Source organism: Proteiniphilum propionicum (assembly GCF_022267555.1).
GTDB lineage: Bacteria > Bacteroidota > Bacteroidia > Bacteroidales > Dysgonomonadaceae > Proteiniphilum > Proteiniphilum propionicum.
Genome location: NZ_CP073586.1, coordinates 346029 through 461371 on the forward strand (window position 1 = coordinate 346029; position 115343 = coordinate 461371).

Below are 115343 nucleotides of genomic sequence, written 5' to 3' on the forward strand. Positions count from 1 at the left end.
TTCCAGAACAGAGTGAGATACAGCAAGGTGATAATTCAGCAGGCTTGCATCGGTTCTTGTCACCTTTCCCTCCCTCATCTGATCCATCATCAGCGCCCCGCCATAAGCCAGACCCACTATATAGCCGATAAGCCACAGGAATCCTGTACTCTCCGGCAATCCAAAAAACTTCAATATGGGTGCTATTCCCCTGCTTAGTTTGGGAATAAGTTTATAAGCCTCTAGAATGTTATACAGCAAATTCAACATAAACACTATAGAGGTTATAAGCAGCGCAATACTCATCGAACTCTTCAGCCACGCAAGCAACACATCTGCCACGGAGTTCATGGCTTTTACGCCGACATGTGAGAAAACAGGCATACCCATGTTTTGAGGGAGAATAAGGTTCAGCACCACACCGGTAATTATACTCATTGCAATCCGCAATATTGACATAGACCAGAACGAAGTACCTGTCTTTGCCTGAATAGCACTCTCCACGGGAAGGTTATGAGATATCTGGCACATCAGCGCAAGTATGGTCAGTTCCCTCAGCGTAAGGGGCATTGATGTAATAATTGCCAAAGGGGCATAGAGAGGTAGAAAAATACTTGTAATGAAAACAATGGCCGTACTTCCGGGCAAGCCCATATATACAAAAACCGGGTCAAGAAATTTGGCTAAATAGGCAAGGGCTCCAAAATAGTCCAGGAATCTGACTGCCAAGGATATCGGAAGAATTATTTTAAGCAGCCACAGGGTTGTGTAGCCCGATTTTTTTACAGCAGGGAAAAATATATCGTTTCTAAACTGCATTGATAAATACGAAAATTAAGTAAATAAAAACTCTACAAGTATAAAGCTATGAAATATGGTAATAAGTGATTCTTGTGATGATACACAACTCTCAGTTGTGCGTGCATTAAAACATAAAATTTGTCAGTAAGAGCTTATTACTTTTTAAACATCCTGTCCATATCCCTCTTATCCTCCTTCTCTTTCAGTGACTGCCGTTTGTCGTACTGCCTTTTTCCTCTGGCCACTGCAATCACCAGCTTTGCCAGTCCTTTCTCGTTAATGAACAAACGAACGGGAATAATTGTAAATCCTGTCTCCTTGGTCAACCGTGAAAGTTTTCGCAGCTCGTTCCTGTTAAGCAACAGTTTCCGGTCGCGGCGAGCATTGTGATTATTATAGGTGCCGTAAAAATATTCCGATATATGCATATTACGCACCCATAATTCGCCATTTTGGAACAAACAATAGGTATCCACAAGGCCAGCCTTGCCTAAACGGATCGATTTTATCTCAGTACCTGTAAGTACAATACCTGCAGTGAAAGTCTCAACCAGTTCGTAGTCGAACGTGGCACGCTTGTTCTTTATATTTATTGGAGCTTGCTTCATACGATTATATTATTTTTTACATCAAGGTGAACAGCACTCGCTGCAATAATGTAGCCTTTCCTGGAAACATTTTGCCTGCAAGTTTCATTATTGAGTTCCCTCCGAAAAGTCTCTATTATTAAAATAGGATCAAAATAGCTGTTGATATTCAATACATTACGAATGGTCATTCTTTATATTTTGATTTCAGGAACGGACTCATTATTTTATCAGGAATGAAAAGAGAATATTCACAAGTGCAGGCGTCAGCATTACCAGCGCCGATGCCATAACGGTAAAATTTGTACGTTTATCCTCCGGAACTTTAATATAAAGCTGTGCCCCGGTGTTCACCAGATGTATAGTGTAAAATGCAAGTAACCATAAAATGAAAAAACCTGGAAGAAAAGGAATAATGATGTACAGCAGATAAATCACCACTGAAGAATATCCTACAAAAAATTGGAACTCTGCTAAATTTTTTTTCAGCCCAAACCGGGGAGCTGTTTCATTCAGGATATATGACACTAAAAAATACCCCCCATACACAGCTACTATGTTAATAATAGTGTTTTTCAACGCATTCTCAAGACCTCCGTTGCGCGTAAACCATAAACCGCCAACAAAAGAGGCAAGTGCAATTATCCCAAAAACAGGGTGCAGGAAGCGGTAGAGGAAGTCATTCTGCGTTCTCTCTTCCCTTTCAATATATTTCCATTCTTCGGGAGACGCAACAATCAACTGCACGATAGTTACAAAAATATCTCTCCACATTACTTTTTGATTTTGGATTGCAAAGGTAACGAATTCCGATTAATATTTAGAATGTGAGAGAGATAAAAAAAGCAGCAACTACTTTTTTTCAGAGTAGTTGCTGCTGATTAGACGAGGTTGTTCGGCTTAATCTCCGGCAACTCTCATTTTGTAAACATTTGAATCTACAATGTCGTTGCGGTTCTTCAAATAGTATCTGAACTGAATCTTTATATCTTTAGTATTGGTTTGGCTTGTTCCTTCATACATAGCACGTATAGGTGCCATATTCAAAGCAATGATATCCGAACCTGAAGTTGTTGAAGCGCCTGCTTCAGGTGTTCCGTCTATAACAAGATGAATTTCAATAAATACTTCATCGTCATTGGCTCCTTCCTTGTTAATTTTATAGAACTCCAGTGAGACAGTCTGTCCCTTTTTGTACTCATAGGCATATTGAAACAGCCAGTGATCACCCAGGTATATCTCGTCTGCAGCATAATAAGGAGGGTCTATAGCTAAAAACTTATCAGGTGTTTCCACTACAGGTGGATCGGCCATTATCAGATCTGCACGACTTATCAGCTTTGGATCGCCTGAAATCACCACCTTATCAGCATACTTATCTCCAATTTTTTCTTCTCCATACTCCTCTTCCCAGCTATAGCGAAGAAACTGAAAAGTACCCGGAGTCATCCCCTGCATTTGTGCAGAGGTTATTAAGCGCCCGGTAAGGGTTCTTCCATAAATTTTTGATGATGCGTTATCCATAGCAATATAGGCTACGGAAGCTTCTGAATAGTTACTGTTTCCATCCCCAAGGCAGGAAGTCAACAGAAGAGTCATGCCGATTATGGCAAGAAATAAATTCGTTTTTTTCATTTTCTAATCTTTCAATATTTTGTTAATTCGTATATTAAAACTCATACCTGAGCCCTATGTTCAGATCCATCACGATCTTGCTGTCGGAATAGATAGTCTTGTATTCATTTTTTGCATCGAAATAGTATGCTCCGCCTATTTTTCCATACAGCTTCAGAGAGTTATATATAGGAAATGAAACTCCAACACCGGCGTTGACCGAGATCTGTGGATTGTGTTGTGAAATTTTCTTAACCTCTTTCTCTTGAGATGAACTGTTGAGATCCAACGCCTGCCCCTCTCCTGTTCTCCGGAATTCACCATATATATCTTTCTCTATTATGCCGCCTACAGAGGCATAAACATCTAACTTACTTAAAGAGAAAAGATTGTAATTCACGTTTAAAGGTATCCCCAGATAGTGAAGGCGCTGCGTTTCATGTACCTGAAAATTTGAGTTTTTATTTCGTGTTTTGGAGTAAAGAGAGGTATATATCAGGCCGGTCTCAATAGATAGATTATCTAACAAGGATTTAGATACCGTAATACCAAACGATACCGGCTGGTCGTGCTCCATTTCCGAAATATTATCGGCAGTATTGTTTGCCTGCAATAACATCTTATTGGGTTCGCCGGAATATTGGCTTTCAGGGGCTACGGCCGCACTTCGCAGGGTCATGGGCGAATTCACCGTTTGATGAAAAGAGGTTAACCCGCCCCTTCCGCTAAGTGTCAGCACAATATTTCCATTATCATTGTGAGATGACACATTTTCTGCAAACAACCCTTTTTGTCCTTCCACCACAATAAGCTCATCAACCAACAACCTTTTTCTCTGATTTTCCTCTGATTGACGCAATACCCGCAATGCGTCTGAGTCAGGCACTCTTGCCATGCCGCTGCGGGTTGAACTCTCACGGCGCAGCATGGACTCAATAATCCCTGATGGATCGGATGGGCGAACGGGGTTAATTCCCTTTCTTATTGCTGAACCCGATACATACTGCTTCACTTTGCCAGGGTGAGTAACAATAGCCTGTTTCAATGTTTCGGGCTGTTTTTTAATTTCTGCACCGCTACCGGGTTTTATATCTATTTCCGGAGTTGTTAAAGCAGATTCCGAAATAAGGGAATTACTTTGATCAACCTGGTTCCGGAAGAAAAGCACAGTACCTATCAACAAAACAAGGACAGCAGCAGCAGTGCAGGTGTACCATCTGCGCCGTACTGCAACCCTGGCTGCAGCATCAATCTTCAGCGATTGTTCCAGCATGCTCCATCCATCATCAGGGACTGATGCCCGGAAATCACTGAATTTCGACTGAAACTCCCTTCTAATATCGTTATCTGAATTCATTTATAGTTACTGTTGCTTTTTTAATATGGCTGAAATCTTCTTCTGTAATATGCTCTTTGCCCTAAATAATTGTGACCGTGACGCTGCCTCTTTTATGCCCAGCATGCGGGCGATCTCTTTATGTGACAACTCCTCAAAAATATACAGGTTAAAGACTGTTCTATATCCGGCAGGAAGATCCCTTATCATCTCCAGAACCTTCTCACGTGGAATATTTCCTATATCAAGAATATCATCCTCCGGCATGTTGGCTTCTCCACCATGTATATATCGATATTCTTCCATAAACCGGTATTTTTGCTTCTCTTTCCTGTAGTTTTCCAACGCCAGATTTACAAAAATCCGCCTCATCCAGCCTTCAAAAGAACCCCTGCCCGAATATGAGCATATCTGCGTAAAGACCCGGATGAATCCATCATGCAAGAGATCGCGGGCTGTTTCCTCATCGCCGCTGTAACGCATACATACCGCCATCATTATAGGTGCATATTGCTCATACAACATTTTTTGAGCATTACGATCCTGTTTCTTACATGCAATTATCAGTTGCGAATCATCCATCATTATCGCAGTTCATTAAATAGATGAGAAAAAAGAAAAAACGCTGCACTGACAGCCCTGTTTTTACCTCTATTTAGCTTTTTTTAAGTAATTATTTACCCCACTTATGATTAAAATTATTTTTAATCATCAAAATTAGTACCACGCCAAGGAAATACCAAGTGAAATTAATTAAGAATATGTAATTTTAAATTGTAGAGTAACTCTTTTTTCTTTATTTTTGTCCTGTTAATCAACTAAAAATTATTTCTATGAAGGATTTTCTAAAAATCATGCTCGCGTCTGCTTTGGGATTTATCATCGCAAACGTAATCTTTTCTTTGATTGCAATGATCTTCTTTTTCGGAGCAATGGGATCAGTTATTGATTCTATATCTTCGGAAAAATTCTCTCTTCAGGATAATTCGGTTTTAAACCTGCGATTAAGCGGCCCTATAAATGAACGTACCCCCGAGCAGGACCCGTTCACATCGATGATCAGTCGCGACGAAACCCAGCCAATTGGCCTGAACGACATTGTAAGTGCTATCCGAAAGGCCAAAAGCAGCGATAAGATCAAAGGCATCTACCTGGATTCGCGCATGATGTCGGCCTCCATGGCTACACTGGCCGAAATCCGTCAGGAACTGCTTGATTTCAAGGAGAGCGGCAAATTTATCGTTTCATACGCCGACATATATACACAGAGTGGTTATTACCTTGCCTCCGTAGCCGATAAAGTAGCAATCAATCCCAAAGGGATGCTCGACCTGCACGGGCTGGCCGCCACACCCATCTTCTTCAAGGATGCCCTTGACAAGCTGGGAATAGAGATACAGATCTTTAAGGTCGGCACCTATAAATCGGCCGTGGAGCCGTACACACAAAACGAGATGAGCGAAGCAAACAGAGAACAGCTGACCTCCATTCTGAATGACGCCTGGAGTTTCCTTAAAAACGATTTTGCCGAGTCGCGTTCACTCACTCCTGCCGGTATAGATTCTCTTGCCAACTTGCTGCCGTTGATCCGGGAAACCGATTTTCTACTTTCTTCCAATCTTGTAGATACGCTTCTTTATGAAACAGAGATGAAGGATTATCTTCGCTCGTTACTGAATATCGAAAAAAACAAAAAAATTCCATCGGCAACGGTAGCAAACATGAAATCGGTAAAAACTAAAACAGTCAAGAAAACCGATAATACAATTGCTATCCTCTATGCAGTTGGAGAAATCATTTCCGGTAACGGCTCATCCGGTATCCAGGATAAATATATTGTGGATCAGATTGAAAAACTGAGGATGGATGAAGAAATAAAGGCAGTGGTATTCCGCATAAATTCAGGTGGAGGGAGTGCCTATGCTTCAGAGCAGATCTGGAAAGCGATCAACGACCTGAAGTCAGAAAAGCCGGTAGTAGTTTCCATGGGCGACATGGCTGCCTCCGGAGGGTATTATATCGCCTGCAACGCCGACAAAATAGTTGCCCAGCCTACAACCCTAACCGGATCGATAGGGATATTCGGCACCATACCTAATTTAGAAGGTACATCCAAAAAAATAGGAGTAAATATCGATGAAGTAAAAACAAACGAGTTTTCAGATTTCGGGAATATTTCACGTCCTTTAAATGATAAAGAGAAACAGATGTTTCAGACAATGATAGAGCGGGGGTATGACCTCTTTCTAACGCGTTGTGCCGAAGGGCGTGATATACCAAAAGACTCAATGGCTCTCTACGCCGAAGGACGTGTATGGACAGGAAATCAGGCAAGACAAATTGGTCTTGTTGATGAATTGGGTGGTATTGAGAAAGCGATTGAAATTGCTGCCGATCTGGCTAACCTGGGAAAAAGCTATGTAGTTTTTGAATATCCCAGGCTACGATCAAGATTCGATGAGTTGTTGAACCCTTCAAAAGAGGATTTGGCCGCCAAAACTCTTAAAGAGTATCTTGGCTCAAGTTACGATCTGTTCATGCTCCTGAAAAATATTAAAGAACAGGATTACCTACAGGCCAGAATTCCTTTTGATCCGAACATTAAATAAAATGGGCAAACCTTCCGTCGAATTCCGTCGATCACTGCTGCCGTTATCATGGCTGTACAAAGTTGGGGTGAACTTTCGGAATGCACTTTTCGACAGAAAAATACTCAAACAAAAGAGTTTCAATATTCCTGTTATCTGCGTAGGTAATATCACTGCAGGAGGTACAGGAAAGACCCCGCATATTGAATATCTCATAAAATTGCTCTCCCCCGGGTATAAGGTCGCCGTTCTGAGCAGGGGATACAAACGTAGTAGCAAGGGTTTTATGATTGTTAATACCGATTCAAAAGCGAACGAAGCGGGTGATGAACCTTTACAAATAAAGCTGAAGTTTCCAGATACGCTCGTCGTGGTTGACAAAAACAGGGTAAACGCAATTGAAAAGATACTTAGCATTGATAAAAAAGAGAGGCCAGATGTGATTTTGCTCGATGATGGATTTCAGCACCGGTATGTACAGCCCTCGCTATCCATTCTTCTGGTAGACAGCAACCGTCCTGTGTTCGAAGACCGACTGCTTCCTGCGGGGATGCTTCGCGAGCCGTTGAAAGGGAAAGACAGGGCATCTATCGTACTGGTTACCAAATGCAATCCTGACATGCAGCCAATCGACTTCAGGATTTACACGAACGGGTTGAACCTGTACCCTTACCAGAAGTTGTTTTTCACATCACTCGATTATGGCACAGTCAGGCCCGTCTTCTCCGAAATCAGGGAAGACCGTTATCTATTGGACGATCTACGAAAGAAGCACGTGTTTCTTGTTACCGGTATTGCTTCACCTCAACCGCTGGTAGAGAAGCTTGAGCATAAGACATACAATCTCTATACGCGTTTTTTCCCCGATCACCATTTTTTCAATGATGCTGATGTGCAATCCATTCGTGAGCAGGTTGAATCATTGGAAGATGATAACAAGATCATTCTCACAACGGAAAAAGATGCCGTACGTTTCAGGGCGTTGCCTTTTCTGGATGAGGAGATAAAAAAAATACTCTATTACATTCCCGTTCGCATAACATTTATAGATGAGAAAGAAAAAGAATCATTTAATAAGAAAATATTAGAACATGTTAGAAGCTATCAAACAAACAGCAGATTATCTGAAGAGTAGAATTGAAGAGATTCCAAACACAGCCATTATTCTGGGTACGGGCCTGGGGGAACTGGTGCATGAGATTGAAGATAAAAATGAAATTTCCTACACCGAAATACCAAATTTCCCGATTTCCACGGTTGAAGGGCACAGCGGGAAACTGATTATAGGCAAGCTTGGCGGCAGAAAGGTGCTGGCCATGCAGGGGCGCTTCCACTACTATGAAGGGTACGATATGAAACAGGTTACTTTTCCTGTTCGCGTCTTCCAGTCCCTGGGTATAGAGTACCTATTTGTTTCCAATGCAGCCGGAGGGATGAACCCCAGTTTCGACATAGGCGATATCATGCTGATTGAAGACCATATAAACATGTTTCCCGAACACCCCCTTCATGGTAAAAACTTCAATGAGCTGGGTACACGCTTCCCAGATATGAGTGAAGCTTACAACAAAGAGTTGCGTCTGATGGCAATGGAGATAGCCAGGGAGAAAAACATCAAACTGCAGCACGGTGTCTACGTCGGTGTGCAGGGACCCACCTTTGAAACACCGGCCGAGTATAATTTTTTCCGCGTAATCGGTGGAGATGCAGTTGGAATGTCAACCGTTCCCGAAGTTATCGTTGCCAACCACGCGAGAATTAAAGTGCTTGCGTTTTCCATTATCACTGACCTGGGCGTAATAGGCAAGATTGTAGAGGTTTCTCACGAGGATGTGCAGGAGGCCGCCAAAATTGCCCAGCCAAAGATGGCGGAGATTATGCGTACCATAATCCAAAGGATCTGATGAGCCGCACAGAAATAGCCAACTTAGGCGAGTTTGGCTTAATAAATCACCTGACCAAAGACATCATCCCCAAGCAGGAAACAACCATCAAAGGGATTGGCGATGATGCGGCAATATTGGATTATAGGGGGAGAAACATACTGGTGACCACCGACCTGCTTCTGGAAGGTATACATTTCGACCTCATCTATTTTCCATTAAAGCATCTTGGATACAAAGCAGCGGTGGTCAACTTTTCCGATATATACGCAATGAACGGGATACCACGGCAGCTAACGGTATCTCTGGGTATTTCCAAGCGATTCTCGGTAGAAGACCTCGAAAACTTTTACAGTGGATTAAAGCTTGCCTGTGAAATATATGGAGTGGATATAGTGGGAGGTGATACCTCTTCCTCGCTTACCGGATTAACAATCAGCATCACATGCATTGGCTCGGCAGACAAAGAAAAAATAACCTTCAGAAATGGCGCCAAAGAGACAGACCTTATTTATGTTTCGGGCGACCTGGGAGCCTCTTATATGGGCTTGCAGCTTTTGGAAAGAGAAAAAGCAGTGTTCGACGGAAGCGGCGATTTTCAACCCGATTTTGCAGGAAAAGAATACCTGCTGGAACGCCAGCTCAAGCCGGAAGCTAGAAAAGATATCGTAGCACTGCTTGCAGAGAACGGAATTGTTCCTACCTCAATGATAGATATCTCGGACGGATTATCGTCTGACCTTCTACATATCTGCAACCAGAGTAATGCCGGTTGTCAAATTTTCGAAGAACGGCTTCCTATCGACTATCAGACAGCTATGATGGCCGGGACCTTTAACATGAACGTAACGACAGTGGCTCTAAGTGGAGGAGAAGATTATGAGCTTTTGTTCACAGTTCCATTGCATCTGCACGACAAGATGAGTACCATGCAGGGAGTTCATCTAATAGGGCATATCACCAAAGCCGAAAAGGGATGTTATCTAGTCACACGCGATGGACAGGAGATGCAGCTAAATGCTCAAGGATGGGATCCGCTGACAGTAGAGTAGATTTTTTTGACTTTTTTATTTACAAATTTTGTAAATCTCAAAAATGCGCTTATCTTTGCACTCGCAATTTGAGCAATGTTGGTGCCATAGCTCAGTCGGTAGAGCAAAGGACTGAAAATCCTTGTGTCCCCGGTTCGATTCCTGGTGGCACCACTTCATAAAATTATTAAACGCTGTAGTTACACAACTTACAGCGTTTTTTGTTTGCCTTAGGTCAAACATATATAAAACATTTTAAATTCATATACTCCCATATATCTATCAACTATACTGGTAATTTGAAATTACTCTGTAACTTTATCATAACATTTAAAGAAAAGTTCGGGATACACTGATTATACTTATACTTTATCATTATATTAGCGGAAAATTCGACACTTATGTTTGAAGCTGCATTTTGGGGGTTTGTCTCAGGTTCGGCCATTCTCATAGGAGCATTTTTAGGCCTTTACTTGAAAATAGGGGATAAAGTAACCGCTACTGTAATGGCTTTTGGAGCGGGAGTTTTAATATCAGCACTCTCCATCGACTTAATGGCAGAAGCTTTTGAAAAGGCACACGATCCCTTAACAGTAGGGTTGAGCTTTCTGGCAGGAGCAATTATGTTTGTTGGCGGAGACTATCTGATAGATTCCAGGGGCGGTCATTTTCGGAAACATGTTCATGGCATCTCGGAGCAAAAGAAAAAGGAAGAAGCAGGTAACAACTCAGGTTCAGCAATTTTATTAGGCACTTTCCTTGATGGTATCCCTGAGTCTTTCGTTGTCGGAGCATCAATCGCCGCAGGTGGTGCTACAGGCATTGTATTTATTATGGCTGTGTTTTTAAGTAACCTTCCGGAGGGAATGTCAGGTTCTTTGGGCATGAAAATGGCCGGTATGTCTAACAGGCAGATAATGGCTTTATGGACAGCAACAGTAATTATCACCGTTATAGCTTCTGTCTGTGGTTATATTTTCCTTGGTAGTTCACCCGGCTCCCTTCATGCAGCAACAATGGCATTTGCATCAGGTGCAATTCTGGCTATGCTCTGCGACACAATGATTCCTGAAGCATTCAGGTATGGCGGACGTGCAGTAGCATTGGTGACAGTGGTGGGATTTATGACAGCGTTCTTTCTTAGCAAATTGTTTTGATGAGGGTTGCAAATATAAAAATATTATACCAAAAAAAGACTCTTCATATGTGGCAACTAAAAATATCACAAATCAATTACTATCTTTGTCAATTAATTCTTTTTCGTAATGAATTGTTTTTTTATAAACAGCAACAGTCAACGCGCCTGAAACATAAATAGTGGCTAATATATGAATGATCTGGAGAAATTCTTTTATAACAACAACGATAAATTAATTGACAAGTGGAACCATTATTTTGATATTTATGATTTATATTTTAATAAATATCGGGGCAAAGAAATAGTAATACTTGAAATCGGCGTTTTCCAGGGGGGAAGCCTTCAAATGTGGAAGAAGTATTTCGGCCAAAATGCCAAAATATATGGTGTAGATATTAATCCTAACTGCAAAAACCTGGAGGAGGGAAATATCGAGATCTTCATAGGCTCTCAATCCGACCGGACATTCCTTCGTAAAATTAAAGAGCAGATACCACCAATTGATATTCTTATTGACGATGGCGGGCACACAATGACTCAACAAATTGTCACCTTTGAAGAACTTTTTGGACACATAAAAGAAACCGGTATATATTTATGCGAGGATACACATACATCATATCAAATAATGTATGGTGGGGGTTATAAAAGAAGAGGAACATTTATTGAATATAGTAAAAACCTTATTGACTTTTTAAATGCCTTCTATTCGGAACAATCATCATTGAAAGTTAATAATTTTACCATAAGTGTTAAAGCCATACATTTTTATGACAGCATTGTGATAATTGAAAAAGGACAACGGAGTAAGCCAAAAAGGCTTACAACAGGGAAGGCAACAGTTTCTAATTATTACCAGGAACCTTCAGGATTAAAAAAAACAAAATGGGAAATTAAAAAATCAATATTAAAGATAATAAATAAATTCTTGAGATATTTCAGGCTTAAAAGTTTTATTTGGAAATAGAAACATTCGAGTCCCCTCCGATAAGTCTTTTTTCTTGAAAATTCCACAAGATGAACATTGATTTTCAATATGTTGCAAACCGATAAAATTGGGTCTTGAGGTTTTCGGAGAGGACTCAACATTTTAATTACACTTTTGAGGGGATGCTGTTTTTAAAACATGTTTTGAAGTGCAACCCGATTTAGAATTGTAATCTTCCTCCTGTCAACCTCAATAATCCCCTCTTCTGCCATCTCCATCATCACCTTCACCAGCGCGGGACGGGAAACACTGAACAGCCGGGCAATACTCTCTTTTGTTGTTTTCAACTGGAAGCTCTTTTCCCCTTCCGACTCTTTCAGCAGGTAATAGGCCAGTTTTGCCCTTATTGTTCGTAATGAGACAAGTCGCAGCTTATCTGAAAGAAAGGATACCCTATTGGATATATATGCCAGGAAAGCAATCATAAACTCATCATACTTTTTCAACAGAAGGGATAGATTCTCCTTAGGTATCACAACAAACGTACAGGCAGTTCTGCAAATAGCAGAGACCGGGGAACGGTTATCGGCTGAAAACAAAAAACCGGTTGCCATGGGATTGGGAGCCTTGATATACTCTACCTTCATAAAATCTCCCTTATCATCTGCCATCTCGGTAACTGCCTCCCCTTTTATTAATATATAGAGTGATTGATAACGTGCCCCCTGGGTGACAATCACATCTCCTTTTTCAAATTTCCTTACAGAGAAGTGAATATCACGCATAAACTCGTCCCGCTGATCTTCAGGAACAGAGCTGCAAAGGGGACATTGAAAAATCATACCTGAATAGCCGGCATCAACAAATAAGTTGTCCATATCACCTTCAATTTAAGAAACTAAATTAGTTTATTTTTCGCAAACGTCATAATTATTACAGTTTTTTCAAGATTTTGTGCTTTACTTTGTTAATAATAAAAAGCTTAAAGTTTGCGACCATGAACAGACTGCGAAACTTCCGGAATAAAATTAAGCCTCGCGGGGGTTGGAGATATCCCGCAATCATCATCAGCGGGGCTTTCGTGGGGCTTTTTGCTTATACTTTTTTTGCATCAAGGGCTTACAGCTATCTATCCAACGACCCTGCGACCTGCGTTAACTGCCACATTATGGGCCCGTACTATGCAACCTGGATGCATAGTTCTCACGGCAGGAACACTACATGCAACGACTGTCACGTTCCGCAGGACAGTAAAGTAAAGGGATATTATTTTAAAGCAGTGGACGGATTACGCCATTCTGCCATATTCACCATCCGTGGAGAAAATCAGGCTATCCAAGCTATAGAAGCAAGCTCTCAGGTGATAATGGATAATTGTATTCGTTGCCATACTCAGCTCAACACCGAGTTTGTAAAAATCGGACGAATGGATTTCAAGGAGGTGAAGAATATGGGAGGTAACGCTTGCTGGGATTGCCACAGGAATGTACCGCACACCCTAAGCAGGTCGCTTTCATCAACACCTAATGCACGAGTACCTATGCCTGAAAGCAATGTTCCGGAATGGCTTCACAACATGGTGAAGAGATCAGAAATGAATAATACCAACCGTTGACAGATGCGGTATGCGGAAGACTAAGAGCTTTTGGCAGCTTACTGAAAGAAGCTGAGAATTGGTGATTGAAGCAGGACAGAAAGACTATGATGGCTACCCGAGGGCGGTTGGGCGATAAGAGTTGGCAAGGGACGGTTGAAAACTAAAAAACTGAAAACTAAGCATAAAACAGAGTTACTATGAACAGTAAAAGGCACAGTGACAGGATGAAGCCCTGGGTTGGGTGGTTTCTTTTTTTCGTTACGATGGGAATGGTATTCCTTTTGGGAATGCTGGCAGCTTCAATCACACAAAGAAGAGCCGAGATAGCTAGCGTGATGAACAACAGGAAAGTAGAAATAACTGGTATAGAGCCAAGAAGTGAGCTTTTTGCCGTTAACTATCCACACGAATACGAGACATGGAGCAGAACAGCCGATACCACTTTCCAGAGTGAATTTAACGGGAGCAAAGCAGTGGATGTACTTGCTGAACGTCCCGAGATGGTTATCCTTTGGGCCGGCTATGCTTTTTCAAAAGATTACAATACTCCCAGGGGGCATATGCATGCAGTGGAGGATGTGCATCATACATTGCGTACCGGAGCCCCAATGACTCCGGAAGAAGGGCCGCAGCCGGCAACCTGTTGGACATGTAAAAGTCCCGATGTACCCCGGCTGATGGAGTCTGAAGGCATCGCCGAATTCTATAACAAGACATGGGCCCACTGGGGGCAAGAGGTGGTAAACCCGATTGGTTGTGCAGACTGTCATAACGCAGAAACCATGGATTTGAAAATCAGCCGGCCCGGATTGATTGAAGGATTCGAAAATATGGGGCTGGATATTAAAGAAGCTACTCATCAGGAAATGCGTTCGCTGGCTTGTGCACAATGCCATGTAGAATACTACTTCACACCCGTGGGAAAATATCTGATCTTCCCATGGCACAATGGAACTACCATGGAGGGTGCAGAACAGTATTACGACAGCATAGGGTTTGCAGATTATACACACGCACTGAGCAAAGCACCAATCATAAAAGCGCAACACCCCGATTACGAGATATTCAAGACAGGTATCCATGCACAGCGAGGGGTCTCCTGTGCCGACTGCCATATGCCTTATATTTCAGAAGGTGGTATAAAATACAGCAGTCACCATGTGAGAAGCCCGCTGGCAAGCATGAATAACACCTGTCAGGTGTGCCATAGAGAGACGGAAGAGGACCTTCGCGATGCAGTGTATGAACGCCAGCGCAGTGCAAACCAGATTCGCGATCTGGTAGAGAAAGAGCTCGCTACCGCACATTTGGAGGCTCAGTACGCGTGGAACAAAGGGGCAACCGCGACACAGATGAAAAATGTACTGCAGCTTCTCCGACAGTCGCAATGGCGCTGGGATTACGCTGTTGCTTCACACGGTGGGGCCTTTCACTCTCCGGTTGAATATCAGCGTATTCTTTCATTAAGCCTTGACAGGGCTCACAAAGCCAGGTTTGAAACGGCAAAAGTACTTGCACAACTTGGATTTACCGGAGATGTTCCTCTACCCGATATTTCCACGAAAGAAAAAGCACAGGCTTATATCGGCCTTGATATGCAGAAAGAGAAAACCGATAAAAAAATATTTCAGGAGGTTATTATCCCTCAATGGCTTAAAATAGCCAGAGAGAACGACCGGCTGGCAAGCTTGAATTAAAAAGATAGATGAAAAATTCTTCACGAAATATCTGGGAGCAACCATGGGGATATACAGAAGGTTTTATACTTACCGCCGGTATCCTGCTCACGGGATTCTTTCTGCAGTTGGCCGTTGGAAATATTGAGATTTCCCTTTTCGCCGCACCTGTAAATTATATCACTGGTGCACTGTTTATCACGGGGATTATTCTTTTACATCTTCTGTCCGGGAAAAGCCGTGTAACAAGGTGGTTGTCGGGAATATATGCAGCCATTCCTGCAGTTAGTGCTCTGCTCCTCCTCTGTATAATTCTGGGATTACTCCCTCAACTCCCAAAAGAGATAGCCGGCAATGAGCTGCCACCTGGCATATTCAAACCGCTGGGCTGGTACCAGATGACTACTTCATGGCCATTTATACTGCTGTGCTTTTATTTGTTAATGATCTTGGGACTGGCTATACTCAAAAGGACAAGGAGGAAACAGTCGTTACGCGATATCGGGTTCTATCTGAATCATATCGGCCTTTTTGTCGCCCTGCTGGGAGGAATACTCGGCAGTGCAGATATGGAGCGACTCATCATGAGTGTAAATGAGGGGCAAGTGGAGTGGCGTGCGACAGACAGACAAGGGACAATAAAAGAGCTAACTATTGCTATCCAATTGGATTCATTCATTATTGAAGAGTATGAACCTAAGCTGGTGATTATTGATAATGAAACAGGAATTGTGTTACCTCTATCACGACCCGAAAGTTACATGTTTGAAGGAGCAGGAAAGACTGCCCTGCTGGCTGGAGCTACAATTGAGATTATTGAATATCTGCCTCATGCAGCCATCTTCAGGGATTCTGCTTTTTTGAATGTGGTACCAATGATGATGGAGGGAGCAGCCATCGCCATGAAGATAAGGGTGGACAAAGCAGGACTACCTTGTCCTGTGGAGGGATGGGTCAGCAACGGCAGTTATCTTTTTCCGCCTAACCAGTTGCAGATCGATGAGCATACCAGTGTAGCCATGCCGCTGCAGGAGGTTAAGAAATACAGATCGCATGTAACCGTCTATACTGAAGCAGGGCATACGCAAAAAATTGTCATTGAAGTAAACAAGCCATTATCAATAGGAGACTGGACAATTTATCAATACAGCTACGATGATTCAAAAGGAAAATACTCAGACACACCGATTTTTGAACTCGTGCGTGATCCGTGGCTGAAAGTGGTTTACAGCGGCATCTTCATGCTTATTGCAGGAGCCATCTTTATTTTTATTGCCGGACCTGAAAAAAGTATATTATGACCTGGAGTTCATTTATTTATTTTGCATTTGGTGCAGTACTCCTTTGGAGTTTTGGAGCAATTCTTGCGTACAAAAACAGAAACAAGGCAATGCCGTCAATGTTTACAGCGGCTGGACTTATGCTCTTTTTCATTTTTATATCGGGCCTCTGGATATCTTTGGAGAGACCGCCCCTGCGTACCATGGGCGAGACACGCCTTTGGTATTCGTTTTTCCTGCCTGTTGCGGGGCTGCTTACCTATCTAAGGTGGAACTACAGATGGATAATTTCATTCACCACTCTGCTCTCCTCGGTTTTTATAATTATAAATATCGCGAGCCCGGATATCCATAACAAAGTGCTCATGCCGGCACTGCAGAGCCCCTGGTTCGCCCCGCACGTTATTATCTACATGTTTTCCTATGCCATTGTGGGCGCCGCAACACTAGTAGCCATATACTATCTTGCCAGGGAGAATAAAATCGTCTGCAAAGCCCACATCATGAATATGACAGACAATATGGTGTATGCCGGTGTTGCCTGCATTACACTGGGCATGCTTATGGGAGCTATCTGGGCTAAAGATGCATGGGGACATTACTGGAGCTGGGATCCAAAAGAGACATGGGCTGCAACCACCTGGCTGGGGTACCTGATCTATATCCATTACCGCCTTAAAAGAAACTCTTCAAACAGAATCTCCATGATCATTCTGGTAGTTGCTTTTATATTGTTGCAAATATGTTGGTATGGATTGAACTACCTCCCCCCGGCAAAGCAAAGTATCCACACCTACTCTTCACAATGAGTGAATCGTTTACAGCATCCAATACCCGAAAACAATATATCTTAATGGTTGTCAGTACAAAATTACAATTGAACTTTCGCATGTGTTATGATAAGAGCTAAATCATTCAACTGACAACGTTTTGCGACCCGTTTTATCGCAGAAGCGCTCCACAAAAGATTGATATATCATATATTTAACTTTATACAATAGTAACTATCACATTAGGAACTTGATTAAATAAGATTTTTTCCGTATAAAAATCTTTTGTTCAACAAAATTGAAAAAACAACTACAAAATGATTAATTTTGTAGCTTCATCAAAATAATAATGTGTAGGTATGTCAAGATTACGATTTAAAGCGGTAGAAGCAGCATCAAAAAGAATTCCTGTAGAAGTTTCAGTTCCTGATCAGTTACCCTCCGAATATTTTGGTAAATATGTGTTCAATAGAACACAAATGTCAAAATATCTTTCAAAGGAAACTATGAATACCGTACTTGAGGCAATAGACCGCGGGACCACCCTGCATCGTGAGATCGCCGACCATGTGGCGGCAGGCATGAAGATGTGGGCAATGGAAATGGGTGCTACACATTATACTCACTGGTTTCAACCGCTCACCGAGGGAACTGCAGAAAAGCATGACTCGTTTATCGATTATGTGAATGGGCCGGGGGGGGGTATCATTGAACGCTTCTCCGGAAAATTGCTGGCTCAGCAGGAACCTGATGCATCTAGTTTTCCAAGTGGCGGCATACGAAATACTTTTGAAGCGAGAGGATATACAGCATGGGACCCCTCCTCCCCCGCTTTTATCATAGATGATACACTTTGCATCCCAACCGTTTTTATCTCCTACACAGGGGAAGCACTTGACTACAAAACACCGCTGTTGAAATCACTTACTGCAGTGGATAAAGCAGCGGTTGAGGTTTGCAGGCTTTTTCACACGGATGTAAGGAAGGTGTACTCATTTCTTGGCTGGGAGCAGGAGTATTTTCTTGTTGACCAGGCACTATATGCTGCACGCCCCGATCTGAGCCTTACAGACCGTACACTTATGGGGCACGAGAGCGCCAAAAACCAGCAGCTTGAAGATCACTATTTTGGTGCCATACCCCCCAGGGTAGCCTCATTTATGCGTGAGGTGGAGTTTGAAGCATATAAATATGGCATTCCTTTGAAAACACGCCATAATGAAGTAGCGCCTAATCAATTTGAACTCGCGCCTATCTACTGTGAAACAAATCTGGCAGTAGATCAAAATCTGCTTGTGATGTCACTCATGCGACGGATTGCTGCCAGGCACCATTTTAAACTGTTACTCCACGAAAAGCCATTTGCAGGAGTAAACGGTTCAGGCAAGCACAACAACTGGTCGCTTTGTACCGATACAGGCATAGGGCTTTTCACACCCGGCAAGAGTGCCAATGAAAACCTCTTGTTTGTCACATTCCTGGTAAACACCCTTATGGCAGTACACAAACACAATGGGCTGCTTAAAGCCTCAATCATGTCGGCCAACAATGCACACAGGCTTGGAGCCAACGAAGCGCCCCCAGCTATCATATCCGTATTTCTAGGAAAGCAGATATCCGGTGTACTGGATAAGATTGAGCAAAGTTCGGAAGATGATGATATCACCGTTGACGAATTGAAAAAGATGCAGCTTGGTGTAGCACATATTCCCGAGGTACTGATCGACAATACCGACAGAAACCGCACATCTCCCTTCGCTTTTACCGGCAATCGCTTTGAATTCAGGGCAGTAGGTTCATCTGCTAACTGTTCATCTGCCATGATCGCTTTGAATTCAGCTGTTGCTGCCCAGTTGATCAATTTCAAAAAAGAGATTGACCGAAAAATGAAAAAAGGAATAAAGAAAGAGGAGGCTATATTCGATACTCTCCGACTTTATATCAAAGAATCCAAACCAATCCGCTTCGAAGGTAACGGTTACAGCGACGAATGGAGAGAGGAAGCCAAAAGAAGAGGGATAGACTGCGAAACAAGCGTTCCCCTTATATATGACGTGTATACCTCGAAAGAATCGGTAGAGATGTTCGAAAGCATAGGCGTACTGAACGAAAAGGAACTACATGCCCGCAACGAGGTGAAGTGGGAAACCTATACCAAAAAGGTACAGATAGAAGCACGTGTGCTTGGCGACCTCTGCATGAACCATATCATACCTGTTGCTACCGAATACCAATCGATGTTGCTGGATAACATATATAAAATGCATGCCGTTTTCGACAAAGAGAAAGCGGACAGGCTATCAAAAGAAGACGCTGCCCTTATCGAGGAGATTGCAGACCATATATCAGCAATTAAAACCAACGTGGATGATATGGTGGACGCCCGCAAGGCGGCCAACAAGCTGGAAGAGGCCCGTGACAAGGCCCTGGCCTACCACGACACGGTAGAAGTCTTCTTCAACGTTATCCGTTATCACGTGGACAAGCTGGAACTGATAGTTGACAATCAGATGTGGACCCTGCCGAAGTACAGAGAGCTGCTGTTCATAAGCTAACAGTCTCCAGCGATTTTGCAAAACATCAGCTCTGCAAACCTGAAACAAGGTTATGTTATCTGCTGAAAGGCCTCTGCCGGCAGGGTAAGAGTTTTAAATATATTTGTCTCCGTAACGGAATTTCACATCTGTCACGAAATGTTTGATGCGCTGCTCTTCGCTTTTTTTGCATATAAGCAGCACATTATCCGACTCAGCCACTATATAATCGTCAAGTCCCTGTATCACTACCAGTTTATCCTCACTCATAGCAACAATGTTACCGGTACTTTCTATATAAAACGTTTTACAATGCAGGTTGGCATTATTGTTCTCGTCGCGGGCAGATATATCGTGTAACGCCCCCCACGTACCCAGATCACTCCATCCAAAATTGGAGATGTTTACATACACGTTGTCTGCTTTTTCCAGGACTCCGTAATCGATTGAAATATTGGGGCAGAAGGGGAAACTGGCATCAATAAACTCTTTTTCTGCAGGTGTATTAAACAGCTCTCTGCCTTCACTGAATTTCTGAATTATATCAGGAAGGTATTTACCAAATGCATCTAAAATAGTGTTCACATTCCAGAGAAATATGCCCGAGTTCCATACAAATTCTCCACTGTCGACAAACTTCTTAGCAATTTCAAAATTTGGTTTTTCGGTAAACGCTTTCACTTTGTGTATGCCACCCATCTCTTTCTCATTAACCTGAATATAACCATAACCTGTTTCAGGACGGCTAGGTGTTATACCCAGTGTCAGCAGATATGGATTTTCAGCCACAAAATTAAGGCCGTTTTTCATATCAGCTACAAACTCATCCTCCTTCATTATCAGATGATCTGATGGTGCTACAATTATATTTGCTTCAGGATCCACCGACCTGATCCTGAATGAAGCGTAGGCAATAGCAGGTGCAGTATTTCGTCTTATAGGCTCCAGCAGAATTTGATTCTCTTTCAACTCCGGGAGTTGTTTTTTTGTCATCTCTGCATATGCATCATTTGTAACGACAAAAATATTCTCAGCTGGAACAATCTTTTTAAACCTGTCGAAAGTGGTTTGCAGCAGAGATCTGCCTGTTCCAAAAAAATCAAGAAATTGTTTGGGTTTACCTTCCTTGCTAAAAGGCCAAAAGCGGCTACCCACTCCACCGCTCATAATAACACAATAATTATGATTGTTTCTCATTTCTAAGATCATATATATTTAATAAAATGAAATTCATACTGATTTACCCCTGCTATTTTACGGGTTAGATGCTAAATAAATAACACCATTTAGTTACAGTTTGTTTATGGTTTTCTCTATTTTACCTTAAAGATACAAAACAAAAATGGAAAACATCGCAACGAAGTCCGGCAAATGAATAAAAAGTGGGAAAACTTTTTTTGTAATCTCAAAAATATGTGTACTTTTGCACTCTCTTTAATCTGATGCCCAGATGGCGGAATTGGTAGACGCGCTGGTCTCAAACACCAGTGGATTCACTTCCATGCCGGTTCGATCCCGGCTCTGGGCACTCGAAAAGACAAATCCTAATTGACGGATAATCAATTAGGATTTTTTGCTTTTAGATTTGTTCCCAAATTGTTCCCGAATAGAGATTATCCCACATTTTCCCCACGAGAGTCATTTTTGAGAGTCTTCTGTTGTATCCACAATTTCCCAGCCCGCATCCCTGAAATGGTTAATATCATCGCAAACATTTTCTTTTAAACAGGCAAAACATAGCAAATGGGTTGGTCTGGAAAAACCCACATACATCATTTTCACCACTTCTTTAGTTCTTTTATACTCTCCACCATTATATTCGTGTTCTTGCTTGAATAGCGGGTTGTTTAAAATCCGTTTACCTCCTTTGGCTTTTACTTTTAACTTCTCAGTTTCATATTTATAAAAAGAAGTCTCAACATACATTGTTGCACAGTGAGTTTGTCCTTTTGATGAATGAACAGTCCCAATATCAATATTTATATGATTAGATGGGGCTAGTTCTGAATTTTCTTTAGTCGATACAATTAAGGGCTCGAACTCCTCTCCTAAAAAATTTTGTTTCTGTAGTCAAAGCCAAATTAAACCAAACCTTAAAGTTGTTTCCAATAAATTGTTTAATGGCAGTGTATATTTCAGAGTAGTTTCTTTTTGTTGATAAAGAGTAGCTCCAGATATATAGGTCTTGCTTAAAGGAGTTGTAGTCTACTGGATTTGACTTAATTCTGTTAATCATATCTTTGTAAAACGATGGCGATGCTTTGAACCATTGGAACATAAAAACGATTAGGGGATCGACTCCTAACCGTTTTTGACCAACTAAAACTCAGGTCTCAGCATTACCCATTAGAAAAAAGGTGCCCAATTAACTATAAAAATAAAACCTGACACAGTTTAATTAACACATCCTTATTTTTCAAAATTCTATTATTCTCTTAGAATTCAATTTATTCATATAGTCATTTTATCAGATTTAAAACTTTATCATATCTGCTAACTGCAAAAAGTAATCATTCGACCAGATTTCCAACTCGTCCGAATTTTTAATAAATGGCAATACATCACGTTTAACCATTTTGATATCAGTAGTTGTTATCCGTTCTTTTAATTTGTCCAAGAATTGTTCTTTGCTCATCTCAATATAATCAAATTGTTTAATTCGCTCCTGCAAGTGATTAAAATTTAGTTTTACTCCATTTCTAACGTACCATTCAAAATCGTACCAATCACGCCCTTTTACCCTTTGTTTCCATTTACGGAACACCATAGCGTGCATTTTCCTTGCATATAAATCCGGTAATACAAAACAACGCGTCATAAATGAGTAAGGGAGCAACAAGGGAAAAATCCATATCAAACCGGATATTCTCTTCTAAATAAGTTTGAAGCAATTTTATGGAACGAAGTTGCAGTTTTGGGGTATAAGCAATTTGGTCGCATAACGCCTTTTCGGGCGAGGAAATCAGAAAAGCGTAATCATCTTGAACGACTGGCGAAATTCCAATAGGGTAATAATTCGCAGGACATGATATGTAACTAAACAGACCGAATTGGTTTTTAAAACTCCGGCTTCTCTTTAAGGTCATCGAGACCGTATTAAATACTCTTTCGGGTATTAATCCATAAAACCGTAACGCACTTTCCATTGATACATACGAAGGGCCATAGAGATGGTTGGCAATCAGCTCAGTAGATATGAGTTTTTTTGAGACTTGAGGAGAAACAATATACATTCCTCTCTTTAGTCGAATAATAGTACCCTGTTTTTCTAAATCGGAAATTTTATCGTTTAATGATTTATGAGCAGGATAAATACTTCGTAATGAGGTGTAATCTATCGGAATAATACCAAAATCGAGTAGGGAATTCTTAGAGTAATTATTTTTTACTTCGCTAATATAGCCATTATCTGCATAGTTAATCGACTTTTTCTCGATTTTCTATGTAAAAAGTTACATTTATTGTTAATCAAGGTATTTTACCAGTTCTTTTTTCATGTCTTCATCAATCTGTCTGTAACGATTAAAAGCCTTGCTGCCTTCTTTGTGTCCGCTTAATGCACCTACTAAATTGGGATCTTTAACTTGTGAACTGCACCCCAAAAGTTGGACACAAAACTTTTGGGGTGCAGTTCAATATGGAGGCTTTAATTTTCAAATTCCTCTTCCACCCAGAGGAGTTAAAGAGTTATCTATTTCAACTGTTTCCTCTTAATGTTTTAATACATCAAACCAATCCTGTGCCGAAGGGCAACATTGAAATTGATGCCCGCGCAACCAGTCACCCTGAATGTTATAAGTTATTGGTTTTCCACGTTTACAATCCAGTACTACCCGGTGTTCCTCCGGTTGGTTATCGAAACGCAGGAACCGTTCCGGTGGAAACATGATTCCCATGCCTATCCAGCCGATCTCCGGATCCTGGAATCCCCACGAACCGATAATGCCGGCATCTTTGTCGGAAAAGAACGTCTCGTCCGGTAACCTAACCAAACCTATGCCCAATTCGATTTTATCGCCTGGAGCGCCGCCATCCACCGTCGCTACCACCGATGAATAAAGATCCCCGGCGCCGATTGAAGGACGCAGCCGTACTGTGTAGGGGGCGTTTTCAGGGCCGACCCCTTCCGCCACGAATTCAAGGATGACCCTATGGTGTGTTTCCTCCACCAACCGGCCGCTAAAAATGGGGGCTCCCTTGCCCGTTTCGTTGCGGACCGGATAGGGCACGCCATTCACATAGAGGATGACCCCTCCGCATCCCGCCGTTTTCCCCACGTGCAGGATATCCATTCCCCAACCGTTCTGGTCGATATGGTAACTCTTGCCCTCGGCTATTTTTGGCATGATCAGCGTGTCAATCCACTGCCGTTTACCGAAGAGGTCGAAATGACCCAAGTAAAAGCGGAAGGCCGCTTTTTCCGATTCCCATCCCCAGTTGGGAGGAAGCCATTGGTTGTTCCAGGCCACGCGCGGCCTGTCCTCTTCCCTGCGCAACCGTGCCGTCCATGCATGATAATCTTCTTCCGGTCTGCCCGTTTTGAAATGTTTCGCGACGGTTTTGACCATAGCTTGTGTGTCGCCTTTACTGCGGGCTGCGTTGAATTTTCTCCAGAAGGAATTGTTTTTGTATCCCGATTTTTTCAGCCGGTCGATCTGCCGGTCCTGCACCAGCGTAAGGTAGTACAATATGGATTGGTCGCTGTTGATAAGGCGACGTGCAATATCGTCCGGAATATTTTTACCCTGCATGCGATTTGCAAGCAAATCCCACACCGCGTCTTCTTCCATTTCCTCCTTCGTGGATCGGAGTGCTGTAGTAAGAGCCATTACCAGATTGTATGTATGTTCCGGTTCGGTTTTAAAAATGGGCGCCAATGTCTCGTTTAACTCCTTGAATGTCCAGCCCACCGGTTTTACGTCCGACACATCTATGGGGAAGGAGTCATCCGTTATGCCGTCGCCATCCGTGTCAATATCCACCCTGTCCATGATGCCGTCCTTGTCTGTATCCACCCAGAGGTACGCCATGTCTGTTTTTGTGTCGAAGTCGTAATCCACCTTGATCCAGCTCCTGTTGCTGTTTTTAATATGGACGCGATGGTCGGCGGGATTGAAATAAAACTCGTTGGGTCCAGAGGGCTTAAGCACCAGTTCATAGCGTTTGTTATAAGGTCCGCAATCCGGAGCGCCGATTCGCGGCATATAGTATCCTGAATCGGTGGATGCGGCATTGATCACTCCTTCCCAGCGTTCAATGGTATCTTTCGGATCATTGAATGCGATATTCAGGTTATTCTCATTCCAGGTCATCAACACACGTTCCCAAGTAACTGTTTGCAAGTAATTGCGTGCAGTAGAGCGTTTCAACACCGGACCGGTAGGGATACCCCGGATCATAAAATGTTCCGTTTGCTCTTCCGGTAAATACATGATGAAATCGCTCTCCCGATCCTTCTCTTGTGTCCATCCTTTTGCACATGCCGAAACGGACACATCGAAATCTCTTTGCTTTCCCGCTATCGGGTTCACATTAAAGCTCCACCGGAGTGACTTCACCAACTCTTCTTTTCCTTCTACGCGAATTACCTCTTCACTGATGCCGTCGTTATCGAAATCGTAAAAAAGGAACGGGTTCTCAAAATGAGGGATCCATTTGTCTTGTTCAGGATTCAGGTAATAAGCGACAAAACTTTCATTTCCTCCAAAATGTGAGTGGTTCTGGCAAGGAATCTGATAATAGACATAATCCATATCGTAATCCAACAGGTTATCGTCCCCATCGTCGGTTGAGACAAGCACCCGCAATCCATCAAAAGGAACCCGCCAGCCTTTCTTACCGTAAGTGAACCATTCCATCACGTCGAGATCCCCGTCTCCGTCGAAATCGCGATAGCTGATCACGGCATCGACCAATCCGTCGGCATGCCAGTCGGCGATCCAGAGATCTCCATACTTTTCGGGCTCCTTGCCCATCTCCAGATTACCATTCTCGTCAATCACTTTGACCAGTATCGGTTTTTTTGCTTCCGTATGGCGCGGTTCGATATCGATAAACCACACCTCCTCCGGCTTGCCGTCACCGTCCCTGTCCACATAGTGGCGCTTACCCGGGGTATCATTTTTTACTTTTTCAACCATAGCAGGATCCAGTCTGACGGCATCGCCGAAAATCTGCTCAAAAGCGTTTTGCTTCGCCATCTTTTCCGTGTCCTGTGCATGTACGGTTGTGGTGTGAAGGCAGCAAATGGAAATCATCCAAAGAAAAGCCATACCGAGCCGCAACCGATTTTTGTTCAATAAATTTTGTACCATAAATTTTTATTTGATCAGCAATGTTTCTTTCATTTTATGCAATACGTCCTCGTTGGCCTCTATCAGGTGTTCCGTTGAACCCGCCCTGTGCCACTCCGTTATCCTGTCCTGATGGTAAAACGGCTCGGGCGTCAGGTATTCATTGGAGAGGGAGGAGATAATATTGGCCACATAGTTATTCTTCTCGGCAACCAAAACCAATTGGGCATACAGAATATTGTATTGCCGGATTTGCTGATTGATGGTTTTGATATATCGGGCTGGATGATAGGATGATGCGTCCGTTTTTGCCATGATCTCTTCCACGGCTTTTCCCGCCCCGCCGCCGGTGTTCGGGGCTTCCACGCCCAACAGCCGGGCAATTGTCGGCGCAAGGTCGGTATGCTCAAAGTAAGGGAGTTCACGTCCCCGGGCGATTCCGGTTCCGCCAAAGACCAACGGCGTCACCCAGCTATCCTCGTCGAGCATGGGATGCCATCCCACCTTACTCTGTCCGTGATCGGAGGTTACTATTAAAACGGTACTCTCCCATTTTCCTGCCGTTTTCAGGTAATCGATCAACTCTCCCAGCAGTCTGTCGGCATTCTCAATGGCTTCGACATAAGGAGAACCCTCTCCGAAAACATCTCTCGCATAAGGCTTCCCTTCACTGAACATGGCTATATTCGTACCTAGGGATCCCGGGCTTTGCAGGTGAACGCGCATAAAACGGATCTCCTGGCTTTCCAGCAGGTTGATGGCCTGTTGTACCGTCTGATCATCCGTCAGCGAGTTATCCATGATACAGGTGGAGAAACCCCTTCCCACGGAACGATAGGCGGTCGTGTTCACCACGAATGCCGTCTGTTGCTTCGGGGAGATCATCTCCTGGATCATTTTATTCTTCGGGCTCAGGAAGATGGTGCCTTCATGCAGCATCGGGTTGGGAAAGGAGCAACTGTTCGACAGACTGTAATCCCCCACCGTGGGGTGATGGGGAATGATCATGTACGATTTCCGCACGTACGTCCCTCCCTTTATCAGGGAATTAAGCACCGGCATATTCAATTTTTCCGGCGCCTGCCAGTGCATTCCGTCAATCATGAACAGGATCACCCTTTCAGGCTCCTTCGCCGATAAAGTCGATATATTCACCGACAAGAGATACAGCAGAAACAATACCAAACCTACATGTATTCTTTTCATATCATTATTTATTTTACAATTTAATGAAAATATTCCGTTTATACATATAATAGCAGATGCCCCAGACCATAAACGCCACCACCGCAATCGTCACCATGTTGATCACCATATCGCCTCCCCAGCCAAAAAGACGGTACGTGAACGGACGGGCCATCCGGGTAAGCAGACTCTTTCCGCCGAGGCTGCTGAAAAGGTAAATAAAAATAGGGTTCATACCCACGATGGCAAAGAACGTGGCTACCTTTCTGAAGCGGAGTATATCCACAAAGAGATAGGACAATCCCATCGCCAGCAAGCACCAACCGCCGCTGAAAATGACAAAAGAGCCGGTGCTGATACGCTCTATCATGGGGATACATAACCCCAGCAGATACCCTCCCATGATCCCGGCGACCCCGGTTGAAAGCATGATCCATAGTTTTTTCTTTCGGGGCCAATCAGTCATTAATAATTTTCCTATGCAGACGCCCCAGAGGATATGGGCGCAAGTAGGCACCGCATTGAATGTGACCCAATGGTCGGGATGCAGATGACCCACTGTGACTGAATCTAACCATGCGCCGAAATTGTGGTCGGGCGTGTAGGGCATATTGTATCCTTTTATCGACCAAAGCTGGTAAAGCAGGTCGGAGACCAGTATCAGCGCAAAGGAAACCACCAGTTGCCATTTCACATCCTTTTGCAACAACAGAAAGGCAAACACATACACAAACGCCAGTTGGGGAAGGATATTGGTCAGGTAATAGGTATCGTCTTTTGCTCCCAGCATAAAACCGAGCAGCAGCAGCCAGAAGGAACGCTTCAGGGCATGGATGAACGACCGCTTCCAGCTATCGCCCCGTGCAAGCCTTTTGGAAAGAGAGAAAGGCATGGAGACACCGACGATAAACATAAAAAAAGGCTGTATCAGGTCCCAGAAATAGATCTCGAACCAGTTGCCGTGATTGGAGTGCTTGTCGAGCCAGGCAATAAACGCACCTCCCTGCCCCTGTTCCGTCATTTGGTGAAACAGGGTCGCTATCCCCGATACAAGGATAAACATCACCAATCCCCTAAAGAAGTCTATGGAAAGGATTCTTTCCTGTTCCTTGCCCATGCCGGTAGGCACATGGTTTGTTTGATTCGATTCCATCTCTTCAATCTTTTTTTCTCATTTCCGGCCCTGCAACTTCAGGACTTGAATCGGGGTTTTTATAATCGAAGAAAACGATGCCGGATTTTTTGTAAATTTCCATCATCCTGTCCATCCGCAAATTGAAGTTCTCGTAATTTTTTGACCGATCTTGCGTCCATGCGGCTTCCGCCAATGCCGACAGCCGGGGATATACCATAAACTGTAACCGCTCGGACGTATGAATTCTTTCTGTCCATACATTCCCTTGCAGGCCTTTGACCAATGGTGTAGCCACAGATATGCCTGAAGTGTAACCCGTACCGGGAAAATGATAGACCCTTTCCATGGGTGCGTACTCGCCTTTCGACCATTTCCGGCCGTATTGATGCAACGGATGCTGGACGAAATCCAAATAGAGGGGCAGCCGCGGACACAGCACTATTTCATAACCTTTACTTATCGCTTTTTCAAGCTGTTCAGGCCTCTCTTGACGCCACCACATCACCACCGTATTGGACACGGGCAAGCCGGCAGTGACCACTTCATCCCATCCCATAACGGTTTTACCCAGCGTACGGATGGAGTCCGACATCCTGTTCAGGAAGTAGTGTTCCACTGCCACCAGGTCGTTGAGTCGTTCTGTTCTCATCAGCTCTCCGATTTCAGTCAAGTGATTCCACTGCTCATTGCCAAAGTGCACCTCATCTCCGCCTATATGGATATATTTTGAAGGAAAAAGAGCGGTTATCTCTTTTAGAATATTTGTTAGAAACGTATAGGTGCCCTCTTTCCCCGGATTAAAAGTAAAGTGGGGATACCGCTTTGAACCGCTGCCGCTGAACTCGGGATAGGCTTTAACCGCGGAGGTGGCATGTCCCGGCATATCTATTTCGGGAATGACTTCGATAAACCGCTCTGCCGCATATTGCACTATTTCGGCTATTTCGGCCTGTGTGTAATATTGAGCCGGGGCATCCGGATCGGTGAGGTTGCCGATGGCTCCCACGGAAGTCAATAGGGGATACTGCTTGATTTCGATTCTCCACCCCTGGGAGTCGGTAAGGTGCCAGTGGAATTTATTTAGTTTGTGCAACGCCATCAAGTCGAGTAATTTCTTCACTTCGGCTTTTCCCATAAAATGGCGGGATTCATCCAGCATCAAACCGCGCCAGCCATAACGGGGATTGTCACGAATGACGGCACATGGAATGGAGCCTACTGCCCCGGCACTGTTTATCAACTGAAAAGCCGACTGCAACCCGTAAAAACAACCGTTTGCACATCCGGCTTCAATAATAATACCTGTGGGGGAAACTATCAACCGGTATTCTTCGGGATTGTGACAGACTGCGTTTCTGACTAATTGTATCCATCCCTTTTTCCCTGTCTTCTTTGCTTGCAAGGAAAAATTTTCCAGCGTTTCCACAAATCCGGGAATCAGGGAGCTGAATTCCCCTGATTCGGCCGAGACAGTGATTACTTGAGGAACTATTGACACGCCTTCCCTTTGTTCATAATGATTGGGAAAAGGTATAATTCCCTGAGCATTGCCTATGACAAATGAAAGGGATAAAAAGAAAAGGAAGGCTATAATACGATTATTTACCACAGAACAAATTTGATATTTATTATTAATCATTTTACTTTCTCCTTATATCTGCTAAATGTTATGTATCATTGTTTTTTCTAAATTCGGCAGTTTAATATCCTTGGTCAAAATTAAAGATAATCTTACAATAAGCGCTTATTTAGCTACACTACAGCGATATGTATGGAAGAGAAATGGATTAATGCTTGTCATTCAACAATTTGGAAATGGCATCTAAAAGCACTTCTTCCGCTTCAGGGGTTACTTTCGCCACCTCCACCTCGTAACCTCCCTGAGTAAAAGCTTTGGAACTGGGAATATATCCAAACCCCAGGTCGCCGTACGCCGCCATAGCAACAAACAAATCTGGTCGCATTTTTTTTGCGGCTAACTGATACTCAACCGTTAATTCTCCCGGGAGAAAAAGAATCCTGGAGTTGCCAAGAGCCAGGCACTGGATGTCAACTTTTTTCCCCGATTTTGTTCTCTGCCAAAGGTCTTTGCCTGCCTTTACCGAGTCCAGCGGTAAAGAAACCGGTTCAACACTCCATTTAATATCGGAAGTTGCAACAAGACTTCGTTTGGAATTTTCCCAAGCCCGGTTCATCCCGTCTGCAACTCTTTCAGCTAAAACACCTCTGTTTTCTTGCGAACCATCGTTGTATTTACCTGCTCCCACGTTTCCACCTGCTCCCGTGAAATAAACTTGTAACGCATCGGGTACAGCAAGTTGCCGATAAAAACGGGCTATCCCGGGGTAGTCTGGATTGGGTACGCCGGTGCCGTAATAACTTTGCGGGTGAGTGGCGTAGAAGTTTAACACAGCAACGGGTTTATCCTCATTCCAAAAGCTCACAGCCGACAGCTTCGCGTCAACCAATCCTTCGGGCTCGGCACGTAATGTGGAATCTTTGCAGGCTGTCCAACGCATGGCCTTTACTTTGCCTTCAACACCAAGAATCCGCCGGTTGGAAGCCACTCCGTACACTTGCGCTTCACCAAATCCTATGTGTGTAACGGGAATAAAATTCTCGAATGAACTTGCAACTGCCATTTCGAGGCGGTGTATAACAGACAATGCAAAATTGTCGTTTATGAAATCACGTGGATAAGGGGCATCATGCTGGTGGACAACGTGAACGGCCACCCGTTCTGGTGTGGTTCCCGCAGCCCGGGCAAGCGAACGCTTGAACTCATCGTAACAGTCGTTCGCTATGCCGAGCCAGTCCAAAGAAACCAAGACGACCGGTTCTCCCGGGCCGGATAGAACAATCCCTTTTGCCCGAAGCCCCAAATCCCATGTATTTATTACAACTCCATACGGCATTTTGTAGCTAATAGGAGGGGTGATATCAATATCAAAAACAGCAGCATGCAATCCTTCTGTTGTCGGTTTATTTTGAATATCATTTTTTTCTTGAACAGATTCAGGAAAAAATGACATGCACAAAATTAGATACAGGTTCAAGACTATCAAGACTATCACTGATGAATTTTTTTTCATGACTGTTTGTTCTTTATCTGTTCTGCATTATGATAAATCTTTTCGATGGCGGATGCTATATTTTTCATATCCGATTTAGAACCCAACAGTATATTTTGTGGGATCCAGACTGCCTGTTCGTTGCACAGTTTCTCGTTCACCGGACACCGGTTCTCCTCTGCGTATTTATCGTAATTCAGCCTCTCAGCAGGATATAATTTTCGGAAATATTTGCTTTCAAAGGCATTTTTCAAATAAGGCATTTTGTTTAATTCCATATATCCACCGGAACAGGGAACGCCTTCGGCATGCAACGCCTCCAAAAATTTATTCCGGGGCAATCCCTTGAAATCCTCTCTGTTATACAAAAATGGGAACAGGTGAAAAGCAGCTCTTGTTACATTTTTATATAGCTTATAAGGTACAATTCCCGGAATTTTTGCGATTAGCGACCGAAGATACCTGGCATTTTCGTTCCTTTCCGTTGTCTGCTCTTCCAAACGCTCAAGCTGTGCCAATCCGATAGCTGCCTGATACTCGGTAATGCGTAGTTTCGTGCCTACCATCACGGTACCGGCACCGATTTGCCCCGCTGTAGAACCGTAAGGATTGCCGTAATTGTGATACGAAAAACAACGGTCCATGAATTCATCGTCGTCGCTGACGATGGCTCCCCCTTCGCCCATAGGCATATTTTTGGAGTTTTGAAAGCTAAAACACCCAGCATTCCCGAAGGTGCCGACCTTTTTTCCGTTAATCTCTGCCAACCATGCCTGGCAAGCATCTTCAACCACCAACAGGTTATGTTTATGTGCTATTTTCATGATCCGGTCCATATCGCAGGGTAGTCCCAGAATATGAACGGGTAGAATTGCACGGGTGCGGGGGGTTATCTTTTCCTCGATCTTGTCCGGATCCATCTGGAAAGTTTCGGGATCGACGTCCACGAAAACGGGAATGGCCCCGTTGAACAGGATGCACGACACGGACGCGATGAAAGTGTAGGGCGTGACCAGCACCTCGTCTCCCCATCCGATCTCCAGCTGCGCCAGGGCTGTATTAAGGGCATTGGTTCCGTTCACCACAGCCAGGCAGCGTTTGGAACCCAGCAGTTGCGCCCATTTTTTTTCGAATTCATCCGTGACCTTGTCCCTCGACCACACCCCACCGCGCATCACCTCCAGCAATCTCTTCTCGTCGGTTTCCGGTTTCCACACAGGCCACGAAGGCCAGTCGTGGGAGGTTATCAGGGGGCTTCCACCTAAAACGGCGGGCGTGGTTTTGTTTATCGCCGTACAACTTGCCAGCACCCTGCCTGTCGTTCCCGCTCCCATGACAGCACCCGTTCCGACAATTAAATTCGTTTTTATAAATTCACGACGTGAATAGTTTTTATTCTTAAATTTCATTTTAATTATTGTTTCAGGTTTGGATTCAGAATGTATTTCCATAATAACACAACAAATCCAGCTAATAAAAAATTTTCTCAACCTAGACAAAGGGAGGCATGTCCTTTTATCCCTAAAAATAGATTCCTAAAATTATATTTCAATATTTTGAATATTAATGCTTCGTTAAATCTTCATTTATAACACTGACAGTCAATAAATTATGCTAAATCCCGGAAAGCGCCATACTCTATTGATATTCAATGAATTATAAGAATTATTTAAAAATACCGAAGTGTTGAATATGATAATAATATTTAAACTTTTCATTCACCTTCGTAAGGTACTTTGTTTGCATTACTCCCCTTGTAATCATATACTGACCAGTTTTTTTCAACGGCAACATCCACGTCAGACTTTAAAGCTACGTTTTGCTCTGAAGGCAAAGTGGTATCAACAATGACTAATGTACCACCTGAAATACTTTTCCGGTCGAATAATGAGTTCATTAAAGTAGTCATATTCGCCTCTCTAATACTATTATTATGACAGAACAAGTGGGTAAGAGAACTACTTGCTGGCTCCAAAGCTGAAATTCTATTATTACTATAGCAATCTAACCGATACACATTCCCATAGACGGTGATGGTTTGTGCGCCAATCACATAATTCGTGAGTCCAGTGGAAACAGAATAGGGGAAATCCGGCGTTTCACCTTCATCTTTAATCCCATTATTATTGAGATCAATCCAAACATCAGCCTGATTTTCCGCTGCCGCATACAAGGCTATCCTTATTGTTTCTCCGACAGACTTTTCAGTCACAAAAGTTATTTTATCCGTATTCACTGGGGGAGATGCGTTTTCACTACCTTTTGAAGCCACAGAAGTATTTCCGTAAACTCCAATATTAATTCTATCACCGTTTGGAGAAGGCTCTTTTGAATATTCATCATCAGGGTTTCCGGCATTTATACATGGGCTGGTAACGTTATCGGTAACCCACGCTGTTCCATTCCATCTTCCTTCTTTTGATTTCAGGTGATAATCACCATTCGTTTCATCCGCAAATAGCGGATCAACGGCTATATTTCCGGTACCTGAAAGCTTTGCAAAACCATTCCAGAAATTGGTGTATGAAACTGAAACATCTTCCATATCATCATAGCCCGTTTCCGTTCTATTAAAACCCCATGGAGCAGAAAGAGAACGGTCATCAAATTGGTTATTAACCGCTGAAAGAATACAGTTTTTTAAGACTGTTTCCGAATTACCATCAGACCCTGAACTACTTAAACTAAAGCGGAATAAGAAGGGAATATTAATGAAGTTGCAGTTTTTGAATGCAGTATTTTTTGAGTTTCGTAAAAAAACGCCAATTGTGTTATTCTGTAAATCACCCTCAAAGATACAGTTCAAAAAGACATTATCTGATTGATTTTGTGGATTTGCTCCCTCTGTACCATCATACACACTAACAATACCGGTCTTACCTTTAAATCTGCTGTTAACTATCATATTGCTATAGGCACCATCCCGATTCTGTACACAGAAATTAAACATTGAGTTTTTCCCGGTATTATCAGCGAAACAGCTATCCACCTTATTATTATAGGTCCCATGAGCAAATGAAAAACACTCTTCCATTTTTTTAGCCGAACAGTTTACAAATAAGTTCCCTGTACTGGATGGTTGTCCTCCACTGTCTCCGGGATTATCCTTAACAATAAAACCATGATTTCCCTTGTATGAACCGTTTATATCTTCAACATAACAATCCCGTACCGTATTGTTGCTGCTCCAGGCCAACACAACAAAATAGTCTGTCATAAACCGGTTATTGGCAGTTTGCCTACAATATGCCTTGCAATTCTGAAGAGTACAGTTATCGGTTTGGGATAAAAAAAAGTTATTACCTCCATTATCTGTTGCCGAACAATTCTTTACGGTTGAATAATTACTTTTCTTGACTAAAATACCGTAACCATCGTATCCCTTATTCACATAATCGACATTACAACATGAATCGGCTATACAACCATCTAAAACCGCATGATGGCTGTTATCAACCCAAATACCGTAAAGATAACGCTTTACGCGTATATTCTTTAAAACTATATATGGTTTGCCATAGATATAAATTCCTTTCTTCGTATAATCTCCACCGTCGAGGACTGGCGTACCGTTGTATCCCATAAAGACAATAGGAGAGCCGTCCGATCCCGCATTGGTGATGACCACATTTTCATTTTCATAATTTCCTCCTTCTATACAGACTGTATCACCTGCTACCGCTTTTGTTGCCGCATAGGTAATAGTGCGCCAAGCTTTTTCTTTGGATGAACCCATACCCGAATTTGCATCGTTTCCTTTTGTTGAAACATAATATCGCGTCACTATTTCCGGGGTTGCCGGTTCTTCTGGAATTATCTCTTCCGGAAGAGGTATTTCATCTTGCCGGCAGTGAATAAACACTCCAGAAAGCAGTAGAATGATAATATAATAGATATAATTTTTCATGATCTTCTGTTTTTAAATTAAATAATAAACACTCATTTCTAACGCACCATTCAAAATAATGCATTACATAATATTCAAACTTTCCTTGTTATTCTTTTTATAAAACAGACCACAATTCTATAGAATAAAAAGTCTGCTTCGCTAATCAACTATAATTGCGGTTCCAAATCTCTCCGGCCTGCCAAAGCCACCTCTTGTCATTACCCACGATGAAAGTTCGAGCAACGCATCTTTTGGCCTGCGTTCACGATTGAAGTTCAATCCAAACCGGGGAGCTAATTCCATCCCTTTTACAGGGATGCCGAGCTCCACAATCCATTCCTGTTTCTCTTTGTTTATCGATGCTGCCGTTTTTATATCGGGATTCCAATTCTTATAACTTCCATCCGTCAAATAGATTCCAAGCGGATTTACGGCTACATGATAAAATTTACTCTGCGTAATACCGGGATCGAGAAATACTTCTACACAGTCATCACTTGTAACATTATCCCCTTGTTTGTTAGCATTAACGGTAAGAAAATCGATCACTTCCTCAGTGCAGGTGAATGCAATGTAAAGCATATCGTTACGCAGCCCGCAATGTACTTTTGTATGCATTTTAGGTGCTTCGAAAACATCATTCAGCGTCAATTGTACTTCGGCAGCGTCTTTCCATTCATTAGGAGTAATTTGGCCATCAATAACCGGAGTATTTTTTAAAAGGGGGATTTTAATTGTTTTTTGAGCAAATTCCGGTTTGGGGATTGTCTTGGATATTTTCACATCAGAAGTAACCGGAATACCGGCAGGTGCGATCTCTCCCATTTTTTCCATCATATTAACGATGTGTGTTGTTACCATCCAGCGAATTTTATCGTAATCATCCAATTTAAGATTGTTCCCGTACTTGTATTCGCCACTGGCATAAGCAGATATTTTCCCGTGAATGGGAGGAATAAAGCTGTATTTTTTAGCTTCTGTTTCGGGAAGAAACATCGTCCAATCCATATTTTTGTATTGAGCTGCCGGGTTGTCGCTTAAATTTGCACGTAGTTCTCTGAGCATTTCATCTGCCTTTTTGGCAACTATAGCGGCCGCACCTCCCTTGATATTTGCCCTTGAGATGGTTTGTTGACAAAGTTCAAGATAGTGCCTGTCGTTTACTCCTTGGCGAATACTTTCCCAGCCAATGGAGCTGCCTCCGGGATGCTCTGCTGTCTTGGGATAATAGTGCATCCAATCGCCGTTATTCCCGTCAAGATCATTATAAAGATCTTTTCTGCCTCCATAATATACCCAGTTAAATGCACCGTCAAGCCCAAACTTCCAGTTAAACAGTCCAGTTGCCCAACGACTGCATTCTCCAAGCCAACCCGAAACATCGTAATTATATAGAGTAACTTTGCGACCCTCCGACTGTGCTTTTCGTACATCTTCCTCCGAGCTGAGCGCAGCATTATAATTCCAAAAATCGGCATGTGGTCCCGCAATATTTACAAAGTAATCATCCCCTGGACCATCTATTTCCGTTGGAATACCGGCCGCTTTCAGTACTTTCAATAAATGCAGATTCTCATCGCGTTCCTGTTGCGAATGCCATCCTGGTTCATCGCAAGGCTGGATGTATATTTCAGGCCATCCTTTAGACCTTGCTTCTTTAAACAGTTCTTTATAAAAGCCAACATAGATTGAATCATATTCAGGAGTACCGAATGTATATCCTCTAATTGCTTTTTGAGCTGCCTTGGACATATCGATAACCGGTTCTGTAAATTTGAATTCTTTGTATGCCTCCATTGTTAATTCGAAAAGCGTGGTACCATCGAAATGAAACTTCACTTCTCCTTTATCGGAAACGGTATAACTGCTTGGTTCCACCCCATTGCATATCCCTAAGGAGGTCATGCCGTGAATCCGCATATCCGCCAAATCGTGCCGCACTTGTGCACGTATCTCGTCAACCGTTTTAAGATTCCCAAATATTTGATTATAGGCCATATAGTACATTCCATATAGCAACCCTTTGGGCTCTGGAAGTTTAAAAGGTAGAATCCTTATTTTTAAAGGGATCTTTTGAGATGCTTCTTTTGTCTGAAGGGTGATCGTACCGGTATATACCCCGGGAGTGGTATTCTCGGGAGAATTGAAATTTATCCAAAATTTTTCACTTCTATCGGCAGAAATTGAAAGAGGTTTTTCAAGCAAAGTAATGTACGCAGGAGCACTCACCAAATGTTGAAGTTTCTGATACATAAATCTCTTGGTTAAGTACCTCACTATATGCAAATTCATACTTGCAGCCGGAATAATTGAGCCATCGTTCTTTCTCAATTCTGAAATGGTCAATTTAACATCCTTCAAATCACGTAAGGCATACAGACAGAAAGTTATCGGGATTATTTCTCCCTGTGCTGCAAAAGCATCGATACCCGTAAGCCGTATTGAATCGGGCCTCGAATGTTCGAACGACATTTCCAATGAATGACTGGGGTAAGCGATAAAGCCATTCTTTTTTTCCAATTCTGTTGCAACAGGTTTCGGATTTCTCTCCACATATACCACTGCCATATCTTCCGGTTTTTGTACTTCCGATACGGTTTGCGAATACATTCTGGGAAAAGGGAAAACTATAAAAAATAGCAATATTGTTAGTAAAAAATCATTCTTCATTATTAAATACTTTTTATCTTCTTATTTTCAAATAATTAAACCGTTATTCTTTCCTAATCGATTAAAACATTCTTGTAAATTCAGAGTGTGTAATCGACTCAATAATATCCGCAATATACTTATAAGATAATAGATAAGGCTTATCAATATGTGTGTTATAAAAAGCAGTTCCCCATGCTTTTATATCGGGATTAATTTGTTTTGACAACCAATCATTCAACATCTCTTCTGCAAGTTGTTTTTCTTCCAACTGGTAAAATGCCAGGATCTGCAACAAGCAATTTACTGAAATATCGTACTTATTTGAAAAAGCAACTTTTTTCAAATATTTGTTTCTTTCGGCTATTTCCCCACTTTTCTGTGCAATCATGGCATTCAGCCAATCCTCTAGCCTGAAATCAATATCATCATCATTCGGTTTGCCAACACCAAGGTTCCGGGGATATTGTCGCGCCTCATCTATTTTTTGTTGAGCTTCCGCTAAATTATTTTTCAAAAGTTCTTCCGCCGCCAACATCAGTTTTGTCTGCCGGTATAATTTATGCCCATCACGATAACCTTCGGCGGGAAGAACAATAATATCACTTAATATATTTTCCGCTGCTACGTACTTCTTATTATTTATTAGAGCCCGCGTATACAACAATCCAATCTGATATTGCTCCGGACTGTTTCTGTAGAAAGGAGCAATAGTTTCGAGCGCTTTTATATTCTCATTGTTGGCAAGATAATAGCGGGTTAAATCGCTAATGTATTGCCATTTGGCAGGTGCCAAAGAAACTGCTTCCTTTAGATAATTTTCTTTAGCTGCATGATCTGATTCCAACTGTGCAAAAAATGAATAGAAAGGAGCAAAATTGACATCTTCATGTAGAGAAGACAACAGATTATACGCCTCGTTATCTCTGTTCCTGGCCTTATAAAGCAAAGCCAACAGATAACGTGGCCTCCAGTGCGATTGTTCTTTTATTGCCCATTCAAAAACGGTTTTGCTCTCTTCCCTGAAAGGAAACTGAAAGGTAAGTTCTCCTTCAAGTGCTTTTTGTAAATTGATTGTTTTTTCAACTTCCATATGAAGGATGTCATTTAAAAACGCTTTCCAATAACATACAACCGGTGTTTCGGGCGATTGCTCCAATATTTTAAGGCTTCTATCCGGCAAATTCATTTGGTGGTACCACGTCCCCAATTCCAGATAGGTTTGCTCCGGCATTCCATTCCGAATGCCGTCCTTAAATTCAGCCAATGCTTGGGTATCGCCACATTTTAAATAGTTTTCAAACCGTGCGAAATGATTCAGCGGATCCAGTTCCAATATTCGATTTCCGGCAGCTTCTGCTTTTTTGTTTTCGCCTGTTAGTGTATAACTTAAATAGGATAACTGCAATCCTTGAATGTTGTTCTGGTTATTTACAAGACTCTTTTGCGCATATTCCAGCGATTTCTCAAAATCTTTCTGGGCCAAATAAATTTCGCTGATCTTGGTATATGACGCACTCCGATAAAATTCACTCAATGAAGCTACTTCAAAACCGTCAAGCGCATCGAAATATTTTCCCAATCGAAGCGCTGCGCAACCGTATTCATAATTGGCTGCCACATCATATGTATCAATAGATAATGCTTTTTTAGCAACTGAAAATGCACTGTCGTACTTCATCTGATAGAAGTACAACCTGGCTAATTCAACCAATGAAGGAATATAGTTAGGATTTAGCCTTAAAGATTCTTTTATATGCGGTTCAGCTTGGTCATACAAGCGAAATCCCATTAAATCCCGGCCTTTGAGATAATGTCCGTAACTTGTGTCCCAATCAAAATTGTCGATGGTTTTTACCGGACGGCTTAACATGTTATCCTCTTTTTGCCACAACAAACGATGTCCGTAAAAAATTTTTGTTAGCTCTTCGTTTTCAGAGACAGGAATATTCAGGGGAAAAAGTTGTTGGATATCTAATTTTGCATATTCTTTCTTAATGACCTGACCATCGCCGTCATACAAAGTCAAGGTATCCTCAGATGTTTGTAACGGATAAATCGAAATATCGTATGAGTTCCGGTTTTTTTCAACATTGATCGCACCCACTAAAGAGACATTTTTTACGCCCTTAATTTTTTCAATAGGGAACCAATACTCCGTCCATACATCGGTCTGATAGGGTTGAAATAAAATCTGCTTAAAAGGAGTTAAAGAACTACTCACCATATTCTGATTAAACAACCGTCCACTTTGTAATTCAACATATTGCCCGTTTTGATCCGTCAATAACTCCTCCCATATCTTACCTAAGTCTGATAAAGCCCAACTAAACATCTTTTTTCCAAGCCTCTCTTCCCTATCGGCATAATGCAGCCAGCCGAAATCATCGCTTTTCCAATAAGCTCCAAAATAGGAATCATGACTACCGAAAATATGATAAGATTTGGACCTATCGCTCTCAAAATTATTTTCAGCCCAGATCGAAATATCTTTATTTTGGATCGAATCAACGGGCCAGGAGGAAATAAGCATACCGTCGTGACCGATGTTGTGAGTCCCCGGATAAATTAACATTAAATCATCCTTGGCTGTAATAGCCGTGTTTACCCAATTGTAATACGGTTGAGAATAACCTGAACGGTTATGCCAGAAAGATTTTGTAGTGAACCACCCTCTGTCTTTTGGTAAATTGATCTCAACACTCCAATAAGTGCGTGTAAGTAAATCCAGCATTCCAATTATACAACTAACACTTCCGTCTTTATTATTTCGCACAAGGTAATCAACAGGAAAAGAGCAGGATGAAGAATGGCCGATAACTCCATAATTGAATTCGATTCCCCCGCTTGTCCAAGGCCCACGTAAAGAGATATCCCTGAATTTAACCACCTTATTCCCATAAAACATTTCTTTTCCCGATCTTTTATCGATCACCGACCATATTTTACCCCCAATTTCGGGGAATATTATAATAGTTAGAAAATCATTTTCAAGTTCGACAACTTTCCATGATTTCTTTTCCGGCATAGTAGTATAACCGTCGTATCGGAAATAAGGATATATCTTTCCAAATACAGGTATGGGATTTGCATCGGAATAGGTATAGGTTAAATAATCAGATGTATATTCTTTATATTGGGAACTATTTTGGGAGAATGAATACATCGACATTATAAAAAATCCTAAAATAACAGGAGTTAATTTCATAAAGTAACATCATTTTAAGTAATTGGTTGTAAATAGTTTTACGATTAAAACAATAAACTAACCAATCACATTGAATTATTATGAATAATAATACTTAACTACAGTAACATAAGTTGCCATATATCCATAAAAATTTGATTTGGTCATAGTCTGTTATAAATCAGAGAGTACAGAGGAGAATCTTTGTCAAAGTTTAAAACTTTAGCAAAGATTCGTCCTCTGTTTGGTACATTCACTACATTTTATAAGGATCAAAATTTCGATTAATATATATATAAACTTCTAGCGATCAAGAATAAACGTCATGAAGCTTTAATATAATGCAATCCACTAATAGTTATATAGTTGCATATTATTTATAGAAGCTTTTTGAAATACTCATAATAATGAAACGGCTAATCTTGTCAAATGAAACCGCATATTTAAACACACGATTAAGCAAATATAAATATTATGATGTTATTTAATCAATTGATCACTACCGGTTCAAAAGCCTCCATGACAACGCCCCTATCCCTGATTACCAAAGTATCGGTAGCGGAATAAGTGTTGATTCCATCCGTAAATTGGTATTTTAAATGAATAGCATCTCGCTTCGATCCCCCCCAGGCATCTCCATCATTTATAAAAGTTCCATTGCCGGTCACAGGATAATCAATAGTTGTTTCCGTATCTGTTTTTATTGAACTAATTCCACTCACAGTACAATTTCCATCCTCTGAAAAATCCAGCAATAAATTCAGGCCTCCGGTAAATTTGGAAGAATGGGTATTCTCCTTGATAGACACCTGATTTTTCCCCGTAGTTATAAGCTTCCAAATTTCATTTTGTTCTACATAAGTTGTGCGATAAGATATCGTTTCGAGTGACTCTCCTTCCTTATTTTTTACGGCGCTTACTCCGCGATGAAGATAATGTCCATGATATGGATTGATAAATTTGACAGCAAACATGGTGAAATTTTTTGGCGTTATTTCCCACTGACTTGCTATTCTGTAGTCAGGATCGGGAATTTGATTACGCAACTTTCCCTGTAAAATCGAATCAACATCATTCGAGCTAACAATACGTAAAGGGATAACATAAGCCAATTCAATGGCTAAGGGATCGTTAAAAAAAGCATCGGTAAGTTGTACCTCTATGCTGCCATAGAATTCACCTGACGGAATAATCAACTGGTCAGTTGAACTCAAACTGTAATATTCATGAGGTAATGCAAGTATCGGTTCAGATGATGATTTGAATAATACATTATTGCATAAACTCTCATCAACACTTATTTTGAGAAGCCTGTCCTTACTGTTTTTATAAACTCCACCAAACCTTGCAGAGATGAGAAACTTATGATTATTGTCGTTCGTGTTATCATATATGTCATTACCTAAAATTAGTGTTCGCACCGGATATTGACGCGGAAAATATGCAGCGGTATAATCAAAATCAGGAAAGTCAACATCTTGATTATTACAAGCGATCAACATAACAACAAGCGTTATGATTATTAATATTTTTTTCATAATGAATTTCTATAAATAATGTGTTTACTTCAATAACTACCAGCCTTTATTTTGAATAAGGGAATTATATTTCAGTATATCATTGTATGGAAGCGGTCCATAGATCATGAAAGAATTATCGTATTTGCGATCTTCCACTTGAACAATGGTATAGTTCGAATCGCTGATATTTATTCCCTTTGCCGATTCTGTCAAGTCTTCTTTCCAACGCCTCAGATCCCAAAACCGGAAACCTTCGAAACAGAGCTCAATCCTTCGTTCATTACGGATTAACTCTCTCATCTCCTCTTTGGTGGATACAGAAGCCAGAAATAAATCAGGTTGTGTTATACCGGCACGCTTACGAATTGCTCTTATCACATCTTTTGAAGAATATGAGTGCGCACCTACCCCTTCTGGACCCCACGCTTCATTAGCCGCTTCGGCATAAATAAGAAACAATTCAGTGTAACGCATGTGAATACTATAATGGTCTTTAGATATCCGTGCCACAGGGTCTAAATTCACATCTTCTCTTAGTAACTTGCGAATATAATAGCCTGTACGTGTCGATTGCGAAATAGAATCTTTCGCGTTGATCCCGCCTCCTGCTCCAGTTTGTATATTTTCCCCTTTCAGAACACTATTATTATGTAAAATATACAATGATAAACGCGGGTCTCTGTTTACATAAGGCTTTTCCTGATCGAAAAGGCTTTCTGGATCGGTGATGGGAAATCCGTTCGCCATAGGAAAGGCATCTACTAAATTCTGGGTTGGATTTACATCACCTTGTCCGTACAAGGAAGGAGGGAAAAGCCTGGTTTCCAACGATAGAGAAGAGTATTTTGCATTTCGCCAAAGCACTTCTTTTTGATCCTTACCTTTCGACATATCGATCGCATCTATAAAACTACCATTGTAAAAACGATGGCCATTCGGATCAAGTCCTGATATTCCTCCAATCTTATCCAACACCTCTGCAGCATAATTTGCCGCCTTTTCCCATAAAACAATATCTCCTGCTGAAAAAGCAGGGCTTGCTTCCAATAATGCAACACGAGCTTTAAGCGCTTTGATTATTTTTCCGCTGATACGATGGACAATATCTTTCCCAAAAACGAGGTTATAGTTTGCAACACTTTTAATATCTTCTAATCCTTCAGGAAGTTCGCTTAGGGAACTAATATCCCCATAATCATCCATCGTGAGATATTCCAATGCTTTATCGAAATCAGCATAAATCTGATCAACAGATTCTCTGAAGCTTGCTCTTGGAATATTAAAATTGCCGTCTGATTCAATAAAATTATTATAAAGCGGAATTCCCAACAACTCCCCGCCACCTCCTATGCCTCCGGTTGTAACTAATAGGTAATATTCAAAAAGCCCCCTTAATGCATACGCTTCACCTCTAAGGCGTACTTTATACAACCTGTTTAATTCACTGTCAGTCCATTTCCAGGTAACTGTGTCTATGACAGAAATAAACTTATTAAGATAAAATATCGCAGAAATTGAGCTATCCCACAAACTTGCCGGATTGTATTGTGCAGACCATTGTCCCGTGGCCATTCGGCGATATCCATTCGATTCATCGTTACTAACCGCATCGTCTGTGGCTAAATCATTAAAGGATAATCCATTTGTAGGTAGTTTAATATATGCAGTCATCAACAAACCTTCCGCAAAAGCTGGGTTTTGATAAATTCTGTCCATTGTTCCTAAGTTCTCATCCTCTGCTTCAAATATATTCTCACAGGAGATAAATGGAATTGATAAAATCAATATAATGAATATATATGCTTTATTATGTTTCATAATCGTTCTTGATTTAAAATATTATTTTCATACCTAACGAGAATGATCTGTAATTAGGTTCACTACCTATTCTTAGCTCTTTTATATCTCTATATTTAGAAATAGTCAGAAGATTAGAAGCTGCAAAATAAAAATTCAGGCCTTTCATAAACAGTGATTCCGCTATTTTAGAAGGAAATTGATAAGTCAGCTGTACTCTTTGCAAGGTAAAATAATCATCTTTGTAAAGCCAGAAAGTTGAATTGTGATAGTTATTTGTACTTTCCATTGTAGTAAGGCGCGGATAAGTTGCCGTTGCTTTAGTTTCTTCTGTCCAACGCCCCAATAGGTAATCTGAATATTTCTTGTCTCCATCTGTCCGGTAATAGCTGCCATTAATATATGAATCAGCCCCAAGCTGCCCATTACCAATAGTAAACAGTGAAATATTCTTATAAGACAACAGTAGATTCAACCCGTAAGAGAACGGGGCCTGTGCGCGTCCGATTGGAACTTCATCATCTTCGTTCACAACTCCGTCGTTATTTTGGTCAACATACTTTATATCACCCGGCTTCACAATCCCGAACGCCTGGAATGCATGATTAGAAATATCATTTTCATCCGTGAAGAACCCCTCGGCTTCCAATCCGAAGATAGCATCAACCGGATGGCCTTTACGATACTGATAATCGTTGGCGTATATTTCATCTTTTTTCTTCACGTCAGATGTTGTATATAAAGCATTGGCTCCCAAAGCGATCTCCCAATCTTTATATTTGTGATTAAAGGACAATCCGACTTCAGCTCCCCTGTAAGCATTTTCTCCAAAATTTACATACGGTACGAAATTCGAATAAAAACTGGGAAACATTGCTTTAAAAAAAGTGACCTGATCTGAATAGTAGCTGTAAAAAACATTTGCTTCCAATCCGAGCATCCGGTTGAAGAAGAGGCCTTCGATACCTAAATTCAAATCCTTCCGCTTTTCAAAACCTAAATTTTTATTACTTCCGTAAAGAGACCTCACCCCTTGTTGCATCCATGCTTTTTCTTGCCAGGAATAACTTCCGCTGTATTCGTATGGATTAATATGGAAATAGAAACCATTTATCCCGGCATCGCTGTTGATGATGCCTCCGGTTAATTTAATCTTTAAATAATCGATTGAATTCAGTCGTGTAATAAAATCCTCCGAACTGATCAACCAGGCAAACCCGAAAGTTGGCGAAAAAGCATTTCTGGAACCTTCGGCTAATTTCACCGAATGCGTATAAGCACTGCTAAAGTCAAATATATACTTTTGATTATAAATGTAATTTAGCCTCAACCCTAAATTGGAGTTTTTGTTACTCTGATAATCTTCCGCAACCTTATATAGATTACCAATTCCCAACAATGAAGCAGATAACTGATGGCGTTCATTCAATGTTCTTTTATAATCAAACATACCATAGAAGCCTATCTTTCGTTGATAACTGGCATCTCTAATTTTTTGGACTCCAGGCTTCGTGTCATTACCATATTTTGAAAGCTCTACAATTGTATCGCCTTCCCATTTTTTCGCTTCGTATACTGCATAAGTATTCTCTATATACTGATCATAGAGTGACAAGTAATCAAAACTGAAATTGGTATGAAAAGATAAACCTTCTAACACTTTATTTAAATCAACCTTAATCCTGTTATTGAAAGATAGATAATTTTGTACATTTACGTTTTCTCCACCAAAATAGGTATCGGCAATCGGGTTGGTTAAATAATTTTGTGTTCCACCAAGGATGTATTTCCCATCTACATCGTTTCTGCGGGATGACAACAAAGTTTCTCTCAATTCCCGGCTTATGTTGTCTATAGGAAGCAGTGGCGTGAATAAATTGGGCTTCAGCGTTGCAGCTCCGGCCCAATAATCTGAAATGGACCCTTTCTCATTTGTTATTACGGCAACGGCATCTATAGCCCCTGTAATAAAGGAATTTACTTTCAAATCTACATTGCCTCTGATATTAAATCTGTTCATTTGATTCTTCTTCCCTTCACCAAAATTTAATATGCTTCCAATCTGTTCCCAACCTACATTTGAATAGTAAGTTGCCACATTGTTACCTCCAGAAAATTCAGCCATCGTTTTGAAAAACGGTTTGAATGATCTGAGATATTCCCGAGAATAATAATCAACATTGGGATACATGTATAAATTGCTTCCACTACGGTATTTAGCTATCAATTCGTCGTCATACAATTTTGACAAGCCATCATTCTGACGTGCTTCATTATACAAAGTCATATAATCAGCCGATGATAAATAATTGGGTAGTATTGAGGGTGTCGAAATACCGTAATAACCGGTAACGTTAATCTGTTTTTTTCTGGCATTGCCTCTTTTTGTAGTGATCTGAACCACTCCATTTACAGCTGCACTACCATATAGTACCGACGAATTGATATCTTTCAATACAGTTACCTGTTCTACTTCAGCAAAGTTGATTGTCGATATATCCCGCGGCAAACCATCAACTATAAATAAAGCTTTACCGATACCCCGTATATTGCTAAAACCCAGTAAGCCGGGAATACGAGCAAGCATCGCATCAGAAGTAAATTGAACATTGTCATTTTTTAATATTGGTTCTGAATTAATAAAACTTACCGATCCTACAATATTTTCGCGCCTTATTTTTCCAAAAGCAATATTTACAGTATCATTTAGGATATCATTCGTAGAAATAGCTGTTCCATTGACAGGTAAAAATTGAACTTCATTCACCTGTTCAGTAATATTTATTGTTTTTTCGGCAAATGCCTCTTCGTAAAAAAATAAGGTTATAGAGACGAACAAGGCTAATGCTCTGAAATATTTATTATTCATTTTTCGCAATTTTAAATAATTATATTAGAATCACCACCCCGGATTCTGAGGAAATTCAGGATATAAATTAGTGTTTGAAAGCGGTAATGGCAACCAGTTGTGTTTTTTTTCAACAACCCTGGTAATAATAATCCTTTCTTGTAAATTGATAGGTTTGCCATCTATTCCACGATCAAAATCAATAGCCGTTTTTTCTCTATATTCAATCTCACCGTTTAAGTTCCATCTGCGAAGATCACAAAAACGATGAGCTTCATAAGCTAACTCTACAGCACGTTCACGAATAATCTCTCCCATAAACGCCTCTTTAGTTGCAGTATATTTTGAAACGAGATTCGGAAGTTGCGCCCTGTTTCTAATCCTGTTCACAGCGCTTTCGGCCGTAAGGCTTAAAACGGTGGAACTGGAAGCGGCGGAGCCATATCCTTGTAATACAGCCTCGGCATACATTAAATATACATCTGCAAGACGTAGATAGGGAACATACGCCTGAAAATTATTCCATCCCTTGTCCCAAGGATTGCATCCTATAGGCGAAAACCTTTTATAATAATAACCGGAAATACTTCCACCTGTTGTTGCCCGATGAAATCCTCCATTGTATAATTGGGCAAAGCGATTATTTCCACCTGCAGCACTTACAACCATCTGATCACCGTCAACAATAATGTCCGAATAAAAGCGCGGTTCACGCCCGGCCCACGGATCATTCGGATTATATCCGGATTCAGGATCGCCGATCGGCAATCCGTTTGCCATCGCATAATTTTTAACGAAGTTATGTGCAGGAACCTCAACTCCAGCATATCCTCCTCCGAATTGTGTGGGTAGAGTTCCACAAACGGTTGACCAACGCACTCTGCCTCGGTCATATACGGTCGGATTCATAATTACTTCCGTACCTCCTGAATTTTTCGTATTACTGGGAGACCACACCCAGAAATTATCGGTCCAGTTATTCCAACTTTGTAATTTATACACTCCTGTTTTATCACAAAGATCGATCGCTTTTCCAAAAGCATCTGCCGCCTGTTTACACAGTTCAGCATCGTAGGAATTATGTCCAGTGGACTCCTCATTCATCATTGGGCTTGCGGCATACAATAGATCTTTGCCCAAGTAACCCAACGCATGAATTTTATTAATACGCTGACGATTGTCTCCCAACGTTCTTTTTCCAACAACAGTTTGGTCCCAGTCAAGTGGCAATAATTCTGCCGCAGCCTCAAAATCTTGAGCAGCCTTTAATGCTGTTTCCCTGTAACTTAATCTGGGTAACTTTAAATCATCCGCTGAAGACAAGTATTTATCGATATAGGGCAATCCACCCCAATAGCGCATTAATTCAAAATGGAACCATCCACGGAAAAATAAACATTGCCCTTTGATGAGGTCTTTTTCCTCTTGGGTTGCATCGGTCAATAAATCAAGTTTGCTTAGTCCCAAGTTAGCTTTCCGGATGCCATACCAACACAACGGCCATACTCTCTTATTTTTAGGATTAAAGCCTGTATCAGCAGTTCTCCCCATAAACGGGCGATCCTGAGCCCAATAGTTTCCTAAATCAAATGCATAAGGGTTGTTATATAATGTTTCGTCGGCAAACAGATATGCATTCCATGCACCAACTTTGTTATAATCGGTAATGCAATTATACATCTCTTCCACAAATCCCTGGAAACTTATAAAATTTCTGAAAGCATCATTTTCCTCAATATCGGATTGAGGAGCCTTATCAAGGTAGCTTTCACAGGATGTGATCAATATCAAAAATATGAATAGTGGTATATATATTGTTTTTTTCATCTCGCTTGTTTTTAAAATGTTAGGTTAATACCAAAATTTATTCTTTTAACTGTAGGATAAGCACCTGTATTTGCAGACCCTCCAGACCATGCAGCCTCCCTGTCATCGGGAAGTTTTGACCAAAAAAACAAATTATCTCCATTCACATACATCCTAAGAGAGGTTATTCCCGTATTTTCAAGCCATCTATTTTCATTTCTGTTAAAAAGATAAGCCAATTCAACTGTTTTAAGACGGATATAAGAGGCATCATATAAATAATAGTCCCCAATATTCTCTCCCCGCGTCTTCCATCTGGGCAGAAAAGAGGTAGCATTTTGATTCTCTTTTGACCAATAATCCCTTACATGATCAAAAACCACGTTTGTGTTTGCTGCAAAATTCATTAAAGGTACCACGCGCGATGCATTTGTCACGCCATACAGCTGCGCCATTACGCTAAAATTCTTATATTCAAAACCTAGTGAACTGTTAAAAGAATTTTGAGGTACCTCGGAGTAACCATAAGGAACGGCGTCAAAACTATTTATAACTCCATCAGCGTTAAAATCGAGCAGGTCATAATATCCGGGGAGCATAGCTAAATCATTTGTCTCTGTCGGGACACTCGCGTATACTTCATCCCAGTTATTGTAAAATCCAGTATTTAATTGCGTTTTTATTTGGCCTATGGGGAATCCCTGTTTTTTTTGGTAATCGGGAAACAATACCGGATCATCTGCAAATTTAATTTCATTTTTCGCATGAGTCAAAGCGAATGATGACCACAAGTACAACTCACGGAATCGTTTATTAAACTTTAGCTCCAGTTCGTAACCGCCCGAATTTACCTGTCCAACATTTGCGGGAGCAGGTGTAGCACCAAAAAAATCAGGAATGCTTCTACCGCCCCCCGCAAGTAAAATATCAGTCCTTTTTTCTTTGAAATACTCAAAATTAACAGTAACTAGATTATCTAACAGCCCTACTTCAGCTCCGTAGTTCTGCTTTTGAGCTTTTTCCCAGTGAATATCCGGATTCCCAACGGCCAATTCTTTATACCACAAATAAGGGCTTGTACTCGATATATTATCAACCAGTCTCGAAGCTCCTCCGTATGAATACCGAGTGGAATATAACCATCTGGGGGCGTTTACCCTGTCGTCACCCACATATCCCAAGCTATAGCGTAATTTCAGCTTGTTCATCCAATCTATATTGAAAAACTTTTCACTCGAGATATTCCATCCAATACCTATCGAGGGGAAGAAGTCGAATCTATATTTTGGGCCGAATTGTTCTGAACCGTTATATGCACCATTTATCTCCAATAAATAACGGGTGTCATAATCATAGGTAGTCCTAAATACCCAATCTTCACGGTAATTTTTAAACATATCCCCGCTTGCATATTCGTCTCTCGTAAAAACTCCCATGGCAGTTATATTATGCAGTCCGAATTGCCGTAAGTAGTTTAATTGAATTTGGTACTTCAATCTTCGGGTTACTCCAGAGCCTATGCTTTCAGGACGAATTGTCCAGGGTTGCTGAACCCAGTCATACTTATATAATCCTCCAATAGGATAATAGGTGGTATATTCACTTGGATCCTGATCGGGTCCGGTATATAACATCGGATTGATAACTGCAAAAGGTGTATTGCTCGTATCCATAAGAGGCCATACTGAATTCGTAGAATCATATATTCCTCCTTCACCTGTAATGGTATTGTCATAGTTTAATACAGCCTTTGTACTTAATCCCTTTGTAATAAAATCGAGCTTTTGGATTAATTCAACATCAATATTCAGTTGTGTCCGCCTTAGTTTTCTAACTCCTACATTATTAACTACCGACACAGGATTATACAGGTTTCCTACCAATGGTGTCCATCCCCAACGCCCATCGGGATACTGAGGTAAAAACACATCGGGGGGCATAAAATAAATGGACTGCCACATCAGATAGTCATGACTACCTTCCGTACCATTATAATTTGAATTTTTTTGGCTGTAATACCCGGAGAGATTCATTTTCATATTGGTGGTTTTGGTAACCTGAAAATCGAGGTTGCTCCTGAAATTAAAACGATCAAAATTATAATTGGGATTGTATCCTTTATGATTATCATAGTCCTTAAACATATCTCCTTCATGCAAGTATGCCAAAGAACCGAAAAAACGTACAAATTTATTCCCGCCTGAAGCACTTACCGTAGCCTTATGGGAAAATCCCACATCTTTAAACATCGCTTTTTCCCAATCTACATTCGGATATATCATCTCGTAATCCTTTGGTCGCGGTGATTTATATCGGGTTGAAATTTCATACGGGATATAATCCAACCATGAAGGTTCATTTAGTGGTGTTTCACGTTCAATAGCTAGATTTCTTATCTGTATTGCATCAAAAGATTCTAACGTTTCAGGCACTTTTGACAACATTTGAGCTGTAGTATTATATGAAAATGAGATGTTTGTTTTCCCCTCTTCTCCTCTTTTCGTAGTTATCAATATCACTCCATTAGCTCCTTTTACGCCAAAAACAGCAGTGGCCGACGCATCCTTTAATATGGATATACTTTGAACCTCATTGACATCCACATTGCTCATATCTCTTTCAACCCCATCAACCAGGATCAATGGCTGTCCACCATTCCACGTATTCTGCCCACGTATAAAAATTGAAGTAGCACTTTCACCTTTAACACCTCCCGGTTCTCCCGAAGATGTAATTGTGACTAACCCGGGGAGTTGACCGGCCAAAGCCTGTTTAAAATCAGAGGCATACCCTTTTCTCGTCAATTCCTTAGACGAGGCCTGAGAAATAGCACCTACCACACTTTCTTTCCTTTGTACACCGTAACCCACTGCTACCACTTCCCCCAAACTTATGGTCTCTTCTCTCATGGTTATATTGATAGTGGTTCTATTTCCAACGGTAATCTCCTGTGCATACATGCCGACAAACGAAAAAATGATAACAGGACTACCGGGGATATTATGCAAAATATAATTACCATCAATATCTGTTGTTGTGCCCATCGATGTCCCTTTTACAACGACTGTTACCCCAGGTAGAGACTCACCTCGTTCATCAATAACTTTTCCTTTTATTGTTTTTCCTTGTTGTTGAGGTTCAATTTTCAAAGGTACTGGAGCTGTTGCAATTTGTATATCCTCTCTCTTGTTTTTTACATAAATCGTTATTTGCTTGCCAATGATACTATAATTTAAGTCTCTGTCTTTTAGCAGTTGGGTTAAAATAGTTTCTATTGTTTTATTTTGAGTATCGATGGTTACCCGATCTCTCATTTTAATTTCAACATCTTCATTAAAAATAAAAACATAGCCTGTCTCTTTCTCTATCTCAAAGATAGCATCCTTAATCGCGACATTTTTTAGATTCAGGGAAACAACATTACTCTGCGAAAAAATATTTTCCCCTAATACACAAAAAGTACACAGAAAAAAGAATAATGTAGAGATCTTCATGATTTTTAGAATTCTATTATATCTTTTCGGTATAATAATTTCATCGTTAATTTTTTGTTTCATACATTTGTCATGAATTTTAGTTTACGAAATAATTAGGATTATCTTGTGAATTAATCTTCTTCCGGTCGGGAGGTGCGGCAACATCTTCCGGCCTACTTTTTTGGTTTTATTTATGGGTCCATAGGCAAATTAATTTTTATTGTTATCTTATTACTTTGATAACATCATTTTCAATAATATATTCCTGTCCGGTCAAAAGAGAAATGGATGATACAACATCCCGTAGATTTTCCGAGAGATATAGTTTTCCGGTAATTTTTTTATCACTTTCAATATTTTCGAAAGAAACATTGTAATACCGCCCTACTTTTTTGAATAATTCTGAAACCGGAGTACTGTCAAACATGAAAACTCCATTTACCCAGCTAGTATAGAAAGAAACATCTACTTTTTCTGCATAAATACTTCCATCACGGAATTCAACCATTTCGTTAGGATTCATCATAATTGACTTGTTATCTTTGGTTTTCACCTGTACTTTTCCATTTACCAAAACAACCGAGGATGTTTTATCTAAAGTATATGCCGACACATTAAAACGGGTCCCGAATACCTGAACATCCAGATCCGGAGTATGGACAATAAAGGGTTGTTTGCTCAATTGAGCAACATCCAGATATATTTCTCCTGCAAGTTTTATATCGCGCGTTTTCCCGGAAAAATTTGTTGGAAATTCCAACTCCGTTCCCGAGTTTATCCAGACCTTGGTTCCATCAGCCAGGATAAGAAAAGAGCGCTTTCCGTTGGGAACAATAAGCTTGTTGGTTTGAACATTATTCACCTCAAGCGTCTTTTCGATATCGGCACTATCGGTATATGAGATTTGCCCATCATTTAGATGAACCGTAACATTTTGATTCAGGACTATCTCTTTTCCTCCCGCTAACAGTTTCACCTCCTGTTCGGGAAGAGTTTTACCAATAACTTCAGCACTTATTGCCATCATTGAGTTATTGTCTTTCCTAATAAAATATAAAGTAGTAATAAGAAATAACAAAGCGATAGCGGCAGCACTCGAAATGTAATAAATAATCCTTTTCTTCCTTTTCTTTTTGTACAAGACACTTTCAATAATTTGTTTATATAATATATCGGTATCGTTGAAAATCCTTTTATTAATTGCTATTTTATCAAATATTTCAATTGAAATTTTAAATTCTTCTTCAAGATCTGGATTTTCGTGAATAAAAGAGGACCAAAAATCTTCCAGCTGAGACGTTCGAGTCAACCTCCATTGGATAAATTTTTTGTTTTCCAGGAAAAAAGGATTGTATATATATTTACTCTCTTTCATTTTTTTAGATTTATTCATTCACCCGAATTAACTTATATAACTACATATTAAAGACAATTGAACTTTTATTTTGTAGTCAAAAATAAAAGCGAAACCAATATATTAACATTTTATAGGGATAATTACAAATAGTGGTAATAGGTAAGAGCCACTAAAATAACAAATAATTGCCTTTCCGGATCTTTATTCATAGATCTTAAATGCTCAATACTCCGATGAACAAGCCTTCTTGCCGAATTATAATTTATTTCCATAAGGATAGCAATCTCCTCATAATCCAGCTCTTGCATATATCGTAAATAAATAATTTCTCTTTGGCGTGGTGTAAGCTCATTCAATAGATTTTCAACGGTTTGTTTTAGTTTTTCAGTATCTTCACGGCTAATAAGAGATTCTAATGTTGTTATTTCGGTTGAAAATGGTATATTTTCAAAAAAAGAATCTGAAATTTTACAATTCCTTTTCTGAATATTAAAAAGTTTGTTTCTTAATGATCTAAATAAATATGAAGTTAAATTTCTTACTTTAAGGAACTTGCTCTTATCAATAAGAATCTTACAAAATACATCATGCACCGCATCCCTGCATGTCTCTTCATCGAATCCCAGACTTAGCCCATAAGATAAAAGGTCATTAACATAAAAATTGTAGATGAAAGAAAAAGCATCATATCCGTTTTTATTTGCTAAAAATTCCTTCCAATATTTATTAACTACAATATACCTGTTATTTTCCTGCATTATTATCCTATGGTATCCATATATTACGTTGATGATCTAATAAGATGAAAACAAAGTTATGTATTTTATTCAATAAATAACAACTTTTTATTTTTTTAATCATCACATAAAAATAAGAAAATATCGGATTTAAAAAAAAGCCACCCCTTTAAGGATGGCTTTTTGAGTATATCGTAAATTAAATAATTTACCTGATTTTCTTGTAGCCGTAAACAGCTCTATCGCCCAGCTCCTCTTCGATACGAAGCAGCTGGTTATACTTGGCCATACGATCTGAGCGGCTCAGCGAACCGGTTTTTATCTGTCCGGCATTTGTTGCCACCGAAATATCAGCGATGGTAGCATCTTCGGTTTCACCCGAACGATGTGATGTTACGCTTGTATATCCGTTTCTATGTGCCATCTCAATAGCGTTGAGCGTTTCGGTAAGCGTTCCAATCTGATTCACTTTAATGAGTATAGAGTTTGCGCAACCCAGTTTTATTCCTTTTTCCAGGAACTCCACATTGGTTACAAAGAGGTCGTCACCCACCAACTGGCACCTGTCGCCAATCTTATCGGTAAGTAGCTTCCATCCGTCCCAGTCGTTCTCGCTCATACCATCTTCAATAGAGTCAATCGGGTATTTGGCTATCAACTCTGCCAAATAATCGGCTTGTTCGGCAGAATCACGTTTTTTACCTGCAGCCCCTTCAAATTTTGAGTAGTCGTATACACCATCTTTATAGAATTCGGAAGCAGCACAATCAAGACCAATCATTACATCTTTACCCGGTTCATATCCTGCATTTCTTATAGCTGTGAGGATCGATTCAAGAGCCTCTTCGGTCCCTCCGGCCAGCTTAGGGGCAAATCCCCCCTCATCGCCCACGGCAGTGCTTAAACCTTTTCCGTGAAGCACTTTCTTCAACGAGTGGAATACTTCAGTTCCCATGCGCAATCCCTCTTTGAAAGAATCGGCACCCACCGGGCGGATCATGAATTCCTGAAATGCTATAGGTGCATCGGAGTGCGAACCGCCATTGATTATGTTCATCATAGGAACAGGCAGCACATAAGTGTTAGTACCTCCGATATAACGGTAAAGGGGCAATCCGAGATAGTTAGCTGCAGCTTTGGCAACCCCGAGCGAAACACCAAGCATGGCGTTTGCACCTAGGTTTGATTTTGTTTTTGTACCATCCAGTTCGATCAGTTTAGCATCAATCTGAGTCTGTTCCAACACATTCATACCCAGCAGAGCGGGAGCTATTACATCATTGATGTTTGCTACTGCCTTCAACACACCTTTTCCCAGGTAACGCCCTTTATCTCCGTCGCGAAGCTCCAAAGCCTCGTTTTCTCCTGTGGATGCCCCCGAAGGTACGGCAGCACGGCCGAATGCACCTGATTCTGTCAATACATCCACCTCAACGGTTGGATTCCCTCTTGAATCCAAAATTTCTCGTCCTAAAACACTTACAATTCTCATGTTGTTGAATTTTATAAAATAAATAAATTGTCTAATCCTAATTGATTAAATAATAGCCCGATAACTGTAAACATATCTAATAAATCGCACTTACAAATATACGATTTTTTTTGCTAAACAGATAGTATATATTTTATTATACATCACATACACATTTTAAATACCTCACACATTTACTGAAGCAATGAGTGTACTCATATTTGATGTTAGCAGTTTCACCGCGATAGCCATCAGAATGACGCCGAAAAATTTACGGAGTATATATGCACCGCTTTCACCCAGCAACCTTTTCACAGGATCAAGGAATCTCAATACTAAGTATACAATTATAAGGTTCAGAATCACCGCTATAATAATATTTACCGTATAATACTCGGCCCTCATTGAGAGCAGTGTGGTAAAACTTCCTGGACCTGCTATCAATGGAAATACTACTGGAAAAAGAGTGGAAGAGTTGTCCGGGCTTGAACTGTCATTTTTAAATATCTCCACACCGAAAATCATCTCTATCGATAGAATAAGCAGAACAACGGCTCCAGCAACAGCAAATGAGGAAATATCCAACTGAAAAAGCTTCAGTATCCACTCTCCTATAAAAAGGAATCCAACAAGAATAATAAATGAGTACAAGGCCGCTTTCTCCGGATGAATCGTCTTGTCACGGCTCCTCAGGTCCAGAAATATTGGTACTGACCCAGTTACATCAATTATTGCGAACAATACCAAAAAAGCACTAACGATTTCAAGAAAGCTGATAGCCATCATAACTATATTGTTTTAGAATAATGAAAGAATTCCCTTTCATTTTGACTACAAAAATACAAAATAAAGACTCCCTCTCAAAGTGAACGAATGTTATTTGTTAATCATTGCTGAAAGTTTTGTGAATGTCACTTATGCTCGTATCAAATGGAAACGGATCAGGATGAACATAATTGAGGTATTTTATTATCTTGAAAGCGTTGAAATGGTGGAAAAAACGTTTCCGAAACGTGGCTAAAGAAGCACTGTTAGCATTACAGTCTCGTATCACTCCCTGAAAATCCATCTCTTGCAAGAATTGCATCAGCGAGGGATGCACCCCGCTCATCATCGACAATATTGCACTATCATTTTTCTTGAATAATGAATCTTTAAGAACAAAGAGTTTTTTCAGCTCCCTGAAGGCAGCTATCGAGTACACCTTCAACACACCGTCAGGTTCATCCAATATTTTTCGCAAGGCAGGCCCTGTACCGAAAGGTACGCGTTCAGAAAATCGGGCCATTGGATAAACATATGTCCCTTCCAACTCATCAACTTTACCCAAAGCGAAAACTTTCTGCAAAAAGTAAAAGTCCTCCCCACCCTGCTGGCGTCCCATTCCGCCAACACGTACATATGCATCTGCAGAAACAGCGAAAGCTGAACCAATGGTATGATAGTAATATGGGAAGCCGGTAAACTTCATCATTTCCCTAAAATAACGAATATAGTTCTCATATTGCCTCACTGCATTTTCTATTGCCGGATTGTGGTTTTCGACTCTGTGATAAAATTGATGCACAGTGGCATTCAATCGATTATCTCTTGAAAAAGCCTTATAAATATCAATCATGAAATTGGCTGACACCGTACAGTCAGCGTCCAGAGAAACTATTACACCGCGGTTTTTTTTGTTCTGCAAAAAATGTCTCACAGCAATATCCATCCCTATTTTGCGTGCCAGCCCCACACCTGCGTGTTTTCTCGGCAACCCTTCAAACAGCAACGGGAAAAAGCTTAATTCCGGCACATTGTGTTTTTCCGCGTACAGCAATGTTTGTTCATATGAAACCCTGTTCTGCAAAACAACCTTTTCATCCGAATTTACTCCAGAATTAAATATAATAGCGATCAGTACGCCCGCTTCCGGGCGAATACATTCAAAAAGGCTATCCAGGGTTTCAAAGAGATCGGGTTCGTTATGACAGGGAATAACCACAACCATATCCGCATAACATTCTTCAGGGAATATTTTGCGTATATATTCAGGTTTTTGTTTTTCAAGATATGTTTTCCAATGTTTCATACACTTCGCTAAATAAAGAACTTTCAATTAACAGATCGACGATTCAATTGATCTGTCAAAAGCCACAAACAGGTTGAAAAAGTGACAAAAAAAGGCTCTTTGTTTAAAAGAACCTTTTCTCATGTCCCTGGAAAGGGATTATTTCTTAACCTGCGGCGTAGTGGTTGAGGTTGCCGGACCATACTTACTATTCAGGAACTCAACCACATCATCAGTGATATCATATTTATCGTCTGCAAACAGGATAGTGCTTGTAGTCCTGTTGCTCAAGATTATCTCATAGTTTTTGTTCATGTTAAACTCCTTCATTCTGGCTTTAATTGTATCCTCCATCTGAAGGTTCAGCTTCTCCTGTTCAATCATAAACTCCTGCGTCAACCTTTCTGCCAGTTGCTGGTACTCCTGATTCATCTGCAGAATCCGTTCCTGTTCCTGTTGTGCCCTCTCCTGACTCAGAAAGGCGTTATTCCGTAATTTACGGTCAAACTCCTGTGCTGCGGAATTGATCTGCCCCTGTCTCTGATTTAATGTAGCCCTGGTACTCTCCTCTTTTCTCAACAATGACTCGTTGAGGTCTTTGGCAAAATTGTAATTCATCAGCAGTGAATCAACATTCACGAATGCAATTGGCAAAGTAACTGATGAGTCATTCAGTAACAGGGAAAGATTTTTCCCTGATGCTCCGTTAGATGATTGGTTCGAATTAAAAAACAAGATGTAAAAAATAATTAATGCTACCGCCAACACTCCGCTGACGATGTAAGGAGTAGAATTCTTCATTTTTTATGAGATTTATTAATTTTCGGATTTCGATATTTTCTCCAACAGGTTCTCTCTGTTATACATTTCCGCATCCTGCGATGAAGCGCAGTGAATGCCCCTGTCCTGCATTGCCCGGCTAGACCCTATATGTAAAGATGGAAATTCGCCTTTCTTTGTAAAGAAAACCCGAACGCCCAGTAATAATACGGCAATGAATGAGATTAGAATGCCCAAAACGAGTATTTTTACCATAACATGCTCTCTATTTACCCGCAAAGATAGTCTAAATAGCCATTCAAACATCAATTTTTCTCATTAAAGATACAAAATTTTTGCTCGTGCACATTTTTTCCACTATTTTTATCAGCTATAAAAATATCAAAAATTAAGATTATGACTATAAAAGATCTACAACCTTCAGCAATATGGGGATACTTCTATGACATTACACAAATTCCCAGGCCATCGAAAAAAGAAGAAAAAATAGTTGCTTATCTACTCAATTTTGCCAGGCAGCACAATCTGGAAGCAAAGCAGGACGGTGCCGGGAACATTCTTATCATCAAACCAGCTTCTGAAGGCAAGGAGAATGTGCCAGCAGTAGTATTGCAATCACATGTAGACATGGTGTGCGAGAAAAACTCAGATGTGACTCACGATTTTGACAATGATCCCATCGAGACCATTATTGATGGTGATTGGGTAAAAGCCAAAGGTACTACACTTGGTGCCGACAACGGTATAGGGGTAGCAGCTCAGCTTGCAGTACTGGCTGCTGATGATATTTCACACGGGAAAATCGAAGCACTTTTCACCGTTGACGAAGAGACAGGGCTTACAGGAGCTTATGCACTCGAGAAAGATTTTCTTACAGGCAACATCCTCATTAATCTTGATACTGAAGAGGAAGGTGAAATTTATGTCGGCTGTGCAGGAGGAAAAACCACAAAAGCATTTTTCAAATACAAGGAGAAAGATTCCCCAAAAAAATATTTCTGGTTCAAAGTACAGGTAAAGGGGCTTCGTGGCGGACACTCAGGCAGTGATATCGACAAAGGATCCGGGAATGCGAACAAACTGCTAACCCGTTTTCTGTACTCACTTACCCGCAAAAAGTATGGCATGATTTTATCTGAGATTGGAGGTGGAAATCTCCACAATGCTATTCCTCGCGAAGCACACGCCGTGGTGGGTGTAAAAGAAAAATACAAAGAGGAGATACGTGTGAAACTCAACACCTTTCTGGCTAAAGTGCAGGATGAGCACAAACACACTGATCCACATCTTGATATTCATCTTGAGTCGGTTCAGATACCATCGAAGGTTATGAACAGGGGTACTGCCGAGAGACTGGTTTTAGCATTGCTTGCCTGTCCGCATGGTGTTCTCGGAATGAGCCATGATATTCCCGGACTGGTTGAAACATCCACCAACCTGGCTTCAGTAAAAATGCTCCCTGACCATCTGATTGAGGTTGGCACAAGCCAGCGCAGTTCGATTGAGTCTCAGAAAGATTATGCAGTAAACATGGTGACTTCTGTTTTTGATCTGGCTGAGGCAGGGGTTAAGCATAGTGAAGGATATCCCGGATGGCAACCCAACCCCGATTCGGCCATCCTGCAACTTGCTAAAAAAGAATATAAAGCTCTTTACAATAAAGAAGCAGCTGTAAAAGCAATCCATGCTGGTCTGGAGTGCGGGCTGTTCCTTGAGAAATATCCAAATCTCGATATGATCTCCATAGGGCCGGATGTTACAGACGTGCATTCACCGGATGAAAAGATGAAGATCTCCTCAGTTGGCAAATTCTGGGATTTCCTGGTAAAGATTCTTGAAAACATTCCTGCGGAAATGAGTTAAAGGACAGGATATGCTTTTTATTCATGAGCCCCCTCAATTAGAATGTCTTCAATCTGAATTTCTGATACTTATCTGACTTAATTTCATAATACGAGTCAGCTTGAAAAAGTCTCAAATTAGAAGATTTGACATCATAATCACTCTAAAATATGGAATCATTTATCACAAAACAATTTGTTGAAGTGGTAACTAATACTAATTTATGAGAAAATAATTTTTTCAAGTTGGTCCAAATATTATTAAGTAATGCGTCGTTTACTCTTTATTCTGCTGTTTTTGGTAGTTTGTTTTACGGAAATCGTTCCTCAGAACGATTTCCGTATCATGTTCTACAATGTTGAAAACTTATTCGACACCGAAAACAATCCTCTAAAAAACGACGATGATTTTCTTCCGGATGGTTTCATGCGATGGACCCCCTGGAAATATTGGGAAAAGCTGCGCAACATCTCCCGTGTGATTACTGCCGTAGGAGGCATGCGGTCTCCTGCTCTTGCAGGTTTATGCGAGGTTGAAAATGACTGTGTGATGTTTGATCTCACAAAACGATCGCCGCTGAGGGTACAGGAGTATGAATATATTGTCACCGACTCACCTGATGAACGGGGAATAAACGTTGCTTTGTTATATCAACGACATCAGTTCAGGTTGATTGAATTCAAAGAGTACGAAGTCATCTCTGATGATAAGAATGCCAGGCCTACTAGAAACATTCTTCACGCCACTGGCAGTGTTGTAAGTGGCGACACCCTTGATGTATTTGTCTGTCATTTCCCTTCACGGAGCAACGGGCTTCGGGAAACTGAGCCGGCCCGGATTAGAGCAGCCTCGCTTCTTCGGGGCAAAACAGACAGCCTTTTTTCCCTTCGAAAGAGTGCCAATATAATTATCATGGGCGATTTTAACGACAACCCAAACAACAAGAGCATTTCTAAAACTCTGGGAGCAAAGAGTATTCACTCCCCCCTGAGGAGTGATCAACTATATAATCTGTTTTTGCACCGAGTAAAAGAACGCAATTTCGGGTCATACAAATATAAGGGAAAATGGGATCTGTTTGATCAGTTCATAGTGAGTGGAAATATGCTGATAAAAAATAATGGGATACAGGTTATAAATGATGAAGCATATATTTACAATGCCGGTTTCTTGCTTGAAGATGATGTGCGCTATACAGGTAAAAAACCATACAGGACAAATCTGGGACCCCGATATATCGGTGGGTTCAGCGACCATTTACCAGTATATATGGATCTGTTTATAAGGGAATAAATCAAATAAAAACGAAATTTTCAAACTTTATATTAAAATGCTTGGTTACTTCAATAAATTAATCATACATTTGTGTCTTAATAAGTGTATTGTAAATATGAACATCCAAAATATATAAAACCTATGAATCCACTTCTTATTAATTTGAACGGTTGGGAAATACCCATTATTGTTTTGGTTATTTTGATCCTTTTCGGAGGCAAAAAAATTCCTGAATTCATGAAGGGATTAGGCAAGGGTATTAATAGCTTCAAGAAAGGATTGAATGACTTAGAAGAAGATATTAAAGCCGACCCGACTGATCGTAATTCGAACACAACTGGGAACAAGTAAACTTACAAGAAGATTTTTCGGAGACACCTCAAATATATATCGTATCACAGACACGATGGGTTGGCTTATTGAAACCTTCGGGGAATAAAATTTATAGCTCAGGGAATACATGGCAGAGAAAGAAATGTCCTTTTGGGATCATCTGGAGGAGTTTAGATGGACGCTGATTCGCATTATCGTAGCTGTTATAGTATTCTCCATTGCTGGCTTTATTATAATCCCCAAGATCTTTGATTCAATAATTCTCGCGCCACGATCGTCAGATTTTATCACCTACAGGCTTTTTGAAAAAGCAGGAGAGTACCTTCCTTTTATGCCTGATTTCTCCGCCGGGTCATTCAACGTGGAAATCCTCAACATCAACATGATAACACAGTTCATGACCTATATCTCCACCTCATTTTCATTCGGCGTTCTGTGCACTATTCCCTATATATTGTATGAGTTGTGGAGGTTTGTCAGCCCGGCTCTGTACGAACACGAAGCCAAGGGGATAAAAACCGCTTTCGGATTCGGAGGTGTAATGTTCGTCATTGGATGCCTTGTAGGTTATTTTATTGTTTTCCCTCTGATATTCCGTTTTCTCATCACTTTTGAGCTGAGTGAATCTATCGAGAACATGATCTCACTTGATTCGTACATGAACAACTTCTACACCCTCATACTGGTGATGGGGCTGGTTTTTGAGCTGCCACTGGTATTCTGGCTGTTATCGAAGCTGGGACTTATCTATCGATCTTTCTTCCGCAAATACCGCCGTCATGCCATTGTAGGCTCACTGCTGGCAGCTGCATTAATCACTCCTTCCGGCGATCCATTCTCTCTTTTCGTAGTAACAATACCTATCTATATGCTATGGGAAATCAGTGCCTTTGTGGTTAAAAAAGATCCTCCAGAAGAGGAGGAGGAAGAGGACCTTCCGGTGCTGTTCGAGTAAAAGAGCTCCCTTTAAATCAATAAAGCCTTAACACTGAGAAAAGTAAAAGGCGCAGCCGGCTATCTGCCGGTACTTGAAACCGCTCTTCCAAAAGGTGTTAGCGCCAGCCTCATCAGTTTAAAGTGCTGATTCCCGAAAGGAATTCCGATAATGGTGATGTAAAAAAGCAGGCCTAACAACAAATGAGTCAGCACGATGGGAAGTCCGCCCACAAAAAACCAGATCACATTCATAAGCATGGAAAGACAGCCTGAGGAAGATTCATTGTGAACAATCTTTTTTCCGAAGGGCCACAAAGCTACCTCTGCCAGCTTCAGCGACTGAAGTCCGAAAGGTATGCCAACGATGGTAATCATCAGCGCCAAGCTACCCATTATATATTCGATGGCAATAAGTGCCCCGCCGAAAACAACCCAGATGATATTTCCTATTGTCTTCACTTCACTGCAATTACCTCTATTTCCACCATCGCGTTCTTGGGAAGAGATTTAACCGCGAAGGCCGAACGTGCAGGGAATGTGCCACTAAACTGAGTTGCATATACTTCGTTCATATCGCCGAAAAGCGACATATCCTCCAGGAAAACAGTCGATTTGACAATATTATCCATATTCAATCCCACTTCTGCAAGAATGGAGCGGATATTATTGAATACCTGTCCGGTCTGTTCTTTTATTCCGCCGGCAACAAATTCACCGGTTAAAGGATCAATGGGCAGTTGTCCCGACAGGAACACCAATCCTTTAGCTTCAACAGCTTGACTATATGGGCCAATAGCTGCAGGAGCTTTTTCTGTAGAAATTACTTTTTTCATTTTTATATGTATTTATAACCAATAATACTAAGGCAAATATTTTTTTAAACTGCAAACAATCACAGATAAACGTCAAAAAAAGCATCAATAAACCCAAATTTTCTGCAGTAAATGAACTATCTTATATACCGTAACTTTATTACCCACTGTTAAAACAACAATAAGCAACACCATACAAATATGTTAATCAGCGTTCAAATTCAACGAGCATTTGTCACATATCGTCATAATACTGTCACTCTACATTAATTTTCTCTGTCTGATCACCTCGTAAATTAATACTCCGGCAGCCACAGATACGTTGAGAGACTGAATGGTACCAAATTGTGGAATTTTAATCAATTCGTCACAGATACGAAGATGTTCCGGTGCAATACCGGCATCTTCCGCTCCCATCACTATTGCTGTAGGCACCGAAAGATCTGTCCCGGTATAAAAGTTCGCCGCTTTTTCCGTTGCAGCTACCACCTTTATTCCACTGTTCCTAAGGAAAAGTATCGCCTCTTTCAGGTTCTGTTCTCTGCAAACAGGAATAGTATGTAATGCCCCTGCCGATGTTTTAACAGCATCGGCATTCACCGACACGCTTCCTCTTGCAGGGATAACTATAGCATCCACACCCGCAACCTCGCAGGTGCGGGCTATAGCACCGAAATTACGGACATCGGTCAATCCGTCCAGTACTATAATCAATGGATTTCTTCCCTCTTCATAGAGCAGCGGTACAATATTTTCCAGTTTCTGGTAGGTTACTGCCGATGTAAAGGCAACAACCCCCTGATGGTTCTTTCTGGTAATACGGTCTATCCGTTCCACCGGGACCCTCTTCATAGGAATCTCATATCTTCGTAACTGTTGTTGAAGTTCAGAGAACAGCTCTCCAGCTAGCTCACGCTTTACCAGCACTTTGTCAATATCTTTCCCCGCTTCCACAGCCTCAATCACGGCACGGATGCCAAAAATCATCTCTTTTTCTCTCATACATTTTTTTCTTTTCAAATACAACCGCCTTCAATCTGTAACACCCAGCATCACCCGTGCATTCTCTACCGCCTGGCTCGATACCTCAGCACCACTCAGCATCCGCGCAACTTCATTCACCCGCTCCTCCCTGTTCAACTCTTTTATATGTGTAGATACCGCATCGTCAGTCTCTTTTTTGTATACCACAAAATGTGTATGCCCCTTGGACGCAATTTGCGGCAGATGCGTGATGCCTATCACCTGCATCTTTTTGCTCATCTCTTCCATAATAGTTCCCACCCTGTCGGCAACTTCACCCGACGTACCTGTGTCAATCTCGTCAAAAATAATGGTTGGCAACGCGGTTGCTCCTGCTATCATCGCCTTTATGCAGAGCATCAGTCGTGATATCTCTCCCCCTGAAGCAATATCCGAGACCGGCTGCAACGAACTGTTTTTATTTGAAGAGAACAGAAACTGCACATTGTCCGCACCCGTTTCATCCGGGCTCATTCTGCGCTTGAAGTCGCACCTGAACCGGGTGTTGGGCATTCTCAGGTAGGCCAGCCTCTCCATAATCCCTTTTTCAATTCCGGGTGCCGCCACCTGCCTCTTTTTGCTCAACTGCGATGCTTTAGCAAGCATCGTCTCCCTTTTTCTCTCTGTTTCCTTCTCTAAGCCAGTCAGCCGTTCATCGAGCGAATCAATATTCTTCAGCCTCAGTGCCATTTCATTGCGAAGGTTAATCAGCTCTTCTACCGTGGTGACAGAGTGTTTCTTCTGGAGCTCATAAATGGTGCTGAGGCGATCTTCCAGCAGTTGTTGCTGTGCAGGATCAAACTCCACCTCCTCAAAATAACGCGAGGCCTCTTCACGCACATCTTTCAGGTCGATATATGCCGACTCTACTCTCAGCGCAAGCTCCTTAGCTTTGGGATATACTTTATCTATGTCTTGAAGAGCATCTCTTACCGAACGCAACATCGTTTCCACGTTCTGTTCATCACCCGAAAGATTAGAAGTAACAGAAAAAAGTGCCGACTTAATCTCTTCGGAATGGGTGATAGCCTCGAGTTCCTGCTCTAATAGTTCCTGCTCCCCTGCTTGCAGAGCAGCCTCTGTCAATGCGGTGTATTGAAACCTAATGTAATCCTCCTCCTCTTTATTTCTTCTGGACTCCTCCCGTAAATCGTTCAATGCTTTTTCCGAGGCACGATATTCAGCAAACGCTTCCCTGTAATCCTCACTTTCTTCCGCAGTACCGGCAAGCACATCCACAACATTCAACTGAAACAGATTATCGTTCAACGAAAGATTCTGATGTTGGGAATGTATATCGATAAGCCTGTCCCCCAATCCTTTCAGATCGTTCAGATAGACAGGCGAATCATTCACGAATGCACGTGATTTCCCGTTCAGCCAAATTTCACGGCGTAATATACATTCATCACCTTCGTAAACCCAATCGAGTTCATCAAAAAAAGGCTTTAACCCATAACTTGATATATTGAAAACACCTTCTATTACACACTTTGTTTCGTCCTGCTTAATATTTCGTGCATCGGCACGTTGTCCAAGGATAAGAGACAATGCACCCAGAATAATGGATTTACCCGCACCTGTCTCGCCTGTAATCACTGAAAAGCCTGAATCGAAGGTAATATTCAGCGAATCGATTAGTGCATAATTCTGTATTGATAACGATTTTAACATATACTCCTTTTATCTCAACTTGTTAAGCTCCACTCTATGCGTGGGGTAGACCTCGTTCATCACACTGTAAACCTGCTGTTTCATCTGTAGATCTGCCTCTGAAAAAATATCCACAAGCTCATGCAGCTTTGCATCACCGAAAAGGAGGATCAATACTGATTCCGGCCTCTGTTTGTAAAGCAACGGTATAAGCACTAATGATGAAGCTATTTTCTCCTGTCCTTCGCGGATATCACCGGCCATCCGGTCCAGCCCCCCGCTGTGATAATCGTACCACATCTGCCGGTATTTTGATTGTGAGCCATCATTAAATGCAGCAGCCATGATATAACGGCTCCGGTTGTTACCCGAAGTCTCCCACCCACTCCAGCCATAGGATTGCACTCCCGTAGCAATCACCTCCATCTGCCGGAAGCATGCAGTGCCTCCAAGTGAGGATCTGGAATCGAGGTCCAGCCCTATAATAAGATAAACATACCATGCTATGACCGCTGTCAGGTTTCCCTGAATAAAGGTCGGGTCGAAGTCGAGAGGCTGATACTCTCTGTAATCGAACTCGAACTGCCTGTCACGCAGGTTAAGCAAAGGAGAATAGCGATTGCTGTTTAGTACAGTGCGGTGCGACTGCACATAAAGCTCTCCCCTGAAAGAGCCTGAAGGGAGCATTTCCGTGACGATAAGGTTAAAAGAGCACTTTATCCGTTCACTCTCCCCGTAATGGGCTTCAGTCCATCTTCTGCCGTTAATAAAGGTATGCAACGCATTTTCGAGTGAGACAAACAGCTGCCTGTTTGCCCCCTGAACAGCAGAGCTGTTCACCTTCACCGTAGCATTCACCTCCTGCGCGGAGAGTGGATATACACCTACCGCACAGAATATCCCTAAAAACAGATATTCCCAAAATGCCTTAATCATTTTCTTATAGCAGATATTACAGTCAAAACATTTGCGAAGCCTTCAACAAACAAAAATACACATTATTTCGGAGAATTCATTTTCCGTCAATTGATTTCTTTTCCACTGCTTGTTTCCACAATAAGCTGCCTGGAGTCTGGAATTTTCAGATTACTGCGACATAAAACCGGGTAGCTTTCACAAAAATCAAGTTTCATCCAGAAGCAGTTCTTCATAATCTAAGGAGAAAAGAGCTCCAAGCCAATCACACGAAACTCTGTACGGCGATTAATCTGATCTGCGATAGCCTGCTGTTCCGGAGTAAGTCGCCTTATGAAATCGTCAGAAAGGAGATCCCCCTCATTCAGAAAATCATATCTGGAAGCTATATTTTTGTTCACCCTTTTCGGTTGTGTTTTCCCGTATCCTACTGCCGAAAGCCTGTTCCTGTCTATGTTGTGTTCGGCCAGATAATCTACTACCGACTGTGCACGACGCTGCGAGAGCTGCCGGTTATAGTCGTCTCCTCCCTTCCTGTCAGTATGTGCCGAAAGCTCAACCAATATTTCCGTATGTTCATTCAGCAGAGCTATAAGCCCACTCAGCTCCTCTATCGCTTCAGGACGAAGGGCAGCCCGGTCGAAGTCGTAAAGAATATTTTCAAGGATAACAGGCTTATTATAGGGAACCATCTCGAAATCCACATAATAGAGTGTATCCTTCTCAACAGAAGCTGTCCGAAGGCTTTTTTTTTGATTTAGAAAACCTTCGGCACTTGCCATAAACAGATATTCCACCCCTCTTTTTGCTTTAAGCCGATACTCTCCCTGCCGGTTAGTTGTGAATTGGTGCTGCGAGCCGTCACTCCCTACAACGGCAATTACAGCATCCGGAATAAACTCATCATTGCAATCAACCACAAACCCTTCAATAACGGTATTTACATCCGTATATTCAAAAGAATAGATATGGTCATAACCACGTGCATCATCCCGGTTAGAACTGAAAAAGCCTTTCTCCGCTCCCTGTTCGAAAGTGATTCCAAAGTCGTCAGCCGAAGAGTTTAGCGGCGGCTTCAAGTTGTTCACCTCCCATTTTCCCTTCTCTCCCGACCAGTTTGCCACAAAAAGATCCAGTCCCCCCATTCCTGGATGGCCATCGGAAGAGAAGTAAAGGAGAGTATCGTTTCTCACATAAGGGAACATCTCATTTCCCCTTGAGTTAATTTCCGGACCAAGGTTTTCCACATAAAGCACTTCTCGGCTTTCCGTGATTGCGGCACGCCAGATATCTTTTCCCCCATATCCGCCCGGCATATCAGACACAAAATAGAGAAACTGCCCCGATGGTGAAACAGCCGGATGTGCAAAAAGCGACAAAGAATCGTTTTCTGCAATTTTAAGAGGCTGACCCACAGTCCACGAGCCATTGACCCTTCTTGAATAATAGATTTCAGGGGTAGTAGGGGCCTCTTCATCTGCCAGGCTGAATGTATAGTACATATATTCCCCGTCACTTGTGATAGTTGGCGTACCCTCATCGAAATCACCATTTATTTCAGTTTCAATACGTTTAGGTTTCTGCCATTCACCCCGGACATTCTTCACAGAGAAAAAGAGATCGTTATACTTTATACCGGTAACGGGACTTCTCCCTCCAAGGGCATCGTCTCTCGATGAGGTAAAATAAAGGGTCTCATCGATATTAGCCAGCAAGGGGCTGAACTCTCCCCGCGGGGAATTGAAAATGTCCATCCTTTTTACCACATATCTGGCCGGGGTCCGTTTCATGGCAACTGCAGAAACAGCACCATTAAGTCCACTTACCCCCAATGAATGGCCAGGCATCAATTTTAAAAACTCATGGTATGCCTCTACTGCTTCGTCGTATTGCCCTTCCCTGTGCAACATCTGTGCGTAGTGAAGATACAGCATCGTGTCGGGGTATTCATAGCGAATGGCATTACCATAAGCGGTAACAGCACGTGCCGACTGGTTGAGCATTCGATAGTTCTCCGCCATCTCAAACGCTACAACCCCCTTCATTGCACGCTGCTCGCGCGGCGTATTCCGGTAAAGATTCCTATAAGCCTCTCCCGCGGCATAATACTCACCACGCAGATAAAGCGACCTTGCATCGCTCAGGTTGACCTGATTACAGGAAATCATAAGAGACGCAACAATCAAGATAATTGATATAATGCCTGGATTCAAAACTGCATTTTTAGCGTAAACTTATTTATGTATAGATGCGAAATTTGAATTACTGATGTTCGGGCCTGAGAAGGTCGTTCACCGTTTTCACCGGGTTAAAAGTGCTGATAGGTACCTCCACGAAGATCGTGTTCCAGTCGCTCATGGCCCCGTTCCATAACCCCGGCAACTCAAGAGCCTTCAGCTCTTTTCCGTTCTTCGATTTGTAAGATATAAAACCTGTATTCCGATCCACAAAATCTGTCAGATTGAACTTATTCCCGTTATAACTCTTCACACCACAGACCACATCCACGGGATTAAAATGGGACCCGTTTTTGAATGCTTCCATTGCACCGGCATTATCCTTGTCAATCTGAGAGCTTTCCAGTATCTGAGGTGATGCCGTTCCATCGGGATTGACCGCAATAAACGGGCCTCCACCCGGTTCACCGACATTTTTCACCATTCCGCACACACGGAACGGGCGGTCGAGCTTCCTTTTCAAATACTCTTTCAACTCATCTACCGACGCGAACTCTCCAGGGTGAGAGACAGAGAGTTCATTTTCGGTGAAGGCCAGCATCTCCTGCATTTCATTTTCAACAATATTCCCCGACTCCAACCTATTCAAATAATCGTAAGCACGTTGCTGCAGGGTTACCAGAATGCCTGCCAAAAGCCTTTTATAATGTGCTTCATTATCTTTTAACCTGTCGGGTACGACATTGTCAATATTTTTGATAAAGATGATATCTGAATCGATATCGTTCAGGTTCTCAATCAATGCGCCATGCCCTCCCGGCCTGAACAGCAGAGCCCCATCCTCGTCACGGAAAGGTTTATTGTTCATATCAACAGCTATTGTATCAGTATTAGGTTTCTGAATACTAAATGATACAGAGATGGATGTGTCAAGTTTTATTTCGTAGATCAACTTTCTTGCTGCCACCAGCTTCTCAAACATCTGCCTATGTTCTTCAGAAACTGTAAAATGTATATTAACACTACCATCTGCATTTTTGGCATACAATGTTCCTTCAAAAAGATGCTCACCAACAGGCGTACGGTTTTCATCGGGATAGCTGTGAAACAGGAGAAGTCCTTTGGGCATATTACCATAATCCAATCCTTCGGGACGAAGCAAGGCTTCCACCACATCTTTGTAACGTCCCTCGTTACACAATGAGCCGGCATCTTTGCCGAACATCTCCTTACATGTCTTATCGAGAGAATCAAAGAATGCAAACTCTTTTAAACCGCTGAAAAAGTTTTTTTCAAATGAGGTTGTTGGCACATCATAATCTGCATCGACGAAAGCAAACAGATCTTTGAACATCCTGCTGGCTGCACCCGATGCTGGAACAAACTTAGTAACCTTCTTGTCGCCTTTAAGGAAGTCATTCCAGGTCTTCAGGAAAGACTCTTCCTCATCTTTACTCACTCTCATGATTCCTTTACCCACTGATGCAGCTGCAACAATGGGCAGGAAAGGAAACCCGGTAATAAAAAAATTCAACTGTTCATCTGTTTGAGCCTGTTGTATCCCCTTCTCCTGCAGTTGTTTTAAATCTTGTTTTGAATACATATCAAATTGGGTTTAATATTTGCTAAATACAAAAATGATGCTCTACTGCCACGCCACAGCGTTATTTTGCAGACACTCTTTCAAAGATAGAAAAAACTTCCTGATTGGATCCATTAAGAAGAATAAAAATTTATCATTTGATACAAGTCAATCCGACATATTGGCAGAAAAACTATTTAACAGGAAAACTTGGCACAACATTTGAAAAAGGTATAGTGTAATCATAAATCCATCGGTACAAGACCGATGAAACATTTGATAAAAAGAAGAAACAGATAAAATTAAACATTATAATAAACTATGGGAAAAATAATTGGAATTGACTTAGGAACAACCAATTCGTGCGTTTCTGTAATGGAAGGGAACGAGCCTGTTGTAATTCCTAATAATGAAGGCAAACGCACTACACCATCGGTAGTTGCATTTATGGATAACGGAGAACGCAAAGTTGGTGATCCTGCCAAACGTCAGGCCATCACCAATCCCAATCATACGGTATCTTCCATTAAAACATTCATGGGAGAGACATTCGACCAGGTACAAAAAGAGATAGGGCGCGTACCTTATAAAGTTGTACGTGGTGATAACAACACCCCTCGTGTTGATATCAACGGACATCTTTATTCCGCACAGGAGATATCGGCAATCGTCCTGCAAAAAATGAAAAAAACAGCCGAAGACCACTTAGGACAGGAGGTAAAAGAAGCAGTGATCACGGTGCCCGCATATTTTAGCGATGCACAGCGCCAGGCAACCAAAGAGGCAGGTGAAATTGCCGGGCTCACCGTTCGCCGTATCGTGAACGAGCCTACTGCAGCAGCCCTCGCATACGGTCTGGACAAACAGAACAAAGATTCTAAAATAGCCGTATTCGACCTTGGTGGAGGTACTTTCGATATATCTATTCTGGAATTGGGAGATGGCGTTTTTGAAGTAAAATCAACCAATGGCAATACACACCTTGGAGGTGACGACTTCGACCACCGTATCATCGACTGGCTCGCAGAAGAGTTTATGAATGATGAAGGCGTGGATCTGCGTAAGGACCCTATGGCTCTGCAACGCCTGAAAGAGGCTGCTGAAAAAGCCAAGATCGAGCTCTCCAGCGCCACAACAACCGAAATAAACCTCCCTTACATTATGCCAGTGAACGGCATTCCGAAGCACCTGGTAAAAACGCTCACTCGGGCTAAATTTGAACAGCTGATAGATGATCTGCTGCAAAAATGCACCGAGCCATGTAAGACCGCAATGAAAGATGCCGGCCTATCAAATTCCGATATTGATGAGGTTATACTTGTGGGCGGTTCAACCCGCATCCCTGCCGTTCAGGATATGGTTGAAAAACTTTTCGGCAAAAAACCGCATAAGGGAGTAAACCCAGATGAGGTGGTTGCTATTGGAGCAGCTATACAAGGTGCCGTACTTACCGGAGAGGTAAAGGATGTGCTTCTACTTGATGTAACCCCGCTTTCACTCGGAATTGAGACACTTGGTGGCGTAATGACCAGGCTGATTGATGCAAACACCACCATCCCTACAAAGAAGAGTGAGGTGTTCTCCACAGCAGCCGACAATCAGCCCTCAGTTCAGATTAACGTATTGCAGGGTGAACGGTCAATGGCGCGCGACAACAAACAAATTGGTGTGTTCAACCTCGATGGCATTCCACCATCTCCGCGAGGTGTACCTCAGATTGAGGTAACATTCGATATCGATGCAAACGGTATTCTTAGCGTATCGGCTAAAGACAAGGCAACCGGCAAAGAGCAGAGGATCAGGATAGAGGCTTCTTCGGGACTGAGCGATGATGAAATCAAACGAATGAAGGAGGAGGCAGCTGCCAATGCTGAAGCCGACAAGAAAGAAAAAGAGCGCATAGATAAACTGAATCATGCCGACTCAACCATCTTCCAGACCGAGAAACAGCTGAAAGATCTGGGTGACAAGATACCCGCAGACAAAAAAGCGCCAATCGAAGCGGCTCTCAACAAGCTGAAAGAGGCTCACAAAGCACAGAACCTTGATGGTATAGACGCCGCTACAAATGAGTTAAACACGGCATTCCAGGCCGCATCGCAGGAGATGTACAATGCAACCAACGCGCAGGCAGGGGCTCAACCCGGTGCAGATGCAGGACAACAGTCGTCACAGGGAACCAGCCAATCCTCCAACGATGATGTCACCGATGTTGACTTTGAAGAAGTCAAATAGTTTAACATTATAAACGATTACAAACAATCAGTAAATAGCGGTAAGACAATGTCTTATCGCTATTTTTGTTATGTGCCGTGCATGACAAATCACTTGGTGGTGCAAGTCCACTGTGGGGGTTCATAATCGCCAACCATTAGGTTATTTATCTTACCACGGGAGGTCTCACGAACGTGTGGACGTTTTTTCGGAAGCATGGAGCAAAGCTTGCCGTGAGAAGTCAGCAGAAGCCATAGTAGTATGGATACAAGCCCGCCCCGGCAACCTTTCCACCTGCAGCTTTCTGACGGATCATTACGTAGGGCGTTTTGGAGAATTTCCGCATGGCCTTCAGCATGTTCGATACGGAGCCTTCACTGATGTGGAGTCCGAAGATGGTCTCGAACAGATGAATGAGTCGCTTGAACGGAACATTTTGGTAAGTGCTGATGTAGGATGTCATCGCCATGATGTTGGGGCCGAAGGATACGGGAGCGTTCACCTCTTCCGGGAACTCTCCCTTGCAGCAATGCCCGCAAAGGCTATTTTCTACCATTGGAAAACGATACATTGCGGGATAAAGGAGAACCTTTACCGGCTTATACATTTTCCCATAATTATTACTTTATGGAAGGGGATAAGGTAGACAATTCGCAGGACTCCCGTTATTGGGGATTGCTTCCCGATGACCTGATCGTGGGAAAGGCATCATTGGTATGGAAATCGATGAATCCATATTCTAATACATTCAGATGGAATCGGTTCATGAAGAGTATAAAATAGGCACAAAACAGAATTGAAACAGAATCTTAACAATTTATTCTTAGCTGAGTAACTATTTTTCTGTTTACTTGCTGGCTAAATTCTGAGTGAGGTGTATCCAATTGAAACATTTTTTTAAATTGGACAAAGCAGATCAATACAATCAATTAATTTACAAATAAATACAAAAAATGAGTTATAAATGAGTTAAAAAAACTGGTTATAATGATAAGTTTCGGCATTTTTACATTCGCGATACGACAAAAAACGCAATAAATGAAAACCAATAAAGACTCTTTCATTGAAAGAAAACATAAGTGATTTATTAATTAAAATTTCCGAGTATGAAAAAATGAATTTTATCGGGACTGTTTGCCCTTGCAATTCTGGCAGCAACAGGCTACAGTGTGAACAAAAGTATGAAAAGTGATACCGGTCTTTCAGATCTGGCATTAGCGAATGTTGAGGCATTGGCACAGTATGAGAATGATCCACCTTCACGTGACAAATGGACTAAAATGAGCTTCCAATGTCTTGATTCTAATGGAAATCCAACTGGAAAAACATACATAAGCTGCATCAAGACTGGTTATTTGGACAGTTGCACATCAACCAGCTGTTAGATAGATACATATTCACAATTATTAAATTTAAAGTGTCTAATTATTTTTTAGACACTTTTATATGTCTTTGTTCATCATGAAAAAAAGTCTAAGGTGTTATTTTCTTATAATCATCATTTTTTTATCCTGCGAAAAGAAAAAGGAGCAATATTTCAATAAAATTGTTGTAGATTTCAACACTACGCAAGAAATAAATACTTCTTCGTTTATTGAACATTTTAAAATTATTAAACTTTCTACAAGTAATAAAACCCTAATCTTCCGGATTTCGAAAGTTCAATACAAAAACGGGAAAGTATTCATTTTAGATATGCCCGGGAATTGTATTTATATTTTTAACAATTCTGGTGAGCTTGAACAAAAGCTCAGCAAACAGGGAGCAGGACCGGGAGAATACATACAACTCACAGATTTTTATGTTGAAAATGAGAATCTATTTATTCTGGATTATACTCAACAAGCAATAATTGAATATGATAAGGATTTCAACTTTATAAATAAGATCAGAATACAAAACTTTGGGAGCAGTTTTATCCACCAAAATAATTCTTATTGGGTGTACAATGAGCCGTCCGGAAAAGTTCCCGATTATCAATTCACAGCATTAGATAAAAAAGGTGACAAAATATCTGATGTATTATCAAGAAATTCAGCAAACCATCAATTTAATTGGACAGGAGTCAATGTATTCTGTATTAATGGCGAAGAAAAATATTTATCCCCCAGATATACTGATACAATATACCGTATTACTAATAATAACATACAACCAGAGTTTTATATTGATTTTAAAAAGCGTAGACTTCCCGGTAAGGAAAATATAAATAACTATGATATATCAGATCCTGATTTCTCTTACTTAATAAAGCACAATTTTTATATCTCAAAAAAATACATGATCTTCGATTACATCAAAGACATGAAAAGATATTATTGTATATATGACAGGGAGAATAACATGAATGTTTCAGGTTCAGTAAATAATGATTTAATAAAGAGCTTTCGTTTTTTCCCTCGATGGGGTAACGATAATTACCTAATTGAAGAACTTACACCCGATATATTGATTAATGACTTCTCTCAATCGCCTCAATTTAAAAGATTTATAGACATCACAAAGGAAGATGATAATCCGTTGATTATAATTTATAAATTAAAAGAAGAGTCTGCTTGAAAAAGTCTCAAATTAGAAGATTTGATATCATAATCACTTGAAAATCAAATATCATATTTTCACAAAACGACTTATTAAAGTGGACTCAAAGAATGAATACGAAAATCCTTAGTTCACTGGCAAAAGTCGGTAGTGATAACTACAAATAAAAAAATTCTAATTTAATGTAGGGTCTGCTGAAAAACTTCACGCCACTTTTACAAGTTTGTATGCCAACAATAAGTTATCAGTCAGCCTTGTTTGAAAATACTTATACAAAAACCGCTATTTGAAAATTTGACAAAAAATATCCTCCATTGCCCGCAGGATATTCATCACGAACACGATGGATGCCACCCAGCTTTTTTTTGGGGGGGGTATCTGCCAAGCGTGCCATTATTTTATTCAGGTTGTAACCGGCTTTTAGGGTAATAGAAAATGTTTCGATGAAATATTTGGGAGAAGGATTTGGAACTGAAACTACCCAGAAAACTACCCAAGAAACAGGTGGTACTACCCAAGAAACATCCAAGAAAACACCAAAAAAAGGGTGAAACTACCAAAAAAATGATTATATTCCATTGCATATAAAACACTATTTACGCCTCAATCTATATGTATTTAGATATAATTTCATATCTTTGCATCGAAATAACTACAAAAACATATAATAATGTCATTAAGTTTAGCCACATTTGTTAAAACAAAGAGAAAAGAAGCCAACCTTACCCAGCAGGAGTTTGCCGAAAGAGCGGGTGTAGCACTTACCGTTGTTCGGAAAATTGAGCAAGGTAAAGAAAATCTGAGTTTAGCAAAAGTAAACCAAGTGTTGATGATGTTTGGAAATAAACTTGCACCCGTAAATCATAAGGAGATTGAGCCATGAGGCAGGGAAAAGTATTCTATAAAGATGATTTTGCCGGCATCATCACAGAAACCCACGAGGGCGAATATCAGTTTGAGTACGACGAAGCATATATTCAACGTTTCCCAAATCAACCCTTAACGTTTTCCATGCCTGTTTCGGATAAAGTGTATCAGGATAATCGGTTATTCCCGTTTTTTGAAGGATTAATCCCCGAAGGTTGGTTGTTAGAAATCGCTACCAAAAGCTGGAAACTCAATCAGAATGACCGTATGGGTTTACTTTTGGCGTGTTGTAGAAACTGCATCGGTGCAGTAAGTATAATACCGATAACGAATGAAAGCGATGAGTAAAAAGTGTTTATATTGCTATGAGAAGTTTGACGAGCAGGGAGATTTTCATCTTTCTTGCAGTACCCGGTTTTTTGAAAATTCACAACCCCCGATTTTAGATTACACCATGGCTGAAATGGCTGAATTAGCCAAACAGGTGGTCGAGAGTTCGGTAACCGTCCCTGGAGTACAGCCAAAACTCTCGCTGGGCTTTATCAAAAATGTTTTGCAAGATGGAGGCAGGGGACGATTAACCGTAATGGGTGCTTTTGGTGGAAACTATATTCTCAAACCACAGAATGAGATTTATCCACAAATGCCCGAAAACGAACATCTTACCATGCGGATGGCGGGACTTTGTGGCATCCCCGTGGTTCCTTCTTCGTTGATACGATTAAAATCGGGCGAACTTTCTTACATCACCAAACGGATAGACCGCACGGAAACGGGAGAGAAAATCCACATGCTGGATATGTTTCAGATATTGGAAGCCTTTGATAAATACAAAAGTTCCATGGAGAAAATAGGTAAGGCAGTTGCCGAACATTCATCCAACACACTACTCGATTTACTTCGACTTTTTGAAGTAGTGCTTTTCAGCTATATCACGGGAAATAACGATATGCATTTGAAGAATTTCTCGATGATTTTGAATGATGAAAGCTGGGTATTTGCTCCGGCGTATGATTTATTGAACGTAAACCTGCATCTTCCGGAAGATACAGAAGAAATGGCTCTTACTATCGCTGGAAAGAGAAGGGAACTGACAAAATTGGATTTTATAAACTTGGGATTGAGTTTTCAATTGACCGAAAAACAGATTGAAAATACCTTTAAACGATTTGTAAAGGCAGAAATAATAATGAAACAAACGATAAAATCCTCTTTCCTATCACCGGAAAATCAGATAAAATACATTGAATTATTGAAAAATCGGTTGCATTTATTCAAAGAGGAAGCTATTGTGTAAAGAAAAAAACGCAATCTAACCGATATCAAAAATGTTATTATCTGTACCTTATTTGTACCATGGAAGCATATTTAATTGATTTTCAGCAGTAGCTATTTTTGAAGAAGTGAAGTAATGAAGTACAATAAACGGTTATCAACAATAATTAAAGAGGCCTGGTTCTAAGTCTATTAAAATAGAGAATCAGCCTCTAAGAGTTGAATATCTAGTATAGTTCTCGTGCAATGAGTATAAAACAGAAGAGGGTGAAATCAAAGTATGATTTCACCCTCTTTTTTCAATCTTCAACATCGAGCCTCTAAAAAAGAGGCGTATCATTATCCCTGAGTCAAAACAGTAGTCTATAAAAAACAGGCTGACAGCTATTTTTCTTCATTCTTGAAAACTGGCGACCGTGATACTGACGATGGTGCACCGTTGGTGATATAGGGCCATCCATCGCTGCTCCACTGTATCTTGTCGAGCATGAGCTGGCGCCCCTTATCAATTTTAGACTTCTGCCAGGCATGGTAAAAAAACCAGTCGTTACCGTTATCGTCTGTTATAATCTCAGAGTTATGTCCTGTTCCGGCAAAAAGATTATTGCTTTGTAAAATAACCTCGTTATAACTTTCGTTATTTTTCATAGGAGTCCCGTTCTTACCCACATAAGGGCCTGCTAAATTTTTGGAACGCCCTACCACTACACGATAGGTACTCTTGGCTTCACTACAGCATGTGCCGGTGGATCCGAATAAATAATAGTAGCTTCCACGCTTATGTATCATAATACCTTCAACCAAAGGACCGGCAATTTTGTCGGACATCGTTCCCGGCTTAATGGAGAGGCCATCATTGCTTAACTCCACATAACGGATGCCTCCTTCATAACTACCTGTGCCAAAGCTACCCCATAAAAGATACTTCTTCCCGTTCTCTTCAAAAAAGCAGGGATCTATACATTGCATATTACCGGTGTTATAGTCGAGCAGCTTCCCCTGATCGGTAAATGGCCCTGCAGGGGTATCGCTTACGGCAACGCCGATGCTGCTGTTTTTTGGGCTGTCCCAATGTCCCAGGCTATAGTAAAGTACATACTTTCCGTCAATATAGTTTATATCAGGTGCCCATACACGCGTATTGGGCTGCCAATCCGGCTTTTCGGTAAAAGCTGAACCTACGAATGTCCACTGTGTCATATTAGATGACTTATAAATAGGCATAAAGGCATATTCCTGCTGTGTTGCATAGAGATAGAAAAATCCGTCCTTTGCTCGAATCACAGATGGGTCAGGCAACTGTTTCCCCACTACCGGGTTAGAAAAAGATATTGGATTGGAATTTGTATCACCACCTTTGTTCCCATTGTCGCCGTCATCAGGTTTGCCCGGCAGTTCACCTGAACCGCCTGAGCAACCTATCACAACACACAATAATATTACAAATAAAAATATTGTTTTTTTCATTCAATAATTTTTTTCATTATAACTTATGAAACTCGCAAACAATCATGTTATTGGATGTAATTGTTTAAATGTTAGTTCCATTCGATAATTTTATTTTTTTACTGTTAAAATCAACGTTAATTTATCCAGCCTTCGTTCTGTACAAGATTTGGATTCATCTCCATCTCTTTGGCAGGGATAGGCCAGGTCCAGCATTGATCGCCTAACCAGAACCAGTTATAGGTTGTTTCTCCCCACATTTGCATCAGGCCGTTCCTGTTATTGTCGAACTTCTTGTCTTTCCATACTCCCCAACGAAGCTCGTGAAAATACATAGAATCTTCACCACCCAGCTCCCAATAAAATTCGTTACGAATACGCTTGCGGAGATCTTCCTGCCCGTTAACCTTAGTACCGGGGAATGCATCACTGTTCAACTCAACATGACCGGCACGGCGTCTTACTTCATTCACACAACTAATAGCCTCTGCTGCACGAGCCTCTCCCAATTCGTTCAATGCTTCAGCCTTCAGCAAAAGCACTTCTGCATAACGCAGTAACGGCAAGTCCAATGGATACGTATCGCGTTCGGTATGCTCCAACCCTTCAGGAACAAATTTTCTCCAGAGATAATACAACTTGTCATTCGTATCGGTACGGATATCGAAAGGAGCAGCATTGTCAGAGCCCCGGTAGGGCCAGCGCAGGGTATAGGTATGTGCCACTCCTGATGCGGCACCGTGATACTGTTCATACGGAGTAATAATAGCCATTTGCAGGCGCGGGTCACGGTCTTGATATGCCTTTCTGATCCGCTCTTCATTGCCGCTTTCCAGATACTTGCTCATATCCGCTCCATAAGCGGCCATACGTTCTTTCTCTTTTGGAGTAAGCCCATCACGCAAAAAGAATACAACACGTTCCTTATCTTTCATTGCACTATATCCTTCAATATAGTTGTCCCAGTTGAATTTTTCGCCATTTGCTGTTTCAAATGATTCCACAAATCGAGGGTTAGGCAAATAATTATTCCACATCGAACCAGCTGTACAACGATTGCCATAAGTAACGTTTCTACTGTTTCCATATCCGTATTGATTGATGCACTGTACAGAAAAAATCATTTCCTCACATTGTTCATTGGCAATTTTAAGCAGTTTTTTGTAACTGTCTTTCCCTTGATTAAAGATCCCAAATCCACAATTACCTACAGCGTTGAAGTCGTTAACAGCCTCCTCCCAGTTTTTCTGCCACATATATGCCAAGCCGCGTAATGTGTAGGCTGCTCCTTTTGTTGCACGCCCATATTCTGGATCTCCCGAATTATACTTATCGGGAAAGTGCGATTCGTTTATACAGTCTGTCAGGTCCTGTATTACTGCATCCCACACATCAGCTTCAGAAGAACGGGACTTGTTACCGTTTTCCGGGCTTGTTATAGCATTCATATATAAAGGAACCCCCTTGTAAAGAGTATTCAGCCTCATATAGGTAAATGCGCGAATGAATTTACATTCTGCAATGGAGCGTTGCTTCTCTTCCTCAGTCATATCGGGCACCTTGCTGATGTTGTCTATAACATCATTGGCGCGAAAGATAAAGGTGTAGTAACGTCTGTATATATCACTGAACAAGCCACTGGAAGGAGTAGCAGCACCAGTGCAGTTTGGCATTCGTTTAATCCAGTTTTTATCAGTATCCATAACAGAAGAATATGCATCCCATGGAATACGATGGGAGTCAAGTAAGCCGGAACCGGAGGGGGGGCAATATTGATCAAGAAAAACATTATACACACCCCTTACAGCCTGGCGTGCCAGGCTTGCTTTGGTCCAGATATTATTGCCATTTACATTATTCGTCGGCGTGGTATCTAAAAAGTCAGATTCACATCCGGCAAACGGCAAAAAAAGCAGAACAAAAAATAGACATTTTACCAGTTTCCGATATATTATTATTTTGCTTTTCATAATGAAATTATTTTTAAAATTTATTTTAGAATGTAATATTTACTCCAAAAGCATATTGACGCATTGTAGAGTAGCCGATATCAGTACGCATTTCGGGATCCATCCCTTCAAAACCGGTAATGGTAAACAGGTTTTCACCTGATGCAAAGAATCGTATATCTTGCGCATATACTTTTTTCGACATCGTCTCAGGCAGAGTATAGCCAAGAGTCAGGTTCTTCAGTTTAAGATAGTCTCCTTTTTGCAGGTGAACAGACGAGTGTCTCATCCCGCTTTGATCGCTACCCGAGTTATTAGTAAGACGCGGGTTTTTGGATGTTATGTTAGTACGAACATCGTCCGGATTTTTAGGATCGAAGAAATAGTGATCGTTCGCAATCTTTTCCCCGATGGCATACCCTTTGATGGTAGCACTGCTGTTCAAGGCCAAACGATAATAGTAGAGGCTGAATCCCGCTGCTCCAGACCAGTTCATTGAGAGGTCGAAGCCTTTCCAGTTTGCGCTAGCCTGAAAACCAAAGTTGTATTTAGGCACGTTTGAACTTTCCTGAAAATCATTGTCTGCATCGTTACCATACACACCATCCTCATTTAAATCGGCGTAGATATAATCTCCATACCAGATACCATTCTTGCTGACATTCTGCCGCGGGTAAAACTGATAACCGGCATCAACCATTGCCCTTATCCATTTCATGTCATCAACAGTACGAATCATACCGTCTTTGGGCCCACCATTAATATTTACGGTACCATCAGCATTAAAGTGATTCCCGTTGCCATTGTATGGTTGAAGCATATAGTATTCATTAATAATCTTACCTTCAATCACACGGGTGATACCTCCGGTTGATACATCTCCAATATTGCTTTGATAAAACCGGTTTCCCTTTTCGTCTGTCATCCAGCCTCTTTTAAGTTCACCTTTGTATTTGCTTACTTCATTCTTATTGTAAGCAAAGTTCCCCGATACTCGATAATTCACCTTACCGATGCGGTCTTGCCAGTTTAATGTCATTTCAATTCCACGGTTCGTCACTTCCGCGATATTCTGACGCGGGCCACTGGCAGTTCCCATTACCATATACATATCGGGACGGTATAATATTCCATCGGTTACTTTATTATAATAGTCTGCCTCAAATATCAGCCGGTTGTTAAATGTAGCAAAATCGACCCCTATATTCGTAATTGCCGTACTTTCCCACTCAAGCAGGTTATTTGAGATAGATGTCACTGCCAAGCCATTGCTGAGGGTTCTGCCAAATGCGTATTTGGCGGAGTTGTAAACAGATTGCCATTCATAGTTTCCAATGGCGTTATTCCCCAATTTTCCCCATGAAACACGCAGTTTAAGATTATCGACGGGAAGTTCCTCCATAAACGCTTCTTCACTTATGCGCCATCCGGCAGAAACTGACGGAAATAACCCCCAACGGTTATCGGGCGAAAAGCGTGAAGAACCATCGTAACGCATGTTTGCTTCAAATAAATAGCGGTTATCAAATGCATAATTTATACGTCCAAAATATGAACGTGAAGTAAACTCATCACCTGTGCCGTTAATGTCTGAAGGGGTAGTAGCCGAACTCGGATCACCTACCGATGCATCAATGAGTCCCAACTTGGTTGTGTTTGTTACTCTCTTCATAAAGCGCTCTTCTTCAAACCCCATCAAAGCACTCACTTCATGCTTGTCAAATGTCTGGTTATATTTGAGTAGTTGAGTAAGCTTCCAGTCATTCTCACGAATATATCCCATGCGTGTGTACAGATCGGCAGGATCTTTCAGAGATGCAATCCACTGGTCACTCTTAAAACTATATTTCCCATAATCAGTATCTACAGCCATAAATTCATGGCGATAGTCTTTATAGTTTAAGTTGATATCGTATGATAAATTTTCCAAAAACTTTATATTGGTATAGAAGGTAGTAAACATTTGCGTATTCTTGATATGTCCTTCCGACTGAGCCATATCCCACAAAGGGTTATGTGACTGAGGATCTTCCTCATTTGCTTCGGGGGCACCATACTTCCCGTCATAAAAGGGATAAACCCCCGGTACCATTTTTTGGGTAGTAATATTTCTGAGTGAATTTGTATCGCTCTTCTTCTGATCTGTGTGATAGCCCCACATACGAGTACCGATACGCAACCATTTAGTAATATCTGAATATACATTTGTGCGCATAAAGTATCGCTGATACCCTGTGTTCTTTATTAAGCCCGGGTTATCGATATAAGATACTGAGAGATTATAACCTGTGCGCCCCTCCTGTCCTGTAACCGACAAAGAATGTTTCATCATCCAATCGTTGCTGTATATCTCATCATACCAATCGGTATTAGGATAAGCTACGTAATTAGGGTATCCTGATAGTGAAATTCCATTCGGATCTTTCTCTGCTTCACGCCATTCATTTATAGTTATTTCACTAAAGGGAGCTGATTCGCCAATATTAATTGCCGATTCATTCATTAACTCCATGTATTTTGCATAATTAGATACAGTCTTAATTAATTTGGTAGGCTGGTTGAGAGACAATAATGTATTGTAAGACACACTCACTTTGCCGGCCTTCCCGGTTTTGGTTGCCACAAGAATAACACCATTTGCCCCTCTATTACCATAGATGGCACATGATGCAGCATCCTTCAAAATTGAAATTGAGGCGATATCGTTTGGATCTACGTTATTCAAACTTTGCTCCATTCCATCTACCAGTACAAGCGGTGAAGAACTGTTCAGTGTACCCACGCCACGAATATTGAATGAGAAACCTTCTCCATATGGAGTCCCTGAGCCCTGCATTGCCTGCAACCCGGCAGTCATACCACTAAGTGCCTGTGAAGCACTGACCAGGGGACGTGAACGGGATTCTTTTTCCAGATTTACTGTAGCTACCGATCCGGTGAGATTGACTTTTTTCTGCGTGCCGTAACCTACTACCACTACTTCGGAAAGAAGAGCAACATCTTCATCCAATACAATATTGAAAGTGGTTTTGCCGGCGGTCAGTCCAACTTTTTGTGTTGCATAGCCAATATATGAAGCCTGTATTGTTTTTGTATCTGCCGGTATCTCCAGTTCGAACCTGCCATTTGCATTTGTCACTGTACCGGTATTAGTACCCGGAATAGTTAACGTAACACCAATAAGAGGTTCATTATTTGGATCTGTTACAATACCGTTGATACGTCTTTTTTCATTCGAATTTTGTTTTACAGAGCGGGTAATGATAATATGATCACCTTTAACTTTGTATTCCAATTCCTGCCCTTGCAATATTTGATTTAGAGCTTCTCTAGCAGTTTGATTATTAACCCTTACGGTTATTTTACGTGATAAATCAATATCGTTCTTCTCATAAACAAGGAATACATTTCCCTTAACCTCCAATTCTTGTAGTGCTTCGCGTACTGTTGTGCTCTGCAAATTCAGGGTCACTTGCTTCAAAGCGTCTCCATTGTCGGTAGTTGTAATTAATGTCGCACTCTGCAAATGCAGGTCATCCTTCTCCGCATAGATTGACAGTGGAAGCAACGCTGCCAATAAGACGAAAAACAAGTGTTTAATAATTTTACTCATTGATATTTGTTTTAGTATTTTGAACTGATTGTTAATTTTTTATTTAAACATCATCCAGGATTGTGTAGTCCCTTCCTGGTCGGGATTCTTAATTTTACCGGTTAGCTCCCAGTCGTACCTTCCTGCGGTCTTTCCTAAAGGTATTCCTCTTTCGCTATCTTTAATGACAACCGGTGCAAAATAACTTTCTCCGAAAACAATCGCATCTGTACAGCCTACCTCTTGCAAGGCTACGGCCACTTCACGCAATGAAGAACCATCGCTGGGAGTATTCCAATTCACCTTTTCGTTTTTAACCATATTATAGGTATTGCTGAATCGGTTGCTTACAAAAAACACCAGATCACCATCGGGGGTGATTCCTGCTGCACGCCTGCTCATGGGAACTCCGTCTACAACAGGTATAGAGCGGTCTGATATCCACGGATTACTTCCATTGATATGGCCCGACAAAGCAGCGTTTCGTATTGGAGTATGCCTTCCTTCATTTGTAGCAAAAGTCTGATATGACGATTTATTTTCAGCACCAATCATTACCGATCCTCCCTGCAAAGGATAAGAATAGCCGCTGACAGCAGTTACAGGAGTCCAGGGTGTTCCATTCGAAACCTGTTTGTTTGTCCCTCCGTTTGAGAATTTATACAGTACATTGTCAAATACTTCAGCATATGATATTTCTGCTTTTCCTTCGGCCGAAATACCCAATGTCCCCGGACAGTTTTTGATTGCTGTGGCCGGATTGTATCCGATATGCGGTGCAGACAACAGTTGATTGTCGTTCAATGCAAGGCAATAGAATGTAGGCGACCATAACTGGCCTGACAATCCCGGAATAAATAGAGAATAGTCTGTATTTGACTCCATAATAGCCGTTGTACGATGTGCAGGGCTTGGCATATCCCATCCCCCTTTGTCAATACTCATATCCCAGCTAACTTTCATGTTGATTTTTCCTGCAGGAATAGTAATCAGCCATCCTTTATTCCCGTTTCTGCCATGTAGATTATTATTTTCATAAATCTGCATGAAATCTGGAATAACAATGCCGGCGTACTGATTTTTCAAATCTGCAGTAACATTTCTCCAGTTATCCCCGGCATTAATAATGCCGTTTACTGCACTAACCAAATAGTCTTTGGTCATATTTGTGATATTATCTTTAACTGTGATTGTCAAATTATTTACAAGATTTACAATCAGATTCCCGTTTTCATCAATACTCCCCGACGGGGTTGTTGATACAATTTCCACTTTATCACTCAATATGGGAGCCAAGATTACTCGTGAAAAATCACTGTTTTGCTTGAAACGCAGATAAGCAGAGCCATTCACAAAATCTCCAGTCACATGTTCAGTATTACAAACTGCATCTACTCTTTGCAATAACTGAATATGTTTGCCGAATATTGTATATTCAACATCATCGGCGCCGTCATTCACTCTGATACGAGTTATACCGCTGCTTAAATCTAAAACTGCATTTGTTTTGTTTGGATCGACCGCCTTTGCCCATTCCTCGTCCAACTCCAACTTAACATTTACCACACTTTGATCTTCCAGAATACGGAAATCAAAATTAATCGTCCTCTCGTTTTGGTCGATTACTCCATCAATCCAGTTCCCTGAACCGTCTTCAGCTTGAATAGAGATCAACGGGTTTACAACATAGCCCGGATCTTCTGATAATGAGACTTTTACCTCATCATCTTTACACGAAATAAGCATAAGCCCAAGAAACAGGCTTAATAAAAAATATGAGTTTTTCATACAAAATAATTTTAATAAAATATCTGATTTTCAATCTCCTTTTTTCTCAAATAATTTTAATCTCAATTTTAAGCTTATCAGCTTTTCACGCATTACTTCAAATGGTTTTTTATAATTCATCTACCAGGTTTTTATTTCCCCGGTTCACTATAAAGACAGATGTATCACTTCAAGGTATAGTGAGAAGTGCATTTTTATCAGTAGTGTTTTTTGTCAGGAGCAATATTTTATTGCTTCCCTCCTTTTTTACTTGACTCTTTGCAGTACATGGAAAAGTATCTGAGTTTTAAAAATATTTGTACCTTTATGGTTTGGTATTGGGTTCGTCAATTGGTTTATTAACACATAATATGAGCTGATATTTACTTAATTATAAAAAATATGAATTTCCACACCTGAATTTTTCATTTAATACTTTCGAAATTATTATATGTTTTTCGAGTAAATACTTTTGTCTATAAGTGTATTTGTCCTAATTTTCAAAAATATTTTGTGAATATATTATTGGCGAATACAATTATGAAAGTGGTAAAAACAAAAAAGCAACTTTTAGTTAAGCTATGGAGAAAAACCTAGAAACAGATATTATTGAAGGCTTGAAATTAGGTAAAGAGGAAGCATTTCAATATATTTACAAAATCTATTATTCAGATCTCTGCCGTATTGCAAAAGGATATCTGGCAGATTCTTATTTATCAGAATCAATAGTTGGAGACTTAATATATAGCCTATGGGAAAATCGTTCTAAAATTGAAATTCACACTTCGTTGAGAAGTTATCTTTTCAGAAGTGTGGCCAATAAATGCATAAATTATCTTCAACTTGAATACGTGAGAAGAGAAACATCCTGTTCACAGGATGATATAGAAGCCTTCAGTGATTTGTGGTCAATGGGAGACAATCCTCTTCAAGATCTGGAGCACGCAGAGCTAGTGTCAATCATCAGAAACACAATTGAAACAATGTCGCCTGAAACCAAACAGGTGTTCCTGTTAAGCCGTTTTGAAAATAAAAAGCAAAAGGAGATTGCAGAAATTATGGGAATAACTGTACACACCGTAAAATATCACATGGGGAGCGCATTAAAAAAATTAAAGGAATCAATGGAGTTATATCTTCCCTTTATCATTTTTTTTATGATGAATATGTTTAATTAATATTAAATGCCATAAAATTCACTATACTTACTATAATGAAAAACTGTCTTATCTGTGACACAGATATAGTTTTCAAAAGAAAATTAAGTTTATGATTATATGAAAGAAGAATTTGAAAAATTGATATATGATTTTCTTTCCGGAAACATTGCCAAGAAAGATCTACACAAGTTGAATGACTGGGTGCACGCAAGCACGGAAAATAAAAAACATTTTGAAAAGCTGAAACACATCTGGCTTTTATCTTCCGGGCATGATACTAACCATTTTTATGCTGAAGGTGCATACGCCAGATTTTTGGAGCGGATTCGCAAAAAGGAGGTTACTAAAAGAAAGGATAGGCTTGTTAGATATGCCGGGTATGCAGCAGCTATAATTTTACTATTGGTCACTACCACACTAATAACCAACGTATTTAAGGACACTCCTGAAAATTTGCTTATCTCTGAGGTATATGCCCCTCGAAAATCTAAATTAAAAATGAAGCTACCCGATGGTTCCGTTGTTTGGTTGAACGCCGACTCTAAATTATCATACTCTGAGAAATTTGGCAGGAATAACCGTAATATTCAATTAACAGGAGAAGGATACTTCGAAGTACAACATGGAGAATATCCATTTATTGTACAAACAGACTCCACACAAATTAGAGTTTTAGGCACAAAGTTCAATATCAAGAATTACAGTGACGAGGATTATATGAAAATTTCGCTGCTGGAGGGGTCTATAGCTTTATCAGGTGCTAATAAGGAGTACATAATGAAACCCAATCAAACAATATCTTTTAATAAAGTAAATCAGATTTATACACTGGCTGAAAACGCCGACTATGCTGAGCAATGGATTAATAATAAAGTTTTTTGGGATGAAATCCCTTTATTAACAATTTCCAAAGAGCTCGAACGACAGTTTGATGTGGCATTTTCATTTGAATCTGAGGGCCTTGAGAGTTTAGTTTTCCACGGGAGCTTCATTATTGAAACAAATAATCTGGAAGAGATACTTGGAATAATGGCAGAAACAAATAAATTTAAGTATTCAATTAAAAAAAACAAAGTTTATATCTTTAATGGCAAATAAAATGACTTCCTCTTGAAAAAAGTTGACTCTTGAAACAGCGGGGGCAAAAATGAAAAACAGATATTAAATCAATCAATACAAGGAAAATACACAGGTAGAAAGTCGAATGCAACTTTTATTTAAACTTTTGAACATATATTTGTATTTTTGCATGACATTTATATAGTCAAATGTAAGCAGCACAATTGTTGACTTTTTTCAGCAAGTGTATTAAAGGGTTTTGTACGTATGCCAAGTTGTGGAAATATTGCGGAAATATACAATAATTATGTGGATGACATGTATACTTACGCCATTTATTTAGGTTTTAAAGAATACGATATCATCGATGCTATACAAGATGTTTTTGTCAATCTATGTGAACTAAATAGAGATATAAAAAAGATCTCAAACATAAAATTCTATTTATTTAAATCTCTTCGCAACAGGCTGATAGATTTATATAAAAAAGAGAGCTTCACAATAACCTTCAACAATTCGACTCTACTTGACACTCTTTTTACTGATACTCAAAACACACCGGAAAGCAGGTTAATTAAAGGGGAAGAGTCAGATGAGATCGAAAAAAAGATTGAAGAAATGCTTTCTCTCTTATCTCCGCGACAAAGAGAAATCATCTATCTTCACTTTATTCAGGAACAGGATTATAAACATGTAGCGGAGATAATGGATATTAATTATGATAATTGCCGTAAATTGGTATATAAAGCCTTGTTAACCTTACGTAATAAATACGATGGTATAATATTTATTATTTATTTCACATACTTGATATATGAATTATCCACAGCGCCATTTCATTTCCCTTCTCCTCTTCTGCAATAGTGAACTATTCTTCTGGATTTTGTATGCAAAGGATGTGGATTTGTTAATTTATCATTATTTTTACTAAATACAGGCGACATTCCCAAGTTTTATCTGTCTTGTTAATACGTTATAAAATCTTTAAATAGATTTTATCAACAAAATTTTCCCCAATTATGATAAGCAATAGTCGCCCTTTTCATAAAACTCATTCTGAATTGCTACGAGATAAAAAATATCTATTGTGGCGATTTTCTCCTTCAAGAGAATTAGACAGATATTGGAATGTATTGATAAAACAAAATCTTGAATTACAGAAGGAAATTGATATTGCTGATGGATACCTGAAAAAAAAGTCTTTTCCAAAAAGATATCTCAAAGTAGAGAAAAAAGAAAAAATCCTTCAGGAGATATTATTTTCAGTACAGCAAAAAAGAAAAAACAAAGAGAAAAAGAGAGAGAGAATCCTAAGATTAGTAAGTTACGGGACAGTAGCTTCAATTCTGCTATTAATAGGAATGTTTATATATCAAATATCTCAATCTGGCTCCACCGGACAAATATCAATCTATCAAAATGAGACTGAAAGTATTCAGCTTATAACTACTGGTAAGACAACATTGTTTGATAAAAATATCAGTTTGCAAATTGATAAAATGGGTATAGCAAGAATCCCAGATGATAACAAAGGGGGAGAGGTTGAAATTGCAATGAGCAAGAATGGGCTCAATAAACTTATAGTACCTTACGGAAAACGTACAACAGTTACCCTCTACGACGGAACAAAGATTTGGCTCAATTCAGGTTCTACACTGACCTTCCCTTCAGAGTTCGAAGAAAATAAGCGCGAAATATCAATAACAGGCGAGATGTATATAGAAGTGGCTGAAAATAAAAAAGCACCTTTTTTTGTTAAAACATCCGATTTTTGTGTCAGCGTGTTAGGAACAAAATTTTGTATTTCGGCGTATGAAAAACAGCCACAGACTGTTGTACTAGTGGAAGGCAAAGTGAATTTAATGGCAAAAAAAACAAAAAAAGATATAGATTTTCTGCTTATGCCAAACGAAATGGCATTACTCAATAACAATCACTCATTTAGCAAGCGTCAGGTTGATGCATCGCAATATATCACCTGGACTAAAGGGTATATAATACTTAATGAAACGCCCGTAGAGGATTTATTGAATTACATAGCACGAAATTATAATTTCTCGTTAAAATGTACAAATGCTACAAACCTGAAAGGTCTTACATGCAATGGGAAACTATATCTTTCTGATAATATAGACAATGTAATGAAATCAATCGCAATACTATCTAACACAACATATAAGAAAGAAAATAACACAATTTACATAAGAAATAATAAAAAGATCGCAAAATAGATTACAACTAACAAAATGTTTTCAGTATAAATGGCTAAAATAATTATCATCTCATTGTTTATCATCTACATAACCATACTTTTCAATCATTATATTATCACACACAATGTAACCAATAAAAGTATTTCGCATGAAGAATAAATGTATAAGACAACAGGGAAAACCTGATAATGCCAAAATGGTATTTAAAATGTTCAAGGTTTTGAATGTATTACTACTTGCTGTAATTCTTTCTGCAAACGCAACAACCTTTTCACAGGAGACTTATATCAGCATCAGGCTTGATAATGTATCCATTAAGCAAGTGATTTCTGAAATTGAGAAAAAAAGCGACTTCATTTTTCTTATACCTGGTAATCTGAACGATGAGATGAGTAAAAAAATTGATATCAACGTCAAGAATGAATCAATTGAAGATATCCTACACATCATCACATACGGAAGCAATTTTAATTATAAAATTTACGATAAACAAATTGTGTTTTACCTGGACGAAGAAAAAGAACAAATCGTTTTTGAAAAACCAATTAATCAAAAAAAGGAAACCAAAAAAAATGGTTTTGCCATTAACGGTACAATAATCGATTCCAAAGATAGAGAAACAATTATTTTTGCCGTCGTAGTATTAAAAGAGCTCAATTTATGGGCAACGAGTGACAAAAACGGTAAATTTTCCATCCAGAACGTCCTTCCCGGTGAATATACTCTTGAAGCATCGAGTATGGGCTATGTCACCTACTCTATCCCGATAAGTGTAACAAAGGATATTTCAAAATTGAATATTTTGCTGGAGCCCAGCAATTTGTTACTTGATGATGTTATAGTTACAGCTCAGTCAGGAGGGGCAATAAACTCATCTCATATAATGGAAAAGGCTTCTATTGATCACCTTCAGCCATCGAGCCTTGCAGATGTTATGCAACTTATGCCGGGTGCACTTACAAACAATCCCAATCTAACTACTCAGAACAAAATAACCATAAGGAGCATCAAGGATTTTAGCGGGTTAAATGCTGCCGGAGTAGGCTTACTGATTGATGGTAATAAAGTATCCAATAATGCAGAGGTAGAAAGTGCCACATTCGACTACAGAAAAATCCCAACTGACAATATCGAATCGGTAGAAGTTATGACAGGAGTACTTTCGGCTCAGTATGGTGATATGACCTCAGGCGCGATTGTAGTGAAAACCAAGGCAGGTATGACACCCTACGAAGTGAGGATAAAATCTGATCCAAGGACAAAAGCTGGATCAATTAATAAAGGATACAGGCTGCCATATAACGTGGGATTTTTAAACGTGAGCATGGATTACGCCAAGGCTTTCAAGAAAAATATCTCGCCTGTTGATATCTTTGACCGGACAACGATTGGATTAACTTACTCCAATACTTTCAATAAAGAAAAAACGCCATTCAGGTTTAATTTCAAGGTTAATGGTAACTTTACCTCCAATAATGTCACACAAGATCCGGATGTCTCAAAAGAAGACTTTTCCAAGTCCTCTACAAATAATTTAAACACATCCATTTATGGGTCCTGGATGCTTAATAAACCCTACATTTCTGTGCTAAACTACAATATTTCGGCAGTCTATCAAAAACAAAAAACAAATCAATACACCGTCATAAACAGAACCCCCACTCCAACAACAAACACTAAAGTGCCAGGAATATCAGAAGGCTATTTTACAGAACTTCTCTATAAGGAAGATTTTTGGCTGGAAAGTGTTCCACTTTCCTTTAATGCCAAAATTCATGGGAATCTTAATAAGTTGATGGGAAAAACCCTATTCGCCAGTTTACTTGGATTTGAATATAACCATGATGGAAACAAAGGAAGGGGTAGTTATTATACCGATGCAACTCCTCCCTTTTTCAGAGAACGTAATTATAAAGAGATCCCTTTCATGGACAACATCAGCTTATTCGCCGAAGAAAAAATTAAAATACCAATAAAAAAATCCACTCTGGAACTTGTAGGTGGAGCTCGTATAACCAAAATGAAACTGGAAGGATATAATTATAATCCTACTGTTGAGCCCAGGTTTAATGCGAGATACGAACTATTCAAACCTAAATTCAGGGGTGGCCTGAGAAAATTAAACTTCAGGGGTGGTTGGGGAATAATGGAAAAGTTGCCATCGATCGGTTATCTGTATCCTGCACCGATTTATATGGATTATAACCTATTCCGTTATAGCAGTACGGAAGCCAACAAGTCACTTGCGGTAATACAGACCGATATTATTGATGAACTGCTGCCATATAACTTAAAACCCAACAAGACCTATAATATGGAGATGGGTATTGATGTAAACATTTCCGGAATTAATGCACAGATTACCTATTTTAAAGAAAAACTGGTTGATGGTATTACCCAAAATGTTAATTTCAAGACTAATACTATTAAATATTATAACGCCTTGACCGGAGAAAATGCTGATCCAAAATTTGAGAACGGCACCGTATATGCAAAAGATGAAACAGGAAATTACATTGAAGTATCCCATACACTCCGAAATGATTTTAAATTATTTAGCAGGCCGGATAACCGGGGTAAAATAGATAAATGGGGCATTGAATATTCAATGTCATTCCCTAAAATCGAGGCACTGAACACTACGGTTATTCTTAACGGTGCTTACCTGAAAACGGAAGACAGTAAAGATGGAGAAGAACTTAAAAAGATAAACAGTAACGATCCGGTAAATCCACAGGAGGTCTTCCCCTATTTAGCAGTATTCGACAAAAATACCGGCAGCAATATCGGTAACAGTGCCAGAAGGTTTAACACCAATCTGAATTTTGTAACAAACATTCCTGCAATTAGAATGATTGTTTCATTAACCACTCAGTTTATCTGGTTCAATCAATCGCGATATATTTTTGATCCGGCAAACTCATACATTGAAGATCAGAATGGGAAGCCGATATATGACGATTTTTCAAACAAAAATGTGCTGCAGGATATCTATAGAGATCCAACATATTACATAGGTTTTGATGGAAACAGACATCCGTTTTCAGATTTTCACACCACCAACGATCCTGTGTTAAAAACTCGGCTCGCTCTTTTAAGGGAAACTACAAACAACAGCTACTACTTTCTGCCAACAGGATATAAACCATATATGATGGCTAATATAAGACTGACAAAGGAAATTGGCGATAACACCTCCCTATCGTTTTATGCAAATAATTTTACAAATCATACGCCGATCATGAAGGATAAAGCACGTCCTAATGCAATTGGGAACCGATTAAATTCAGATATATATTTTGGAGCAGAAGTGAAATTTAAATTTTGATCATCAGATACTTGGGTGCAAACACAGCGCCAGAAAAATTTCAAAAACATTAAAATCAAATAAAATGAAAAGATATTTATACAGTATTATTTCTATAAGCTTCATTTTAATTATTCCTTCTTGCCTCGAGAATATCAGATCAGATGAATTCAGTGAAGCAGAATTAAGTGGAACTGTTATTGTAAGCGTAAAAATGCCAGAAGGATATGATTATCCTGTAAAAGGATTAAAGGTTATACTTTACGATAACACAGCAGGTCTTCAGTTTAAAGGCATTACCGATGAACAGGGGGTTGCAGAAATCAGAGTTGCTCCAGGTTACTACATAGCGTCAACCGAAACATCCTTTAGAGATTCGGGAGGAATCCTTTACCTCTTTAACGGAATGTCTGAAAAAATTGATGCGATATCCCAGTCAAACAGCGTTGAAATTGAGCTTACAGCATCGAAATCGAGTCAGATTGTATTCAAAGAGTTGTATTTTGGGGGATGTTTCAACGAAGAAACAGGCAAAAGCTATACTACTGACAAATACATTATCCTATATAATAACTCAGATCAGGACGCATACCTTGATTCATTGTGTTTAGGTGTGGTTTATCCATTTAATGCTCCCACCAACGGACGTTTGTCTGATTGGGTAAAACCGGGGACCTCGGAACTGAGAGATTCCATTCCGGCAGCATCCATGGTATGGATGTTTCCCGGAACCGGTAAAGACAACATTCTTGAACCTGGCCGGGAAGTGGTTTTAGCACTCAATGCTATAGATCACTCCGCATCTGTGCAAACCTCTGTAAACTTAGGGAGACCAGGATATTGGGCCATTTATGATCCCATCATGACCCCTAGCCATGCTACTCCCGAAGCGGGTGTCAAATTACTTGAGGGGATTTGGAAAATTGGGAGTGCAAAAGCTTTTGTAATTTCTAATTTCAGTCCAGGATTTTTTATATTTACCCTGGGTGGAAAGAGTATTGAACAGTATATTCTGGACAATTACGCGTTAAATCCGAACTCCTCAAACATTAATTTAAGCGCTTTGCTTGTTGATAAAAATCTTATTTTAGATGCTGTTGAATGCCTTAGAAATCCCACAGATACCAAAAGATTCATGCCAGAGATTGATAACGGATTTGCAATGATATCAGGATCGGGTCAGGGACAGAGTATCATAAGAAAAGTCGACAATGAAGAAACGGAAAAAACAGGTGGAAGAATAGTATATATGGACACGAACAATTCATCCAACGATTTCGAAGTTATACCTCATCCTACTTTATATAATCAATAAGCTGGCGTTATTTAACCCGTTATATTTTAAATATTTATTTCATGAAAAAAAGATATATAATTATACTAGGAGCATGGGTATCATGGCAGTTAATGACATTCAACATGTTCGCACAGGCAAGCGATAAAAATGAAAAAATTGACTACACATTAGAAGAAATACAATTACGTGCTCCATGGGCTGTTTCTGATAATGTTTCGGGACTGGCCTATTATCAGTTTCAGGATTATGCTTCTGTTGGAGGCTTTTACAATTCTGAGAGTGGTGATTACAGAAATTACAATTCGGCTGAAAATTTATTTAATTTCGGAGTTGCTACACAAGCTTATAGGAAAGTTAAGAAACTGCTTTTTTATGGTGATTTCACATACAAATATGACACCAAAAAGAATCAAACCTGGCTAGGCAACTACATACCTGACTTTACAACAAACCCTATGCTGGACTCAATTCCGGGGAAAGTCCTAAGCGAGAGTTACGACATGTCCGGAAAAATTGCATATGCCCTGACTAATAAAACAGCATTGGGAATTGGCATTAGTTATCACACTGCAACAATGGCAAAAAGAACTGATGGAAGAAACTCGAATGTATATTCGTCAATATGTATAAAACCTGGTGTTACCCACAAAACTGCAAATTTCACTACAGGTCTGAACTTCAACTATAAGTACGATGTAGACAGAGTGACCTATGATTTTATCGGAGATTTGACAGGGAAAAACATATACTACATGGAAGGACTGTTTTTTATGGCCAAATCAGGAATAACTTCAGCAACCATTCTTAAAAGAGGCTATTTTTTTAATTTACTTGGAGGGGCATTTCAACTTGACTACAATAACAATAATCTCGAGTGGTTCAATGAATTAGAAATGAATTATGGGAAACTCAACAACTACGAAGGGATATCTCTTACCAAAAAGTACAGTCGTGAAGAGTTGCTAAACTACCATTATGGCGGTTCTATCAAGTTTTTAGGAAACAGCTCCAATCATTTTATAAAATTTAATCTAAACAGCAACGAAAGGGCTTCGAATTACATAATTAATAATTATGAGCAGGTTCCGGGAGAAATTAAATCGTGGGAATATTATGAAAAAGGGAGCGTTTTAAGATATATGACTTCCATTAAAGAACTAGATGTTGCTTATCGCTTTTGCTATAAAAAAACCGACTGGAAATATAATTTCAACCTAACAGCTGGGTTTAACAGGATGATTAACGAGAAAACTTACAAAATTTTCCCCGAGACTTACAATCAACATTTTAACATCAATACTTTGTACTTTGAGGGGAGGAAGTATTTCTATCCTCAGCAAAAAAATATAATTGAACTGGAAGCCGGGGTAGCATTCTCTAAAGGTTCAGATGAAGGGAACTCATTAAATTCGGAAAGCTCAGGCAATTTAGGCATGCTGCAACTAAATAAGAGATTGTTGGAAATAGATTATCAATACCGTAATGCCTCCAGAACAAACATCAATGTTGGAGCAAGGTATCGTCACTTATTGAATCCGGATAAAAATTATGCTTTAGAATTCTGTATGAAATACCACAAGATAGTAGCTAAAAACAAACAGAAGAGATCATTTCTGTCTTTATCAACGAGCTATGTTTTTTAGAAGAAACAGCGAAAAGAATAACGATACAACAATATATTAATACAATAAAATAAATTATGAAACTATTTTCGAGACATTTCAAAAAAAATTGGTTCAGACATCTACTGCAATGGGGTGTATTATTTGCAATAATCATCACAATGACCAATGTTTTCTCTAAAACTTCTTCCGATCCGGAAGCGTATTGTCCTTTTGGCGGCCTTCAAGCTTTTGGATCTTACCTATCCAGCGAAACTTTAGCCTGCAGTATGACCACAGTTCAGGTTTTGATGGGCCTGGCACTTGGAGTGGGAGTAATTCTCTTTGGCAAGTTGTTCTGCGGTTACTTATGCCCTGTAGGATTGGTTTCGGAATATATGTTTAAGTTTCGAAAAAAGACAAAGATTAAAGGGATTGAAATTGCGAACGGAACCGTTGTAGATAAAATTCTCAGATCGGTAAAATACATACTCCTATTTATCGTTTTTTACATGACATTGAGTACATCTGAACTATTCTGTAAGAATTTCGATCCCTACTATGCAGCTGCTACCGGATTTCATGGGGAGATCACATTATGGATGGCAGTTGCTTCTTTAGTAATCCTGTTCTTAGGAAGTTTCTTCATTAAATTGTTCTGGTGTAAATATGTTTGTCCTTTGGGCGCATTAAGTAACCTGTTCAAGTTTACCATTTCGTTCTTATCCATGATAATCCTATATATAATTCTTATTCAGTTAGGATTAAATATTCCATGGTTATATCTTTTGATAACAGCCTGCCTTATGGGGTATATCCTTGAAGTTTTCATGGTAAAACCCAAAGTCTTCCCATTGATAAAGGTGAATAAGGATGAGGGAAAGTGTACTGACTGCGGACTTTGCTCCAAAAAATGCCCCTACAACCTCCCTGTTGACAAAAACAAAGTTGTAAAGGAAGTGGATTGTACTCTATGCGGCGAGTGTCTATCGGCTTGTCCTTCTGATGCACTTACATTCAACAAGAAGAAATATAACCGCTGGTTACCGGCCATATTAACAATAGTTCTATTTATCATTGCATTGATTATTGGTTCTAAGTGGGAAATGCCTACAATCAATGAAACATGGGGTGATAACATCGAAGATGTAAAGCTTAAAACATTCAAAATGGAAGGACTAAGCTCTGTACATTGTTACGGTAGTTCAAAAGCATTTTCCGCAAAGTTACGTCGTGTTCCCGGTGTTTATGGTGTATCTACTTTTGTTAAAACTCAAACTGCAAACATCCTCTACGATCCAACTCAAACAAGCGAAGAGGAGATCATGGGAGCAACATATACGCCTGTGAAGTTCAAGATTGTAAATCCCGAATTATCAGACAGTCTGATTAAAGTAATTACAATGTATACCGAAAAGATGTACGATAAATTAGATCCGAATTATCTCGGAATGCAGTTCAGACAATATGGAAATGATAAGTATTTTGGAATTGAGACCAAGTTTTCATGTCCGCTAACCGTACATCTGTATATGGATATTGACGAACCCGTTGATAAAGAGTTCCTAAAAAATATTGTAGAGAAAAGGCAGCTTATCATTCGTTCGGCCGATGGGCAAGAGAATATAAGAGATTTGAATTTTGAATTTGTGAAAATTGAAACGGAAACCGATACTATTACACGGAGAGATTTTCTGGAAAGGCATTTCAATAAATACAATTCACGTTATAAGGAGAATATTAAGAAATTTGCCGGATTAGACTCTGCATCATTGGTGGTACCCTTTCCTGAACTTGACAAACCAATCTATTCGAGAAATATTCCCTATTTATCTAGTTACCTCTCTTTAAACGAAGGAGTTTTGAGACTGGAGACATTTTTAGATGACAATGATACTCCTTCCATGAAAATAGTCTATATCCCTTCAGTAATTTCCGGAGAGAAATTATGGGAAAATCTTTGTTCGGATAAATGGAGTGTAAAAATGACAAGTGGAGAGATCAAAGAAATAGATGCAAGATTAGATTTCAAGGACAAGAAACAACAAACAGAATAACAATACTAAATAAACAGAAATTTTACAAAAGAAAATCTGATATGAGAAAATATATCATCATCTTGATAATTTTAATAGGTATAAGTGCAAACACAGTAAAGGCAGACGAAGGCATGTGGCTGATACAAGCTCTGAATAATGAACTGCAAAAGCGCATGGAAACCGGGGGATTGGAAATTGGGTCAGAAGTTATATACAGTGAAAATGAAGCTTCTCTGAAAGATGCCGTTGTTTCATTAGATTTTGGTTGCACCGGCAGTATGATCTCCAATAAAGGACTCTTAATAACAAATCATCATTGTGCTTATGATGATATTTTCAATCTAAGTACCCCTGAAAACAACCTGCTGGAGAATGGATACTGGGCAAAAAACAGCTCCGAGGAGATACCTGTAAAAGGGAAAACCATCTATTTCCTAAGAAAAGTGGTAGATTGCACAAACGAATTGAACCATGTCAGAGATTCTTTACAGAAAATAAAACAGCCAAGCGGTTCGCGACGTGTATTTAGTATTATCGAAAATAAACACAAGCAGCAAAGCGGATACGAAGCCTCGTGCTCTTCCATGTGGAATGGCAACAAGTATTATATGTATTATTATGATACCTATACCGACATAAGGTTTGTTGGCGCCCCCCCTGTTCAGGTCGCAGCGTTTGGAGGCGATGTTGATAATTGGGAATGGCCTCAACATAAATGTGATTTCGCACTGTATCGTATATATGGAGATAAAAATGGAAGACCTGCAGCTTACTCAGATGAAAACATTCCAATTAAACCCAAAAAAATTCTGAAGATTTCACTGGATGGTGTTCAGGAGAACGACTTTGCTATGATAATTGGCTTTCCGGGGAGAACCGACAGATACAGTTCCTCTTTCAAAGTAGATATGAATGAAAGAATAATTGGGCCTATAATGGTGGAATCTATGGGGACAAAAATGGAAATTATCAGAAAATGGATGAACAGAGATTCCGAAATACGCAAGAAATATTCAAATATATTTTTTGGTTTAAGCAACGTACAGGAATCCCTGGCAGGTGAGGTTGCTTGCACACGAAGATTTGATGTTGTAGAGAAAAAAATGCAGGAAGAAAACAAATACTGGAAAAATGACGCCTCACTCCTGTCGATGATGGAAAGAGGATACAAAGATGTGGAAGAAATCGAAAAATATATGACATACTACCGCCAATCGCTCGTTTCAGGGAAGGGATTTATTGCACTGGGGAACAGGGTAAACTCTTTAAAACCTGACGACAATCAATCGTATGACTCATTCGTAAAAAGGGTTGAAAAATTATTTACTGAATATGATGCCCGAGTAGAAAAAGAGCTTATGGAGTATCAACTGAGACTATTTATCGAAAACGTACCTAAAAAATATTGGGGGCCATTTATAAAGTATCTGACAGGAAAGTTCGAAGACAATTACGCAGCAATGACAAGTGAGATATTCGATAATTCTGTTATGCTGGATCCCAATAGATTTAAAGAGGCAGCGAAAGAAAAAAACAACATTAAGCTCTTCATGGAAGATCCAGCAGTTAAGTTGGCTAGAGATATAAAAATATCTGATTTACGCAAAGATGAAACACAGATATTAAAGGATAAAGTGTCATTGTACAAAATGGACGGTCTTTATGAAAAAGCATTGTACAACAAGAAAAAAAGTGCAGGTATATTACAATATCCGGATGCCAATTTTACCATGAGACTTACTTATGGAAATGTGTGCAAAATGCAACCATCTGATGCAATCAATTACAACTATATATCAACCACGCAAGGCATTATTGACAAGTATAATCCTTATGATTATGACTTTGCATATCCTGAAAATATTCTCAATATAATTGAAAGAGGAGAATGGGGAAAATATGGAAAGGATGGAAAATTGCATGTAAACTTCCTTACAAACAATGACATTACGGGCGGCAATTCGGGAAGCCCTGTCATGAACGGGAAAGGCGAGCTGATAGGATTGGCATTCGACGGAAACAAAGAGTCCTTGGCTTCAAAGTATTACTATCAGGATGAGATGACAAACTGTGTTTCGGTTGATATCCGGTATGTACTTTGGTATATCGACAATTGTACTGATGTTGGATATCTTTTGGATGAAATAGCAGCCAAATAGCAAGTATCAATAGTTGTAATATGTGTCTAAGATTGTTTCCCTTCTTTCTTCTTGCTGCACTAATTGTATTACCGGGATGTTGGACATTGAAAAACACATCAACCCGAAAAATTAACAACAGATTTTTCAAACAGGCCGGAAGGACTGATTCGAAAGATCTGTTTGTTAAGGGTGATGAAGATCAAGTGGAAATATTCCGGATAAACAGCAAGAACTTCACATGTGATTTTGATAGTTCGACAGTAGAAATCTACCCATTAATTTTATGCGAAAAAAACATTTTGCCGCGAATAACTTTCCATGAAAATGCCTTTAAAATGAATTTCATTATTCTCCCGCTTAAATTAAGACCTGCTGTAAAGGAAGTTTCTCATCAGCTAAATTGCGATTTTAACGGTTCAATTTGTGCCGGATATTCGAAAAACAGATATAATATTGATTATTTAAACCACAAGTCTGGCTTATATGTAAGAAATATCTCCAACTACGAATTCTTTTACGGCCTGTTTATGGGAATAGGGAACACTTTTATATCCCCAACCACCACAGATCATGCTATAGATGATGAGTACGACGGGGTAGTGTTACAAAAAGGAATTGCCGTCTATATGGGTTACAACAACCTAAAGGCAGGTATTGCTATAGGAATGGATAATTTACTGGGTAAAGACAGAAAAAACTGGATTTACGAGAACCGGCCTTATCTTGCTTTTACGCTGGGTTTTAATATCGAAAATAAATAAATTACTGGAAATACTACATTATTAACAAGTATAATATGAATAAGAAAACGTTTCTTATAATTGGATTGCTCGTTCAGGTTGCATTCTTAGCTGCACAATCGTTCGATATATCAGAAGCATTGCCTGTCGATAAAGAATTTATTACAGGTCGGCTAGAAAATGGACTTACCTATTATATCAGAGAGAGCAAATTAAGTGAAAACAGAGCTGATTTTTTTATTGTCCACAATGTAGGTTCTCTGCAGGAAGAGGAAAACCAGCGCGGATTGGCCCATTTTTTAGAACATATGGCTTTTAACGGTACAAAACATTTTCCCGGTAAGCAATTGCTCAACTATTTCGAAAGTATAGGCGTACGATTTGGGGTAAATGTAAATGCATACACTTCCATGAGCCGTACTGTATACAATATATCGGAAGTACCTGTAACCAGGAGTTCAGTGGTTGATACTGCTTTATTGGCACTGCACGACTGGTCACACTACATCAACTGTCTGCCTGAAGAGATTGAAAGTGAGCGAGGAGTAGTTCGTGAAGAAATGCGAAGAGGTGACAACCCGCTGACAAGAACAATGCAGACCATATCAAAAATTCAACGTACCAACTCACGTTTTGCCGAAAGGACCCCTATAGGATTAGCTGAAGTGATAGAAAACTTTGACCATCAAGATTTAATCGACTTCTATCATAAATGGTACAGGCCTAACCTGCAAGCAGTAATTGTTGTAGGAGATATTAATGCCGTAGAGATCGAAAAAAAAATCATAGAGAGGTTTTCCACAATCCCAAATCCTGAAAATGAAACGAAGAAGATATATTATACGGTTCCCGATAACAAGGAGCCCATTGTTGGATTTTTCACTGATCCTGAAACAAAAGCGAGCTCAGTAAGGATGACTGTAAAAATACCGCATCGCTCTGTTGCCGAAAGGCAAACACATGCATTTGTATACGATAAGCTTGTGGAAGAACTATTTTTAGAGATGTTTAAATCAAGATGTACGGAAAGAGCCAAAAAGACCGGTGCTGATTTTCGCGTAATCGTTCCGGTATTCGGTGAAATTGATTATACATGTAAAACTTTTACTGCAACTGCTATGCCTGCACACGGGAAAGATCTATACACAGCTCTCAATGGTGTTTTAGAAGAAGTTGAACGTATAAGGCAACATGGAATGACAAGATTAGAATTGGATAATGCTAAAAATATTGTAAGAGCAAACATCAGAAAAAAACAATCTAATCAAGTGCAAAAACCGGCCAACAAAGATTTTGTTAATATTGCAGTAGAAAACTTTACACGGAACAAGGCACTTGTGAATCATACAGAATTAATGGATCTGACATACTCAATGTTAGACAAAATGAAAATTTCAGATATTAATGACAACATTGAAGTCTTTTTAAATGAAAACAACAGGATAATAATCTTTGCTGCACCGGAAAGTGACAAAGAATCACTTCCTTCAGCCACTGAGGTGTTAGGGCTCGTTAAATCAGTCCAAAATAAAGCTCTAGAACAATATAACCCTGTGATCAAAAAAGAACTTGCTCTCTCAGTACCAATAAATCCAGGTAGAATTTCAGGTTTCCGCCAGATAAGTGCAGCTGACTTTGGCATTAAATATAAAGTAACACTTGATTCAACCACTGAGATCAAGCTTGAAAATGGAGCAAGGGTCATATGGAAAGAATCGTACGGAAACGGTAAAAAAGTTAGGCTATCAGCCTTTACTCCGGGAGGTTATGCTCGTCCTCACTCCATAGAGGAGATTATGATTCTGAAAAATTACATGAGGTACTATAATGTAGCCAACTTAAACTGGAATGAATTGAGTGAATGGAAACATACCAATAGCATCAGATTAAGCCAGTCAGTCAACAGAAGAACAGATAACTATTCAGGGGATTTTTATCCGCAAAAAAGTGAAAATTTCTTTAAACTGCTCTACTCCCATTTCACTGACGTTTCTGCAGACCAAACAGAGCTCAGTAAGTTCCAACAACTATTTTTAAAGACTATCGGAGAAGAAAAAAATGAAACAAAACTATTTGAGGATTCAGTTAAGAGACTTAGCTACTCTTCCGATCCTCTTAAAACTAACTTCGATACTCTATATATTCAGTCAATTAATACGGAAAAATTAAATAAACTTTATAAGCGTCATTTTTGTAATCCAGCTGAGTTTACATTCATATTTACCGGCCCTATGCCTGTTAAAGATGCTGTCCCTTTAATAGAAAAATATTTAGCCTCTATTGCTGTCAATCACCACGCACAAGAAAAAATTTTGGAATACAAAGATCCTGAATTAAACAGAGGAAAAGTAGAACTTTTTTATAATGCGAAAAACACAATAACATCGAAGGCTTCAGTATCTATCACTTACCATACAGATATTGAATATAGCTCAACAAATTATGCAAACACGCTGTTTTTACGTGATATATTATCCAGAAGATGTTATCAAAGCATTCGCGAGGACAGAGGAGGCACCTATCATGTCGCTGTATCCGCATCACTCATCAGACACCCTCAATCGCAACTTGTTGTAAAGATTGAATTTGAGACTAATTCTTCAATGATTCCTGAATTATTGAAAGTTGTACAGCATGAAGCAGATCTATTAGCAAAGGATGGACCTACCATAAAAGAGATTGATGAAGTAAAGAAATATCGGGAAAAAGCCCTGAATAATAATAAGATTATTCCCTGGTCTACCATCATTACCCAATCAATATTAAATGAAGAATTTCTGGATACTAATGATTCTGAATTGTTGGATGAGGTTAATGCAGCAAGGATACATAATCTGGCTAAACAACTATTTGGCTCAGGTAATAAAATGACTTTTGTCTTTGATCCCCGGGATAGCACAGTTGAACAATAAAAGGGTCAACCTATCTCAAGCGTTACCGACGTAAATCATTATATACAACTTCCCGATTGAAGAAATTTCAATCGGGAAGTCTTTATTAAACTATTCATGAGTCCTCTCCGAAAACCTCAAAACCCAATTTTATCGGTTTGCAACTTATTGAATATCAATGATCATATTGTGAAATTTTTAAGAAAAAAGACTTATTGGAGGAGACTCGTTCATTTATTTTTCAATTTTAATTTTATAATACTTCGGTAATTTTTTTAAATAGTTCTTGTAATTCACTGAATATCAATAGAGTATGGCACTTTTAGAGGGTCTGATATAAATTGTTGACTGTCAGCATTATAAATGAAGTTTTAACGAAGTATTAATTTTATATAGCTAAAAAGTTAAACTTGAAGATCCGGTACAAATTGCAATATCATACACTATCACGAAACTTATTTGTATGGTTGAAAAAAAATGCTGAATTTTCAATAGTATACCTTTACCTGAAAAAAGTTGACTCTTGAAACAACACTCCTTTCCAAACATCCATGTAGACCATACAAAAATCTATTTTAAAAAGAGTTTATGTAAATTTTTAAACATATTCTTATAAAAGAATATTAAAAATTTCATAACTTTGCAAATAGATTTTTGAATTTGCTGGTTGAATCTACCTTTTACTATTATATTATTTAGATTTTATCATGCCACAAAATTTAATCGTACTTACCGAAAGGGTTCTTCTTGAGGAGCAAATAAAAACAAAAGTTCTTGCCAACGCCGACTTAAGCCGACTTGATGTTTCAGGACTTGACTTCTCAGATTGTATGTTGAGCAACATAATATTTTCTTCCGAAAACAATACTCATAAAGAAATAACCGATGTGTCATTTTGCAATCCAATGTTACATAATGTTTTCTTTATTCCGGGCAACAAAATCAGAAATCAGTAGCGTTTTACGAACCCAAACATATACTTGAAATAAGTATGAACCATAAGCAACAAGCGCAACTAAGGCAAGCACAACCAATGCAAGCGCAAAAAGCGGAAACCAAAACCCGGGATAACCACACCATGCAAGAGAACCGCTGCAAAAAATGCGGCGCTTCTTATTCAAGTGATGACAAGTTTTGCTCCGAATGTGGTTGCTCTCTAAACTTAACCACCTGCCATAAGTGCGGAGCCGGTATAAAGGCCGGCATAGAGCTGTGTCCACAATGTGGAGAAAATCTGCTGTTGGAAATCTGTCCTTTCTGCGGAAGTTCTGTCAGTAGCACCGATCTGTTTTGTTCCGAGTGTGGAAATCCCAAATCGGGTATCACCTGTTCAAACTGCCAAACGCTGAATTTCAGAAGTTTCTGTCGAAAATGCAATGCTCCTCTAAACGCACGGGCACGGCAAGCTCTCCTTATTGCTAAGAAAGATCCGATAGTAAAAAAGACAGTCGTGTTGATCGAAGAGCTTGCTCAATTAGAAGAGTATATTTTAAGTCAAACGCAAGAGGCCAAAAAAGAACAACTATCGGAAGAGGATTTGAATTTGGTAAACGAGCATAAAGAGTTGCTTGCGTCCATCCGAGGAATGAAGTTGGAAAAAGAAAAACCACAACCTAAACTCAAACCTCAACCAAAGCCTGAAAACAATAGCAAGATATCTTTCTCTATACATGCCTTAAGCAAAGAGGAAGCGATGGAAAAGTACAAAGAGAAACTAAAAGAGATGCAGGAAACGTTATCAGCAATGATACCCGATGCGGGTATGACGCCGCAAATGCAACGCGACTTTCATTCGGCACGAAAAGTAGAGATAGAAGTACTTACCAGGCAGAAAGTACCCATAGGGTGGCGGTGTAAAGCCTACGGCTGTCTTCACTCGCAACCCAATGAGTGCGTAAAACCTTTTTCAGGTGGAGAGTGGATTTATGAAGAACGTGAAATATTGACAAGGACGTGGGGACATAAATAAAAATAAGCAAAACCTGTTTACTATCAATAAAACCATTCGGCAATGGATAAAACACTTAGGCCCGACAGTAAAACCATAAGAGCTACCGAAAGAAAATCCAACGTTTCGCCAACAGAGAGAACCTTGCGACCGAACGAAGACAGAACCATTCGCAAGGCACAAAGGCAAACGGGAGGAGAAAAAACAGCACGTACAAATGAAGCCAAAACACTTAGAAAAACCAAACAGCAGTCCGAAACAGCTCACACTATACAAACAACAGCCACGGAGTTTACAATAAAAAATAAACCATACACGGTTGTGAACGTAATTTCGGAAGGGACAGGCGAAGCACAGATATATCTTGTAGAACATGAAAAAGATCAATCTGTGCTGAAACTATATTATCCCAACCTGATGCCGCCTCCCAATTTTACAATCATTGAATCAGTTAAAAGTTATGCCGAAACAGGATCCTTTGTTCAAGTGTTCGACTGTGGCGAGTGGATTGACCCGGCAACAGGCATGAAACGAATTTACGAACTGATGGAATATTGTACCGGAGGTTCGTTGGAACAGCTCAATGTAAATAAAGACGAAAAACTGATAGGCGAAATAGCCTTGCAATGTGGCGCATCTATACAGTTCCTAAATAGCAAAGGGGTCATACACAGAGACATAAAACCAGCCAACTTCTTTTTTGCCGATGACACCAAAGGGGTTGAAACACTTCGCCTTGCCGATTTTGGTATTGCTATAAATACGGACAAGGAGGGCATAGCCGAAATAAAGGCTGATTCGCAACTGCGTACACCTGTATATACAGCTCCTGAGTATTATTATACCATTGACGGCAAAATCCAATTCGATTACAAATCCGATTTTTATTCCCTTGGAATGATGTTGCTGGTGCTTTGGGACGGCGAAAAAATATTTACTCTTAAAGAGTACGAACTTAGGAATCTGAAGATACACGGCAACTTGCCATACCCGACAGATATTTCGGATAGGACCTTACAACTGTTTAAAGCTCTTACGGACCCAGATCCGAGATCACGAGCCGACTACCACGACATCATTCGTTGGGTGAAAGGAGAGAATATTTACGAGTTGAAGGAGAAAACAAGTGAAGGGTTTAATATCTTGTTCGACCCGGCCAACAACCTTACTGCCACTTCTGCCGAAGAGTTGGGGCAGTTTATGTACGACAATCAGGGACTGGCTGCCAAATATTTGTATTCGGGTAAAATAGCCGAATGGCTTACCGGTAACAAAAGACCCGATTTGGCGGTAGAGATGGAAGACATCGTTGAAAACCAATTCCCCAAAGACAAGGAAGCGGGTACTCTGACTGCGTGTTTCTTTTTGAATATGATTATCCCATACTACGATGTTAACAACCGCCCACACTCCACTCCCATATCTATTGCCCAATCGCTAAACGAGAACGCTGAATACTATGCGGCCGCGTTAGCCAATAATAACGACCGGCTTTTTTTATTCCTTAGCTCTCACGGCTCAAGGAATTTAACGGAAAGATTCGCTCCGCTTTTCAAGAAAAAGAACGACAACATAGAACCGTTGCGTCAGCTTATTTATACCTTAAATCCACAGGCACCGTGGATACTTACCAACGAAGAAAACGAGGTGTTTGAATGCCACACCATTGACGATGTTATAAATGCCAATTACAAAGAAACACTTTCCGATGAATCGTGGAAAAACCTTCTCGAAGAGTCGTTTTTACTGTGGGTTCGCAACCAGAACCCGGCGGTAGAGGGTAGAATTCGCTCGCAAGAGGGACACGATGAAAATGCGTGGTGCGTATTGTACTACCTGAGCCCGAAAGTATCATATAACCTGAGTCTTGAAGAAGATTCCGACACCTATTTCTTTACGTCTGCCGAAATAGGAGAATACATGAATAATATGATAGATGATTTTATTCATGATGCCGAAAATAGTGAATACGCGAGTGAGCAACTGGATATGATGTGCGACATTGACGACACACGCCTTTACTATTACTTGAAATCAAAAGTGGTTTATGACGACAAGATAGAGTGGATAAGATATTGCGCAGATGTAAATTCAGTGGAGAATGCTGCAAAGTACGCTCCATACAATTGGAAAACCGGTGTTTATAAAAGCATCAAAGGACTTGGCTACGATCCGTATTATTATTTTCCCGAAAGTGATGAGTATATTTACAACCTCGAAGAATTAAACGATATTCCGAATAAGGAAGTAGAAGAAGAACTGGAAAATGGATTCCTAAAAGAATGGATAGCCTTGTTTTTTCAAGAAAATCCCGATGAAGACTTGTCGGAGAAATATACTTTTGAAAGCCTGACTGTCGATTACATAGACTTCATTTCACAATATAGTGTAAACGACGTTGAAATTAATGATTATCACGAAGCTGTAGGCACAGTACAAAATACACATTCAAAATTGAAACGAAATTACAGGACCAACCTGATTGTTAAAATTGTAATGGGGATATTGTCCCTTATGGCCGTTGGATTTGTCTCGTATAAGTTGTTAATCTCAGAATTAGCATTCAATACCAATTCTAAATGGCTGTACATTATCCCATTAATAATCGGTTATGCCGTTGGGAGATATAGATATGGCGAATGTCTTGACAGTTTCGTTAAAAGCTTCCTAATAGGCTTGGGCTCTTTTATCGGAATATCCTTGATAGTTTCCTTTTCAATATCCTATCCTGCCTATCTATTATCCGGACTGTTGATAGCCGGCTTGATATGGGTAGCTATCATATGCTATATAAGAACAAGGTTGCATATTAGAAGGAAGAAACACCTTTTTAAACCCGGTTTCGAAGAACTAAGCCTTGAGCCACTGCACTACGGATTTGTAGCCGATGAAGGAGAAATGTTTGAATCCTCTATCGGTGGGGTAAGCCTCCAATTGGTGGCAGACTTGAGACAAAACACTAAGAAAGTGTTGAAAAATACCGCCATGTTAATATTATTGTCAATCTTCCTTTTCCTGGGACATGCTTATCTGTCGATGTATGTTTCCAACAAACAAACCAATAAGGCAAGATACGAAGCGTTGGCAGGCGAATATAAAGGTATTTTTGATAATAGGGACGCTGTTTTCACCATTACAGACATGGAAGAAGAAAAAGCAAAAGCCGAAATAGAAGTACGGTATAAAAGTTTAATCACCGAGAAGCTGAAAGGCGAAATCAATATCGACACGCGCAGCTTTCATTTCGACGATATAAACAGAAACAATAACCAACTTGATGGCGAATATAACGGCTCATTCAACGATGACTTTAGCCAATTGTCGGGAACGTACAAAAACTACACAACAAGAAAAGAGGTTGAATTTAAGTTTAACAAATAGAGATCATGGAGTGTCCTTCGTGCAATAAACCCAACAGAAGCAAAGCGCTGTACTGCAAATGGTGCGGAGAAAATGTAATAACTGAAATCAACGATCCGTTAAGCGACCTAATCGGCTTGGAAGCCATTAAGAAGCAACTTGAAGAACTGGTTAAAACATGTGAAAACATTTCGTTGCGGACAAAAAAGACAGGGGTGAGAATTCGCCTGGGAATGGATATGGTGATTACGGGAAATACCGGAACAGGGAAAACTGAACTTATCAAAGTATTGCAAAACCTGCTTTTCTCAACCGGTATTATCAAGAAAAATAATGCCGTGATTGTCGATGCGGTCGATTTTGATGAGTTTTCACGAAAGACCGAAAAAACAGACAACTGGTCCGAAAATACAAACAAAGCCAAAGGAGGGCTGCTGGTCATCGAAAACGCTCAAAAACTCGTACCGCAAACCTCCGCCAACGAAATCAACAAACTCGATAAACTCTTCAAATGTATGAACGACGAATGGGACAATGATCCCATCGTAATACTTTCGGGATTATCGGGACTGAAAGCCTTTATGATGGCTAATGCCGATATTGCAAACCGCTTTGAATACCATTTCGACTTGACCGGTTATGATTCAAAAGAGCTGACCGGTATTTGCCTGAAGAAACTCCATGACAACTACGATGGATTGACCCTCAGCGAAGATGCAACAGCTAAACTGGAGCGTGTATTCAAACATGAGTTCCGCAACAAAAAAAGTGATTTCGGCAACGGACACTTGGCCACAAAAAAAGCTTCCGAAATTTTCGCTAATGTCATAAAACGCAACCATAACGCACAAAACGCTGAATGCGAAGATATAACAGGCAACGAATTTCGCCCCAGAAGCTACGATGAGATTATGCAAGAGTTGGACAGCTTTGTGGGTATTGAGGAGATCAAACAATCCATCAAAAAAATTATCAGCCGGTTAGATACAGGTGAAATGATGCACGGCGAAAAGGCAAAACGGGAGATAAAAGACCACTTCCTGTTTTTAGGCAATCCCGGGACAGGCAAAACAACCATTGCCCGTATTTTTGCAGATATACTCAATTCGCTCGATGTATTACCCACAGGACAGTTAGTTGAGGTCTCCAGAAAAGAATTGGTAGCTGGCTATGTCGGACATACGGCTATTGCGGTGGAAGAAGCGGTAAACAGAGCAATGGGGGGTGTCTTGTTTATTGATGAAGCCTACTCGATTATTAAAGACGAGAACGACTCCTTCGGTATTGAGGCAGTAAACACACTGCTGAAACTCATTGAAGACAACAGAGGTAAGCTGGTTGCCATAGCTGCAGGATATACAAAGGAAATGGCAGACTTTCTCGCGGCTAACTCAGGCATGAAGTCACGTTTCAACGAAACCATAAATTTCAGAGACTATACCGCCAAAGAACTGACTGAGATTTTCCGTCGGTTGGTGAAAAAAGAAAAGATGACCCTGAGTGACGACGCTGAAAAAAACATTGAAAACTTCTTCAACCGTATGTATATCTCCCGCGATAAAAAATCGTTCGGCAATGCCAGGGAAGTACGCAATGCGTTCGACAAAGCGTTGAAAAATCACGCGCTCCGTGTGCAACAACTCAAAGGCGATGCCAATATCACGCAAGAAATGCTCTACACACTTACCCGGGCAGATATTGAAGGAGAGGAAAATCTGAAAGAAAAAGATTTGGACACTATCCTCACAGAGCTTGACCAATTTATCGGAATGGACTCGGTAAAAACCGAAATACGCAAGCTGGCCACCAAGCTGATGATGGATAAAAAAATGCAGGAAAAAGGTTTTGCCGATGCCGAACTCACCAATGTACATATCGTCCTTACCGGCAGTCCTGGCACAGGAAAAACGACCATTGCCAATAAGCTGGGCGAGATATTTAAAGCCATAGGCCTACTTCCTTCCGACAGGGTGGTTGTCAAAGAACCGAAAGACATCCTCAGCTCTATTGTCAACGACAGCTCAAAGCGTATGGACAAAGCCTGCGATGAAGCCATGGGTGCCACCTTGCTGATAGACGAAGCGTATAATCTTGCCAAAGTGGATGGTGTGGGAAACGTGGATGAAACGGGCAGACAGGCCGTGGAAGCCCTGATGACACGCATGAGCAACGATGCCGGTAAGTTTGTAGTGATTGTGGCAGGATATAAAAACGAAGTTGATAGGTTTATCCAAAAAGCAAATCCGGGATTAGACCGTAGATTTACCACCCGGCTGCATATCGAAGACTATACCGCCAATCAATTGGTGGATATCTACAAGCTGAACGCCAGAAAAAACAAACTTAATCTCACCCAAGAGGCTGAAGTGCGACTACATAAGCTTGTTAATAGAATGGTAGACGCCAAAAAACCTAACTTTGGCAATGCGGGCGAGGTAATTAAGGTGCTTGCCGAAACAAAAGCCCGTAAAGCGAACCGTTTGGCTGAAATGATGGGACAAGGCATCGACATAACCAAAGAGATATACCAGACGATAGAAGCAGACGATATCCCATACAATGAACCAAAAGCATTGGTTAAAAACGATTATCTCAAAAATCTAGACCAATTGATAGGATTGGAAAATGTCAAAAATGAAGTGCGTCGTGTAGCCGGCTACATCGAAGTAGAGCGGGCCAAAGCAGCGAGGCTCGGCAAAAAGTTCCAGGGACTTGACGATCATTACCTTTTTGTAGGAAACCCCGGTACAGGCAAAACAACGGTAGCCAGAATTATGGCCGATATTTTATATTCATTGGATGTATTGCCTACAAACAAACTCACGGAAACAGCCCGCGATGGCCTGGTAGATATGTTCCAGGGACATACCGCCAAAAGGACCAAAGAGGTCTTTCAGAGCGCCATGGGCGGTGTGCTTTTTATCGATGAAGCATATTCGCTAAAACAATCGGATGGTGATTCTTTCGGACAGGAGGCCATTGATACTCTTCTGAAATTAATGGAAGACAACAGAGGTAAAATTATCTGCATTGCTGCCGGATATCCGTATGAGATAAATCAGTGGCTCAATAGCAACAGCGGATTGAAGCATCGATTTACCAAGACCATCGATTTCGATGACTATAATGACAAAGAATTGGCTCAAATATTCTTGATGAAAGCACAAAAAGACCAGTTGATACTTACCCCGGAAGCCGAAAAGCTAATGAGGAACTATTTCTGCGACTTATACGAAAATCGCGATGAGAACTTTGCAAATGCCCGGCAAGTCAATAAATACTTTGCAAAAGTAAAAACAAACCAAAGTACACGTATTCAAGAAATCATGAACCAGCCCGATTTTGAAGTAGACAGCTTTAAATTGTTAATGGCAGAAGATATGCTTTTATAAAAAAGCAAAAACACGGGGATAGTCATAAAAAACGATATGTACAATTGTAAAACTGATGATATGCCTGAATTAGTAAAATGCCCTCTTTGCGGCAAAGAAATTGAAGCCGATAGTTTCTACTGCGACCAGTGCGGAGAAGAGTTGAAGCTTTGCGGAAACGGACACGGTTTCAAGAAAGGTAAAGTTTGCAGCCAATGCGGACAACCATTGGTTAAAGCAAAATTTGCCCCTAATAATAAAAGTCAGACTGAGCCCGATAATAGCGTTGTCACACACAATACTGCAGTTGAACCTACGCAAACGGATAATAGCTCTCAAAAAACGATACGCCTTACTCCAACAAAGGCTAAACCTCAATTTATGGTCGGCAAAAGCATCAATGCCCGGTTGCCCATAAAAGAGGGAGCTGTTATTGGCAGGCGCACGGGCGATTATGTCTCAACATTTGCCTCGCAAGGTTATGTGTCGGGAACACATGCCAGAATCCAGGCCAATGCCGACGGGGATTATGAAATTATTGACTTGGATTCCACTAACGGCACATTCGTAAATGGCTCACAAATAGCGCCCAATAAGCCTACTGCCATCCATACAGGTGATGAAATAGCCTTCTATGACACCACTTTTATTATCGAATAATAATCCTTAAAATTTATATGGTATGTTCAGATTTTTTAAAAACAACACATTTTTCGATCGCACATTTATTTCCATTTTGCTCGGTATACTTCTCATTGTAATTGTAATTATTACCATATACCCAAACCGGAAGGTGGCAAATGTAAAAATGGCAGCATTAAAAAACACAGCACTAACTTACAACGAAGATGTACTGGAAATAATAAACAAAGGCGATAGCGTGATTATTCTGGGGCAAGACATTAAAAACGGGACAATGGGAATGATGTTTTGGGTGGAGACTAAAAGCGGGCAAAGAGGCTTTGTGCCACAAGAAGCATTTGACGAATCGGGAGTAGTTTATAAAGTGAAGGAAGTACAAAAA

Annotated in this window: 81 protein-coding genes, 2 tRNA genes and 2 pseudogenes (2 of these 85 cut by a window edge); 40 read left to right on the forward strand and 45 right to left on the reverse strand. The window is 40.2% G+C overall.

Annotated features, from left to right (window positions below):
* The 6 genes from KDN43_RS01275 to KDN43_RS01300 form a co-directional block, all read right to left on the reverse strand.
* Positions 1 to 798, reverse strand: the 5' portion of a protein-coding gene (locus tag KDN43_RS01275; RefSeq protein WP_238867899.1) for a nucleoside recognition domain-containing protein. Its footprint begins 147 nt before the window's first position; the window shows 798 of its 945 coding nt (coding positions 1-798); the start codon lies at positions 796 to 798; the stop codon falls past the left edge of the window.
* Between the two features lie 137 nt (positions 799 to 935).
* Complete coding sequence (smpB, locus tag KDN43_RS01280) at positions 936 to 1388, reverse strand: SsrA-binding protein (RefSeq protein WP_238867900.1); 453 nt, start codon at positions 1386 to 1388, stop codon at positions 936 to 938.
* Positions 1389 to 1589: 201 nt separating this feature from the next.
* Positions 1590 to 2141, reverse strand: coding sequence for a YIP1 family protein (locus KDN43_RS01285; protein WP_238867901.1), 552 nt, complete (start codon positions 2139 to 2141; stop codon positions 1590 to 1592).
* Positions 2142 to 2267: 126 nt separating this feature from the next.
* Positions 2268 to 3002: a hypothetical protein gene (locus KDN43_RS01290; RefSeq protein ID WP_238867902.1), complete on the reverse strand. Its 735-nt coding sequence runs from the start codon at positions 3000 to 3002 to the stop codon at positions 2268 to 2270.
* A gap of 34 nt (positions 3003 to 3036) precedes the next feature.
* A complete protein-coding gene (locus KDN43_RS01295) occupies positions 3037 to 4338 on the reverse strand; it encodes a porin family protein (protein WP_238867903.1) in 1302 nt (433 codons plus the stop codon).
* A gap of 6 nt (positions 4339 to 4344) precedes the next feature.
* Positions 4345 to 4899 carry an RNA polymerase sigma factor gene (locus KDN43_RS01300; protein WP_286849233.1) on the reverse strand — a complete coding sequence of 185 codons (555 nt, stop codon included), beginning with the start codon at positions 4897 to 4899 and terminating at the stop codon, positions 4345 to 4347.
* A 251-nt stretch (positions 4900 to 5150) separates the two neighbouring features.
* Between KDN43_RS01300 and sppA the strand changes: the two genes are divergently transcribed.
* From sppA to KDN43_RS01335, 7 genes are all read left to right on the forward strand, one after another.
* Positions 5151 to 6926 carry a signal peptide peptidase SppA gene (sppA, locus tag KDN43_RS01305; RefSeq protein ID WP_238867905.1) on the forward strand — a complete coding sequence of 592 codons (1776 nt, stop codon included), beginning with the start codon at positions 5151 to 5153 and terminating at the stop codon, positions 6924 to 6926.
* A 1-nt stretch (position 6927) separates the two neighbouring features.
* A complete protein-coding gene (gene lpxK, locus KDN43_RS01310; protein ID WP_238867906.1) occupies positions 6928 to 8040 on the forward strand; it encodes a tetraacyldisaccharide 4'-kinase in 1113 nt (370 codons plus the stop codon).
* A complete protein-coding gene (locus tag KDN43_RS01315; protein ID WP_238867907.1) occupies positions 7997 to 8809 on the forward strand; it encodes a purine-nucleoside phosphorylase in 813 nt (270 codons plus the stop codon). Before lpxK ends, KDN43_RS01315 begins: the two co-directional genes overlap by 44 nt.
* The gene (thiL, locus tag KDN43_RS01320; protein ID WP_238867908.1) at positions 8809 to 9840 is read left to right on the forward strand and encodes a thiamine-phosphate kinase; all 1032 of its coding nucleotides are present in this window, start codon (positions 8809 to 8811) and stop codon (positions 9838 to 9840) included. The genes KDN43_RS01315 and thiL overlap by 1 nt, the downstream gene beginning before the upstream one ends.
* Positions 9841 to 9920: 80 nt before the next feature.
* Positions 9921 to 9993, forward strand: a tRNA-Phe gene (locus KDN43_RS01325).
* A 227-nt stretch (positions 9994 to 10220) separates the two neighbouring features.
* Positions 10221 to 10976 carry a ZIP family metal transporter gene (locus KDN43_RS01330; RefSeq protein ID WP_238867909.1) on the forward strand — a complete coding sequence of 252 codons (756 nt, stop codon included), beginning with the start codon at positions 10221 to 10223 and terminating at the stop codon, positions 10974 to 10976.
* Positions 10977 to 11147: 171 nt separating this feature from the next.
* A complete protein-coding gene (locus tag KDN43_RS01335; RefSeq protein WP_238867910.1) occupies positions 11148 to 11924 on the forward strand; it encodes a class I SAM-dependent methyltransferase in 777 nt (258 codons plus the stop codon).
* Between the two features lie 152 nt (positions 11925 to 12076).
* Here KDN43_RS01335 and KDN43_RS01340 read toward each other — a convergent pair whose 3' ends face one another.
* A complete protein-coding gene (locus tag KDN43_RS01340) occupies positions 12077 to 12763 on the reverse strand; it encodes a Crp/Fnr family transcriptional regulator (RefSeq protein ID WP_238867911.1) in 687 nt (228 codons plus the stop codon).
* 119 nt (positions 12764 to 12882) lie between these two features.
* Between KDN43_RS01340 and nrfH the strand changes: the two genes are divergently transcribed.
* From nrfH to KDN43_RS01365, 5 genes are all read left to right on the forward strand, one after another.
* Entirely contained in the window at positions 12883 to 13500 is a 618-nt protein-coding gene (gene nrfH, locus KDN43_RS01345) for a cytochrome c nitrite reductase small subunit (protein WP_238867912.1), read from the forward strand.
* 179 nt (positions 13501 to 13679) lie between these two features.
* Positions 13680 to 15179 carry an ammonia-forming cytochrome c nitrite reductase gene (nrfA, locus tag KDN43_RS01350; protein ID WP_238867913.1) on the forward strand — a complete coding sequence of 500 codons (1500 nt, stop codon included), beginning with the start codon at positions 13680 to 13682 and terminating at the stop codon, positions 15177 to 15179.
* Between the two features lie 8 nt (positions 15180 to 15187).
* The gene (locus tag KDN43_RS01355) at positions 15188 to 16459 is read left to right on the forward strand and encodes a cytochrome c biogenesis protein ResB (protein ID WP_238867914.1); all 1272 of its coding nucleotides are present in this window, start codon (positions 15188 to 15190) and stop codon (positions 16457 to 16459) included.
* Positions 16456 to 17247, forward strand: coding sequence for a cytochrome c biogenesis protein CcsA (gene ccsA / locus KDN43_RS01360; protein WP_238867915.1), 792 nt, complete (start codon positions 16456 to 16458; stop codon positions 17245 to 17247). Before KDN43_RS01355 ends, ccsA begins: the two co-directional genes overlap by 4 nt.
* Before the next feature lie 320 nt (positions 17248 to 17567).
* On the forward strand, positions 17568 to 19763 hold the full coding sequence (locus KDN43_RS01365; RefSeq protein ID WP_238867916.1) for a glutamine synthetase III family protein: 2196 nt from the start codon (positions 17568 to 17570) through the stop codon (positions 19761 to 19763).
* Positions 19764 to 19856: 93 nt separating this feature from the next.
* Here the strand turns inward: KDN43_RS01365 and KDN43_RS01370 are convergent, their stop codons facing one another.
* Positions 19857 to 20939, reverse strand: a complete 1083-nt coding sequence (locus KDN43_RS01370) for a mannose-1-phosphate guanylyltransferase (RefSeq protein WP_238867917.1) — start codon at positions 20937 to 20939, stop codon at positions 19857 to 19859.
* A gap of 247 nt (positions 20940 to 21186) precedes the next feature.
* Between KDN43_RS01370 and KDN43_RS01375 the strand changes: the two genes are divergently transcribed.
* A tRNA-Leu gene (locus KDN43_RS01375) sits at positions 21187 to 21270 on the forward strand.
* A 110-nt stretch (positions 21271 to 21380) separates the two neighbouring features.
* Here the strand turns inward: KDN43_RS01375 and KDN43_RS01380 are convergent.
* The 24 genes and pseudogenes from KDN43_RS01380 to KDN43_RS01495 form a co-directional block, all read right to left on the reverse strand.
* Positions 21381 to 21668: a hypothetical protein gene (locus KDN43_RS01380; protein ID WP_238867918.1), complete on the reverse strand. Its 288-nt coding sequence runs from the start codon at positions 21666 to 21668 to the stop codon at positions 21381 to 21383.
* 547 nt (positions 21669 to 22215) lie between these two features.
* A pseudogene (locus tag KDN43_RS01385) lies at positions 22216 to 22581 on the reverse strand (nucleotidyl transferase AbiEii/AbiGii toxin family protein); the annotation flags it as partial.
* Positions 22496 to 22975, reverse strand: coding sequence for a type IV toxin-antitoxin system AbiEi family antitoxin domain-containing protein (locus KDN43_RS01390; protein ID WP_238869537.1), 480 nt, complete (start codon positions 22973 to 22975; stop codon positions 22496 to 22498). The pseudogene KDN43_RS01385 and the gene KDN43_RS01390, both read right to left, overlap by 86 nt.
* Positions 22976 to 23452: 477 nt before the next feature.
* Positions 23453 to 26056 (reverse strand): DUF4861 family protein, encoded by a 2604-nt coding sequence (locus tag KDN43_RS01395; RefSeq protein ID WP_238867919.1) that lies wholly within the window; start codon positions 26054 to 26056, stop codon positions 23453 to 23455.
* A 6-nt stretch (positions 26057 to 26062) separates the two neighbouring features.
* The gene (locus tag KDN43_RS01400; protein WP_238867920.1) at positions 26063 to 27241 is read right to left on the reverse strand and encodes an alkaline phosphatase family protein; all 1179 of its coding nucleotides are present in this window, start codon (positions 27239 to 27241) and stop codon (positions 26063 to 26065) included.
* A gap of 13 nt (positions 27242 to 27254) precedes the next feature.
* Positions 27255 to 28373 carry an acyltransferase family protein gene (locus tag KDN43_RS01405; protein WP_238867921.1) on the reverse strand — a complete coding sequence of 373 codons (1119 nt, stop codon included), beginning with the start codon at positions 28371 to 28373 and terminating at the stop codon, positions 27255 to 27257.
* A 4-nt stretch (positions 28374 to 28377) separates the two neighbouring features.
* Positions 28378 to 29994 carry a beta-N-acetylhexosaminidase gene (locus KDN43_RS01410; RefSeq protein ID WP_238867922.1) on the reverse strand — a complete coding sequence of 539 codons (1617 nt, stop codon included), beginning with the start codon at positions 29992 to 29994 and terminating at the stop codon, positions 28378 to 28380.
* Between the two features lie 148 nt (positions 29995 to 30142).
* Entirely contained in the window at positions 30143 to 31447 is a 1305-nt protein-coding gene (locus KDN43_RS01415) for a hypothetical protein (RefSeq protein ID WP_238867923.1), read from the reverse strand.
* Positions 31444 to 32835 (reverse strand): DegT/DnrJ/EryC1/StrS family aminotransferase, encoded by a 1392-nt coding sequence (locus tag KDN43_RS01420; protein WP_238867924.1) that lies wholly within the window; start codon positions 32833 to 32835, stop codon positions 31444 to 31446. Before KDN43_RS01420 ends, KDN43_RS01415 begins: the two co-directional genes overlap by 4 nt.
* A 305-nt stretch (positions 32836 to 33140) precedes the next feature.
* Positions 33141 to 35333 (reverse strand): right-handed parallel beta-helix repeat-containing protein, encoded by a 2193-nt coding sequence (locus tag KDN43_RS01425; protein WP_238867925.1) that lies wholly within the window; start codon positions 35331 to 35333, stop codon positions 33141 to 33143.
* A gap of 141 nt (positions 35334 to 35474) precedes the next feature.
* The gene (locus KDN43_RS01430; protein WP_238867926.1) at positions 35475 to 37985 is read right to left on the reverse strand and encodes a glycoside hydrolase domain-containing protein; all 2511 of its coding nucleotides are present in this window, start codon (positions 37983 to 37985) and stop codon (positions 35475 to 35477) included.
* Between the two features lie 61 nt (positions 37986 to 38046).
* Positions 38047 to 41172, reverse strand: a complete 3126-nt coding sequence (locus tag KDN43_RS01435; RefSeq protein ID WP_238867927.1) for a DUF5107 domain-containing protein — start codon at positions 41170 to 41172, stop codon at positions 38047 to 38049.
* 467 nt (positions 41173 to 41639) lie between these two features.
* Positions 41640 to 42689 carry a DUF5627 domain-containing protein gene (locus KDN43_RS01440; protein WP_238867928.1) on the reverse strand — a complete coding sequence of 350 codons (1050 nt, stop codon included), beginning with the start codon at positions 42687 to 42689 and terminating at the stop codon, positions 41640 to 41642.
* A 36-nt stretch (positions 42690 to 42725) separates the two neighbouring features.
* Positions 42726 to 44489, reverse strand: a complete 1764-nt coding sequence (locus tag KDN43_RS01445) for a RagB/SusD family nutrient uptake outer membrane protein (RefSeq protein WP_238867929.1) — start codon at positions 44487 to 44489, stop codon at positions 42726 to 42728.
* A gap of 13 nt (positions 44490 to 44502) precedes the next feature.
* Positions 44503 to 47337, reverse strand: a complete 2835-nt coding sequence (locus tag KDN43_RS01450; protein ID WP_238867930.1) for a SusC/RagA family TonB-linked outer membrane protein — start codon at positions 47335 to 47337, stop codon at positions 44503 to 44505.
* A gap of 30 nt (positions 47338 to 47367) precedes the next feature.
* On the reverse strand, positions 47368 to 49143 hold the full coding sequence (locus tag KDN43_RS01455) for a RagB/SusD family nutrient uptake outer membrane protein (protein ID WP_238867931.1): 1776 nt from the start codon (positions 49141 to 49143) through the stop codon (positions 47368 to 47370).
* A gap of 11 nt (positions 49144 to 49154) precedes the next feature.
* Positions 49155 to 52679 carry a TonB-dependent receptor gene (locus tag KDN43_RS01460; RefSeq protein ID WP_238867932.1) on the reverse strand — a complete coding sequence of 1175 codons (3525 nt, stop codon included), beginning with the start codon at positions 52677 to 52679 and terminating at the stop codon, positions 49155 to 49157.
* 142 nt (positions 52680 to 52821) lie between these two features.
* The gene (locus tag KDN43_RS01465) at positions 52822 to 53973 is read right to left on the reverse strand and encodes a FecR family protein (RefSeq protein WP_238867933.1); all 1152 of its coding nucleotides are present in this window, start codon (positions 53971 to 53973) and stop codon (positions 52822 to 52824) included.
* A gap of 122 nt (positions 53974 to 54095) precedes the next feature.
* Positions 54096 to 54713 carry an RNA polymerase sigma factor gene (locus KDN43_RS01470; protein ID WP_238867934.1) on the reverse strand — a complete coding sequence of 206 codons (618 nt, stop codon included), beginning with the start codon at positions 54711 to 54713 and terminating at the stop codon, positions 54096 to 54098.
* A 187-nt stretch (positions 54714 to 54900) separates the two neighbouring features.
* Positions 54901 to 56184, reverse strand: a complete 1284-nt coding sequence (gene eno, locus KDN43_RS01475; protein WP_238867935.1) for a phosphopyruvate hydratase — start codon at positions 56182 to 56184, stop codon at positions 54901 to 54903.
* Positions 56185 to 56349: 165 nt separating this feature from the next.
* Positions 56350 to 56949: a MarC family protein gene (locus tag KDN43_RS01480; RefSeq protein ID WP_238867936.1), complete on the reverse strand. Its 600-nt coding sequence runs from the start codon at positions 56947 to 56949 to the stop codon at positions 56350 to 56352.
* A gap of 97 nt (positions 56950 to 57046) precedes the next feature.
* Positions 57047 to 58234: a glycosyltransferase family A protein gene (locus tag KDN43_RS01485; RefSeq protein ID WP_238867937.1), complete on the reverse strand. Its 1188-nt coding sequence runs from the start codon at positions 58232 to 58234 to the stop codon at positions 57047 to 57049.
* A gap of 138 nt (positions 58235 to 58372) precedes the next feature.
* Positions 58373 to 59014, reverse strand: a complete 642-nt coding sequence (locus tag KDN43_RS01490; protein ID WP_238867938.1) for an OmpH family outer membrane protein — start codon at positions 59012 to 59014, stop codon at positions 58373 to 58375.
* Positions 59015 to 59029: 15 nt separating this feature from the next.
* Entirely contained in the window at positions 59030 to 59248 is a 219-nt protein-coding gene (locus tag KDN43_RS01495) for a hypothetical protein (protein WP_238867939.1), read from the reverse strand.
* Positions 59249 to 59389: 141 nt separating this feature from the next.
* Between KDN43_RS01495 and KDN43_RS01500 the strand changes: the two genes are divergently transcribed.
* The 4 genes from KDN43_RS01500 (at position 59390) to tatC (ending at position 63398) form a co-directional block, all read left to right on the forward strand.
* Positions 59390 to 60856: an aminoacyl-histidine dipeptidase gene (locus tag KDN43_RS01500; RefSeq protein WP_238867940.1), complete on the forward strand. Its 1467-nt coding sequence runs from the start codon at positions 59390 to 59392 to the stop codon at positions 60854 to 60856.
* Positions 60857 to 61102: 246 nt separating this feature from the next.
* Positions 61103 to 62128, forward strand: a complete 1026-nt coding sequence (locus KDN43_RS01505) for an endonuclease/exonuclease/phosphatase family protein (RefSeq protein ID WP_238867941.1) — start codon at positions 61103 to 61105, stop codon at positions 62126 to 62128.
* A 123-nt stretch (positions 62129 to 62251) separates the two neighbouring features.
* Positions 62252 to 62461, forward strand: coding sequence for a Sec-independent protein translocase subunit TatA/TatB (locus tag KDN43_RS01510; protein ID WP_238867942.1), 210 nt, complete (start codon positions 62252 to 62254; stop codon positions 62459 to 62461).
* Positions 62462 to 62570: 109 nt separating this feature from the next.
* Entirely contained in the window at positions 62571 to 63398 is an 828-nt protein-coding gene (gene tatC, locus KDN43_RS01515) for a twin-arginine translocase subunit TatC (RefSeq protein WP_238867943.1), read from the forward strand.
* Between the two features lie 59 nt (positions 63399 to 63457).
* On the opposite strand, the gene KDN43_RS01520 is transcribed toward tatC, so the two are convergent.
* From KDN43_RS01520 to KDN43_RS01550, 7 genes are all read right to left on the reverse strand, one after another.
* Positions 63458 to 63838 (reverse strand): YccF domain-containing protein, encoded by a 381-nt coding sequence (locus tag KDN43_RS01520; protein ID WP_238867944.1) that lies wholly within the window; start codon positions 63836 to 63838, stop codon positions 63458 to 63460.
* On the reverse strand, positions 63835 to 64212 hold the full coding sequence (locus tag KDN43_RS01525; protein WP_238867945.1) for a RidA family protein: 378 nt from the start codon (positions 64210 to 64212) through the stop codon (positions 63835 to 63837). The genes KDN43_RS01520 and KDN43_RS01525 overlap by 4 nt, the downstream gene beginning before the upstream one ends.
* 240 nt (positions 64213 to 64452) lie before the next feature.
* Entirely contained in the window at positions 64453 to 65193 is a 741-nt protein-coding gene (gene rlmB, locus KDN43_RS01530) for a 23S rRNA (guanosine(2251)-2'-O)-methyltransferase RlmB (RefSeq protein WP_238867946.1), read from the reverse strand.
* Between the two features lie 30 nt (positions 65194 to 65223).
* Entirely contained in the window at positions 65224 to 66888 is a 1665-nt protein-coding gene (recN, locus tag KDN43_RS01535) for a DNA repair protein RecN (protein ID WP_238867947.1), read from the reverse strand.
* Positions 66889 to 66897: 9 nt separating this feature from the next.
* A complete protein-coding gene (porD, locus tag KDN43_RS01540) occupies positions 66898 to 67803 on the reverse strand; it encodes a type IX secretion system protein PorD (protein WP_238867948.1) in 906 nt (301 codons plus the stop codon).
* A 218-nt stretch (positions 67804 to 68021) separates the two neighbouring features.
* Positions 68022 to 69995 carry a PorE family type IX secretion system protein gene (gene porE / locus KDN43_RS01545; RefSeq protein WP_286853885.1) on the reverse strand — a complete coding sequence of 658 codons (1974 nt, stop codon included), beginning with the start codon at positions 69993 to 69995 and terminating at the stop codon, positions 68022 to 68024.
* A 49-nt stretch (positions 69996 to 70044) separates the two neighbouring features.
* On the reverse strand, positions 70045 to 71562 hold the full coding sequence (locus KDN43_RS01550; protein ID WP_238867950.1) for a DUF4301 family protein: 1518 nt from the start codon (positions 71560 to 71562) through the stop codon (positions 70045 to 70047).
* 300 nt (positions 71563 to 71862) lie between these two features.
* Between KDN43_RS01550 and dnaK the strand changes: the two genes are divergently transcribed.
* Positions 71863 to 73776: a molecular chaperone DnaK gene (gene dnaK, locus KDN43_RS01555; protein WP_238867951.1), complete on the forward strand. Its 1914-nt coding sequence runs from the start codon at positions 71863 to 71865 to the stop codon at positions 73774 to 73776.
* Between the two features lie 220 nt (positions 73777 to 73996).
* Here the strand turns inward: dnaK and KDN43_RS01560 are convergent, their stop codons facing one another.
* Positions 73997 to 74362, reverse strand: coding sequence for a hypothetical protein (locus KDN43_RS01560; RefSeq protein WP_327065472.1), 366 nt, complete (start codon positions 74360 to 74362; stop codon positions 73997 to 73999).
* On the opposite strand from KDN43_RS01560, the pseudogene KDN43_RS01565 reads away from it, so the two are divergent.
* The 3 genes and pseudogenes from KDN43_RS01565 to KDN43_RS01575 all read left to right on the forward strand — a co-directional run.
* Positions 74338 to 74538 (forward strand): annotated as a pseudogene (locus KDN43_RS01565) (S26 family signal peptidase); the annotation flags it as partial. The gene KDN43_RS01560 and the pseudogene KDN43_RS01565 sit on opposite strands and share 25 nt — an antisense overlap.
* 347 nt (positions 74539 to 74885) lie before the next feature.
* Positions 74886 to 75140 (forward strand): NVEALA domain-containing protein, encoded by a 255-nt coding sequence (locus tag KDN43_RS01570; RefSeq protein WP_256448743.1) that lies wholly within the window; start codon positions 74886 to 74888, stop codon positions 75138 to 75140.
* A 76-nt stretch (positions 75141 to 75216) separates the two neighbouring features.
* Entirely contained in the window at positions 75217 to 76314 is a 1098-nt protein-coding gene (locus KDN43_RS01575; RefSeq protein WP_238867953.1) for a 6-bladed beta-propeller, read from the forward strand.
* Positions 76315 to 76564: 250 nt separating this feature from the next.
* On the opposite strand, the gene KDN43_RS01580 is transcribed toward KDN43_RS01575, so the two are convergent.
* Positions 76565 to 76825, reverse strand: coding sequence for a hypothetical protein (locus KDN43_RS01580; RefSeq protein WP_238867954.1), 261 nt, complete (start codon positions 76823 to 76825; stop codon positions 76565 to 76567).
* Positions 76826 to 76966: 141 nt separating this feature from the next.
* On the opposite strand from KDN43_RS01580, the gene KDN43_RS01585 reads away from it, so the two are divergent.
* From KDN43_RS01585 to KDN43_RS01595, 3 genes are read left to right on the forward strand one after another with little or no spacing between them, the layout of a single operon-like run.
* Positions 76967 to 77179 (forward strand): helix-turn-helix domain-containing protein, encoded by a 213-nt coding sequence (locus KDN43_RS01585; protein ID WP_238867955.1) that lies wholly within the window; start codon positions 76967 to 76969, stop codon positions 77177 to 77179.
* Entirely contained in the window at positions 77176 to 77511 is a 336-nt protein-coding gene (locus tag KDN43_RS01590; protein ID WP_238867956.1) for a HipA N-terminal domain-containing protein, read from the forward strand. The genes KDN43_RS01585 and KDN43_RS01590 overlap by 4 nt, the downstream gene beginning before the upstream one ends.
* Positions 77504 to 78460 (forward strand): HipA domain-containing protein, encoded by a 957-nt coding sequence (locus KDN43_RS01595; RefSeq protein ID WP_238867957.1) that lies wholly within the window; start codon positions 77504 to 77506, stop codon positions 78458 to 78460. Before KDN43_RS01590 ends, KDN43_RS01595 begins: the two co-directional genes overlap by 8 nt.
* 362 nt (positions 78461 to 78822) lie before the next feature.
* Here the strand turns inward: KDN43_RS01595 and KDN43_RS01600 are convergent, their stop codons facing one another.
* The 4 genes from KDN43_RS01600 to KDN43_RS01615 form a co-directional block, all read right to left on the reverse strand.
* Positions 78823 to 79905: a family 43 glycosylhydrolase gene (locus KDN43_RS01600; RefSeq protein WP_238867958.1), complete on the reverse strand. Its 1083-nt coding sequence runs from the start codon at positions 79903 to 79905 to the stop codon at positions 78823 to 78825.
* Positions 79906 to 80021: 116 nt separating this feature from the next.
* Positions 80022 to 81854 carry a RagB/SusD family nutrient uptake outer membrane protein gene (locus KDN43_RS01605; protein WP_238867959.1) on the reverse strand — a complete coding sequence of 611 codons (1833 nt, stop codon included), beginning with the start codon at positions 81852 to 81854 and terminating at the stop codon, positions 80022 to 80024.
* A gap of 25 nt (positions 81855 to 81879) precedes the next feature.
* Complete coding sequence (locus KDN43_RS01610) at positions 81880 to 85446, reverse strand: TonB-dependent receptor (protein WP_238867960.1); 3567 nt, start codon at positions 85444 to 85446, stop codon at positions 81880 to 81882.
* A gap of 39 nt (positions 85447 to 85485) precedes the next feature.
* On the reverse strand, positions 85486 to 87213 hold the full coding sequence (locus KDN43_RS01615) for a hypothetical protein (RefSeq protein WP_238867961.1): 1728 nt from the start codon (positions 87211 to 87213) through the stop codon (positions 85486 to 85488).
* Positions 87214 to 87773: 560 nt separating this feature from the next.
* Here KDN43_RS01615 and KDN43_RS01620 point away from each other — a divergent pair.
* The 16 genes from KDN43_RS01620 to KDN43_RS01695 all read left to right on the forward strand — a co-directional run.
* Positions 87774 to 88370, forward strand: a complete 597-nt coding sequence (locus tag KDN43_RS01620) for an RNA polymerase sigma-70 factor (RefSeq protein WP_238867962.1) — start codon at positions 87774 to 87776, stop codon at positions 88368 to 88370.
* A 99-nt stretch (positions 88371 to 88469) separates the two neighbouring features.
* Complete coding sequence (locus tag KDN43_RS01625) at positions 88470 to 89450, forward strand: FecR family protein (protein WP_238867963.1); 981 nt, start codon at positions 88470 to 88472, stop codon at positions 89448 to 89450.
* A gap of 228 nt (positions 89451 to 89678) precedes the next feature.
* Positions 89679 to 90275, forward strand: a complete 597-nt coding sequence (locus tag KDN43_RS01630) for an RNA polymerase sigma factor (protein WP_238867964.1) — start codon at positions 89679 to 89681, stop codon at positions 90273 to 90275.
* 155 nt (positions 90276 to 90430) lie between these two features.
* Positions 90431 to 91642, forward strand: a complete 1212-nt coding sequence (locus tag KDN43_RS01635; RefSeq protein ID WP_238867965.1) for a FecR family protein — start codon at positions 90431 to 90433, stop codon at positions 91640 to 91642.
* Between the two features lie 130 nt (positions 91643 to 91772).
* The gene (locus KDN43_RS01640; protein ID WP_238867966.1) at positions 91773 to 94952 is read left to right on the forward strand and encodes a carboxypeptidase-like regulatory domain-containing protein; all 3180 of its coding nucleotides are present in this window, start codon (positions 91773 to 91775) and stop codon (positions 94950 to 94952) included.
* Positions 94953 to 95016: 64 nt separating this feature from the next.
* Positions 95017 to 96246 carry a DUF4876 domain-containing protein gene (locus tag KDN43_RS01645; RefSeq protein WP_238867967.1) on the forward strand — a complete coding sequence of 410 codons (1230 nt, stop codon included), beginning with the start codon at positions 95017 to 95019 and terminating at the stop codon, positions 96244 to 96246.
* 41 nt (positions 96247 to 96287) lie between these two features.
* A complete protein-coding gene (locus KDN43_RS01650) occupies positions 96288 to 97871 on the forward strand; it encodes a DUF6850 family outer membrane beta-barrel protein (protein ID WP_238867968.1) in 1584 nt (527 codons plus the stop codon).
* A gap of 56 nt (positions 97872 to 97927) precedes the next feature.
* Complete coding sequence (locus KDN43_RS01655) at positions 97928 to 99886, forward strand: 4Fe-4S binding protein (RefSeq protein ID WP_238867969.1); 1959 nt, start codon at positions 97928 to 97930, stop codon at positions 99884 to 99886.
* A 41-nt stretch (positions 99887 to 99927) separates the two neighbouring features.
* On the forward strand, positions 99928 to 102027 hold the full coding sequence (locus tag KDN43_RS01660; protein WP_238867970.1) for a S46 family peptidase: 2100 nt from the start codon (positions 99928 to 99930) through the stop codon (positions 102025 to 102027).
* Positions 102028 to 102344: 317 nt separating this feature from the next.
* On the forward strand, positions 102345 to 102770 hold the full coding sequence (locus KDN43_RS01665; protein ID WP_238867971.1) for a hypothetical protein: 426 nt from the start codon (positions 102345 to 102347) through the stop codon (positions 102768 to 102770).
* A 35-nt stretch (positions 102771 to 102805) separates the two neighbouring features.
* Positions 102806 to 105661 (forward strand): M16 family metallopeptidase, encoded by a 2856-nt coding sequence (locus tag KDN43_RS01670; RefSeq protein WP_238867972.1) that lies wholly within the window; start codon positions 102806 to 102808, stop codon positions 105659 to 105661.
* A gap of 970 nt (positions 105662 to 106631) precedes the next feature.
* Entirely contained in the window at positions 106632 to 107609 is a 978-nt protein-coding gene (locus tag KDN43_RS01675) for a double zinc ribbon domain-containing protein (RefSeq protein WP_238867973.1), read from the forward strand.
* A gap of 42 nt (positions 107610 to 107651) precedes the next feature.
* The gene (locus KDN43_RS01680; protein WP_238867974.1) at positions 107652 to 110969 is read left to right on the forward strand and encodes a protein kinase domain-containing protein; all 3318 of its coding nucleotides are present in this window, start codon (positions 107652 to 107654) and stop codon (positions 110967 to 110969) included.
* Between the two features lie 5 nt (positions 110970 to 110974).
* Entirely contained in the window at positions 110975 to 114340 is a 3366-nt protein-coding gene (locus tag KDN43_RS01685; protein ID WP_238867975.1) for an AAA family ATPase, read from the forward strand.
* Positions 114341 to 114400: 60 nt separating this feature from the next.
* Entirely contained in the window at positions 114401 to 114979 is a 579-nt protein-coding gene (locus KDN43_RS01690; protein WP_238867976.1) for an FHA domain-containing protein, read from the forward strand.
* Between the two features lie 22 nt (positions 114980 to 115001).
* Positions 115002 to 115343, forward strand: partial view of a hypothetical protein gene (locus KDN43_RS01695; protein WP_238867977.1) — the 5' end (the start) only. 1248 nt of this gene lie beyond the right edge of the window; only the first 342 of its 1590 coding nucleotides appear in the window; it begins with the start codon at positions 115002 to 115004; the stop codon falls past the right edge of the window.

Coding starts and splice junctions, on each gene's coding strand:
- KDN43_RS01355 (WP_238867914.1), top strand. CDS start 15,188: ATGAAAAATTCTTCACGAAATATCTGGGAGCAACCATGGGGATATACA.
- KDN43_RS01465 (WP_238867933.1), bottom strand. CDS start 53,973: ATGAAAGAGAGTAAATATATATACAATCCTTTTTTCCTGGAAAACAAA.
- KDN43_RS01610 (WP_238867960.1), bottom strand. CDS start 85,446: ATGAGTAAAATTATTAAACACTTGTTTTTCGTCTTATTGGCAGCGTTG.
- KDN43_RS01330 (WP_238867909.1), top strand. CDS start 10,221: ATGTTTGAAGCTGCATTTTGGGGGTTTGTCTCAGGTTCGGCCATTCTC.
- KDN43_RS01585 (WP_238867955.1), top strand. CDS start 76,967: ATGTCATTAAGTTTAGCCACATTTGTTAAAACAAAGAGAAAAGAAGCC.
- KDN43_RS01440 (WP_238867928.1), bottom strand. CDS start 42,689: ATGAAAAAAATATTAATAATCATAACGCTTGTTGTTATGTTGATCGCT.
- KDN43_RS01430 (WP_238867926.1), bottom strand. CDS start 37,985: ATGAAGAATGATTTTTTACTAACAATATTGCTATTTTTTATAGTTTTC.
- KDN43_RS01300 (WP_286849233.1), bottom strand. CDS start 4,899: ATGGATGATTCGCAACTGATAATTGCATGTAAGAAACAGGATCGTAAT.
- KDN43_RS01295 (WP_238867903.1), bottom strand. CDS start 4,338: ATGAATTCAGATAACGATATTAGAAGGGAGTTTCAGTCGAAATTCAGT.
- KDN43_RS01600 (WP_238867958.1), bottom strand. CDS start 79,905: ATGAAAAAAACAATATTTTTATTTGTAATATTATTGTGTGTTGTGATA.
- KDN43_RS01415 (WP_238867923.1), bottom strand. CDS start 31,447: ATGAAAAAAAATTCATCAGTGATAGTCTTGATAGTCTTGAACCTGTAT.
- KDN43_RS01635 (WP_238867965.1), top strand. CDS start 90,431: ATGATAAGCAATAGTCGCCCTTTTCATAAAACTCATTCTGAATTGCTA.
- eno (WP_238867935.1), bottom strand. CDS start 56,184: ATGAGAATTGTAAGTGTTTTAGGACGAGAAATTTTGGATTCAAGAGGG.
- KDN43_RS01420 (WP_238867924.1), bottom strand. CDS start 32,835: ATGAAATTTAAGAATAAAAACTATTCACGTCGTGAATTTATAAAAACG.
- KDN43_RS01370 (WP_238867917.1), bottom strand. CDS start 20,939: ATGAGAAACAATCATAATTATTGTGTTATTATGAGCGGTGGAGTGGGT.
- KDN43_RS01450 (WP_238867930.1), bottom strand. CDS start 47,337: ATGAATAATAAATATTTCAGAGCATTAGCCTTGTTCGTCTCTATAACC.
- KDN43_RS01480 (WP_238867936.1), bottom strand. CDS start 56,949: ATGATGGCTATCAGCTTTCTTGAAATCGTTAGTGCTTTTTTGGTATTG.
- recN (WP_238867947.1), bottom strand. CDS start 66,888: ATGTTAAAATCGTTATCAATACAGAATTATGCACTAATCGATTCGCTG.
- KDN43_RS01335 (WP_238867910.1), top strand. CDS start 11,148: ATGAATGATCTGGAGAAATTCTTTTATAACAACAACGATAAATTAATT.
- KDN43_RS01655 (WP_238867969.1), top strand. CDS start 97,928: ATGAAACTATTTTCGAGACATTTCAAAAAAAATTGGTTCAGACATCTA.
- KDN43_RS01455 (WP_238867931.1), bottom strand. CDS start 49,143: ATGAAAAAAACAATATATATACCACTATTCATATTTTTGATATTGATC.
- KDN43_RS01660 (WP_238867970.1), top strand. CDS start 99,928: ATGAGAAAATATATCATCATCTTGATAATTTTAATAGGTATAAGTGCA.
- lpxK (WP_238867906.1), top strand. CDS start 6,928: ATGGGCAAACCTTCCGTCGAATTCCGTCGATCACTGCTGCCGTTATCA.
- KDN43_RS01590 (WP_238867956.1), top strand. CDS start 77,176: ATGAGGCAGGGAAAAGTATTCTATAAAGATGATTTTGCCGGCATCATC.
- KDN43_RS01645 (WP_238867967.1), top strand. CDS start 95,017: ATGAAAAGATATTTATACAGTATTATTTCTATAAGCTTCATTTTAATT.
- KDN43_RS01485 (WP_238867937.1), bottom strand. CDS start 58,234: ATGAAACATTGGAAAACATATCTTGAAAAACAAAAACCTGAATATATA.
- KDN43_RS01395 (WP_238867919.1), bottom strand. CDS start 26,056: ATGGTACAAAATTTATTGAACAAAAATCGGTTGCGGCTCGGTATGGCT.
- KDN43_RS01490 (WP_238867938.1), bottom strand. CDS start 59,014: ATGAAGAATTCTACTCCTTACATCGTCAGCGGAGTGTTGGCGGTAGCA.
- KDN43_RS01400 (WP_238867920.1), bottom strand. CDS start 27,241: ATGAAAAGAATACATGTAGGTTTGGTATTGTTTCTGCTGTATCTCTTG.
- KDN43_RS01630 (WP_238867964.1), top strand. CDS start 89,679: ATGCCAAGTTGTGGAAATATTGCGGAAATATACAATAATTATGTGGAT.
- KDN43_RS01290 (WP_238867902.1), bottom strand. CDS start 3,002: ATGAAAAAAACGAATTTATTTCTTGCCATAATCGGCATGACTCTTCTG.
- nrfA (WP_238867913.1), top strand. CDS start 13,680: ATGAACAGTAAAAGGCACAGTGACAGGATGAAGCCCTGGGTTGGGTGG.
- KDN43_RS01390 (WP_238869537.1), bottom strand. CDS start 22,975: ATGTATATTGTTTCTCCTCAAGTCTCAAAAAAACTCATATCTACTGAG.
- KDN43_RS01595 (WP_238867957.1), top strand. CDS start 77,504: ATGAGTAAAAAGTGTTTATATTGCTATGAGAAGTTTGACGAGCAGGGA.
- rlmB (WP_238867946.1), bottom strand. CDS start 65,193: ATGAGAGAAAAAGAGATGATTTTTGGCATCCGTGCCGTGATTGAGGCT.
- KDN43_RS01405 (WP_238867921.1), bottom strand. CDS start 28,373: ATGGAATCGAATCAAACAAACCATGTGCCTACCGGCATGGGCAAGGAA.
- KDN43_RS01650 (WP_238867968.1), top strand. CDS start 96,288: ATGAAAAAAAGATATATAATTATACTAGGAGCATGGGTATCATGGCAG.
- KDN43_RS01560 (WP_327065472.1), bottom strand. CDS start 74,362: ATGTATAAGCCGGTAAAGGTTCTCCTTTATCCCGCAATGTATCGTTTT.
- KDN43_RS01640 (WP_238867966.1), top strand. CDS start 91,773: ATGAAGAATAAATGTATAAGACAACAGGGAAAACCTGATAATGCCAAA.
- KDN43_RS01525 (WP_238867945.1), bottom strand. CDS start 64,212: ATGAAAAAAGTAATTTCTACAGAAAAAGCTCCTGCAGCTATTGGCCCA.
- KDN43_RS01510 (WP_238867942.1), top strand. CDS start 62,252: ATGAATCCACTTCTTATTAATTTGAACGGTTGGGAAATACCCATTATT.
- KDN43_RS01675 (WP_238867973.1), top strand. CDS start 106,632: ATGAACCATAAGCAACAAGCGCAACTAAGGCAAGCACAACCAATGCAA.
- KDN43_RS01425 (WP_238867925.1), bottom strand. CDS start 35,333: ATGAAAAATTATATCTATTATATTATCATTCTACTGCTTTCTGGAGTG.
- KDN43_RS01605 (WP_238867959.1), bottom strand. CDS start 81,854: ATGAAAAGCAAAATAATAATATATCGGAAACTGGTAAAATGTCTATTT.
- nrfH (WP_238867912.1), top strand. CDS start 12,883: ATGAACAGACTGCGAAACTTCCGGAATAAAATTAAGCCTCGCGGGGGT.
- KDN43_RS01575 (WP_238867953.1), top strand. CDS start 75,217: ATGAAAAAAAGTCTAAGGTGTTATTTTCTTATAATCATCATTTTTTTA.
- KDN43_RS01620 (WP_238867962.1), top strand. CDS start 87,774: ATGGAGAAAAACCTAGAAACAGATATTATTGAAGGCTTGAAATTAGGT.
- sppA (WP_238867905.1), top strand. CDS start 5,151: ATGAAGGATTTTCTAAAAATCATGCTCGCGTCTGCTTTGGGATTTATC.
- thiL (WP_238867908.1), top strand. CDS start 8,809: ATGAGCCGCACAGAAATAGCCAACTTAGGCGAGTTTGGCTTAATAAAT.
- KDN43_RS01340 (WP_238867911.1), bottom strand. CDS start 12,763: ATGGACAACTTATTTGTTGATGCCGGCTATTCAGGTATGATTTTTCAA.
- KDN43_RS01315 (WP_238867907.1), top strand. CDS start 7,997: ATGTTAGAAGCTATCAAACAAACAGCAGATTATCTGAAGAGTAGAATT.
- dnaK (WP_238867951.1), top strand. CDS start 71,863: ATGGGAAAAATAATTGGAATTGACTTAGGAACAACCAATTCGTGCGTT.
- KDN43_RS01665 (WP_238867971.1), top strand. CDS start 102,345: ATGAATTTCATTATTCTCCCGCTTAAATTAAGACCTGCTGTAAAGGAA.
- KDN43_RS01470 (WP_238867934.1), bottom strand. CDS start 54,713: ATGCAGGAAAATAACAGGTATATTGTAGTTAATAAATATTGGAAGGAA.
- smpB (WP_238867900.1), bottom strand. CDS start 1,388: ATGAAGCAAGCTCCAATAAATATAAAGAACAAGCGTGCCACGTTCGAC.
- KDN43_RS01380 (WP_238867918.1), bottom strand. CDS start 21,668: ATGTATGTTGAGACTTCTTTTTATAAATATGAAACTGAGAAGTTAAAA.
- KDN43_RS01505 (WP_238867941.1), top strand. CDS start 61,103: ATGCGTCGTTTACTCTTTATTCTGCTGTTTTTGGTAGTTTGTTTTACG.
- KDN43_RS01285 (WP_238867901.1), bottom strand. CDS start 2,141: ATGTGGAGAGATATTTTTGTAACTATCGTGCAGTTGATTGTTGCGTCT.
- tatC (WP_238867943.1), top strand. CDS start 62,571: ATGGCAGAGAAAGAAATGTCCTTTTGGGATCATCTGGAGGAGTTTAGA.
- porD (WP_238867948.1), bottom strand. CDS start 67,803: ATGATTAAGGCATTTTGGGAATATCTGTTTTTAGGGATATTCTGTGCG.
- KDN43_RS01435 (WP_238867927.1), bottom strand. CDS start 41,172: ATGAAATTAACTCCTGTTATTTTAGGATTTTTTATAATGTCGATGTAT.
- KDN43_RS01445 (WP_238867929.1), bottom strand. CDS start 44,489: ATGAAACATAATAAAGCATATATATTCATTATATTGATTTTATCAATT.
- KDN43_RS01550 (WP_238867950.1), bottom strand. CDS start 71,562: ATGTATTCAAAACAAGATTTAAAACAACTGCAGGAGAAGGGGATACAA.
- KDN43_RS01685 (WP_238867975.1), top strand. CDS start 110,975: ATGGAGTGTCCTTCGTGCAATAAACCCAACAGAAGCAAAGCGCTGTAC.
- KDN43_RS01690 (WP_238867976.1), top strand. CDS start 114,401: ATGCCTGAATTAGTAAAATGCCCTCTTTGCGGCAAAGAAATTGAAGCC.
- KDN43_RS01410 (WP_238867922.1), bottom strand. CDS start 29,994: ATGATTAATAATAAATATCAAATTTGTTCTGTGGTAAATAATCGTATT.
- KDN43_RS01625 (WP_238867963.1), top strand. CDS start 88,470: ATGAAAGAAGAATTTGAAAAATTGATATATGATTTTCTTTCCGGAAAC.
- KDN43_RS01615 (WP_238867961.1), bottom strand. CDS start 87,213: ATGAAAAACTCATATTTTTTATTAAGCCTGTTTCTTGGGCTTATGCTT.
- KDN43_RS01495 (WP_238867939.1), bottom strand. CDS start 59,248: ATGGTAAAAATACTCGTTTTGGGCATTCTAATCTCATTCATTGCCGTA.
- KDN43_RS01680 (WP_238867974.1), top strand. CDS start 107,652: ATGGATAAAACACTTAGGCCCGACAGTAAAACCATAAGAGCTACCGAA.
- KDN43_RS01670 (WP_238867972.1), top strand. CDS start 102,806: ATGAATAAGAAAACGTTTCTTATAATTGGATTGCTCGTTCAGGTTGCA.
- ccsA (WP_238867915.1), top strand. CDS start 16,456: ATGACCTGGAGTTCATTTATTTATTTTGCATTTGGTGCAGTACTCCTT.
- KDN43_RS01460 (WP_238867932.1), bottom strand. CDS start 52,679: ATGAAACAAAAAATTAACGATGAAATTATTATACCGAAAAGATATAAT.
- KDN43_RS01500 (WP_238867940.1), top strand. CDS start 59,390: ATGACTATAAAAGATCTACAACCTTCAGCAATATGGGGATACTTCTAT.
- KDN43_RS01365 (WP_238867916.1), top strand. CDS start 17,568: ATGTCAAGATTACGATTTAAAGCGGTAGAAGCAGCATCAAAAAGAATT.